The organism is Sulfuricaulis sp. (genome assembly GCF_024653915.1).
Taxonomy (GTDB): domain Bacteria; phylum Pseudomonadota; class Gammaproteobacteria; order Acidiferrobacterales; family Sulfurifustaceae; genus Sulfuricaulis.
Window position 1 is genome coordinate 1 of record NZ_JANLGY010000026.1, and the last position, 82,192, is coordinate 82,192.

An 82,192-nucleotide genomic window follows, 5' to 3' on the forward strand; every position below is an offset into this window, starting at 1 on the left:
AGATTACGATGTAGGGTGAAGCGTATTTTTCGTGAACACACGTTAAGTGTGTTCACTAAAACTCCGCTTCACCCTACATCGTATTCTCGTTTTGTTAGGCGTTAGTTGTGCGTCTTGTCTCAGACCTCACCTACCGATCACGTTGAAACCTTCGCGCTGGGCGGCAAGGGCCAACCGCGTATCAAGACAAACAAAGTCCAACGTGGAGGGGCGATGCTCGCTCGCCATAATCGCCGCCGCCAATTGAAGCGAGTCGGCGGCACGCAAGGGATGCACGCGTAACAGACGCATGGCGATATCGCGCAATGTCTCCAACGGCTGAACTTCCTGCCAGAGCCGCTGCATCTGCTTGAGCCGCCGCGCCGCCTTCGTAATCGAAACCGTGTCGAGTCTTTCTTCGCGCTCAAGCCTGGCCAGAGCCGACATGCACTCCACTGGTGTGCCCCACCAAACGATCATGGTAGAGTCCTCTCCATATATCGCCTGCATACGATCGGTGGTGGCGTCCTCCGTCAGCAACGGTACCACGGCAGAACTATCCCAGTACTTCATCTCCCCTGTTCGCGCTCCGCCAGTAATGCCTGGAGAATGCTCGCGCCTTTCTTCGATTTTGGGGGCGGCTCCAGCAAAAGCCGGCTCCGCGCCGGCGAGATGGCCCGGCGCAGGATACCCGCGCGCTCCAAGCGGGCAAGACGTCCTGCTTCATTTCCTTCTCCTTCCTGCAACGCGGGTTCCAAACGCGCCACCGGACGCCCGCGATCCATGATCAGGACGGTTTCCCCGTGGCGGACGCGATCCAGCAGGGCGCTTAACTGATTTTTGGTTTGGGTAATTGAGGCTTTTTTCATAAGGCTATAATAGCCACTTCATGCCACCCCGTCAAAAGTCTGAATGTGGCACCGCGCAATCTAGGCGCGGTGATCCTCCTTACGGGTCCGCAAGTTTCCCGCCTCCAGCCGACGCACCATGGCGATGAGCAAGGCGTACACCATCGTCCAAAAACCGATGGTCCACCACTGAACGGTTTCAGTCTGTCGCACCACCCAGATCGCACTTCCCGCGCAGGCTGCCATCAATACGTATTCCCACAGCACCGTCTTGCGATGGCCCCACCCCGCCTGCACCAGGCGTTGGTAAAAATGGGTCTTGTGTGCCTGCCAGATTTTATCCCCTCGCAGAAGACGCCGAAAAAGCGTGACCGTGGCATCAACGATGAAAGGCGAGAACACGAGAAGCGCGATCCAGAAAGGGAAGATGCCGTCTCTGGCGCCCCACAGGGAAAGCGTCGCCGCCAGAAGGCCGAGCGTGGATGAGCCGACATCGCCCATGAATATCCGCGCCGGCGGGAAATTGAAAAAAAGGAATCCCGCGGAAGCAGCCGCAATGATCAGACTGACGGCCAGAAATGCGTCATGCCCGGCGGTCCAGCCCATGATGGCAAAAATCCCAAATCCAAACACCGCCATGCCGCCGGCAAACCCGTCCATCCCGTCCATGAAGTTGTAAAGATTAATCATCCAAACGATAAACAGGACTGAAAGCGACACACCGACAGGATATGACAAGTCCATGATTGTACCGGGTGCTTCAAATCTGTGTGGAATGAAACCGCTGTAGAGAATAGCCGCTGCTGCCAGCATATGCGCGGTTAGACGATAGATGGGCGGCACAGAATAACGATCATCAAGAAATGAAACTGCGGCTACTATCAAAATACCAGACATAATTCCGGCATATCCTTGGACAGGACGGAAGAAATCAGAGGCTAAACCAATAATAATGATGGCAATAAGGATTGCCAGACCACCGTTGCGCGGCACGGGCCGGTCATGAAGCGATCTATCATTAGGATAATCCAGCACAAACACGACAGAGCCAGGGCTGAGACATAAACGCGTAAGCAAGGCTGAAAGCACAAAAGCCATGGCTGTCAGCACGGTGACCACAAGAAGATTCATGTCGATTTCCTGAGCCCAGCAAACATCTCGGGCGGCATAATCAGTGGATGTGATGTATAGACGTGATGGAATTTAATCTGCCAAGTAATATTTCCCGACTGTAGTCGGTATAACATGTCCAGGCGTTTCATGCGAATTTGCCTCTCAGCAAGAGAACCTTCGCAGGTTATCATCGAAATGAAGACTCCAGAAAATGGCGAGCGGTGGCGCGCAATGCGTCATCAACGCTCACTGGAGGCGACCAGCTCAGACGTGACCGGGTTTTGGTGATATCTACCTGGAGCGAGCCACACAAGCGCCTCAACACTGTACGCTTGCACAACAAGGCTGCACCTGCCTCCAGCATCCAAGGCGACACTGGCAGCAAACGCGCGGGCCTGCCCAGCATTTGGCCCATGCGCCTAAGAAGTTCGGTGGTGGAAAGATCCTCGCCATCGCTCACCAGAAAAGTCTCATTGGCCGCAGCCGGGTGTTCGATGCAGGTGACAATTAAATCCACCAAGTTGCCTAGTGCCACCAGACTTCGCCGGTTGTGAATCGCTCCCAGCGGCAGCGGCATACCCTTGCTAAGCCAACGCATCATGCTCAAAAAGTTGGCCTTTACCCCCGGCCCGTACACCAACGGCGGGCGTATGATAACCACCTCCATACCGGTTTCTGCAGCCAGTTGTCGCAAGCCATCTTCTGCCTCGCGCTTGGATATGCCATACGGATCGATGGGTGCGGGCGCGTCATCGGCGGAATAGGGTCGCCCCAAAGGGGTACCCTCACCATTGACCTTAATCGAGCTGATGAAGATGAAGCGGCCTGCCCCAGCCGCCGCTGCCTGCCTTGCCAGGTTAAGCACAGCCACGACATTAACCCGGCGATACTCCGCCAATGGATCACCTGCCGTATCGTTCATCACATGCGCGCGGGCGGCGGTATGAACAATCGTATTTACACCTGACACCGCTGGCTGCCAGTCGGTCTCCGGGCACAAGCCGCCTACCTGTACTGGCGTAACACCCCCCGGTATATTTGATATATCGCGTCGCAGCGCGGCCTTGACCTGATGTTGCGGATCCAGCGATAGACGCAACAGCAGCGCGCTGCCAACAAAGCCAGTAGCACCGGTAACCAGTATTTTCAAAACAGAAACACCCTCACATAAGAGAAAGCAGGTCGTCTGCCATGGTCCGCATCAGCCTGGTTCGGGAGTACTTTTCCATAAATTCTGTTCGCGGCATATCAACTAACAAAAGCTGTGAAAATACTTTTTGAGCCTCAACAGCATCGCAGGGAGCAAACACCACGGCGTTACTGATTTCAGACTTTACAAAGTCCGCGGCATAGCCAGATACACCAGCCCAGACAGGCTTCCCCATTGCTGCATATTCGAACAATTTGGATGGCAGCACATTTTTAAAAGCGTCATAGTCGCTCAGGTGCAGAAAGAGAACATCCGCCTCTTGATAAGCCTGTATCAACTGATCGCGCTTCACTGGAGGTAAAATCTCCACGTTATCAACGTCGGCCTCTTGCAGGGCGGTTTGCAAGACTGCCTTACGGCCACCGTCACCAATTAACCTGAAAACAACGCGTCCCCGCATACTCTTGGCCAGAGCAGGCACTATGTTATGCAATCCCTGACCTTCCCCCATGTTGCCGGCATAAAGCACAGTTAACGGCATATGCGCAGAATTTGCCCCCTTCACGCAAGTACCTGCTTCAATGAATTCTTCATCAACGCCGTTGGTGAAGAAAGAACATTGAAGATATGGATAGTGGGCCTCAAAGTAAGGCCTGAACCCCCTTGATACTAAATTGACCTTGTCAGCTTGGTTGATGGTCCAGCGCTCCACCAGAGAAAGAAGGGGGGTAGTCGGCAGGCTCAACCAACGGGGCAACACATCATTAATGGTGTCGACAAAAATATCACGAATATCCAGATACAATTTTGCCTTCTGCTGCCTTGCAATCCAGGCTCCTAGCGTGGCGGTCATAAGCCGTGATGATGTCGCATAGACCAAGTCGTACTGACGAGACTGAACATGCCGCATCACTCCTTTGGCGAAATGAATAAATGCCCTGGATTGATCGGCCATACCGCTTTTGTGGTTCGGCAACCTGATTCTACGAATAGCCAGACCGGGATGCGTTTCGATCTCAGGAGCCTCGCAACTGAAAGTACTATAGCGATTAGGCAGCGTGCTCACTACATCCACATGCGCCCCTTCTGGCAGCTTCTCGGTCAAGGCTTTTATTAACGCCGTTGTGCGAAAGGAACCCGCCGACAAATCGGGATGGTAGTAAAAACTCAGCACCAAAACTCTCAAATATCGCTCCCCCATTCGATCCGGGTAGTCAGATTGTGCCCGCTTAACTTTGCAACGATGCAAATATTGGGCACTGAGGTACCAAACTTTGGATGCCATGTAGACTCCACGAGCTCAATACCATCAGCCCCCTGCACGCCAAATCTGATAGTTTTCTCTGAATCCGATATAAGCAAGAGTTGACAATCGGACAAATGCCGTCTATCGATGCCGATATCTGGATGCAGATAAAAACGCACTACGGCGCTCTGGAAGTTCCCTGTAATCGAATCATGCATCACCAGTGAGCGCCGGGTAAAAGTCCAGCTGCGTCGGTGGATAGCCTTGCCTTGTAGGCGCTTGTAGCCATCATGACTTGCCACGACAACAGCGGATTCGTCGTCTTCAGTAATGTATGGCTTGCTGGGGAATGCCCGGCGCGCCACGCGAAACCCGCCCCACACCTCGCTGGAGGGCTCGCCGTCAACCACCACCGTGTTATGCGCTGCGGTGCTTCGCTGGCGCTGCCTTTCAACACCCTCGCCATACTGCGACGTGCCAGAGTTGACGAACACGCGCCGGCCAAATAGGCTCAGCTCAAAACTGAGTGTATCTGCATGCCCATGTGCAGGGAGATAATCAGGTCCAATACGCGCCATGTCCAACAGGGCCACATCACCATCAGACATTTCTACCCGGCAATAGCCACTGTTTCCCAGCCATTGAAATGAAACCTTTCGATCACCGCGAAGGCTCCTCAGCGACACCGGCTCCGCTTTACAGCCCAAGCTCGCGGCATAGGCTTTGATAGCTTCGGGGTCTGGAGCGATGTCAAATGCGGAATCATTAAAGAAAGCAATGCGTCCATCCGGATGGGACATCGCTGCTAACCAGGTCAGACCCCGGTTAATCACCTCACGCCAACCAGACACCCGCTTTCTCAACACGCTTAACCCTGAGCGCTCGGCGAGGCTTAAAAGATCACACATATCGCCGAGCAGAATCGCGTGGTACATAGGAGAAAGCTCAAAGTGCCCGCCATCTGGAAGAAACTGTTCTGGGATCTCACGATCTAGAATTTGGAGACCCTTCTGCAGCCATTTCTGCGCTTCATCCCCGTCCAGAAAAGCACCAGCGAATACCAGCGCTTTGGCGTTTGCAAACAGATGATTTCCCAGAATATGAAACTCAAGCTGTTGATAGAGAGCTTGTGTTTGCAGCCCTAAACTTTTCTGCCAAGTGGGCTCAATAACATTCTGGCGTGAAAACCACTTCACCAGATTCACTATCCGTAACGAAAGCGGGTAAGGTTCCCAGCCGTGACCCATCACTGGCGGATTCTCCGCGATCCAGCGATTAATCAGATCCTTGTGCTCTTCGCGCCTTAACCCGGCGCCGACAGCATTCAGGTCATCCAGGTAGTGAAGGTTATAGAGCCAAAGCTTGCTCTTATGGGGGTCGTTCCATGCATCCTTATCCTTGAGATAGCCTTGCTCTCCAAGAAATTCGAAGCTACCGCGTGCAAGCATCCTCGAAGGCAACAGTCCTGGACTCGACCATGTACGCAGCCATGGTCTCTGCCCATACTCCCGCCTTTCGGTGAGATAAACCTTTGCAAACCTGTAATACAGACGGTAAATTAACTGCTCTATCTTCAGATGGCGTACTGTGTGAAACAGTCGGAGCATCTTGCGCAACGACATGCGATGCCCTAAATATCTCGCTGACTACGAAGCAGTCTCGCCGCCTCGATAGAAACTCTCGAAACCTCAAATACCTCATCAATGGGAATGGGTGTTTTGCCCCCCTCCGCTACCGCTGCCAGGAAACGACGGACACATTCGGTCTGTCCTTTGTCCTGCTTCCACAGGTTCATTTTCTTGAAGCCGGGCCAGCCATAGCCTTGCAATCTACGAAAGTTATCCAGTTGCAGCACCCGACCCGCTGTAAAGGCTTCGATGCGCTCCTTCGGAAAACTCGCCGCACCGTTGGCAAGGTAGTGAATGGTACCGAAAGAGCCATCCGCGAACCCCAATGTGATTGCCGCTTTGTCCTCAGTAATGGCGACACCAGGCGCATCGCCCATACGACGCGGTTGAATTGATACGATCTCGCTCCCGGCCAGAAAACGCATCAGGTCAATGAAGTGGCAAGCTTCACCGATAATGCGGCCACCCCCCACTTCGATGTCTTGGGTCCAGTGATCGGCTGGAATCATGCCCGCATTCATGGTCATGATGAACAACTTGGGCTCGCTGACCGGCGTCAGAAGCGCCTTCATCTTCTGTACTTGCGGCGAGAAACGACGATTGAACCCCACCATCAAGTGCGGCCTGGCGCCCGCCGCATGCGACGCCTTGTAGGCTTTTTCTACTTCGGCAAGTTCATCATGATTGATGGCCAGCGGTTTCTCGACAAAGACGCTCTTGCCCGCCTGTAGCGCCTGCATCACGAAACGCGCATGGCTGTTGTGGCGCGTGACGATGGCGACGGTATTGATCTTATCGTTGGCTAACAGCGATTCAACATCGGTAGAAGCTTCGGCAAAACCAGCCTTTTTGCCATGAATCACGCCATTGATACCACCGGCGGTCACGATCGTATGAAGCTGCGCACCTGCCGCCTTGAAGGCCGGAATCAGGATGCGGGAGGCATAGTTACCCGCGCCGATAAATCCGACCACAGGCTTGCGGGCATCGAAGGTCGCATCCAGCTTCAGCGCTACGCGCTTCATGGCGCGTTGACTGACATCCGAGGTGTATTGCAGCAGAATCCCCAGCGCGGATTTATCCTGGGTCAGCGCCTGATACGCATTCGGGACACTCTCAAACGCAAAACGCTGCGTGATCAGTGGCTTCACGTCCAGTTGGCCACTGGCCATCATGTCCAGCACAGCTTCAAAATTGCGCTGCTCGGTCCAACGCACAAACCCATAAGGGTAATCCTGCCCCTCCTCTTCATAATTCGCGTCATAGCGCCCCGGCCCGTAAGAGCAAGATACCTGAAAGGACAACTCCTTTTCATAAAAGTCCGCCCGGCTTAACTCCAACCCAGTAACACCAACCAGGATAATGCGGCCGCGTTGGCGACACATTTGGGCCGCCTGAGAGACAGGATCGCTGGACTTTGTAGAGGTGGCGATAATCACACCATCCACGCCTTCCCCATGACTGAATGCCATGCCGGCGGCTACCGGATCTTCCCCCTTGGAGGGGTTACAAATAGCAGCACCGAATTTTCGCGCCAAAGCCAACTTGTGGTCATCGAGATCAATCGCCAGTACCCGGCAACCCTGAGCACGGAGTAGTTGCACAGTCAGCAGTCCGATAAGTCCCACCCCGGTCACGACAAATGCCTCACCTAAAGTTGGTTGAGCCAGACGAATTCCCTGCAGGCCAATGCTTGCCATCACGGTAAAGACAGCAGACTCATCATCGACATTGTCAGGAATTTTTGCGCAAAGGTTCTTGGGGATTCTCACCACGTCTGCATGAGGGCCATTGGAAACAACCCGATCACCGGGCTTAAAACCCTCGACACCACGCCCGACTTCCGCCACTACCCCTACATTGCAGTACCCCAATGGTAACGGCTGCGCCAGCTTGGAACGCACCGCATCCATCGTGGTCATCAAACCGTCGGTTTTCACTTTCTCCAGCACCATCCGGACCTTCTCAGGCTGCTGTCGAGCCTTGTCGACAAATGAGGCTTTGCCAAATTCCACCAGCATGCGTTCTGTGCCGGCGGAAATCAGGCTGGTAGTGGTAAATATAAGTATATTGCCGGTGCTTACTTGGGGCGCCGGAGCCTCAACCACCCTTGTGTTGCCATTTGTAAGGTCTTGCAAGATTTGTTTCATCGATTCTGCTTTTCCATTCGTTGATTTACACCAGCAATCGTTCCAGCTCGGCCACGATACGTTCGGCGGCATGGCCGTCCCACTTATCCGGGATGCTGCCCTGCTTCCAGCGGCCATGCAGTAAACGCGCCATCGCGGGTGCGAGATTATCAGGATTGGTGCCAATCAGTTCATTAGTGCCGATTGTCACGGTCTCCGGACGCTCGGTATTATCGCGCAAGGTCAGACAGGGGACACCGAGCACGGTGGTTTCTTCGGTGATACCGCCAGAGTCGGTGATCACTCCACGGGCGTGCTGCACCAGATAATTGAATTCGCGATAGCCCTGCGGATCTACGCAATGCAGACAAGGTATCTCCACATCGAGCTCACGCAAGTTCTTCGCCGTGCGTGGGTGCACAGGAAACACTACCGGCAGACCCCCCGCTCCCTTGGCAATGGCATGCAGCAGTCGCAGCAACTGCTGCTCACCATCTACGTTAGCGGGTCGGTGCAGGGTAACGACAAAATACTGTCCCGGCTGCAAGCCCAGTTCACTCCAGAACACTGGTGGCCGCAGGTCGGGTATCTGCTTGAGTAACGTATCGATCATGGTATTACCAACAAAGAAGATACGGTCGTCCATCACCCCAGACTGGCGCAGGTTTTCATTGGCCGTCTCACTGGTGGTGAAAAACCAGTTGGTAATGGAATCGGTCACAACCCGATTTATCTCCTCGGGCATGGTCCAGTCGCCAGAGCGAATGCCACCCTCCACATGCGCCACCGGCACACCAAGTTTGCGCGCTACAATGGCGCAGGCCATGGTCGAGGTCACATCTCCCACCACCAGGCAGAGAGCGCTCTTCTGCTGCAGCAGAACTTTCTCATAGCGCATCATGATGTTGGCCGTCTGCTCAGCCTGCGTGCCGGAACCCACTTCCAGATTAATGTTTGGCACTGGAATGCCGAGTTGCTCGAAGAAGCCGCGGGACATAGCGCGGTCGTAATGCTGGCCAGTGTGTATCAGTCGATAGCGGAGCGAACTGCCATGCGTCATGGCGGCTTTCAGCGCATCGATGATCGGTGCGATCTTCATGAAGTTGGGGCGCGCGCCAGCGATGAGGTCCACTAATCGCATTTGGTTCACGACAAGACAACCTTCTCACCACTATCGGTTGCCTGCCGGATGGCCAGAAAAAAACGGGCAGTAGCGTCAATGTACGAAGCGGCTTCTCCTCCCTCTTCTTCCTCGCTAGCCACCATGGAATGAACGATATTTGCCTCGTGGCCATGGTCCCGATAACGCAGCATTTTCTTGGTTTTCCTTTCTATCACCTCGCACGTCAGGTTCTGGAAGTCAGCAAGATTTGCAAGAACATTCCCTTTGTGGACATTGAGAACCTCCCTAACCCCTTCAAAGGTAGGCCCCTTGGCGGAGAAGGTGATTGAGGCGCACGATTGATCCGCAAAAATGATCGAGACCATGAAATCGGATTTGGCACCAACCGGAGTGGCCGGAATGATTGTGCATGGAAAGGCCTTCTCAAGCGTTACAAGATGAAGCGTAAGATCAGTCCAGTGACTCAAATTACCAAGGACGCGCCCTCCCTCCTTTTCATCGAAGTACCAATGGTCATCCGAAATCTCGTGACCAGCGATAAACCAGTTGATCATAAGAGGCCCGGGTTCGCGCGCCAGCACCTCCTGAAGCTCCCTGAACAGCCTGCTTCGGGGTCGATTAAATCCCAGAAACACCTTCGATTGCGGGTATCGCCGAATCGCCGCAAGAAGCCGATCGAGCTGTTCTTGATTTACGACATGGGGCTTTTCTATATGAACGTGCTTTCCCGCCTCGATACAGGCCACTGCATATTCAGCATGTGAAGCATGATTTGATGCAATGAATACGGTCTTGACTTGCGGATCCTCGGCAATCTCCTTCCAGTCTGTTGCAGCATAGCTGCCACCATAGGCCCTGCAGAGCGACAGGGCTCTGCTCGCCTGGGTGTCGCAAGTAGCACGTAAGAAGCCTGGGTCGCGTTTCGCAAGATAATAGGCAATGTTAGAAAACGAATAATTTCCACATCCTATGATCGCGACCTTCCGACTTGCCGCATCGGGATCTTTGCACCCTGGATTCACCCACCTAGTCCCATTGAAACCAGCAGTAGCTTTAATGTGATACTGCCCCTTGATCTTCACCAAGGTTCTCGACAGACCGTAAAGCCCTATATATCGAACGGCTTTCCTGACCTTAAACAAAAAATCCGCTTGTGTGTAATCTCCACTCACTACCACTTCTCCTTAATCGATAAAATAATCATGGGCCTTGCCACACTGGGAATCATTGCCCCATACCTTACGTGCACCATCACCGTTCTAACATGCGATGTGACGCGAGCATCTAGGAGCCGTCATGCTTCTTCGCTTCGTTTAGCTTGTCGTCATGGTCACACATCAGCTGTTGAGAAAAGCTCCCTGCTTGCCGCCACCAAATGGGGATCCTGCGAAAATTTATTCGCACAGTCTTGCGCTGATTTGGACCATTGCTCGAAGACACAATCATCCATGGAAAGAAGATAAGTCAGAGACGCGTAAAACTGGTCAGGCGCTGACAACGATATATCCCATCCTGCCATTTTCTCTATCAAATTGCGCCACGGGGTCTGGTCACTGGTCATTATAAGACATCCTCCCTTAAGCGCTTCCAGGATGACGTGTCCAAAATTCTCCCCACGCGTTGGAAACAGAAACAGGTGATAGTGAGAGAAGATATTTACAACCTGTTCAGGATCAGCTTCTCCCATATATCTTACTTGAATGTTTGTGGGTAACTCGTGAATCAACGCATCACACTCTTGCCAGTACGGTTTGTCCTCAATTGGACCATATATGTCGAACTGCACCTCACCGTTAACTTTTTTCAGAAGTCCAAGAGCAACATCAAGGTTCTTTTTACGGGCGATACGAGACAGGAAGATAATCCGCGCCGACCCTGCTTGCTTGGGTCTGTTTCTGGCCACAGTTATGTCCCCTCCCTTGGGCGGCAAATTCGGTGCTACCCGAATTGGTATTGGAGGTTTCCCACTGATGGAATCCTTACTGAAAATGGAGAGAATTTCTTCCTTTTCATATTCGCTCGATGCCTGCCAGGTTACATCGGCATATAAGCCAAAACGCTTTATCAGAAAGATATACAACCGTTTTTTAACGTATTTTAATGCCAAGGCCCCTCGTGAGAGTTCGCCGCGAGTTGCCAATACACTTGGTCTATCAGGAATCAGCCCTAATTTTCTCAGAAGCAGTATCTTGACCGTTAAGGGCGAGAAAAAACATTCAGGTATATCAAATCGTAGCTCAATCCTTTGAACAACTGACGCAGTGCGAGTATTGCCGTCTCTCTCGGAGCAAGATAAAGCACCTGTGCCCTACCGACAGGTTGCCAGACACCATGCTTTACACTTGTGTAGGGCCGACAATCCCCCAAGTCCCGGTCGTAAGTCAAAATGTATTGAGCTCTTACTGGAAACCGGCGTGACTGGCATGGCCATGAAGATATTCGAGACCACTTGGAGTATCCTACACAACATGGTGTACCTAATCACACTGAAGTCTGCGCCGTATTGAGAGACCAGATGGACAATCGTCGTTGCAAAACAACCCAATCACTAGCGACAGATTTCTGAGTATGTCTCAAAGGTTACAGAACTACAGTTATAATTTTAACCCCATCCGGCGAGCCTAGCAGCAATACGTCCGCTGGCCGCATGGCAAACAATCCGTTGGTAACTACGCCAACAATCTGGTTGATACTGGTTTCCATCTCCACCGGGTTGGGGATACTCAGGTTATGCACATCCAGGATAAGGTTACCATTGTCTGTGGTAAAACCAGCTCTCAGCACGGGTTGCCCGCCCAGTTTAACCAGCTCACGTGCCACATAACTGCGCGCAGAGGGAATTACTTCGACCGGCAGAGGGAACCTGCCTAATACGTCCACCAACTTGCTGGAATCAGCGATGCAGACAAATTTCTTGCTGCAAGCTGCAACAATTTTTTCACGAGTTAATGCCCCTCCTCCACCCTTGAGCATATACAGGTGATCGGTAATTTCGTCAGCGCCATCTACATAGACATCTAATTCACCCACGTTGTTCAAATCCAGCACCTGAATGCCGTAGTTTCGCAAACGTTGCGCGGTTGCTTCGGAGCTAGCAACAGCGCCATCGATCTTGTGCTTGATTGCGGCCAATTCATCAATAAAACAGTTCGCTGTAGAACCGGTGCCCACTCCAATAATTCCGGAAGACACATATTCTATGGCCGCCCGTGCTACAGCCTGCTTCAAGTCGTCTTGCCCCATGTTCGTCGTGCCTGCCTAAGATTTTTAGCGTAAAACAATTCTTGCCGGATTCGAGTATTAGAGTTTGAATCCCGCCGCAGCGGCGTCGTTGTAAAACATCTTCACCGTATCCAGAGAAAACTCATCATGATTGAGTCCGACCAATGAAAGCTTCTTGAGGATATCATTGGTCACGGTAATGACGTGACAGCCAATCTCGTCAGCTTGAAAAATATTCAGTAATTCACGTGGGCTTGCCCAGATCAGCTCCGCCGCAGGCGCAACTTTCAGTAGTTCGACAGCAGTCGTCATCATTGGAATTGGATCGTGTCCCGTATCCGCGATACGTCCGGCGAATACGGAAACATAGCTCGGAACATTGGGGTCAAGGGCCGCTACCACACCACGCACCTGGTCAAGCGTCATCAACGCCGTAACATTTAGCTTGACCTTTTGCGCCGCAAGCTTGCGGACCAATGCGTAGCAAGTTTCTCTCCTAGTATTGGTGACAGGAATTTTGACATAAACATTTTCACCCCATCCCGTAATCTCCAGTGCCTGCCGTTCCATATCGGTAAAGTCGTCCGAGAATACCTCAAACGAGATTGGGCGGTCAGGTATAGCAGCAAGAATATCCTTGGCGAATGCCTTGTAATCTGTAATTCCCGCCTTGCGCATCAATGTCGGGTTCGTGGTCAAGCCTTTGATGTAAGGCTTGGCATACATCTCCTGCATCCCCGCCTTGTCTGCGCCATCCGCAAAAATCTTTACTTTCAGTTCTTCAATTTTCTTCATGTTTGATCCTCCATCAAAATGGTCATAACAGCTTCCTGCGTAGATAAAACTCGGTAGTCACACGTCTGTGAATGTTTCTCGTCATAACCATAATCTATAAAAATCGTCTTGCAGCCAGCGGCGATACCCGCCTCCACATCTCGCCAGCGGTCGCCCACCATGAAACTCGAAGCCAGATCGACCCCGAATTCCCTTGCCCCAGCGAGCAACATGCCGTGGCGGGGTTTACGGCAGTCGCAACCATCGCTACTGTCGTGGTAACACATAAGGAAACGATCAACCGGGAGATGCTCCGCCAGAAAAGTATTAATCGCCTCAACTGTTTCCTGTCGGGTCGTACCTCTCGCTACATCGGGCTGATTGGATACGACGATCAAGACAAAACCTGCCTCTTTCAAACGATGCAGGGCTTCAACTACGCCGGGCAGAATTTCGACTTCAGCAACGCTAGCAGGCGGATAAGGTTTACCCTCCCGTACCACAGCCCGATTGAGCACCCCATCCCGGTCCAGGAATACTGCCCGGCGTTTCATCGTGCCCACCGTCCTTACTTGACGGCCGATTCCCACTTGGTTTGGTTGGCCTTCAGTTTTGGATGTGAGACCAACAAATGCCACACAACCGCCTGAAATGCCTCGGAATGCGGTGTGATGGTTTCTGGATTAACTGTCGGCACGATTACACACACATCCGCCACCTGTGCTGTGTAGCCGCCATCCCGCCCGACCACGCCCGTTACCTTGGCACCAACCGTCTTGGCATACTGCAACGCCATCACCAGATTCGGACTGATGTTTTTTTCAAGGTTGCCACCACCAACGGACAAAACAAATACCGCATCCCTGGCGGAGAGCTTGCTCGTCTTCAGCCACTCAACAAAGATCGTCGCCCAACCTTCATCGTTGGTGCGCGCCGTCAGCTCCGAAACATTGTCTGTCGGTGCATAGGACTCGATTCCGACGATCTTGCGGAAATCATTCACCGCATGAGAGCAGTTGCCCGCGCTGCCCCCCACGCCGAGGAAGAAAATCCGCCCCCCTTCCTGCTTGATGTTGGCGAGCAAGTCTGCCATTTGCTCGATAGCGTTGACATCCATCCTCTGGAGAATATCAATCGCTTCACTGATATGGTGCTGTGCGTAACTCATGCCTTTTCTTCCTTGCTGAAATACTCAATGGTTTCGTCCAGCCCCTTATGGGAGCCGATTTCATAAAATCGTTCGAACACCTCGTGACCTGCCAACACACCGCGAATCGAAAGCTCGTGGTAGATATCCGCCAGATCAAAAGGCTCATTGGCGAGTGCATTCTCCAGAACCGAAGCAGACATCACCCCAAGCCCGTAGTCGATGTGCGTCATTTCAGGTCGCGGTGCCCGCTTATTGTATTCGGCGATGCGGCCATCGCGAAACAGCACATTGCTCTTGTCCCACTGGTTACCATTCTTCAGGACCGTCATCAGTGCCGGCTTGCCACTGGCGAGGAAGTCGCGCTCCACTGCCCGAAAATCAATAGGCAGATAAGAATCACCGTAAAAAATAAAAAACTGCTCTCCCAATAGCGGCAAGGCCTGCCTCAAGGCGCCGCCCGTACCCAGCAAGCGCGGGCCGTCCCATGAATAGCGCACATCCAAACCAAAAGCCGAACCATCACCCACAACCGCCTCCACTTGCGCACCCAAATAACCCAAGCACAGCACCACACGGGAAATCCCTTGTTGCCGCAAGTAATCCAGCTGGCGAACCACAAAAGGCTGACCCGCAACATCCACCAATGCCTTTGGTATTTTTTCGGTGATCGGGCGCAAGCGGGTTGCCAAGCCACCCGCTAGAACGGCAACCGGCAAGCTCACGAAAGAACCACCTTGGTTCCCTCAAAATCGAACCCAAAACGCACTTCCTCCAGCCCCGCTTTGCTCATGGCATGACGCAATTTGTTACGGTCGGCCGCGTAGAACATCAGGAAACCGCCGCCACCTGCCCCCACCAGCTTGCCACCGACTGCGCCATTCTTCATGCCAAGCTGGTACCACTCGTCAATCCTGGGGTTGCTCATGCCTCCCGAACGCCGCTTTTTATGCTCCCAGTGCTCGTGCATTAACTCACCAAACTTTACGGCATCGTTCGCTTCCAGTGCCTCTTTACTGCGATAGCCAAGCTCCTTGACGAAATGAAGATTCTTGAGCATTTCGTTGTCGCTATTTTGTGTGCGATCTTTCTGATCCTTGAGAATACTACTGGCACTGCGGGAGTAGCCTGTGAAAAACAGAAGGATATTGTCTTCCAGATCAAAAATGGTATCCATTGAAACCTTGAGGGGTACGGCGGTAACGGTATCGTCCTTGTGAAAGGTGAAACACGTCAAGCCACCATAAGCCGCAATATATTGATCCTGTTTGCCGATTGGCTCACCCAAGCGGTCAATTTCAATATGGCAAGCCAGCTCAGCCAATTCTTGTGGATGAATCAACTGGCGGCGATGTGCATACAAAGCCTCAAGCAATGCAGTAGTAAAACTTCCAGACGAACCCAGTCCCGTTCCGGCAGGAATGTCGGCCAACGTAGTGATTTCAATTTGTGGTGTACGTAGATTCTGCATTCTTAGTGCTTCACGAATAATCCGGTGCCGTACTTCATCCACCGAGACCACATGCTCCAATTCAGAATACTTGAGAAAAACACCTTCGGTAAACGGGCGCATCACCGTCACATAGACATACTTATTAATTGCTGCAGCAACCAGGAAACCTTCGTGGTCACGGTAATATGAGGGGAGATCAGTCCCGCCACCGCCCAATGTGATGCGCAATGGACTACGGGCAATGATCATAACCAGACTCCTTGTAAATCTTTTCAACCACCTTCAACGCCTCAAAGGCATCATTCAAGCCCGCGGCTGGCTGCCGGTTCAGACGAATATCGTCGTAGAACTCTGCCATTTCGACTGACCATGAGTCATCTCCCATGGGGTATTCCCAAGCTGTCGTCTCAGGTGGCCCCATTTCAGGCAACATTTTGTAATACGTAAGCCGCTCGACCCCATAACTTCCTCCGAGGCCACTGATTTCCAGCTTGGCATTTCGTCCGTAAATTTCCATGGAGAACATGTTTTTCCACTCCGTACAACTAGCATGGAGAAATGCCACCTGCTGCTTCGCAGTTTTCAACAGCAAAAAGCCATTGTCATCTACGGGCATATCCCAATAATAGGTGTGGGCAAAACCCTGAACCTCAGTAAACTCACCCAGAAACCAGCGTGATAGATCAATCAGGTGTGGCCCTTGGTCAATCAGCTCCCCACCCCCGGAAAGATCAGGTTTACTCCGCCACTCCTTATCGTAGCCAATCCGTCCACCGTGCCCATAGCGAGCACGGATGAACATCAATTCGCCCAATGCTCCAGCCTCGAACAACTCTCGAGCCTTGCGAAAGGCGCGGTGGTAGCGGTGATTAAAGCCCACATGCACCTTCACATCATGCCGTGCAGCCACCGCAGCCATCACTGGCTCCAGTTCGGTGGGGTTGCGCGCCGCGGGCTTTTCCACCAGCACATGCTTCCCCGCTTCAATTGCCGCCAGCGTAATTTCTGCTAGCGAATCATGCAGGGTAGCGATAACAACGATATCGACTACCGGAAGCGTTAAAAGCCCGCGCCAATCACCGAACACCTTAGCCCCGCTGTTTCCCGCCAGTGCTTTTGCCCTGGCCTCATCGATATCCGCGCAGGCGACCAACCGCCCTTCACCCAAGGCCTTGGCCCGTTTTTGTCCGATCAGGCCACAACCAATAATTCCGACTCCGAAACTCACTTATCCCCCCACGAAAAACCTCGATCCCGACCGGCCATACGCCTCAGCGTATAGGCATCACTCGAATTCAGCTCATCAAGATGTTCCGGCCAATGTTCCCAGTTATCCCACACAGCACTAATCAGTTTTCCGGTAATGCCGTCGCTGGCAGCGGATGCCAGGAATAAGGCAAGATCAGCCCCCCGATCCAAGCCCGCACCGCCCGATTCCCTCTGCTTGATCGACCTGTCGAAAAACGCTTGGCCAACTTTTCCAGGCCCGGCGGCGAGCACCTCGTCAAGCATGCGCGTATTCAATGCGCCAGGAGCAATCGCATTTACATCGATGTTTAACTCGCGCACTTCTTCTGCAAGCGTTTCTGCAAAACGCACGATGGCGGCCTTGGAAACGGCATATGCGCTGATGTTTGGCATCGGGTTGGTAGCCCCGCCACCAGAAAGCTGAATGATCTTGCCTCTTTGCTGTTTCTTCATAATGGGCAACACTGCTCTGCACATCAAGATCGAGCCAAACAAATTGATCTCGATTGTCTTAACCCACTGCGCCCAATCGATCGCTTCGATTGGCCCCATCGGGCCGTAGATACCCGCGTTGTTGACCAAAATGTCGATTCGACTAAACCGCTGTAAAGTCGTCTCCACCAATTGCTCAACGCTCCTTGGGTCCGAGACATCCGCTGGTAGCGCCTCAATGACCTGCCCTGCCGCTAATTCGTGTGCGAGATCTTCCCGTACTTTTAGCAACAGATCACCATTCCGTGCACACATAACAACCGATGCACCGGCATTGACGAATTTACGGGAAATCTCCAGACCAAGGCCTTGGTTGGCACCAGTAATAATTGCAACCTTTCCATTCAGTGTGAATAACATCACGCTAACCTTTCAATTGAAGGGGCTCCAACAGCGACATAACGAAGCGCCGCCACTGTTCCCAAAGATGACAGGAAACGATTCGGGTCGAGCACCACCAGTCCGGGGGACACTCTGACGACATAATCCTTGGGGATTTCCCTATATTCAGGCCACTCGGCTCCCACCAATAGAACTTGAGCCCCCTCCAACGCCCCTAACGCCTCGTCGAAACGCTGCACACAGCCATTCCAGTTTGTCGGGAGCTCTTTCACTACAGGATCATGCACCCTCACTCGGGCGCCTTGCTCAAGTAGCCAGTTACACAATTCAACTGCCAATGATCGGCGCAGGGTATCGGTGCCAGGCTTGTACGTCAGCCCCCAGACAACAACGACTACGCCATCCAGACTTGGCATGAGTGCTTTCAGCTTACGACGCACCCAAGACTTGTGACCATCGTTGCTCGTCTTCACTGATTCGAGCAAGGGAATGGAAATCTGATGCCTTTGGCTAACTACTTTTAAAAATTCAATATCGCGAGCCAATGTTCCCCCAGCGAAAGCTCCCCCAGGCGAAAGATAAGCCTTAGGGCCAATCCGATTCTCGGATTTAAGTCCGCGCTCCACCTCTTTGGCGTCTGCACCGACCATTTCACAGATTGAAGCAATTTCGTTGGCGAAGACGACCGAGGTTGCCAAAAAAGCATTGATCGCGTGCTTGGTCATTTCCGCCGATTCCACCGACATCCATTCGATTCGACCGGTAATCGGTTGTAGCAATCGTCCAATTCGCTCCTTATCTCGTTCAGAACGCACTCCGACGACGACACGGTCAGGCTTTAAAAACACATCCAGCGCTTTGCCCAGTCGCAGGTTTTCTGGTGAGTAAGCAAAGCTCAATGCCTTTCCAGGACAGAGTTTGTCTGCAATTGCCTCCATCCGTCGAATCGAGCCTACCGGCATCTGCGAAGACACCAGCACAACCGAATTGGTCGGCAGGTATGGCAGCACGGCCGCTACCTGGGCAACAACAAAATTGACATCAGCCACATCATCTTCATCGACGGGCGTGTCATAGGCGACCCAGAGTAGTTCGATGTCGCTTGGCAGTTCTTCAAGGCTTGCAGTAAATCGCAGATGCCCTGAATCCAGGCTTGTCCGAATCATGTCCTCCAAGCCTGGCTCGAAAATGGGAGGCTTGCCTGCCCGAAGCCCTCGAATTACATCTTCATCGAGATCAAAACCAACGACCGTATGTCCAACTGAAGCAAGGCATCCCGCAGTGACTGACCCAAGGTGCCAAAGCCCCTGAACACAAACGTTCATCAACGAGCCCCCATGACCCACTCATTAGCTTTCAGGAACTCCACAGTTTTAACAACACCTTCACGAATGGAGTGCTTCGGCTCCCAACCCAATGACCTGATTCCCCTGGTGTCCAAGAATATGAACGGGTTGTCTCCAATCCAGCCACGATCTCCACCTGTGTATTTCATCTGAGGCTTGGCGCCAAGCGCTTGACTAATCCAGCCGATGGAATCGTTAACCTCGCAATAGCCATCCACCCCCAAGTTGAAGATATTGACTTTGCCATTCGCCTTCTCAACGGCAACTTGCATCGCATCGAGGCAATCCTGGATGTAGAGATACGATTTACGCTGCTTGCCGTTGCCCAGAACCCGCAACTGTGTAGGGTCTGCTTTCAATTGTTTGTAGAAATCGTATACATGCCCATGCGTATAGCGTTCTCCGAGAATGGAAACAAAACGGAAAATCCATGACTGGAAACCGAAACCTTCACAATACGCCGCAATCAGCCCCTCACCCGCAAGCTTTGAAGCGCCATAAAGAGAGGTTTGAACCGGGAACGGCGCATCCTCCGGCGTGGGGATCATCGCTGCCTCGCCATAGACAGACCCGGTGGAAGAAAACCCAATCCGCTTGATGCCATTGGACCGCATCGCCTCCAGCACATTGAAAGTGGCGATCGTGTTCTGCTCCAAGTCCTTGCGCGGATGCTCCGTACCGAAACGGACATCCGCATTAGCGGCAAAGTGGAACACCGTATCGCCTCCGGCGAACGCTTTGGTCAAGGACGGAAGATCAAGTAGGTCACCTTCAATCAGGCAGAAAGACGTGCTCTTCAAAGCCCCTTCGAGAAATCGGCGTTGGCCCGTAGAGAAGTTGTCAATCCCGGTGACACGATGCCCTTGGGCGAGAAGCCGGTCGACGAGGCTGCTGCCGATGAAGCCGGCGCAGCCGGTAATAATGAAATGCCTAACCATGAACATAACCTTTTTTTAAAATCCAATGCTTTGAAAGCAAGTAACCAACCACCATATAGACGGGGACAATGAGGGAGATATCAACCATGTCGAACTCTCTTACAGATTTTCAATGTATGAAAACAAAATCCGCATGCAAGAACGCCGGTGGGCCGCACTAACCAGTAGGCGAACCTGTTCCGGGTCTCTCGGCAGTGTTTTTCCGCTCACCACGTCCTTCATCGAATAGCCCATGTTCCAGAGCTTGCTGAGCATCTTGTCAACCACTTGGGGATTCTTTGCATACACGTAGGGCGCGCCAGTTCCAGCAGGATTCTGGGCTTGTGCCTGCCGATCGTTTCCGTGCGCCGCACAACACCTCGAATTCGTGGCCATCCACATCCAGTTTCACTTGAACCCACAACGCAAGCTGCCCCCCAGTTACTGGCGATGCGCTCATGAAATTCTGCAACCCAAGGGGATCGCCACAACCAAAGAGACTGTAGCGCATCAACTAACAAGTTCGGATTCGAAAGAGAAAAAATTTCTGCTTCAGTGGCTAAAGTCATTGAAGGGGAGCGCCGTGAGTCATCTGCCTACGGAAAAGCCTCCGGTTAGATTCCATCACATCCACATCCGATCCGACACGTTTCGCATACGCTGTAGCCCGTACCAAAGTTACGCGCGTGGACTCTGAATTCCAGTCGGCCACGTCCTCGATCACACGCACGAAGGCCGACGGATCACCGAGCGGCAGGGCCCAGCCGACTCCATGCTGCTCCAGGTCGCGCCACGGGGTTTGGTCACTCAACAGCACTGGCGTCCCGGCGCACAGCGCCTCGTAGATCACATGCCCGAAATTCTCGCCCCGGGTGGGGAAAAAGAATAGGTCGTGCTGAGTAAAAATCGCCACAACGTGCTGGTGTTCAACGCTTCCGCAATAAGTGGCTTCAACATGTGCCGGCAGGGCCGCTATCAAACGCTGACATTCGGCCCAGTACGCGGGCTCTTCCTGCGGGCCATAGATACTAAACCTTATGGGCACGCGCACCTGTGCGAGAACCCGCAGTGCGTAGTCCAGGTTTTTCTTTGGCGAGATGCGCGACAGGAAGCAAAGCCTCAATGGCTCGCCCGCAGATCGGAATTCGCGATTGTTCCGATGCACTGCGCCTTGCAATCCTTCTGAGGGGTTGAAGGCAATCTGAACAGGCACTTCCAAATCTCCAGACTCTCCTGTTGCCGCCTCCCCAACGATATCGGCTGCCACTACCATTTCCCCCCTCTGGTTGAGCGGGTTCATCACAAGCATGATGTCGGCTACCTCAAGCTCGCTCGATGCCTGCCATATCGCTTCACGGCACAAACCCAGCTTGCGCATCACCGCGATGTACGCCGCCTTCTTCCAACGCTTAATCTCCAGCGCTCCCACGGAAAATTCGCCCCGCGGAGCGATCACCAGCGCGCTGGCGGGCGCCCAGCCAAGGTAACGTGCCAACAGTGGTTTGAAGGTGAACACCGGGTCAAAAAAGCTGTTTAGGTATTGCACGTCGTGCGGAGTTTGTTGCATGATCTGTGAGATTCGTCGCAACGAACGTGAGCCCGGGCTCGCGTAGTACACTTGCGCATTCCCGACCCGGTTCCAGCGATCGACCTGTACCCCTCCATACGCCTGGGCGTCGTCGATGTCACGATCCGTAGTGACGATACGAAAATCAAACTCGTCGCCCAGTCGTTCCACCATGTTGGCGATAGTGCGCATAGCTCCACCTGCACGGTATCCCGGTAGGTAATACCTCGAGAAGGTCAGGATCGTCGGCCTCACAGTATCGCGCCCTGACCTTCATGCGATGAAAGAGACCGAACTGCCTTCCTCTGTGCCTTAGGCAACATCCGCTCCCATATGTCAAGGAGGGTATTGGCTGCAATCACCTCGGCGTACCGCTGCTCGATCGTGACACGTCCTCGTTGGCCCATTGCGCGATTCATCTCCTCATCCATACAGAGTCGCGCCAGCCGATCCGCAAGCGACCCAGAATCATTCAACGGGACCAAGAATCCGTCTTCCCCATCTGCGATGATACCGTCCGGCCCGCCACTTCGCGTGGATACTACTGGCACACCACAGGCCATGGCTTCGAGGATAACCAGGCCAAACCCCTCCTCATCCGAAGGTAAAGCGAATGCTGTCGCTCGCTGATACAGGGCAACCAGTTCTTCCGTTGAGGGGCGTGCCACATGGCGGACTCGGTCGCCCAACCCCAACATCCGAACGCGATCCCAATACGACAGGGGCGGCTCGCCTGAGCCCGCCGTCACAAGATTAACCCGACCCAACGCCAGCGGGAGACGGTCAAACGCCTCTAACAGCAAGCCAATGTTCTTACGTGGATCATCTAGCCGGCCTACGCAGAGGATGTACGGATCCTGGGCCGGCATCCGCTCGCACAGCGGATGGAACATGGCAGCGTCCACACCGGGTGGTGCGTAGCGGATATCGACGTCGCTGCGTCCTGCGTTAATCGTGCGCGCGTAATCAAGCATCCACGGATTCATGACTTGTATCGCATCCACCTTACGAAGCGCACTGTCATCAAGCCGGTTGGTGACCGCCGTCATGGCCTTACGCCACCAACCAGCCGGTCCTTGCGGACGGTAATCTCGGCGCCGGCGCTCAACCACGGCCCGAGTGGCACACAGAACCGCAACGGGCTTTCCCAGCCCACAAACCGAAAGGGCCCAAGCTGGAGATCCACAGACAACCTGCACAAGGTCACAGTCAGCAATGGCATTGGCAATCACCTTGCGTTGCCGGTAACGCTGAAATTCGAGCTCGGCCAGCCAGGCACCCACATGCGTGAAGGACCTCCCGCGCCATAAGCCATCACGGGCTTTCGGACTGGAAATCCACGTGGAAGGCGACAGCAATCTTGCTGACTCTGGGTCGGCCGCCGATGTAGCCAAGGATACGAGGTGCGCCTTCAGAAAACCTGTGCGCTCGATCGTGCGCACAATGAAGTCCGCAACTTGGGATATGCCGCCACTATGATCTAGTAAAGGCACTACAACTGCTATCTGCGCAATCTTCCCAGTACTGTTGGCACGAGAGATAGTCATGAAAGTAATCGACTCCCAACCAGGGGGTAAGTGATGGTGAGCGCTCCCATCGCGTTCACTTCAGACAAGCATCTTCAACGGATTTTACCAGCCCCACCATTAACTCCTGCCAAGAGTAACCACTGGCAATGCAACGCTCATGTCCAGCTGCCGCAATTTTTTCCCGCTCGGTATCATGCTTCAAGTAATAACGGGCCTTGTCCGCAAGTTCCTCCGCCGAACCAAAAAACTCAGCCTCCCTGCCTTCATTATAAAAACCCTGATGTTCAATGGTACGCTGTGCCAGCAGGAACCCTCCCGCCGCGGGGATTTCGAATGTCCGCCCCGACGACAGGTTTCGACTCTGGGCAGAATTGATCCCTAAGTTAATTTTTGTTGAAATGATGGCTGTAGCGTATTCTTCTTTTGGAACGGCAGAAGGCTCAATTACAGACCTTAACACTCGCTTATTCCTCGCCTTACGCCAGGATGACCCACGAACCCGAAGTGGCAAACCCAGACTAACGAGCAACAGGAAGATTTCTTCTGTCGCCGGCTCCCAGTGTCCGATAAAACCCACCGCCGCACCAAGTCGTTGAGCCTCTGCCACCGTTACCACATGGGGTTTAAAAAGTTCTCGATTGTAACCCAATTGCGAGAGTATAACCTGCCTAGCTCCAAGTGCCTTGAGTTCTTCGACGTTGAATCGGTTGGTAGTAAAATAAACGTCATATTCTTTAATGCCTGGCAAATGAAGCCGCCAACCGTTTCGAGAGTAGCAAATATCGTCCGTATTGTAGCAAACGAGAAACGCACCGGTTTCCTTTTTGATCGCCTGAAGTGTATCCCGCGACACATAGTGACCCTTATCAATCCACAGAACGTCAGGCCGATGCTGACGTGCCATGTCCAATAAGCACCGGTTGTATTGCCAGATCCCGGGACCAATTCCCGATAGTGTCTGCAACGATTTAAACTTTTGCCCAAGAGATCCGAGAAACGCAGGGTATCTGAAAAACGGCTCAAAACTCAGGGTTACCACCTCCCTGCCCATGTCTACCAGCCCACAACGGCGAGCTTCGCATGTGCCGGAACCAACTAGCGATCCGGTATAAAGGTATTTCACTGTAATTTTCGAAAAAAGGAGAATGATTACTTAAATTAGCTAGTATGAGGACTTGTTGCCAATTCCTCAGGCACGGCAAGCGCATCAAAATCCTGCCCCATCACTAGATCGTCTTGCCGGACCTCTGGAAGCCCACGCCACTCGTCACGCTTGGCATGATGAACAGGTTTGACGCATCGAGGGTCGATGTGAAATAAACGGTATCGTGAAAGGGAAAGCTGCTGGATCAAATCTTCTCCGGTTGTTCCGGCTGCAGCCAAGCGCAGAGGGTTGATCTCAATAAGAAGGTAGGGGCGCGATTGTTCCAGGATAGACATGGCCCCTGTCAAGACCTCCTTCTCAAGCCCTTCCACATCGATCTTGATGACTGTCGGAGATAATCCATGTTCACGGCAATATGCATCGAGCGTTGTCACCCTAACCATCGTTTTCCCCGCCTTCGGCAAGAAGGAGAATCCACCCGCAGGCTCATGGGCCATCGTCGACCATCCGGATCTGGCACTAATTGTCAGCTCGCCTTCACCTTCTACCGCCCCTACAGCACATGGATTGGCTACCATCTCAAACAAACTGCTATTCAGACTTTGGTTTTCCGACAGCCATGTAAACACACCCGGATCGGGCTCAAAGCAGTGCGCAACAATTTTGCCTTCTTTTGAACGTACCTTGCTGCAGGCCAGCAATGTGACAAAACCAACGTTCGCGCCCACATCAAGGAATGTCACGGGCGGCTGCAATATCATATTTAATACCCGATCCATGTGACGATAGACAAAACCGCACGCTGCCATCACGGATGGATAAGAATCGCTATCGCAATACATTCTGAAGCGATCCTGATACGACACCGTTCTTATGCCGCTTCCAACAACTAAATGACGCAGAATCCAAGCCATGCGTGGAAGCCCGCGTGGTACAGCGTAGCGTGATATTTCCTGCGCCAATCGCATCAGCGGCCGTGACACAAACGGGGACAATGGGTAGACAGGGCGTGAAATCGGGGAAGGTGTGTTCTCGTGCAAGGTAATCGATCTCCTGTTAAATACTAAGCCATATGCTTCAGCGAACAGCCCCGGCCTTGATGGCTGCTTCAAATGCATTCCGATACTGCAAGCCGACCACGCGATGATAGAACACCTCACGAAACCGCCTGATGGCAGAGAGCGCGTAGTTCATGCGAATGTTCCTGTCCTGAGCCAACAGCGTCAGCCCTTCGGCGATTTCCTCCGGCGACGCTGGGTCAACCGCTATACCGGCCCTGCCATAACCCAGCATCCAATCCTGGGGGTCGGTGTTGCTGGAGATTATCGCGCAACCACCGGCCATGGCTTCCACGATCACCCGGCCGTAAGTGTCAAACTGCGTAGGAAATACGAAGATATGTGCTTTCCGCATAAGTTCAGTCATATATGAGGCTCCAACATTGGATAAGACTTCAGCTACTTTCTCTATTCCCGGCACCAGCCCGTCCTGAAAATTGGAGACAACCTTTAATTTGAGTCTGTCCTTCACTGGCTTTTCTAGCATGCGGAATGCTTCAAGGACCTGTGGCAATCCTTTGCGACGAGCTGCCCCACCAACGAATAGAACTTGGAGCTTTTCATCCTCTTGAGCCTTTTGCACAATATAATCATCCGTGACCGGCTCGAGATAGGGCATGTAGATGGGAACCTGTAAAATGCGGCCTCTTGCCTCCGGCACATATTGATCAAATCGGGCCTTTGACGCGGGGGTTGTGGTCAATATCACTTGGGCACGCTCCGTTGCCCATCGTTTGGCGTGAATCTCGCGTGGAAGACAGTGGAGCACACCCGCCATTTTCATGTACCGTTCCGAGGCAAAGTACTCTACCGCCACAAGCGGCGTAGAACTTCCATGCCCGGTCAGGGGAATATGACTATGGGCGAAAATCACGTCCGGATGGATATCACGCAAGTAATTACCCGGCAGATATGATACGCACTGCAAATTAAATAAAGGCTGAAGTATTCTCAGGTTCCTTTTCAGCAGTCGAAGTTTGTGAGCGGCATGCAAGATCAGGGCCCGCACATTGGCAGCTGCTATCGCGGCGGGAGACCGTACCTGCACAAACTGCATATCAGGAAACTGATTCCCCATTGCGGATACTTCCGTGTTGGCATAGTAGTCTCCCACGTGGCTCAACAAAAAGTATGGCCACATATTCATCAACACTTTCATTCCACAACCGCCCCTACCATCAATTATGATGCTGTAATTCTCGACATTGCCAGCTTGACTAAGCCGCCGCTAGGAAGGACCTGCTCTCACTCTGGCCCATCGAGTGCTCATCGGCAGGCAAATTGCGGATATCAGCGCAGTATAAGCCAGCACCACCACAGCCTTGCGAGGCAGGGATGTGACCCATGTAAGAATGTCGTCGGTATACGAGATTGTGAGAATGTACAGTAGGGCGCTACTCAAGACGATCATTTGCACGCTGAAGCGTCTGCTCATAAGTGTTGAGATGGTGGTTAGAAACGCCGCCAGGAAAAAATGAACCGCGATGACGCCAGGCCAGCCAAACCGGCGCCATGAATCCGCTAACAAAGTAACAGGCATGGAATGCCCACGCTCAGGGTCCACCGCCCACCCATAATGGCGTAAGAAAAGAACGCCAGAATTCTCATCTTTAGGAAGATCCGGAATCAAGAATGCAGGCAACCAACCCCAACCTAACTTAAGCCAGTCCGCCTCGCTCCAGCTCCAGTAGGGAAATTTCTCAGGTGTCCTGGCTACGATATCCAGAGCCGACAGCTCGGTGATACGAGCGCCAAATCGGAATATGGTGCGGCCCAATGTTTCAGGGTTATACAAAACAGCTCCAGAATCGTCTACACCTATCTGCTTTGGCCCTACAAGCGTGACTACGCGTTGGTACATATCCCCTACGCCAGCTGGTACCCGGCTGTGATACAACAACCGTACATCCTCGCTTTTCACAGCCAGCCAGGGAATTAGCAACGCAACAATCGCCGCAACTACAAATCGACGAGGATGCATTAACCACTTCGGTGACGCCATCAGTAACCCCGCATAGAACATGAACTCGGCGAAAAGAACCGGCGCCCGCCCTCCAGTTGCCAGTTGAAGAATTCCATATACCAGGAAATACGTCACAAATATCCACCGTTCGCGGTGACCGTGTGGCCACCAGAGACCCAAGATAAAGAACGTCACGGGAGCAACTTTGGCCCCTATCTGAATCAGATATCGTGAAATATCAGTGGTTGGTGTTCCACTATACGTAAAATACCATTGCGAACTGACAATAAGCATATGAAACACGAGTGACACATAACAAACCATCCGCAGCGATTGCACTTGGCTTGCCGGCATGGCGCTCAAGTGGTCGTGCAGATGACCTGATGAACATCCAGGCAACGACGCGCCGATAGTTCGTCGGCCAACGATTATGGCCCACATGCCCGCAAGAGCGGCATACAACGCGATGAGGTTGATGAGCTGCAAGCGAGCCAATCCATCAGCATAAGGGAAATATCCATAGAGCGTTAAATAGGTGTAATTCTGGTCAAAGATGGCTATGAGGGAACCACCAACACCAAAAGCAATGTGCTGAATTGAGAAATATACCAAAGTAAACCTAGCCAGTGGCACACCTCCAGACCGCTCCCATATATACATCTGCCAAAGTGGAATCAGACCGAGAAAAAACGATATCAGCGCAACCACGATATTAATCATCGTACGTTTACTTCTTTTCCCACAAGAATAAAGGCGCTGGATTGTCCGTTAATTTCCAGACCAGGCGATAGTTCTCGCGCAACCAGGGCACAACCACCTCTGGGCGCATGAAACTCCATTTTCGGTCCTCCCACTCATCGAAGGTGGAGCTGACTATATATTCGGGGGGGTTCGCCCGAACGCCGTCCCCAAACTTCTTCTCGGCCAAAGGAGGTACATTATTTGCCGATAAACCATGGATACCGTAGCTGTACACCTTTCCGCCAAAGGCGATGCCGGGGCCGGGCACCAACCACAAAGTATTTTTCCCCTCAAGACGTGGAGAGACATTTCTTAGCACCTCTTCTATCGTCTTGCTTGAGCTCCACACGGGGTACGAGCCTGGAACGCTCGCACCGCCCTCCGGCCAATAGAGGCCGGAGAATTTGCTGTCCCCTGGTAACCGCGTTAACTGAGAAAATGTGCTCTTCCAGTTTGGTGCCAGGTGCCAAGCGGCTGTCCACAGAACCAGCAAGGCTATTGTCATCCTGTAAAAAGCACGTTCCCGGCCGCGGCCATACTGCAACACCAGCATTGGCATAAATAGCATCGCGGCGAAGACGCTGTTGTGGCGCCCAGAGGCGACAATGCCCAAAGTCCATATTAGGCATATAAATGAAACCCAGAAAGGCTGCGTGATGTCGCCTGAATATTCTTTCCGAATTATCCCGGCGGCAAGAGACACCACCAAGGCAACCACGACCATGAGATAAAGCAGTTGCCACAGAAAGAATGGCAAGCTAACCAGCTGGAAGTCGTAAAAAAGCGATGCAAATCTGTGCGGAAACTCCTGAGGCCATAAAGACCAAACACTTAGCGCAATAATAATACCGCACAGCAGCCAAAGCAGTTTTTCTGCGAACTCCTGGATTGGTGTATTCGCATCCACCGCACCCATCTGATCTTTGCTTCTGGCATGAAGAAGGCGCCCAAAAAAAATCGTAAATAGCCCAAGCAGCGGCAAGCTGATACCCAGCTCGACGATATAACGAAAGGGCGGCTCGAAAGTTGTGGAAATGCGCGGAAACACTCTTAGAGCCAGCGCCAAAATTCCCCCCTTAATCTGGCTTCCCCCGACAAGAATTTCCGTTACCAGTTCGCTATAACCACCGTACCAGCCCGGTATCGCCACTGCCACCAGAGCCCCCGCCACCGCCCCAATCAGAACTAGAAGCCCGGCCATTAAGTATTTCGGGCGCGCTTCATGCTGAACCAGAGCAATGGCACCAGACACGGCGATTAACGCCATGACAATAGCAACGCCGACATTCGGCTTGACAAGGATAGCCACTCCGCCGGCTCCACCTGCCAAAATGGCTAAAAAGCTTTTTCCAGTTTTGGAATACCGCAACATACATACCACGGCAAAACCCGATAGAGCTGACGCAATAAGTTCGACGGATTTTCCACCATTATTGGGAGGCACGGTCAGTAAGGCGACGGTCATCATCACAAATGCGACTTGAACTGCTGATGCGCCATAAGTACGCATCAGCCAAGCAACTACCCCCACATTTATCAACCACCAAAACCACAGGTGGATGTTGACAACAAGATAGCTGTGCCCAAGCATCTTCATAAAGAGAAGAAGCGAATAGCCAGAGATTGGGGGATAGACACTAAAGAAGTCACGACTCTGCCATTGATCTGCCATTAGCCGTGAAGCCAACTCGTAGTCCATACCAAAGTCACCGGACCCGATAACAAAGATCCAGCGCGCAAAGAGCACGGCCAACGAAACAAGCACTGGAATGAAAATGCCCCAGCGAAACGCTCTTATATGCATTTTCTGGTTTATCGTTTCATTACCCACAATGATGTCCCTGGCCGATTTTTACACCAGCGATAGGCAGGCAGTAACTCTGATACTAACTCAGGCCTATTCCAGGCAACGAAAGAACACCCAGTTAGAACATTAAATTGCGACTGATGATTATGGAAAAAATCAAGCACTACAAGCTCTTCCTCATATGCCTGTCGATAGGGATATGCAATATCATGTATGTGAATCAAAACACCACTTTTCAATAAAGGTAGAATGTGTTGGGTGTAGTAGGTCGCAATTTCTCGCGTGTGCCAAGCATCAATAAACAAGATGTCACCAGCCTCCAATGAGGCATAAACGTCCTTGCTAACATCCTCCATCTTCATTTTTAAAGATTCCACCCTTTTGGGCAGCGAACGTCTCGGCACAGGATCAATACTCAAAATGAGCCCCACGCCATTACGCGACATAGCTTGAGAAACAAACGAGGTAGAGTGCCCCGAACCAATTTCTATAACAAGTTTTGGGCGAAAATGGCGTACAAATGAATACAGAAGCTCCACATCTTGTGACATGAAGACAGCATTATAAACTCTGCCAACCTGCCAGGTGAATTCACGCGTGAACGGGCGGATGATACTTGCAAACTGTTCAGATGCATGCAGAAAGAGCGGATCGTACTTGCGCTGCGCTTCTGACAGAAGTTCCCAGGTGAATTCTCCCCCTTGGAATTCTTGATGCAGAAATCTTCCTTTTGACAGGATAATTCTAGCCGACCGATATAAATATCTTACTTCAGCATACAAACGAGTGGAACTGAGTAATTTTCGAATGCCCGTCATAATCATTTTCTCCCCCTTGTCCATACAGTAAGTAAATCATGTGTGCTCAATAAAGTGTCGCCAAGTAAACAATGGGGAAATACGACAATATGGCAGACAGAGGCATCGGATTTTTCTTGGTTTTTATTTTCATTTAAGATGATTAGATTAATTTCGGTTCATCGGTAGCACTCTTAATAATAGAAAAGACTGAACAGCCGCTGGCAAAGAAAATTGATTCATGCAACAAAAAGCAACTTTGCTGCTGCCTTGGCAGACATCTTGAGCAATAACCACCCATGGGAAAATCGGCTAATGTTGGTCTCGCCATAGGTGCGCTGCCGGTAACGGACAGGAACCTCAACAATCTTAAGATTAAGCTTTGAGGCGCCGAAAAGGAGATCAAAATCACCAAAGGGATCGAAATCGCCAAAGTAACCACGGCCATTGGCTATTTTCTCATAGTCAACCCGTCTTAGAACTTTCGTGCCGCAGAGAGTATCCTTGATGGGCTGGCCCAGAATCCAGCTTAACAAAAGTGCAAAAGATTTATTGCCCAAGAGATTCAGGAAGCGCATTGCCCGTGGATCCATCGCATAGACCAATCTTGATCCATTAATAAACTCGCCTTTACCGCCTATGAGCGCGTCATAATATTGAGGCAGATCCTCCGGGGGCACGCTAAGATCGGCATCCAGGATCATTAGTATGTCTCCAGTCGCCATCGAGAATCCCAATCGAACAGCATCGGCTTTACCCTTGCCTTCCTGAACAAATACCTTGATGCCTTTGTCAGGCATCGCCGCCGCTACCCCTCGACACTGCTGAAGGGTATCGTCTTTTGAATGTCCCTCAACAAAAATCAATTCTGTATGTGAGCCCATCGCTGGCAGGCGGCGAACCAGGTTTTCGATATTGCCCGACTCGTTACGACAGGGGCAAATAACCGAAACCCGTGGTGGAGAATCAGGTAATCCCAGGTCTGATTGAACCTCTAGCGGCCTCGCAACAATCCAGTTGGTAAGACATAGCGAACGGAAGCCCGGGAGATGCACCAGATAACGGTTAGCGATTGTGCTTAGAAGAGGTATCCGTTTAGGTAACAGAATGTGCCCGCGATGCTGAACCACTTCGAAACCCGCAAGGTAAAAAAGATTGGAAATATCCTGCGCTGTTGTCCAATTAAGCAGAGGTTGAGGAAACTTGAACCCAAGCTTCTCAGCCAGCGTAAGAATTGGCTGCCAAAGCCTGCTGTACCAGTTCAGAACTATTCGCGTACGTGAGTGGCAAACCGTGCGGAGGCGCTCAAATACCAGGCGAATGTCATATAGATAGCCAACCAAGTCTGATAAAACTATATAATCGAATTTTCTGCTGGGTAATGTCAGACGCTCAGCGCACATCTGTTGAAATTCAAGATTAGGATATTTCGCGGCTGCGAGGCGGACCATCTCTCCTGAGATGTCAATGCCAAGGCCATAGGCAGGATTCAGGGAAGCCAGCAGGTCGCCGTTACCGCTGCCAATCTCCAGCACGCTTGCATCGGGGGGTATATAGAACCCGTATAGCGAGGCAATAGCCCCATGATAGCCCGCATTGCGCTGATGCCAGTGATCTACATGGGCAGAGTAGCCATCAAAGAACGTCTCCCACTCGTGCAAGTATTCATCCATATTCAAGGGCGGCCGTTCCGTTCGTACTGCCCGAACCCACTCATGGTGCCCCATCATTTGTTTGGTGCTCGATGTGGTGATTTGCTTCTTCGAATCCATATTCTGTCTCTATCGCTTATTGACTATCCCGCCAACCTGCGTCTGAAACTTAGCAGTTGGTCCCAAAGTAAAAACAGATCCTCACGGCGAGGAATCACCATCTTCCAAGGACTCACCTGCGTCCTGCGTGAAATGAGAAATACCAAAGTGGCCAGCGTTACCAAATAACTCGCTAATGAGGCCACGGCTGCTCCCATTAATTCATAGCGACGTAGCAGCAACACTAGCATTACAACTGTCGTCCCGAGCCCGATAAATTCAGCGACCATTGGCAGCTTCGGCGCCCCGATGCCTCGCAAACCATCGCTGGCCACCTGATTAAAACTTGCTATGCTGGCGGCAACAACCAATACCAGCGCTGCCGGAACCGCCGACATGAAAGCCGCCCCGAAGAGCAACGGCAAGACTAAGGGCGTTAGCGCTAGTAACATCACCGCCAGCATGGCGGCACTTAACACACACAGGCGCAAGGTTCGATGCAAAGTTTCTGCCTGCACTTGCTGGTCGTGAGTGGCGGCCAATCGAGGAAAAACAACCTGCGACACCGAAGTCAAAAGTGGAGAGAACGCGCCGCTCCAAGCCACTGCCACTACATAAAGGCCCAAGGTATCCGCTGACAGAAATGTTGCCATCAGCAGTTGATCGAGGCGTAGGTTCAATTGTTGAGGCACAGCAGTAAGGGAGGCTGGTAACCCATAACGCAGCAGTGTCGGCAAATGAGAAACTTCGGGCTGGTGAGGCGGTGGAACTTTACGTAATGCCAGAACGACAAATACACAGGCGACACAAATCATCACCGCCAGGTAAAACAGCGAGATAGCCCCTGCGGTTACCATCCCCAACATCCAAGTCAGTCCAATCACAGCCAGCCATGCCACTGGGGCCTGAAAACGCAGAATATTCCAGAGCTTAAATTTTCCAAGACCTTGCAACACCCAGAGAGGAGCGCCAGCAGCAAATTGGATAGGTATCATCAGCAGGTAGATTTGCGCGTAGTGTATGACGCTGGCCGATTGAGCATCCAGCAAAAAAGGCATCATTAAGTATGCGATGGCAACGAGCGGAATTGACCACAATAACAAAGCCACCAGAGCAGTAGTCATCAAACGCCCGGCAAGGCTGGGATCTCTTCCCGAGAAGTACGCCGCCGCGGTAGTTATCCCAAGCGCGCCAACTCCAAACAGAATAGTAGCCGGGTTCTGGATTGCGGCCAGAGCACCACGCCCCTCTGGACCCAGAATCCGCGCAAGCATGACGCCAGTCAGCAGGCCAAGCAAGGTCGCGGCAATATTTACCGCCGTAGTCCAAGCGAGGTCGTGGGTGAAATTCCTCTTGCTCACTATTCAACAATCACAATATTTATTGAAACGTCGCTAATACACTATCAATCACTTTACCCTGAGACTCTTCATCTAGTCCTGCATACATCGGCAAGCGTAACAATGTAGCACTGACCCGATTCGTTACTGCCAACTCCCCCTCTGCCCGTCCAAACCGCAGCCCCGCAGGTGAGCTATGCAATGGAATGTAATGAAAAACCGAGATGACGCCCTGTTCGCGCAACTTTTCAATCATCCCATTACGGGCGGATTCACTCGGCAATAGCACGTAATACATGTGCGCATTATGATCAGAATAGTCCGGCACGACTGGCCGGCGCAGCCAGCCCCGCGCCTCCGCGCTGGCAAAAGCCTGGTGATAAGTCTCCCAGCACGTTAGTCGATTCTCCGTAATCACTGTCGCTTCCTCCATTTGCGCCAGCAGAAAGGCAGCAATGATTTCACCAGGCAGGTACGAAGATCCCACGTCTACCCACGTGTATTTATCCACCAAACCGTGCATGAATTGCTTACGATTCGTACCTTTTTCACGCAAAATTTCGGCACGAGCCACTAACCGATCATCGTTGATTAAAAGCGCCCCACCTTCTCCCGACGTAATGTTCTTGGTTTCGTGAAAAGAAAGGGTCGCCAAGTGGCCAATGCTCCCAAGAGGGCGGCCCTTGTAGCGGGAAAGCACGGCCTGTGCCGCATCTGCGATCACAAGCAAGCCATGCTTTTCCGCAATTGCCATGATCGTGTCCATCTCACACCCTACTCCTGCGTAATGTACCGGAACAATGGCACGCGTACGTGAAGTAATCGCAGCTTCAATCAATCGCTCATCCAGATTCAATGTGTCGGGCCGAATATCCACAAACACCGGCACAGCCCCGCGCAACACAAAAGCATTGGCCGTGGAAACGAAGGTGTAAGAGGGCATGATGACTTCATCACCCGGCTTCAGATCGGCCAGGAGCGCTGCCATCTCCAGAGCCCCCGTGCAGGAATGGGTTAGTAACGCCCGTATGCTTCCCACCGTCTGCTCTAGCCAGGTTTCACAGCGCCGGGTAAATGGCCCATCGCCGGACAATATGCTGTTATGGTGAGCCTGAGCGATATACCAGAGCTCTCTGCCAGTCATATGAGGGCGATTAAAAGGAATTTTTGACACAACAAAGCCTCCTTATTAGTTGGTGGGGGTAGCTAGCAGGGCATATCACCATCACAATAATAAGGACGACCTACCTGTGGGCACCTCTATACATATAAAAAAACTGCGTCCTTCCCGCAAAGGCAGGAATCCAGTTCCTTTGATTTTAAAGGGAAAGGTCACTGGATCCCAGCCTTCGCGGGGATGGAAAATAAATTTTTAGAGGTGCCCATATCGTATCGTTTTATGTAAAGCGGGTACGGAATTGTTGCAGTGGAAGCATGGACTGGCCATTCGAATCATCGAGTAATGTCAGTACTTTTAATAACCCTTGTCCACATACTACGATGGGATGCGGCCCATCCATCCAAACTACTTTGCCGGACGTGCGATTTTCAATCGCGATATCTGGCAACGGCTTAGTCTCGATTATACGTGCACGGACACCATTCACTAAGGTCATTGCTCCTTTATAGGGAAAGCCTACGGCGTCTACAAATCGAGCAATCCAGTCTGCTGACCGGTCCCATGGCACATGGTAATCGGCATCATCACGCCACAGGCTAATGCTCGCGTTTGCCTCCTCTTGGGGTGTTCCGGAAATGGCCTTCTCTTGATTTATTAAAGAAAAAATATGACGCGCAAGAGTCAAGTAATTTTTCGTTACCAGATCAATTGCTGTCTCGATCTTGATTGGATAGCGTATCGGTGTAGATGACTGGGCGATAATATCGCCCCGATCGTAGTTTGCTGCACCAAAAAGCGCACTGACTCCAACTAATGGCTCACCATTAATCAGGCACGACACTAAAGGGTTGAATCCCCGGTATCTGGGCAATAGCGAATCATGGAGAATTATCAGACGGTTCGCAGGTAAATCATTGATCAACCAGCGCCATGAAATCGCCAACGCGTATTGAGTTCTCACAGATTGATAAAGGCTACGGTCGATGCACTTAAGGCCGACTTTTTCGCACAATGCAGATATCTCATCGTAGTAATCATTAGCCACATTGAGATCCCGAGCGACGACAACTTCTTCAAACAAGTGGCCCAACTCTTCAAGAGAGTCATTCAGCACACTGTAACCCTTGCGGGTCATGAGAAATAAAGTAATCGGTTTCATGACAATCGCTGCGCGCCAGGAGGAATGAAGCGATAGCGCGTAGCCCTCGGTAGCCTCGCTTCGCGAGGCGTAGAGTCACTACGGCGGTTCTCAGCCGCAGGACGGCCGGGACCTGCGCAGCAGAATAACGCGCCGTGCCCGAGTGATCGCAAGGGACTGAGAAGTCCTGTCGCGTTTAGCGAGGGCCGGTGCACAACGTAAGGCTTCACCATCTTAGAATTGACGAGCACTACATGTTGTCCACGCTGGTATTTGACACCGCATTTTCGTCGCGTCGGGTAGCATCCATAACTGTGTCGGCAACAATATATGCTGGTCGCTCCATGGTACGGAAGTGCATTCGAGCTAGATATTCACCAATAATGCCAATAGTAAATAACTGTGCACCGGAGAAAATGGCAATGATGGACGCCAAAAATGCGAAGCCCGGCACGCTTACTCCTTCAATAAGGTACCGCCCTAAGACATAGGCCAGTATGCCTAGCCCGAGCAAGGTGAAGCCAAACCCGATCATGCTAGCCAATTGCAAGGGTATCGTACTGAAGCCGGTCACCATGTTCATGGCATGGTTGAATAATTTTCTCACATTGTAGTTAGAGACTCCTACCACACGCGGTTCGTGGCGAACCGCGATATGTGAGAAACGGGTAGTTCCCCAGGTAAGCAGCACATCAATGGAGACAAATGGGCCACGGAAATTGCAGAAAGAGTCCCGTAGTCTGGTTCGGAAAATGCGGAAAGCACTTGCATGGCGAGCTGTTTCAGCACCCATAGCGCCTTGCAAAACTATTTTAGTAATGCGCGATGCTTGGTCTCTCCAAAAATTATGCTGCTCTCGTTCAGGCGTGCCGTATACCACGTCACAATGCTCATCAAGCTTTTCTAATAACTTGTAAATCTCTTCTGGGGGGTGCTGTAAATCATCGTCCATCGTAACGATGCTGGAATAGCATGCCGCTCGTATGCCGCAAAGCAGGGCGTTGTGTTGGCCGTAATTACGGCTCAAGCGGATGCCCACGACCCGATCGTCATCGCGAGCCAGAGATTGAATAGCAGTCCAGGAGGTGTCGGTAGCGCCGTCTTCGACAAAAATTATTTCGAAGTGAATCGCCATCTCCTCCAGTGCAGATACCAAACGCCGGTGGAGAAGCGCCAAGGTTGCGGCGGAACGGAACACTGGCACAACCACTGAGATTCCAGGTTTCACGTTCATAAGGATGCCATGGGTTGAATCATGTGAGCCTTAATTATGATTATTATACCGGTATTCGACCCTTCATTAGCTTGTTGGGCGTTGATATTTCATGCGGCGCGATAAGAAGAAAGTGGCGATTAAACCCGCGATAAATAAAGCCAGGAACCACAGGGTCAGCCTCACCCCAACTTCATGGCCTATACCTGCATAGGTCAACTCCAGGTTTCCCGCGGAATCGGGCATCACGCACATGGTCTCGCCAAAATCAACCAGCTTGCGATGTGAAAACTGACTTACTCCATTTACCATCCAGGGCTTGCCTACGTGCACATTTGTGCTGATGCAGTGGGTAATATCCCTGGTAGCGAAGACAATCCGGTTGGGTGACCAGTACACAGGCGTAATCGGAACCCCATTCTGTAAAAATTCTCCCTGGTAACTTGGGTCACCAATACCCAATGCCTTGCGCGTTGCCGGCGTCAGATGGGAATCTCCCGAATGGAGAACGCCGATATTAAATTTCAATGCCGCCTTGACCTCCGAAATCTGCCCCTCTTTCAATTCGATCGGCAGTCTGGAGTAATTAACAAACGGGCGCTCGCGCTGAAATGTCACTGGGGATGATCCGGATATTGTTGTGACACGCTCATGGGAAGAAACAAAAACGGTAAACGAAGCCAGAAAAATATCGACCAATATCAGAACCAGAAGATAGGATGGTTTAATTTCAAACGCCCGAAATTTAAATGGCCGAATATCACCCACCCTAACGGCATAAATCAGAACGGCACCCACGACAAGCGGGCTCAGCAATCGCAATCTGGTTGTGCAGAGATGTGAGTCAAAGGTCGGAATTAGCTTGAGCAGGTACTGGAATTGAAAAGGATAGGTGTCGCCCGAGTAAGCAGCCAGCAGAAAAACAAAGGGAACAAGATAGATCGACTTTCGCGTCCGCCAAACCAGCAGTAAGACAAGCAAGATTGCCACAATGCCTAAATAATTGGCCTGTTCGTGGACTCCTGTGCAGGTAAGAGAGTTGCAGGTAAGAGAGTCCAATAGAACTTCCCGATACGACAAATAGGGCCAGGACGCAAATTTAAATATCTCAAAAAACTCGACGTGAAAACCCCCGACTGCTTTTCTCGGGAAGTCGAGCATCACTGGCAACAGGGTAACGAAACGATATGTCGCGAGCAATCCAAAGCCAATGAAAGCCTGAACTATCCAGAGTGACATCCTGCGAATATCAATTACCTTTGTCCAGACCTGCCATATAAAAACCACCCCCAGCACCAGCAGCATATATTGGAAGGTATAAAGCGGGCCGTCGCAAAACGCGAGCGCAAGCAGTAAACCGAATGTAAATCCGGCATACCAACGGCTTGCGAAATTCAGCAGCAGATATAGCAAGGCGGGTAACACCAAGATATTCAGAAATATGATATGTCCGGCATAAAGATGCCAAGCAAGCGCATTGCCAAAAAGGACATAGAGTGTAAAAAATAGTTGCTGAAATGGGCTCAGCTTGAAATGCCCAGCCAATTTCCAGCAGCCTGCGTAGCCAACCAGATAGTAAGCAACGAGAGCAAGCCGTAGTCCGACATAGGGTCCAAAAAGGATTGAGAGGCCACCGAATAAACCGTAGGGCGCAAATTGGGAATTTATCAGCGGCATGCCACCGGCTATCCATGGGTTGTTTCCTGGCCATTGGCCGAAATACACAAGCGTCTGCTGGATAGCTCCGAAGCGTTGCTCAACTTGATCCCAATCCCATTTTCCATCCAGTTCAAAAATGATGGGTAAAAATGAGATGGGGGACAGATAAATTAGCAGTATGAAAATACCAAGAAAAACGAATGCACGCTGCCCCAGCTTCACGGATAGTCGGCTTGTAAGGGCGATTTGCATAATATATTGATTTTGTTACAGGGGTGCATCAGCATTTAATTGCGCATTCACCATCAACCGCACTACGTCGTGCATTTTATACCGCGCCTGCCATCCCAGCTTTTCACAAGCCTTCGCCGGATTTCCGTGGCCAACCATAAGATCGGTGGGTCGTAGCAGAGTCTTGTCTATTACAACGTGATCGCGCCAATTGAGCCCCACACAAGAGAAGGCCACGTCTACAAACTTTTCGAGACTGTAGCTCTCCCCCGTTGCAATCACAAAGTCATCTGGGATGTCCTGCTGCATCATCAGCCACATGGCCTCGATATATTCCGGCGCCCAACCCCAATCACGCCGGATCGAAATATTCCCCAAATACAGTTTCTCATCGCTTCCTGAAGCGATTCTACAGGCGGCAGCAACAATCTTTTTGGTCACAAAACGTTCCGGCCGTAGTGGTGACTCATGGTTAAAGAGAATGCCGGAGCACGCAAACATTCCATAGGCCTCGCGATAATTCGCCACTTCCCAGAACGCGGCTGATTTCGCTACGGCATAGGGACTCCTCGGCCGAAATGGAGCGGACTCATCTGCCGGAGTGCCACCTGTATCACCAAAACACTCACTCGAACCCGCGTTGTAGAATTTGATTGGTTTGGAATAAAAACGTATCGCCTCGAGAAAATTTAACGTGCCAACACTGATACTATCCAAAGTTTCTACCGGTTGCTGAAATGACAGCCCCACGGAACTTTGACCCGCCAGGTTATAGACCTCGTCGGGCTGTATCTTCATGAGGGCCTGTAAAACACTGCGGAAATCATTAATGGCAACCGATTCCAGGTTTATGCGATTGCAGATCCCTAATCGTGTCAGGTTGTGAAACGATGACATTTGTGCGTCACGAGAAGTGCCGCAAACTACATACCCCTTACCAAGCAGAAACTTTGCAAGATAGGCCCCGTCCTGTCCTGACACTCCACATATAAGAGCTTTTTTCATAAAAGTTATTTTATAAGTCGAGGGTTCAACACATTGCTTATATCTGTGTTCATGATCTGGAAACAGTTATTACAGCAGGACATTTCGACATGTATTTATCCAACGCACATATTTCATAATGCCAAATAGCATAGGAACGTATGCAGGCACACCCGTTATCGTGCTTATGCAACATAACATCTGCTTTTATTTTTTATGGCAGCCAACATCACAAAAGCTCCTGGCAGGGAAGATACCCACAACACCAATAGAAATAACAGCGACAGAGCAATTGCCAACTGCCCATCGGCCCCTCCAGTCACAAGGAGACCGACCAGAACGCCTTCGCGCACACCAAGGCCACCTATGGAAATCGGGAGGCTGGCGGCTACGGCAACAACAGGTATGACAACAAGATAGGTAACGAATGGCAATTCAAGACCAATGCTGCGCCCCAAATAATAGTAGATAAAGATAACTAACCCTTGCATGGCTACAGTGAGCCCGATAGCCGCAAGGATGATTTTTTTTGCAGATCTGTAGGAATGACACAGACTGATGATTTCCAGCAGGCCTTTGCGTACACGGGTATGCTGATATTTACGCGCCAGTCTTTCGATCAGGCCTATGAAACGAGAAGTAAGGAACAGCCAAGAGCCAGTAATAACTACCAGCACTGCTATCAAGAGAAATATTTTTCTGGAACCGACCAGGTTAACATCCAGGGACAGAAGAAGACCAGTTGCTCCAATGGCCAGTACAACGACTAGACCAATAATTCTATCGACTATCGCTGACGCGATAAGTATCTTGGCACTTAAACCACGCAGAGTTAGATGCAAAGTTCGTATAGCATCCCCACCCATACCCGTTGGTAAAACGTTGTTAAAAAATATCCCCAGATAGTAGCTGGGCAGTACCTTGAGAAACGGCGGCGAGGTGCCTCTATACCTGAAAAGCAGCCACCATCGAAGTCCCCCAAGCAAGAACACAGAGATATGAAGACCAATTGCACCGATGATTTGTATCGGCTTAATCAATGTCAGAATCTTTGCGATGTTATCGCCATCAACACTGGAAAACAGCCAGTAGATTAATCCGCATGTTATGAGTATTTTTACAAATACCAAGGCTGTTATTTTTTTCTTATCCAGGTCGTGTACTCCAAATCTATTACGGGATCTATTAATTTCCTAGGTGCTAATATTTCATGGCAATAGAACAGATCAGAGCGCGAGCCTTTTCCAGCCTAGCAATAAGATTTTGCTAAAAATAGAGCAGGAACGCTGTTCCTGCTTCACTCAGATCAATGATCACAAGCCGTCGATGGGCCAAGCCGGTTCGGCTGTTCGTAGAGAGCCAGAGTCCTTCACCATCCGGCCCCCGCATGCGCATGGCATCACGCATCCGCACCAGTTCTTCCTGGTCAGCCGGCGCTGCCTGCTGCCCGTAGGCGAACACGCCAGCGATACCGCACATCTACTTAACTGCCACAGCCAGAAGGTTCTGCGTGAGGATATGGTCCTTTCCGCCAGCACCCGTCTCGGCCGCCAGATACAAGCGCAGAATCCCACGAATGCACTTCCAAACTATCCAGCGTGCCGCGCTTCGGATCCCGCGTGGAACAGGCGTATCCTCGTAAGACTTGATGGAGGAAAAACCATAAGCCAGGAACAACTGACTGATAGCTTCACGCGTAAACGCCTGCTCATGGGTCAGATCGCCATATCGAATCATGCCAAAAAACGGTGAACCTCCGTTTGGCGTATGCACAATACAACGCCCGCCACAGCGGAGAACGCGATGAGTTGCAGCAGCAAACTCCATGAGTTCGTCCTTCGTCAGGTGCTCAATGACATCGAAGGCCACAACAACATCCACGCTCTCGTTCGCCTGAGCACGTAGAGCGCTGAAAAGATCACCCTCTCTCACGCCATCGATACCTAGGCGCCGTGCCGCGGCGACCTGTTCTGGAGAACGGTCAAATCCAGTGACATTCTGGTACCCTAACCGACGCGCAAAATGAATCAACGCTCCATGGCCACAGCCGACCTCTACAATAACGGCGTTCCTGTCATATGGAAAATGAAGACGGATGAGGCGCTCAAGATAACTCGAGCGAGGGGCAAGATTTTCGATGGACGCAGGGGCTGGCGACGTGAGTCGGCTCTGGACATATCTTTGATAAAGAACTTCCCGATAGTCCATTTATTCCCTCGCCATATCGCTTCGTGTGCCAGGCTGACATCTGGCCCGATTCACGTAACCCAAGAAAATACCGGATCTGCCCTGGTGTCGGTTATGCACTAAGAGACTTATACCGCGTGGGTGATGTTCTTCAAAAAATCCGAGTAGGCTTTGGATATTCCTTCCCTGAGGTTGGTCTTGGCTTGCCAGCCAAGTGCGAGCAACCGAGAAACATCCAACAGCTTGCGAGGTGTGCCATCCGGTTTCGAGCCGTCGAATACCAGCGTTCCATGAAACTCAACGACTTGCGCCACAAGTTCTGCCAGTTCATGTATGGTAACCTCCCGGCCTGAACCGATGTTTATAAACTCACCGATCTCCTTGGCGTTGCGGCCCTCCATCAGAAAAACACATGCATCAGCGAGGTCATCGCTGTACAGAAATTCTCGCCGCGGTGTTCCCGTGCCCCAGACCACAACTTCCTTCCCCCCATTCGTTTTGGCCTCATGCATTTTTCTGATCAGCGCAGGCAACACATGGGAATTCTGCAAATCGTAATTGTCACCCGGGCCATAGAGATTAGTTGGCATGGCACTGATGTAATTTGTACCGTACTGGCGGTTGTAGGCATCGCACATCTTGATGCCGGCGATCTTGGCGATGGCATAAGGCTCGTTGGTGGGTTCGAGCAAGCCCGTCAGCAGGTGCTCCTCTTTCATCGGTTGCGGGGCGTACTTGGGGTAAATACAACTCGATCCGAGGAACATGAGTTTTTTCACGCCGTGCCGATACGAAGCGTGAATGACGTTCGACTCGATCATCAGGTTCTGGTAGATGAAATCGGCCCGGTAAGTGTTGTTGGCGTGGATGCCGCCAACCCTGGCGGCGGCAAGAAAAACATATTCCGGCCGCTCGCGCGCAAAGAACTCATCCACCGCCCGCTGGTCAAGCAAATCCAGCTCCGCGTGGGTGCGCAACGACAAATTGGAATATCCGCCCGATCGAAGCCTGCGGGTAATCGCCGAACCCACCAGTCCGCGATGGCCGGCGATATAAATCTTGCTGTCGGGTTTCATGGTCTATTCGTGATAATCGTAGGCAGAGTAGCCATGCCGCTTCACCAGTTCGTCACGCTCGGCCGCTTTCAGGTCCTCGCGTACCATCTCGGCGACCAAGTCCTTGAACTTGATCTTGGGTTTCCAGCCTAGCTTCTTTTTAGCCTTGGACGCATCGCCCAGCAGAGTCTCCACTTCCGTCGGACGGAAATAGCGCGAATCGACGCGCACGACGACCTGGTCCTTGCGCGGATCGGCCTTGCCCTTGCCATCGACTGCGCTGATCACTCCTGTTTCTTTCAACCCTTTGCCACGCCATTCAATCCTCATTCCAATCTCTTTGGCGGCAGCGTTCACAAAATCGCGGACGCTGTACTGCTCGCCGGTGGCGATGACAAAATCCTCCGGATTCTTCTGCTGCAACACCAGCCACTGCGCCTCAACGAAGTCGCGCGCGTGGCCCCAATCACGTTTGGCATCCAGGTTGCCGAGGTAGAGACAGTTCTGCAGACCCAGCTTGATGCGTACCAGTGCCCGGGTGATCTTGCGCGTAACAAATGTCTCACCGCGCGTCGGCGATTCATGATTGAAAAGGATGCCGTTGCAGGCATATAGGCCATAGGCCTCGCGGTAATTCACCGTTATCCAGTAGGCATAGAGCTTGGCCACGGCATAGGGTGAACGTGGATAAAACGGTGTTGTCTCACGCTGGGGTATCTCCTGGACCTTGCCATACAGTTCCGAGGTCGAGGCCTGGTAAAAACGGGTTTTCTTTTCCAAGCCCAGGATTCGTATGGCTTCCAGCAAGCGCAACGCGCCCAGAGCATCGGAATCCGCCGTGTATTCCGGTTCCTCGAACGACACGGCCACGTGACTCTGGGCGGCGAGATTATAGATCTCATCTGGCTGAACCTGCTGCACAATGCGAATCAAACTGCTGGAATCGGTCATATCGCCATAGTGCAGGACAAATTTACGTGCCTTCACATGTGGGTCTTGGTACAGGTGATCAATTCGATCTGTGTTGAACAGTGACGTCCGACGCTTAATGCCGTGCACCTCATAGCCTTTCTTTAACAAGAATTCAGCCAAGTAGGCTCCGTCCTGGCCGGTGATACCCGTGATAAGCGCTTTTTTAGCCATCTTTATTTTGTCCGGTTGTATTTGTCTTCGAACCGCACGATGTCGTCTTCGCCGAGATAGCTTCCGGATTGCACCTCGATAATTTCGAGCGGGATGTTGCCGAGATTCTCCAGCCGGTGCTTCGTGCCCAGCGGAATATAGGTCGATTGGTTTTCCGTCAGCATGAACACCTCTTCACCTTTCGTTACTCGGGCCGTTCCCTTGACCACGATCCAGTGTTCGGCACGATGATGATGCATCTGCAACGACAATGCCGCGCCGGGATTGACCATCAGGCGTTTAACCTGAAAGCGTGGCCCGGCGTCGATCCCTTCATAAGAACCCCATGGGCGATACACTCGCCGGTGCGTTTGATATTCGCTGCGTTTCTCGCTCTTTAATCGACTGACCACTTCTTTCACATCTTGCGCATGATTTTTATGAGCCACCAGGACAGCATCCGGGGTTTCAACAACGATAATATCATCGAGCCCTACAGCAGCCAGGAAACGATGTTGCGAAATCAGCAGGGTATTCTGCGTCGCATGCATAAATACATCTCCCTGCACCACGTTCCCCTCTGCGTCACGCGTGGAGGCCTCCCACAGGGACGACCAGGCGCCGATATCCGACCATCCTGCATCCAGCGCTACTACCGCCGCCCGACTGGTTGCTTCCATGACGGCGTAATCGATGGAATTTGACTGGCAACTGCCGAATGCCTGCGCATTGATGCGATAGAAGTCAGCATCGCGGTGGCCCTGCTCGTGAGCGGTTTTGCACGCTTCCAGCATGGCGGGGTGAAATCGTTTCAGTTCGTCGAGCCAGACAGAAGCCAGCATCATGAACATGCCGCTGTTCCACAAATATTCACCTGAGGTAAAATACTTCTCGGCAGTTTTGGCATCCGGTTTTTCCACAAAAGCTTCAACCGCATTGCCATTTCCACGTTTGATATATCCGTAGCCAGTTTCCGGCATCGTCGGCACGATGCCAAAGGTAACCAGATGGCCTTTCTGTGCCAGAGAAGCGCCTTCTCCAACAGCGGCATGAAACTTTTGAGTATTCTTGATGACATGATCTGCCGGCATGACCAGCATCAACGCGTCATTGGATGAATGCTTCATAAGCGCCAGCGCGGCCAGCGTCAACGCCGGGGCCGTGTTGCGCCCCGCCGGTTCCAGAATAATATCCGCCGGAACTTTTCCTATCTGCCGTAATTGCTCGGCAATCAGGAATCGGTGTTCCTCATTACACACCAACAAAGGCGCCGCCACTTCTTTCATGCCATCAAGGCGTGAAACCGTTTGCTGGAGCAATGTTTGCTCGCCCAGCAGACACAACAGCTGCTTGGGATAATGTTCGCGTGAAAGCGGCCATAACCGCGTCCCGGAACCGCCAGACAGAATGACAGGATTGATTTTCATGAACGCAGAATTTTCACCATCAGGAAAGGGAATTCATCAGGCGATGCCGTGATATGACTTGTACCACTCCACAAAGCGGGCAATGCCATGCTCAACGGAAGTACCTGGTCGGAAACCGACATCATTTTCAAGACTGTCGACATTGGCTGTGGTTGCCGGTACATCCCCATTCTGCATTGGCAGCATTTCCAGCTTGGCCTTCTTTCCGAGGCATTTTTCCAGTACTTCGATGTAGCGCATCAATTCGACCGGCTGATTATTGCCAATATTATAGATACGATAAGGAGCGTAGCTGGTGGCCGGGTCAGGCGCCTTACCAGACCAGGTCGAGTCGGGCTGAGCCGGACGGTCAATCACGCGGATAACTCCCTCAACAATGTCATCGACGTAAGTGAAATCACGGATCATCTTTCCGTGATTAAACACAGGTATCGCTGCTCCTTCCAGTATGCCCTTGGTAAACAAGAAGAGTGCCATGTCCGGCCTTCCCCAAGGACCATAAACCGTAAAGAACCGCAAACCGGTGCACGGCAACCGGTACAAATGCGCATAACTGTGCGCCATGAGTTCATTGGCCTTTTTGGAAGCGGCATACAGAGAGACAGGATGATCCACGTTGTCATGCTCGGAAAAAGGCAGCTTCGTGTTGGCACCATAGACTGAACTTGAAGAGGCAAATACCAGGTGCTTGACGCCATTATGCCGACAGCCTTCAAGGATATTACAGAAACCGACCAGATTGGCATCGACATAAGCCTCTGGATTGGTAATGGAATACCTTACGCCGGCCTGTGCCGCCAGATGCATCACCGCATCAAATTTCTCTTTGCGGAATAATTCAGCCATCCCCGTCCGGTTGACGATATCCAGCTTTTCAAACCGGAACTGGTGATGATCAATCGTGCGTTTAAGGCGGGCCTCCTTGAGATGAACATCGTAATAATCGTTCATATTATCGATTCCATACACCGTATCGCCCCGCTCCAGCAGTCTGAGCGCAAGTGCCGAACCAATAAACCCGGCAACTCCAGTGATCAGAATCTTCATGCTCATTACCTTAATGATGCGTTACGCTATACGAATTCTGGCACGCTACCGCCATGCAGAACACCCGGTTCCACACAGATCAACAAATCTATCACAACCATGGACTTTACCCGTCCAAACGGATATCGCCTGATTGTCGTAAAATCTATTCCAGACGCAAAATATCTGGAATCAGTATGCGTTCCTTGTCGACTTCCTTGAGCAATTGCTCGTAACTGAGCAACGGCGAATTCAATTCGGTCAATACACAACCATCATACGCATCGGCCTGTTGCAGCGAGCGCCAGACGGAAACACCGGCAAAACGACGGCGCTCGGTATGAGGGTCCAGAATTCCGACAATATGGACATCCTGCTCCTGCGCACGCAGTGTGGCGATCTCGGCAAGATCTGACATTCCACACAACAGGATCCTCTGCCAACCACGTTCCTCGCATTTATTGAAAACATTCACGCAGGAATCACCGGCACGTCGATAGAACGCAAAAGACGTGGACAGGTATAACGCGGTGAGCCGGCTTTTTTCCGTGAAGCCTTTCGGCGTCAGATAGTAGAGGTAGCGATTGGCAGGGGCCTCGCTGATTTTGATGAAGCCTTTGCGGATACAGCGCTTGAGGTAGGAATTGGCCAGTCCCAGGGCGATGCCCATGTTGCTGGCCAGACGGCGCTGACTGACATTGCTTTGCTTGCCGACGGCTTCCAGCAGTTCCAACATCCGTTGTTCTTCCCGGTCAGCCTTGGTGTTCATAATATGAACACTATAACCCCCATCTGCCCCGGTCAAGTACACATGCGTGTCCTAGGCTGGCTCAATAGAGGCAGAATTAACTCTGGTAAGGGCTTTTCGGCCCAACACATCCAGCAGCACTGTCACGCGATCACGGCTGCCGGAGGCCTGAAAAATCCCTTCATACCCGGCAAAACCACCTTGGGTTATTCGTACGCGACTTCCAGGTTTGTACTCCTCCACGGGGAGAATTTGTAGTCCCTGCATATCCTCGCGAGACCGAAGCAGAGTGACGAGATCGTCTGGAACACGCGCGGCCGAGCGACCAAATCTTACGATGGAAACCACTCCCAAGGTGGAGCGGATCGGGGCCCAATTGTCAGTTTGGCGGTTGAGATGAATAAACAGATACCGAGGGAACATCGGAGCTATCAATACGACACGCCTCCCCTGACGTCGGCGCGCATCGCGCATGATGGGAAGGTAGGATTCGAATCCTTGACGGGTCAGATTTTCACGGGCGACGGATTCTTGACGCGGCTTGCAATAAACCAGATACCAGTCCCTCGCCGCGGGGTCATTCGTCGCCGTTTTCAAGTTCAGTATCAAAGCCTCCAGACATGCATGCCGGCATCGGTGAATACTTTGGCATCGAAGCGTGCCTTGACATCAATAAAACAACCGCCACGCTCAAGCTTCTTGAGATACACATCCGTTCCCATGCCGAGAAACGACTTATGCGCCACGGCAGCCACAATCGCCTTGGCCTTGGGCAAGGATTCCCATGAGATCAACTCAATCCCGTACTCGTGCCGCGCTTCCTCGGCGTTGGCAACCGGATCGTGCACGGAGACTTTCACGCCATATGACAGCAGTTCATTGACGACATCGATCACGCGTGTGTTCCGGGAGTCCGGGCAATCCTCCTTGAAGGTGATTCCCATGACAATGACATGACTACCGTTGACAGAATGTCCCGCCTGGATGATCTGCTTGATAGTTTGCTCGGCAATATATTTTCCCATGCTGTCATTGATTCGGCGCCCGGCCAGAATCACTTCCGGATGGTAACCCATGCGTTCAGCTTTTTGCGTCAGGTAATAGGGGTCAACGCCGATACAATGGCCACCGACCAGTCCGGGCCGAAAGGGCAGAAAGTTCCATTTCGTGCCTGCGGCTTCCAGCACCTCGAGAGTGTCTATCCCCAGTTTATGAAAAATAATGGCGAGTTCGTTCATCAGGGCAATATTCAGGTCACGCTGGGTGTTTTCAATTACCTTGGCCGCCTCGGCTGCCTTGATGCTGGAAGTACGGCATACACCCGCCGTAATGATGAGCTCATACAGTTGTGCGACCGTTTCCAGCGTGGAAGCATTATCGCCTGAAACGACTTTTTTAATGGTCGTCAGCGTATGCACCTTGTCTCCCGGGTTGATGCGCTCGGGCGAATAACCGACATGGAAATCCTGCATCCAGCGCATGCCGGAACCCTTCTCAAGCACCGGAATGCATTCCTCTTCCGTAGCTCCCGGATATACAGTAGATTCGAAAATAACAATGGCGCCTCTCTTCATATGCGGCGCAATCAATTCACAAGCGGAGTGCAAGGGGCTGAAGTCGGGCTGGTGCGCGTCATCCACGGGGGTGGGCACAGCCACGATAATAAAATCCGCCGGCGCCATGTCAGCTGGATTGCTCGAATATCCTAGCTTGCCGGCGGCACGCAGGTCTTCCTCTCCCACGCCGCCGGTCGGATCCTGGCAACGGCGATAACTGGCAAGTTTTGCCTCGTTAAGATCATATCCGATCGTTGTCATTCGCTTTCCAAACTCAACCGCAAGCGGCAAACCCACGTAACCCAGTCCCACGACAGCAACCGTTTTATTTTCCAGCTCAGTTTTTTTCATGCTTTAATGCTCAAATGCTAAAAATAGATACTGATCACTTGAAACGGCTGATACCTTAATCCCCCGACAAACGGGAAATGTATCGGCCAACCCCCTCTTCTACCGTCAAAAAAGTCTTCTTGTAACCGGCGCGGCGGAGTGCCGTGATGTCCGCCTGCGTGAAGCTCTGATACTTGCCCTTGAGTGATTCCGGGAACGGTATGTATTCAACCTGGCGATCATCTTGAAGCGTTTTAATGCTCGCCGGCGGCTTGCCGGCGCGTTTCCGGAAGCTGTTAATCACAGCAGCTGCCACGTCGTTGAATGGCTGGGCCCGACCGGTACCCACGTTGAAAATGCCGCTCTTTTGCGGGTGGTCCAGGAAAAAAAGGTTCACGGCCATGACATCCTCGACGGAAATAAAATCCCGCCGCTGTTCTCCGTCACCAAACCCGTCGCAACCCTCGAACAGCTTGACCTTGCCGGAATCGCGTAACTGGTTGAAATGATGGAATGCCACCGACGCCATACGCCCCTTGTGCTGCTCGCGGTCGCCGTAAACATTGAAATAACGGAAGCCAACAATCTGCGCGGTCTTTTTAGGCAGGAGGCGACGCACATACTGATCGAACTGCCACTTGGAGTATCCGTAGACGTTGAGTGGCGACTCATGCTCACGTAATTCACGAAAGACTTTGCCGGTACCGTAAACGGCCGCCGAAGAAGCATAGAGATAAGGAATGCGCTTATCCTGACAGTAATGCAACAGGACTTTGGAATATTCGTAGTTGTTACCCATCATATAAACACCATTATGTTCCATGGTGTCGGAACAGGCGCCCTCGTGCAGGATGGCCTTGAATTTCTTTTTGAAATAGCCGCTGTTAACTTGCTCGAGAAAATCGCGCTTGTCGAGATAATCCGCAATTTCACAATCCACCAGATTCCTGAATTTGTCGCCGTGCTCCAGATCGTCCACAACGATAATATCTTTTTCGCCACGTTCATTGAGGGCCTTGACCAGATTGGCCCCGATAAAACCGGCTCCACCCGTAACGACGTACATCATCCCTCCTGCAAAGACAGTTCGTGCAAAATTTCCGCGGGGCTCGCCGTCGCCGCACCGAGCTTACCGACGACGATGCCCGCGGCGATGTTGGCCAGCTGCAGGGCGTCTTCCAGCCCGCTGCCAACGGCCCAAGCGCAGCCGATCGCCGCGATCACCGTATCGCCGGCGCCTGTCACGTCAAACACTTCCTGGGCGCGCGCCGGGATATGCAGGGCCCGTCCACCCTTTTGCACCAGACTCATGCCTTTCTCGCCGCGTGTCACCAGAATACCACCCAGGTCCAGATCCTGGATCAGCTTTACGGCCCGCCGCTCAAGATCAGCGTCGTCGCGGAAACGGCCGGCCACCTGTTCGAATTCCTTGCGGTTCGGGGTGATCAGGTTCGCACCGCGGTAACCACTGTAATCGTCGCCCTTGGGATCGATCACCACCGGACGGGAGACAGCACGCGCCGCCTGGATCATTTCCTGGATGTTGCTCAATCCGCCCTTGCCATAATCCGAAACGATGACGGCATCGTATTCAGGAAGATGCTTGAGGTAGTTGTCGAGAAGTTTGACGCGTGCGTCCTTGCTGACCGGGCTGTCAAAATCGATCCGCAACATTTGCTGGTGCAGATGTTTGGAAACGACGCGCAACTTGACGGTCGTATTCACCAACTTGTCCCGCTCCAGGCGACAGTGGATGTCGTCCTTGTCCAGCAGCTGCTCGAGGCTGTCCGCTTCGCGGTCGTCACCGCTGATGGAAAACAGGGTGCACGCGGCACCCAGCTTGCGCACGTTCCGCGCCACGTTGGCGGCGCCGCCTGGAAGCTCTTTTGCTTCCTTCACTGCCACCACGGGCACCGGCGCCTCGGGCGAAATGCGCTCAACGTCGCCGTACCAGTAGCGGTCGAGCATGGCATCGCCCACAACCAATACCTTGGCACGGGCAATTTTTTCAAGAAGCGGCGGCAGCATGTTTGTTAATTTTCTTGGTAATGAATCTATCGCCCGATGCACATCGATCTTGCCGGGCAGGGAATTAAAGGTATTATCGGGGCATTTCTCATGGCTGTCGATTGGTGACGTTCCAATAAAGATTCAACGGATCAGGATTTCACGGTTGATGGCGTCCAGCACCGCCGCGGGATCCGGGGCGCGCGTCACCGGCCGACCAATCACCAGATAATCCGCGCCTTCGGTCACGGCATCCACCGGCGTGCGCGTGCGGCGCTGGTCGTCCATGGCATCTCCGGCCTGTCTGATGCCTGGGGTAACCAGAACAAATTCCTTCCCGAAGCGGCGACGTAACAGCGCCGCTTCGAGAGGCGAGCACACCACACCATTCAAACCGGCGTCCTGAGCAATGCCCGCCAAACGTTCCACCTGACGTTCGGTTCCACGCGCAAGCCCAATCTCGGGCAACTCATCATCGTTGTGGCTGGTCAAAAGTGTCACGCCGACCAGCAATGGACGATGCTTCGAACGTTCAATGGCTTCACGCGCCGCCACCAGCATTCTTTTCCCGCCGAGGACATGCACATTCAGCATCCACACGCCCAGCTCAGCCGCCTGCGAGCAGGCATGCGCAACAGTAGTAGGTATATCGTGGTATTTCAGGTCAAGAAAAACGTCAAAATTCCGGGCCGCCAGATGCTCCACCAGGCCGGGACCGGCCGCGGTAAAAAGCTCCATCCCGACCTTGAGCCGGCATCGTGAGGGCGTTACGCGTTTGACGAATGCCTTCGCCGTATCGGCGTCGGTGAAATCCAGGGCGACAATAACACGCGGATCCGCCATCACTCCTCCTGCACCGGCTTGATGGTGTTCCAGTGATTGCACCCGGGGCACATCCAGTGGAGTGCTTTCCCTTTGAAGCCGCACTCCCCACAGGCATAACCGAGATGCTGCGTGCGCAGCTCCTCGATAATGCCCTTCAGCATCAGCAGATCGTTGCGGGCAGAGTCTTTGGCCTTGATCAGATTGAGCTCCAGTAACTTGTGCAATCCATGAACATTCGGCGTGCGGCGCAGCCATTCGATAATGAATTTCTCCGCTGCCTCGACACCTTCACGGCTGCTGATGACATCGGCAAAAGTCAAAGCAAGCGACACCCCGCCATGGCGTCGCAGAGCGACATTAAAATAATCATAAAGTCCCTGCTCATCGCCCAGCTGCCGGAACGCTTCAGCGATTCGCTCGGCTACCTCGCCCAGGTAATGGATATCCTGTTTCTCAATCTGCTGCCACTGCTCTATCGCACGAGGGTGATTGCCTTCCAGGACATCGACATCGCCGAGCAAAATACTGGCACGAACACATTTGTCATCCGCCGCCAATGCTTGCTTCAGGCGATCGCGCGCGGAAGAGCGATTGTTTCGCGCAACATCCATTTCCGCCAGTTCACAGAAAAAATGAGCAACCATGTTGTCCAGGTTACGGCCCGACGCGCGCGCCAGCTTGCGCACCACGGAAATCGACTTTTCCCATTCCTTTTCCTGCTGATAGATGTGCAATAACATCCGCAGCGCCAATTCGCTGTGGGCGCGAATCTCGGCGAGCTCCAGAAACAGGTTTTCGGCTCTGTCGAAGAGACCGGCCTTGAAATAATCCTGGCCCAGTTCCAGTAACGCCTGACTGCGTTGCTCCTTGTCGAGCGTGGGCCGGGCTATCAGGTTCTGGTGAATGCGAATGGCGCGCTCAACTTCACCGCGGCGACGAAAAAGATTTCCCAGCGCGAGATGGGTCTCCACGGTATCCGAATTGACTTCCAGTACTCGAATAAACACCTCAATGGCCTTGTCGGGCTGCTCGTTCAGCAGGAAATTGAGGCCCTTGAAATAGGCGGAAGGGAGATCGAGAGTACTCTGGACGCGCCGTCTCTGTTCAAGCCGCGCCACATACCAGCCGGATGCCGCCGCCAGCGGTAACAACAGCCACAACAAATCGTTGGCATCAAATGACATCTTTGATGGGGAGTGCGCGCAGATTGATGACTTCCTGCTCTATGTGGCGGATTTCCTTGCGTGCCTGCACCAGCTGACGCTGCATCCGCACCACCATCCGCAGACTGGCGATATAGCCGGCCACCACGCCAATGGCAAAACTGGTCAGCAGCGCCAGTGACAACGGCCCGCTCCAGTTGAGACCGAAGTAATAATTCAGCTCGACCAGCTGTTTGTTTTGAATGGCAAACGCGATGCCGATGAGCAGAATGAGAATCGCCAGAATCGTGTAAATGATCCGCTTCATGATGCCTCCTTGAACCGGCCGCACCACTGTGCCGCCGTCTAGTGGTCAGTGTGTCTTATTTTTGGTCACAAAAAAACGGCATGGGTGACACACATGCCGTTTTGCGATCCGCACCCGGGAAAGTCGCGTCACTCTGTGCCGTTATTGACGCGCTCCCGTAATTCCTTGCCAGGCTTGAAATGGGGAACAAACTTGTCCGGCACCTGTACCGCCGCCCCGGTCTTGGGGTTGCGGCCCGTCCGCGGCGGCCGGTAGTGCAGGGAAAAGCTGCCAAAACCCCGCACCTCGATACGGTCTCCCGAGGACAGCGCGGCTGACATCTGTTCCAGCAATTCCTTGACCGCCAGCTCCACGTCCCGGTAATCCAGTTGTGGTTGCTTGGCCGCGAGCAAACTGATTAGTTCTGATTTTGTCATACTCACTCTACCTATAGAAAATAAGTAGAAAGATATCAAGGACTTTTGGCAGAGAAAGCACAGATTTCCCCCGCCCTGGTCCTAGCCACAAACCGCACGATAACCCTAATTTATCCATTCTGGCGCGTGAAATTCGGCATTTCCGTGCCAGCCGCTCAAGGTACGCGCCTTATGCGTCCGAACTGTCTTGTCCGTCCAGTTTCTCCTTGAGCTTATCGCCCAGGGAAGAGGTAGCCGAGCCACCCTTGCGCGCATACTCCTGTACCGCATCGTTCTCCTCCTCCATGTCCTTGGCCCGGACAGAAAGTGAGATCTTGCGGTTCTTGCGGTCGATGGTGGTGATCTTGGCCTCCACGCTGTCGCCGTCCTTGAGTACGGAACGGGCGTCTTCCACGCGCTCGCGCGCGATATCGGCGGCACGCAAATAGCCTTCGACCTCATCCGCGAGCTTGATAACGGCACCCTTGGTTTCCACGCTTGTCACGGTGCCCTTGACGACGGTGCCTTTGCCGTGGACCGTCACATAGTTCGTAAACGGGTCGCCATCCAGCTGCTTCACACCGAGCGAGATGCGCTCACGCTCGGGGTCCACGGCCAGAATAACGGCCTCGATTTCATCGCCCTTCTTGTAGTTGTGCACGGCCTCTTCACCCGGCAACGCCCAAGACAGGTCGGACAGATGAATCAGGCCGTCGATACCACCTTCGAGACCGACAAAAATACCGAAGTCGGTGATGGATTTGATCTTGCCGCTGACCTTGTCATTCTTGTTGTGGTTGGTGGCAAACTCTTCCCAAGGATTCGGCTGGCACTGCTTCATGCCGAGCGAGATACGGCGGCGCTCGGTGTCGATGTCGAGGATCATTACCTCAACCTCATCGCCCAGCTGCACCACTTTGGTCGGATGGACGTTCTTGTTGGTCCAGTCCATTTCAGATACGTGCACCAGACCTTCCACGCCCGGCTCGATTTCCACGAACGCGCCATAGTCGGTGATGTTGGTGACCTTGCCGAACAGGCGCGTGCCTTCCGGATAGCGGCGCTGAATATCGACCCACGGATCGTCGCCGAGCTGTTTCAGGCCCAGCGAAACGCGGTTGCGCTCGCGGTCGTAGCGCAGCACCTTGGCTTCGATTTCGTCGCCGATCTTCAGTACTTCACTCGGATGCTTCACGCGCTTCCACGCGAGATCGGTGATGTGCAGCAGTCCGTCGATGCCGCCCAAATCGATGAACGCGCCGTAATCGGTGAGGTTCTTGACCACGCCCTTGACGGTTTGACCTTCTTCCAGGCCCGAGAGCAGTGCTTCGCGCTCGGCGGAAATTTCTTTCTCGACCACGGCACGACGCGAAACCACGACATTGTTGCGCTTGCGGTCGATCTTGATAACTTTGAATTCGAGTTCCTTGCCTTCGAGATAGCTGGGGTCGCGCACGGGGCGGACATCGACAAGGGAACTGGGGAGGAATGCGCGGATGGTATTCATGGCGACGGTGAAACCGCCTTTCACCTTGCCGGTCATGACGCCGGTGACGATGGATTGCACCTCGAATGCCTTCTCAAGATCCTCCCACGCCTTGGCGCGGCAGGCCTTCTCGCGCGACAAGCGGGTCTCGCCGGACCCGTCTTCGAGCATTTCAATCACGACTTCCACGGTGTCGCCGACCTTGACGGTCACTTCACCGCGGGCATCCTGGAACTCAGCCACGGGGATCACGGCTTCGGACTTGAGGCCGGCGTAGACGACAACGATGTTTTCATCCACGTGCACGACTTCGCCGGTGATCAGCGAGCCGGATTGCAGGCGAACTTTACTCAGGCTCTCTTCAAATAGTTGCGCAAAACTTTCAGTCATATAAGGTTAGTTTGGTTCCGGTCGGCGGCCGCGCATTAGAGCAGCTTCACCAACTTCGTCACTCGGGTAGATTGATAAATGGAGATCCCAGCACCCTTCCGTTCCCTGGAAAGGCAGATTTACCCCGGCCGCCGCTGTAGCAGCAGGCCGTAAACACGCTCAACCACCCCGGAAATGTCGAGCTGAGAGGTATCCAGAATGCACGCATCTTGCGCCGGCTTGAGCGGTGAAACCGCCCGCCCGGCGTCGCGCGCATCGCGCTCACGGATCTCGTCCAAAAGCCGCGGGAGGTTAACATCGAATCCCTTGTCTATCAACTGTTTATACCTCCTCTCGGCACGCACTTCAGGGCTGGCAGAAAGATATACCTTAAGTATCGCGTCCGGGAACACAGTCGACCCCATGTCCCGGCCGTCCGCGACCAGGCCGGGCAAGCGGCGAAACGAGTGCTGTTTCTGCAACAGGGCGCTGCGTACTTCGGGGATGGCCGCCACGATCGACGCCAGCTTGCCGCTCTCTTCCGTCCGCAGCTGGTCACCGATATCCCCGCCATGCAGCAACACGGCCGCGGCACCGCCGTCGGTCCGGGGCACAAACCGGATATCCATGGATGTCGCCAGACGTGCCAGTGCCGGTCGGTCTTCGAGACTGACACGCTCCCGCGTAGCCACTACCCCCACGACCCGGTAGAGGGCTCCGCTGTCGAGAAAGTGCCAGCCGAGCCGCTGCGCCAGGATTTGTCCTACCGTACCCTTGCCGGAACCTCCAGGACCATCAATGGCCAGCACTGGTGCCTTGGCCGCCACGATCATCGCCCACCCTGCACTTCTATCGACAGTCCCGCGCGCTTCGCCAGCGGCGCAAAACCCGGAAACGAGGTATCCACGTTCTTGCAGTCACGCACCGTGACCGGACCAGCGGACACGAGACCCGCCATGGCAAAAGACATGGCAATACGGTGATCACCGTGGCTGTCGATCTCACTGCCCTGCAGCCGCCCACCTTTAATGAGGATGCCATCCGGGGTTTCGCGGGCGTCGATGCCGAGGTGTTTCAGGCCCTGTGCCATCACCGCAATGCGATCCGATTCTTTTACCCGTAATTCATGCGCACCCGTCAGAACGGTTTCTCCCTCGGCACAGGCAGCAGCAATAAAGATCGCCGGGAATTCGTCGATGGCCAGCGGCACCTGATCTCCCGGAATTCTAATGCCGTGCAACTTGGCAGCGCGCACGCGGATGTCCGCGACCGGCTCGCCGCCCACTTCGCGTGGGTTCAACAATTCGATATTGGCACCCATGAGCTTCAGAATATTGATCACGCCGATGCGCGTGGGATTAATGCCGACATGCTCCAGCACCAGGTCGGAACCGGGCGCAATGCTGGCGCCGACAAGAAAGAAAGTGGCAGAAGAAATATCCGCCGGGACATCGATGTGGCAGGCCTTGAGTTTACCATCGCCACGCAGACTGATGCGCGCGCCTTTTGTCTGCACGTCATATCCGAAACCGCGCAGCATGCGCTCGGTGTGATCGCGCGTGGGCGCGGGCTCGGTAATCACCGTTTCACCTTGTGCGTACAACCCTGCAAGCAACAGCGAGGATTTCACCTGCGCGCTGGCCACCGGCATGTGGTACTCAATCCCGCGCAGCTTCTGACCACCTTTGATTCTCAGCGGTGGCCGGTCGCCTTCCGCCGCCTGGATGACAGCACCCATGCGGCAGAGCGGATCGGCCACACGCTTCATCGGTCGTTTGCTCAGAGATTCATCGCCGATAAGTTCCGAGTCAAAATTCTGGCCTGCCAGAATGCCAGCCATCAATCGCATGGCCGTACCGGAATTGCCCATGTCGAGCGCACTTTGGGGAGTCTTTAAACCATGCAAGCCCGCGCCGTGTATAACCAGACTTCCCTGTTCAGGGCCTTCGGCACGCACGCCCATGACGCGGAAGGCGGCCAACGTGGACAACACGTCCTCGCCATCCAACAGGCCGGTGACGCGTGTTTCGCCCTCTGCCAGTGAACCCAGCATGACCGCGCGATGCGAAATGGATTTGTCGCCCGGCACGCGGACGCGGCCGATCAACTTGCCACCAGGCTGGGTCACATAATCAATCATAATTGGAAGAAATTTGTATGAACATTTGACGCAAAGACGCGAAGGCGTAAAGAAAAACAAACCAAAATTCTAAATATTTTTTCTGATTTACTTTGCGTCTTTGTGCCTTTGCGTCAAAACTTCTTATTTAACCCATCGCGCGCATGCTTGGCGCGCGTGAACGTATTAACCAGCCACTTGCCATCACCCTTCTCGATGGCTTTCACCAGTGCGCCGAGATCGGTGTGATACTGGCGCAATGCGTGCAACAAGGCGTCCCGATTGGCAAGACAGATGTCACGCCACATCACCGGGTCGCTCGCCGCGACACGCGTGGCGTCGCTGAAGCTGCCGGCGGAGTTTTCCATGATGGCGCGGTAATCGTCGTGCCGCACCACCATGTCGACCAGGCAGTAGGCCAGCATGTGCGGCAAATGACTGCTCACCGCCAGGATGCGGTCATGGTCCGTCGCCGTAAGCGAAACCACCTCGGCACCGGCCGCCTCCCACATGGCGCGCACATGCATAAGTGCATCGGTATCCGTATCGGCTTCAGGCGTCAGAATCACGCGCCGACGCTGGAACAAGTCCGGTAGCGATGCCGCGACACCCGATTGTTCCGTGCCCGCCAGCGGATGTCCCGGAACGAAATGGGTGAAACGTGAACCCAGCGCCGCGCGTGCCGCCGTAATGACGCTGCCTTTGACGCTGCCAACATCGGTCACCACGGAATCGTCCGGCAACACCGGGCCGAGCGTGTTCAAAATATCCGCCATGTTCCCCACCGGAACAGCCAGCACAATCATGTCGGCGCCGCGCACCGCATCCGGCAATGAGACTTCCGCGCGGTCTATCACGCCGAGTTCCACTGCCTGCTGCAGATTGCCGATGCTGCGACCGTAGCCGATGATCTCGCGCGCCTGGCCGGCGTCGCGCAACGCGCGCGCCAGCGAGCCGCCGATGAGACCGATGCCTATTATGCATAGCTTGTTAATCATTTCTGGGTGCTGATTGCTTTTTTCAGGGCATTGATAAATCTTTCATTTTCTTCGGGCAGACCGACGGTGATGCGCAAATGATTGGGCATGCCGTATTCGGCTACCGACCGGACGATCACGCCCTGACGCATCAGGGCCTCGTTCACCGCTTTCGCAGGATTCTTTAAATCCACGCAGATAAAATTTCCGGCGGAAGGAATATGCGCCAGTCCCATCTCCGTGAAGGCCGTGATCAGCAGGCGCATCCCATCGCGGTTGTTCTGCACGGCGCGTTCAACGTGCGTCCCATCCTCCAGCGCCGCCACGGCAGCGGCCAACGCCACGCTGTTCACGTTGAACGGCGGACGCACACGATTCAGAACTTCGGCCACCGCCGGGCTGGATATGCCATAGCCCACGCGCAATCCGGCCAGTCCGTGAGCCTTGGAAAAGGTGCGCGTGGTGACAAGATTCGGGTATTTCGCGGCCCAGGTGATGGTGTCGGGATATTCCCGTTCCCCGGCGTACTCGAAATAGGCCGCATCCACCGCCACCAGCACATGCGCCGGAAGCGCTCTGATGAAATCCTCCAGCTCGTCGGACTTGAGCCAGGTGCCTGTAGGGTTGTTCGGGTTGGCGATGAAAATCAGGCGCGTGCGCGAATTAACTGCCTGGCGCATGGCCGCGAGGTCATGGCCCCAGTTTTTTGCCGGGGTAATCACGGCTTTGGCGCCGACCGCGCGCGTCACGATGGGGTAAAGCGCGAAGGCGTGCTCGGAAAAGACGACTTCGTTTTCCGGCAGCACAAAGGCGTGCGCCAGAAATTCCAGAATGTCACTCGAGCCGTTGCCAAGCGTAATGCCGTCCGGCCTGACGCCATGTTTTTTCGCCAAGGCTTTTTTCAACGCAAAACCGCTGCCATCCGGGTAGCGGTGGATACCCGTCAGGGCATCGCGTGCCGCCGCCAGCGCGCGCGGATTCGGTCCGAGAGGATTTTCGTTGCTCGCGAGCTTGATCGCGCCGGTGACGCCGTACTCGCGCTCCAGTTCCTCGATCGGCTTGCCCGGCTTGTACGGTTCAAGCTCCCTCACGCCGGGCGTGGCGAGATCAAGGATTCGATTATTCATAAAGAAAATTCACCGCAAAGGCGCAAAGAACGCAAAGAAGAATTGAATATTAAAAACAAATATTCATTCTCGCTTTTACTTAACATTTATTTTGTTTTCCTTTGCGATCTTTGCGTCTTTGCGGTAAAAGTTCTTACAGCACGGCCTTGGGATAGGAACCGAGCCGTTTCAGGAACGCTGCTTCTTTTTCCAGATCGGCAAGCGCCTTGGCGACCTTGCGATCCTTCATGTGGCCGTCAACATCGACGAAGAAGACGTACTCCCACATGCTCTGGCGCGAGGGGCGCGACTCAATGCGCGTCATGTTGATCTTGTTCTTTGCCAGCGGCGCCAGCAAGCGTTGCAACGCGCCGGGGCGGTTGCGACTCGACAGCAGCAGGCTGGTCTTGTCGTTGCCACTCGGAGCCGTGTCGAGCGTGCCTATGACGAGGAAGCGCGTAGTGTTGTCCGGGCGATCTTCTATATTGCTGGCGAACATGTGCAATCCATAAAGCTGCGCCGCGGTATCGCCGGCAATCGCGAGCGTGCCGACATCCGCCGCCGCGAGCCGCGCCGCCTCGGCATTGCTCGCCACCGACACACGCTTCACACCCGGCAGGTTGGCATCCAGCCACTCGCGGCACTGCGCCAGCGATTGTTGATGCGATGCCACACAATTCGCGCCGCTGAGGTCGTTGCCTTTACCGAGCAGGTGATGATGGATGCGCAGCGCCACTTCGCCGCAGATTTTGAGCGGCGAAGCCATGAACATGTCGAGCGTATGATTAATGACACCTTCGGTGGAGTTCTCGACTGGCACCACGCCGAAATGGGCGCTGCCCGACTCAACCTCGCGGAAGACTTCGTCGATGGCCGCGAGCGGCACGGTTTCCACGGCGTGGCCGAACTGTTTGAGCGCGGCCTCCTGGGTGAAGGTCCCTTCCGGCCCGAGAAACGCAATGCGCAGGCGCGATTCCAGCGCCAGGCAGGCAGACATGATTTCGCGAAACAACCGCGCCATGGCCTCCTCCGAAAGCGGCCCTTGATTGCGCTCCAGCACCTTGCGCAACACCTCGGCTTCGCGCTCCGGGCGGTAATAATTATTACTCCCTTCCTTCTGCTTGATTGCGGCGACCGCCAGCGCCAGCCGTGCGCGTTCGCTGATCTGCGCCTGAATTTTTACATCCAGCGCGTCGATCTGTTCACGCAATTTGTTTATTTGCGCGTCGGCCCCGCCGGTTTTGCTCTTTTTGGTCATGTCCTCAGATGATGCGCGCCATCAGTACGCCGTTGATGCCCGCGATCTTCTGGCGTACGTCTTCCGTCACGGGACTGTCGAGATCCACCACGGTGTAGGCGTAGTCGCCGCGCGAGCGGTTGACCATGTCGTGAATGTTCAGCTTGGAATTACCCAGCGTCTCGGAAATCAGGCCGAGCATGTTGGGCACGTTGGCATTGGCCACCACCAGGCGATGTTTCGTCTCGCGCGCCATCACCACGTCCGGGTAATTCACCGCGTTGCGGATATTGCCGTTCTCAAGAAAATCCTTCACCTGCTCCGCCACCATGATGGCACAGTTGTCCTCGGCCTCGGCGGTCGAGGCTCCCAGATGCGGCAGCGTAATCACGCGCTCGTGATTTTTCAGGAGGTTGCTCGGGAAGTCGCACACGTAGCCATAGACCTTGCCGGCCTTGATGGCGGCGCTGACCGCGGCATCGTCCACGATGCCCTCGCGCGCAAAGTTGAGGATGATGACGCCATCCTTCATGGCCTTGAGGCGTTCGGCGTTGATCAGATTCTTGGTGGCATCGATCAACGGCACGTGGAAGGTTACAAAATCCGCCGCGCGCAACGCCTCTTCCACGCTGTTGGCCTTCTTCACGTCGGCCGACAACTGCCACGCACCTTCCACGGTCAGGCCCGGGTCGAAGCCGACCACCTTCATGCCAAGCGCGATGCCCATGTTGGCGACGTTGCGCCCGATGGCGCCGAGGCCGATCACCGCGAGCGTGCGCCCGGGCAATTCGAAACCGGCGAAATTCTTTTTTCCCGCCTCGACTGCCTTGCCGATCTCGGGATCCGAGCCGGACAGACCACGCGCAAATTCCCATGACGCGGGGATATGGCGGCAGGCCAGCAGCATGCCAGCCAGCACCAGTTCCTTCACGGCATTGGCGTTGGCGCCGGGCGCGTTGAACACCGGTATGCCCATCTTGGTCAGCTTGTCGACCGGGATGTTGTTCACGCCTGCGCCGGCGCGGCCGACGGCCTTGAGCGACTTCGGCATTTCCATGTCGTGCATCTTGAACGAGCGCAGCAGGATGCCGTCCGGCTCCTTCGCGTCGGTCGAAACCTGGAACTGCTCTTTGGGCAGACGCGCCAGTCCGAGCGGCGAGATATTATTGAGTGTCAGTATCTTGTACATGTTTCAACCCTGCTTCTTCATGAAATCCTGCATGTAAACGATCAACGCATCAATGCCGGCTTCGGGCATGGCGTTGTAGATGGAAGCGCGCATGCCGCCAACCGAGCGATGGCCCTTGAGCTGCACCAGCCCCGCGGCCTTGGTACCCTTGAGGAAAGGCTCGTCCATTGCCGCGTCCTTCAGCGTGAAAGGCACATTCATCCACGAACGGCTGTGTTTTTCCACCGGGTTTTTGTAGAACCCGCCGCTGGCATCGATGAAGGCATACAGTTTTTCGGCCTTGCGCTTGTTGATTTCAGCCATGCCCTTGAGACCGCCCTTTTTCTTGAGCCAGTCGAACACCAGCCCGGCGATATACCAGCCATAGGTCGGCGGGGTGTTGTACATGGAACCGTTTTCGGCGTGGATCTTGTAATCGAACATCGAGGGGGTGCTGGCCGCGGCACCACCGATCAAGTCCTCGCGCACGATCACGATGGTCAGTCCGGCCGGGCCGATGTTCTTCTGCGAGCCGGCGTAAATAATCCCGAACTTCGTCACGTCTACCGGGCGCGACAGGATGGTCGAGGACATATCCGCCACCAGCGGAACATTGCCGGTCTGCGGCACGAAGCTGAACTCGACGCCACCGATGGTTTCGTTCGGCGTGTAGTGCAAATAGGCCGCGTCCGGATCGGTCTTCCAATCCTGTTGCGGTGGCACGGTGCTGAAGTTGGTCGCTTCCGATGTCGCGGCGACGTTCACGCCGCCGAATTTTTTGGCTTCCTTGATCGCTTTCTTCGACCACTCGCCGGTGTTGATGTAGTCGGTGGATTTCTTGCCGCGCAGCAGGTTCAGCGGCACCATGGCAAACTGCGCCGAGGCGCCACCTTGCAGGAACAGCACCTTGTAGTCCGCCGGGATGTTCATCAGCTCGCGCAGATCGGCCTCGGCCTTCTCGGCGATGGCGATGAATTCCTTGCCGCGATGACTCATCTCCATCACCGACATGCCGCTGCCGTGCCAATCGTTCAACTCGGCTTGCGCCTGCTTCAACACTTCTTCCGGTAACACCGCCGGGCCCGCACTGAAATTAAATACTCTTGCCATTTCGTATTACACCTTTTGTATATGATTTATCACCGCAGAGATCGCAGAGGACGCAGAGAAAAGAGTTTAGAATTACCCATCAATTCTCTGCGCACTCTGCGGTAAGATTTATTACTCATCTTCTTCCGACTCAGCCACGCGTTCGAGACCGGCGAGATGTTCGCCTTCTTCGGTGCCGATCAAGCGCACGCCCTGGGTATTGCGTCCGACAATGGAGACTTCCTTCACGCGCGTGCGGATCATGGTGCCGCCGCTCGTAATCAACATCGCCTGATCTTCGTCGCCGACCACGCAGGCGCTGACCACGGCGCCGTTGCGCTCGTTCACCTGAATCGAGATTACGCCCTGACCGCCGCGGCGATGCTTCGGGTAATCATCGAGCGGCGTGCGCTTGCCGAAACCGTTCTTCGTCGCCGTCAGCACCGAGGTGGCATTGCCGACCTTATCGGGGCAAGCGATGATCAGCGCGATCACCGACTGGTCCTTTTTCAGCATCAGGCCGCGCACACCCTTGGCCGTGCGTCCCATGGGCCGCACGTCGTCCTCGGCGAAACGCACCACCTTGCCGGCATCGCTGAACAGCAGAATATCGCACTTGCTGTCGGTCAGGCCGACGCCAATCAATCGGTTGCCGGTTTTCAGCTCGATGGCGCGGATGCCAGTGGAGCGCGGGCGCGTGAATTCAACCAGCTCGGTTTTCTTGACCGTGCCGTCGGAGGTGGCCATGAACACGTAGCCGCCCTTGTCGAAATCCTTCACCGTCAGGATGGCGCTGACGTGCTCGCCCTCTTCCAGCGACAGCAGGTTGACGATGGGCTTCCCGCGCGCGCCGCGCCCGGCCGTCGGAATCTCGTATACCTTCTTCCAAAACACCTTGCCCAGGCTGGTAAAACACAGAATCGTGGCGTGGGTGTTGGTGATCAGCAATTTGTCGACAAAATCCTCTTCCTTCATGCTGGTCGCGGTCTTGCCGCGGCCGCCGCGTTTCTGGGCACGGTAGGCCGTGAGCGGCTGGGACTTGATGTAACCCGCGTGTGACAACGTCACCACCACGTCCTCATCGGCGATCAGGTCTTCCATGCTCATGCTCACGCGGCTCTGCACAATTTCCGTGCGGCGCTTGTCACCATACTGTTCGAGGATCGCGAGCAACTCCTCGCGGATCACCTTCATGAGACGTTCGGGGTTTCCCAGAATGTCGAGCAGGTCGGCGATGGTCTTGAGAATGTCGCCGTATTCGCTGCGCAGCTTTTCCTGCTCCAGCCCGGTCAGGCGATGCAGCCGCAGATCGAGAATCGCCTGCGCCTGCGTTTCCGTCAGGCGATAGCCTTTAGCCGTCAGACCGAAGACCTTGTCCAATCCTTCCGGCCGCGTCAGGTCGGCGTCACCGGCTGACAGCATCTTGGTCACGAGCTTGGCCGGCCAGCTACGCGCCAGCATTTTCACGCGCGCCTCGTCCGGGTCCTTGGCCGCCTTGATGAGCGCGATCATCTCGTCAATACTCTCCAGCGCCACCGCCAGGCCTTCCAGAATATGGGCGCGATCGCGCGACTTGCGCAGATCGTAGATGGAACGGCGTGTGACCACTTCGCGCCGGTGGCGCAGGAAGCACTCGAGCAGTTCCTTGAGGTTGAGCAGGCGCGGCTGACCGTTGACCAGCGCCACCGCGTTGATGCCGAACACGCTCTGCATTGACGTGTGTTCGTACAGGTTGTTCAGGATCACGTCGGCGACCGCGCCGCGCTTGAGGTCGATCACCATGCGCATGCCGGACTTGTCCGACTCGTCGCGCAGTTCCGAGATGTCCTCGATCTTGCCTTCGTGCACCAGCTCGGCGATGCGCTCCAGCAGCATCGCCTTGTTCACCTGATACGGCAGCTCGGTGACGATGATGGATTGGCGCCCGCGTTTGTCGTCGGTCTCGATCTCCACCCGCGCACGCACGTACACGCGCCCGCGCCCGGTGCGATAGGCCTCGTGGATGCCGTCGACGCCGGTGATAATCCCCGCCGTCGGAAAATCCGGGCCGGGAATAATCTTTATCAATTCATCGATGGTCGTCTCCGGCTTATCGATGAGCGCGACACAGGCATTGATGACTTCGTTCAGATTGTGCGGCGGGATGTTGGTCGCCATGCCGACGGCGATGCCCGAAGATCCGTTGATCAGCAGGTTCGGCAACCGCGCCGGCATCACCAGCGGCTCGTGCTCGCTGCCGTCGTAGTTCGGCCCGAAGTTGACCGTTTCCTTGTCGAGGTCGGCCAGCATCTCGTGCGCGATGCGCGCCATGCGGATTTCGGTGTAACGCATGGCCGCCGGGGCATCGCCGTCGACCGAGCCGAAGTTGCCCTGGCCTTCGATCAGCATGTAGCGCAGCGAGAAATGCTGCGCCATGCGCACGATGGTGTCGTACACCGCGGTGTCGCCGTGGGGATGGTATTTACCGATGACGTCACCGACCACGCGGGCGGATTTCTTGTAGGGCTTGTTCCAGTCGTTGTTGAGCACGTGCATGGCGAACAACACGCGCCGGTGCACCGGCTTCAAGCCGTCGCGCACATCCGGCAGCGCCCGCCCCACGATCACGCTCATGGCGTAATCGAGGTAGGAGCGTCGCATCTCGTCTTCGAGATTGACCGGGATGGTTTCTTTGGCGAATTGTTCCATAAGAAATCAGTTACCCTATCCTGGGTAACTTATTGATAAGTAACTGATAAGTAATTGTTTTTCTGCCTGTCTCGGGACCGGAATAAGAGCGGAATTCTAGCATGCCTACCCCCCTAACTGCACTTAAAAACCGGGGGCGGAAACAGCGCGAGAGGCGCTAAAAACAGGCTTGTTTAAGGCTACTTTTTCATCAGCGCGAGCATCTTGTCGCGGGTGGGGTTCGTGACCACGCCTTTTTCGGTCACGATGGCGTCGATCAAGTCGGCGGGAGTGATATCGAAGGCCGGATTCCAGGCCTGCGCGCCCTCGGGGGCGGTGCGGATGCCGCCAAAGTGGAGCACTTCGGCTTCGGCCCGGGTCTCGATGGGGATCTTACTACCGTCGAGCGTGTTCATGTCCACGGTGCTGGTGGGCGCCACCACCATGAACTTCACCTTATGGTAGCGCGCCGCCACGGCCGTCATATAAGTACCAATCTTATTGGCAACATCACCATTGGCGGCGATACGGTCTGCACCCACGATCACCCACGCCACCTTGCCCTGCTTCATTAACCAGGTCGCGGCGCTGTCGGCGATGAGCGTGGCCGGAATGCCCTCCTGCACCAGCTCCCACGCCGTCAGGCGCGCGCCCTGAAGCCAGGGGCGGGTCTCGTCGGCGAAGACATGCTTAATACGTTTGGCCGCATAACCGGCGCGCACCACGCCTAGCGCCGTGCCATAACCACCCGTTGCCAGCGCTCCGGTGTTGCAGTGCGTCAACACCCCGCTGTCTTTTTCGATCAGCGCCGCGCCCAGTTCGCCCATGCGCCGGTTGGCGGCGATGTCCTCGGCGTGAATGCGCTGCGCTTCCGAAAGCAGCCGCATCACCGGATTGCCCGGAATACCGGCATTGATAAGCCCGCGCATATGCTCCACCGCCCAGCGCAGGTTCACCGCCGTCGGCCGCGCCTTGGCAAGTAATTCCAGGTCCGGCTGTATCGCCTTCTGCCATCTGGTGGGGTTTTCCTTGTACCAGTCCCGCGCAGCCAGCACCACGGCATAGGCCGCCGTGACGCCGATCGCCGGCGCCCCACGCACCACCATGTCCGTGATCGCCTTGGCACTTTCCGGGAGATGATCGAGATAAAGATGTTCGAATTTGTCGGGGAGAATGCGTTGGTCGATAAGCTTCAACCGGCCGTTTTCCCATTCGACCGCGCGGATTTTGTCGTAGGCGATTTCGTTGGGGGCGGGTGTGCTCATGGGGGCGAAGTATAAACGGGGTCAATTCACAATTCTTGCTAAAATTAGCGAAAACTTTAATCAGACCCGAGTTTTCTTATTTAGCACCGAGATATGTTGCCCATTGTGGGCTCGTACCAAATGCTTTAGACCCAAATCTCGTTGCGTCTGCGCTTTGAATATCACCATCTTGCGGTAGATGCTCCAGCAATTCGAATTTGAGTATAAGTGGATGAAACTTCTCATATCCAAACTCACTCAGTGAGTTGAAAAATAGCAGGAAAAGTTCCGCACTCGATAACTGAGCACGAATGATGTTTGTGTAGAACTTCTTATTCTGTACAGTACTGTCATTAATATACTTAACAATCTGATAGAGATTTCTAAAGTAGTGGCCAAGAACTTCGTGTGCGTGCGTGAGGTAATATGTTTTATACCGCTCTTCTATTGGCCCTCCTTTCGTGGGATTTTTTAAATACGCCACTAGAAAATCATTCTTAATCCCTGAGAAGCACTCCTTACCTTGAAAAACACGCACTCCTAAAACACTGCTGTAGGAAAAGGAGCCAACTATCTCATTATGTAAGGTAAGCATCTGAAAGAAAGCGTTCTCAAAAGCTTGCCGTTCAAGTTGAAGCTTTTGTCCTTCAAGTTCCTTGCGTGTTTCTGTTAGTTCCCGCCTCTGTAATTCAAGCTCTGTACGTTGAAGAAAGATTGTGTAAATAATTCCCGCGAATGCTAGACCAGCAAAAAGCGCGTTCACTGCGCCAAACATGTCACCGAAAGTTCCTCGATCTGCTCGGCCATAGAGCAGAATTCCGCCGAGAGTCCAGACTACTAAAACAATGAGCATAAGAAACCCCAAAGTTTTAATACCTGTCTTGGGCGTATTCTGATCGCTAGCCATAAGTATGTGACATTTATGAAATTCAGTTTCTGAGAAAAATGATACGCGCTTTCTGAGAACAGGTTACTTGAACGTGAAAGGTTAAGTTTATTTTTTTCTACTCCGACCCTTTGATTATTTTATCTAAAACTGTGCTCTGGCCTCAATTTATAAACTTCGTTATAGAAGTCGAGGAGTTAAGTGCCGTGAATCCTTGGCAAGAAATTCACGAACAATATAGTCAGACCATGCTTCATGTAACTTTTTACCTTCGACATCTATTGCAAGTTCATCCAGTGTTGCAAAACTACCACTAAGTGATGTTCCTCTTCTTTCGAAGAACTCCGAATTACTTAAAGCTACGGCGACATCATCAGTCATTGCGCGCCACTCATGAACTATCGCCACATGTTTTGATGACCTTTCGCCAACATCTACGTAAATAGCTCCAAGAGGCTTTAATGCAGATGCCTGCACTCGAAGACGCAGCTCTTCCTCAAGTTCACGCACCATACATTGAGAAATAGATGAGCCACCAACAGCATCTTCTTTTCTTACGTGGCCACCAGCCCAGATAACAACCTTATCATGGAGGAGATCATCTGTTTGTTTCTCACGTCTCCGTAATCTCAACACATCACCGCTTGCGTTCCGAACCACTACAACAGGCAAAGCTTGCACACGAGTATTATCTTTCTCAACATCTGAACGTGGTAGATACTCACCTTTTGATTCATACAGATGAATTAATTCTTTAGTGCTGTCCACATGAATGCAGTCACCGGTCTTGAAAAAAGCTGATACGTGACTTTTTGGAAGCGTAAGAACATCTTCGCTGATCTGTTCCTCAATAACGCCTAGAATAATATCTACGACTTTTTCTGCGGTGCGTTTTGGATCAACCTGAATAGCGCCTTGTGATGTATTTATCTCATATATACGAAATTTATCCTTCATACGCTCAGCGGTACGCTTAGTAACTTCAAGCATTTCGCCTAATACTTTTTCATTCATAATAGAACCCACGGTGCCAACAATTGGAAGAAGGCCCTGCTCACGCTTCATTGCATCTTTAGGTGAAACAGTCATGAGAAATACCGCAGTGATACGTTTTCGCCAATCATTTTGTGTGATGAATTGTTCAATAGCCTCTCGCTCGTCTGCACGAAGCCTCTGTAATTTTTCCAACAATTCAAGCCAGCAAATTGTGTCAAATATACCGCGGTCCAGAATTAGAATTTGAGGGTCATCTGGACGTGGAGGATTCTGGGTCTTTTCTAAAATCTGAGATAAGGTTGTACATGCTGTCCATATATTAAAGTTGGCATGCTTTTTATCTCTGATAGGACAAACTGAAGCTCGTTCTACGACTACCTCTGCACGAAATCCGCATCTCCTTAAAAAAGCATGTACTTGTGACAATGTTGTAGTTTTACCAGCTTTCGGTACGCCTGCGAATTCGAGCACAATGGGGATACGTGCAGCATCTCTAAACCTTTGTGCTGCTCTTTCCGCTCGTGCTTGTAAAGCAGACTTCACCATAGCCTACACTCCTTGTGGGGTCTCGTCTTTCAAAACACCGCCAAAGTTAACCAGTACACAACTTTTACGTATCGCAATTAAATAGCGCGCGTGTTAGAAGTAAATGATTAGTATCCGCTATAAAAGCTCTCCTTGGATAAGTTTTGCGCCCGGTATTATTTCTAAGACTCTGGCTACTTCATAGTGCGTGTTGACAATCTCACTGTCATAGCCATATGAGATTTCTTCACGAAGCACAACTCGCAATGAGTCTCCAGGTTGTACGCTGACTTGCCGAGTTTGAAATTTCGTAAGCCAAGAGTCGTCAAATATTTTTGCTTCGATTTGATGTCCTGCATACTTAAATCCCCACATAGTATCACTCAAGTAGTCAGGCTTTTTTACTTTAAGAATTCGCTCACCTTCACTCCGTATAATATTCTGAGTGATCAGTTCACGAACAATCTGAGGTGAAATTGAAAGGCTGCGGTTATACTGAGATGCACCCTCAGAGCTTATGAATGTTGCGCTATCTTCTTGCTGTAAGTTAGATAATGCATCACGGACTGCATTGATATCTGAAAGAAGACTAGCTGTTTCTACTGGGGCATAGGCTGGAAGTAACTTAATATCGGATTGCTCTGCAAGATTGTGAATATCGGTCTCAAGTTGCTTCACTTCCTCACGATTCTTAATTTCTTTCCGGTCTGAACACCAATTAATGATTTTGTGTTTTGCTTTAAGAAGAAAGTGTCCAATAATCTTTTTCGTTTCGCCATGTTTAAGCGCTTCATCCAGCAATTCTTCGATAACCGTTTTGAGTTTTGATTTTAACGAACCTGTCTCAACATCTTGCAGGACGAGAGTAGTACGTACTTTCGTGCTAAGGACAGCGGCAAGGTGGGTGTCGAGAAGTTGTGTAGATTCGATGAGACCAGCCATTGCTCGAAATATGCGCGATGGGTCACCCTCACCTCGCACAAAATCAACCTTGATTTCAATAAAATCGTTATCCGCAACCATGTTTTTATTAGCTTCTTTCTTAAAGATAATTGAATCTCTAGAACATCATATTTGAACCTCATGTGCCATGAGTCAAGCAAGGTAAAAATGCTGTTGCTCCAAGCCCCGTATGGCGCGCCCGAGCATCGCCAGCCTCGGGCCGAGCAAAAGAAATGGGCCTGCCCGCGGTGCGGAAACCGCCCTTAGCTGTTCATCATCGCCGAAGGCGATACAAAACCGTCCCCTCTCCCTCACCCTCTCCCCCAAGGGGAGAGGGAACAAAACTTACGTTATACTCCCCCCCGCCTAAATTAAAAACCGCCCCATGCAAACCATCGACACCTTAATAAACGCCCGCTGGGTGATTCCCGTCGAACCCGACGGCACGACACTAGATCACCACAGCATCGCCGTCCACGGCGGCAAGATCGTCGAAGTCCTGCCCACCAAAGACGCCGCCAAGAAATATCGCGCTACGGAAACGGTCGAGCTCAAGCAGCATGCCGTGATCCCCGGCCTGGTAAACGCGCACACCCATGCCGCCATGAGCCTGTTCCGCGGGCTGGCGGACGATCTGCCGCTCATGGACTGGCTGAACCATCACATCTGGCCGGCGGAAGCGAAGTGGGTCAGCCCCGATTTCGTGCGCGACGGCACCGAGCTCGCCATCGCCGAGATGCTGAAGAGCGGCACCACTTGCTTCAGCGATATGTACTTCTTCCCCGACGTCACCGCACGCGTGTGTCACGACGCCGGCATGCGTGCCTGCATCGGGCTGATCATGATCGACTTCCCCAGCGCCTGGGCACAGAACGCCGATGAATACCTGCATAAGGGGCTCAAGCTGCACGATGAGCTGCGCAACAGCGAACTCATCACCACCGCCTTCGCTCCGCACGCGCCTTATACAGTCTCGGATGCACCATTCGAAAAAATCCGCATGTACGCCGACGAGTTGGATATTCCGATCCACATGCACGTGCACGAAACCGCGCATGAGGTGAGTGAAGGACAGAAACAGCATGGCATGCGTCCGCTGGCCCGCCTGGCGAAACTCGGCCTGCTCGGCCCGCGCCTAATCGCGGTGCACATGACCCAGCTGCTGCCGGAGGAGATCAAGACGCTGGCGCAGGACAATGTCAGCGCGGTGCACTGCCCGGAATCCAATCTCAAGCTCGCCAGCGGCTTCTGCCCGGTGCAGGCGCTGGTCAAGGCCGGCGTGAACGTGGCGCTCGGCACCGACGGTGCGGCCAGCAACAACAGCCTCGACATGCTGGAGGAAATGCATATCGCCGCCTTGCTCGCCAAGGGCGTGAGCGGCGATGCCACCGCGATCCCGGCGCATATGGCACTGCGCATGGCGACGCTGAACGGCGCGAAGGCGCTCGGGCTGGAGGCGCGCATCGGCTCACTCACCGCCGGCAAGGCGGCAGATATTACGGCCATTGATCTTTCCGCCATCAGCAGCCAGCCGGTGTACGAGCCCTTGTCGCAGATCGTCTATGCCACCACGCGCAACCAGGTCTCGGACGTGTGGGTCAACGGCAAGCACCTGCTCGCGAATTACCACTTGGCCGGAATCGACGAAGCTGCCCTACGGGACAAGGCCGTCGAATGGAGTAATAAGATAAGAGCCTGAACCGCGGAGAACACAGGGTTCGCAGAGAAAATGAAGAATTGAGAGTACAATATTTTTATTTCTCTGCGTGCTCTGCGCCCTCTGCGGTGAATATTTATATGACCCATACCGCCCAAAACGTCGATCCCGAAGAAATCGCCAAGTTTGAATCCCTGGCGGCGCGCTGGTGGGACCCACACAGCGAATTCAAGCCGCTGCACGACATCAACCCGCTGCGCCTCAACTATATAAATGATCGCGCCGGGCTCAAGGGCAAGACTGTGCTCGACATCGGCTGCGGCGGCGGCATTCTCTCGGAGAGCATGGCGGAGAAAGGCGCCAACGTCACTGGCATAGACCTCGGCGACGCCCCGCTCGCGGTGGCCAAGCTGCACTTGAAAGAATCCGGACAGAAGGTCGATTACCGCAAGATCAGCGCCGAGGATATGGCGCGCGAGAAGCCGGAATCCTTCGACATCGTGACCTGCATGGAAATGCTGGAGCATGTCCCCGAACCGTCCTCCTCGGTCGCGGCCTGCGCCAAACTGGTCAAACCCGGCGGCAAGGTGTTCTTCTCCACCATCAACCGTAATCCGAAGTCATGGCTGCTCGCCATTGTCGGCGCCGAGTACGTGCTGAACATGCTGCCCAAGGGCACGCACGAATACATGAAATTCATCAAGCCCTCGGAGCTGGAACAGTGGGCGCGGCGCGCGGGGCTGTCGGTGCAAGAGTTCATCGGCATGCACTACAACCCGCTGACGCGTCAGTACCGCCTCGGGCGCGGCGTGGACGTCAACTACATCGCCTATTCCACGCGCGGTGAGTAAGGCCTTCAAAAACTATTTCTACCGCCAAGACGCCAAGAGAGCAGAATAATTTGTTTGAAAAACTTAGCGTACCTGACATCTTGGTGCTAAATATCCATAGTCTTTGCAGGGCGGTCAAAAGCGAAGCAAAGCGCACCGTTGGTACATTCGGTACGCTTCACTGATGCTCAGTAAATCCAACGTCATACTGTTTCTTGGCGTCTTGGCGCCTTGGCGGTAATTACTAATAGTTTATTTACAATGGCTTCCAAAATCCGCACGGTGTTGTTCGATCTCGACGGCACGCTGGCTGACACCGCGCCGGACTTGGCGCATGCGCTGAACGTGCTGCTGATCGAGGAAGGCAAGCGGGCGCTGCCTTACGACATCATCCGCCCCGAGGTGTCGCACGGGGCCTCGGCGATGGTGACGCTCGGTTTCGGTCAGAAACCGGGTGATTCCGATTTCGATCGCCTGCGTCAGCGTTTCCTTGTGCTGTATACCGAAAATCTTTGCCGCCACACGCGCCTGTTCGACGGCATTCCACCTCTGCTGCAAGCGCTCAAGAAACAAGGCATGAACTGGGGCGTGGTCACGAACAAGCCGACGTTTCTCACCGATCCGTTGATGGCGCAGCTCAATCCCCAGCCCGCGCCCATCTGCGTGGTCAGCGGCGACACCGTGCCCAATCGCAAGCCGCATCCGGAGCCGATGCTGCACGCCTGCACCGCGGCCGGCAGCCGTCCGGAGCAATGCCTGTACGTCGGCGACGCCGAGCGCGACATCCTGGCCGGACGACATGCCGGCATGAAGACGCTCGTGGCGCTGTTCGGGTACATTAACGGCCATGAAACCCCCGATCGCTGGGGCGCGGACGGCATGATCCGTGCGCCGGGCGATATTCTGGACTGGCTGAAACAGCATGAGTAACGCCGTCACACTTATTATTGTAAGCATCGTCATCCTGCTGGCGGGCGCGCTGGGCTGGTTCGTCTCGCGCCTGCGCAACCAGAAGCAGCTCACGGAACTCGCCATCACGCTCGAACTGGAACGCAAGGCGGCACAGGAAAAGCTTGCCGGCCTCGAACAAACCTTTATTGCGCTGTCCAATCGCGCGCTCAAGGAAAACAACCAGACTTTCTTGCAACTGGCGCAGGAATCGCTCAAGCAATTCCACGTGCAGGCCAAGGGCGATCTTGAGCTGAAGGAAAAAGCAGTCGAGAACCTGATCAAGCCGGTGCGCGAGGCCTTGGAAAAAACCGAGCAGCAAATCCGCATGATGGAGAACGATCGCAAGGAAGCCTACGGCTCACTCACCAAGCATCTCGAAACCATGGTGCAGACACAGCAACTGCTGCAAGGCGAAACACGCAATCTGGTGCAGGCGCTGCGCCGCCCCGAAGTGCGCGGCCAATGGGGCGAGATGACGTTGAAGCGCCTCGCCGAGCTGGCCGGTATGGTCGAGCACTGCGATTTCTACGAACAGGAACACACGGACACGGATGAAGGCCGCCTGCGTCCCGACATGATCGTGCGCATGCCGGACGGACGCGAAATCGTGGTGGACGTAAAAACCCCGCTCGATGCCTATCTCAGCGCGGTCGAGGCCACTGACGACGATACGCGCCGCAAGCATCTGGAGCATCACGCGCGCAAGGTGCGCGAGCGCGTGCGCGAACTATCGAGCAAGGCTTACTGGACACAATTCAAGAACGCGCCGGACTTCGTGATCCTGTTCATCCCCGGCGACCAGTTTCTGGGCGCCGCGCTCGACATTGATCGCAGCTTGCTGGAAGACGCCCTGAAACAGAAGGTCATTCTCACCACCCCGACCAGCTTCGTGGCCCTGCTACGCGCCGTGGCCTACGGCTGGCGTCAGGAAAGCCTCACGGCCAACGCCGCTCACATCCGTGATGTCGGCGAAGAACTGTACAGCCGGCTCGCCACCTTCAGCGAACACCTCTTGAAGCTCGGCCGCAGCCTCAACAGCACGGTGGCGGATTACAACAAGACCGTGGGATCCTTCGAGGCCAAACTGCTCCCGGGGGCGCGCAAGTTCTCGGAAATGGGTGTGGGCGGGGACAAGGCACTGGAAGAGCCCGAGCGAATTGAGAAGGCGGTCCGGGACGTACAAGAGGTTTAACCGGCCCAATGGCCGGGCGGCAGCGTGCTATATTTTTAGCTGACATGGCTCATTCCGGGCGATGCTGACACGATAGCCGTGAAGCCAGAAAAATCCCAGACGACTGACCAGCTCCCACTCCTGCTGCTGGTGGAAGACTCCCCGACAACCACGGCGTTGCTGTCGAAATACCTTGGCAACAATTATCGTTTGCTGCACGCGAAAGATGGCGTGATGGCCTGGGAGACGCTTGAAGCCAACCCGGAGATTGTCCTCGTCATCACCGACATTCACATGCCGAACATGACCGGGCATCAATTGCTGGTGAAGATTCGCAAAAGCGAGGACGCCCGCCACAAGAACCTGCCGGTCATCGTCATGACCACCGCCGAGGACAACGTCGATCGCAACCTGGCCTTCCTCAATGGCGCCAACGATTTCATTACCAAGCCCATCGATGAAATGGAAATGGTGGCGCGCGTCAACGTGCATTGCCGGCTGGCGCGCACCATCCGCGAGCTGGAAGCGAGCAGGCATGCGTTGGCGGAACAAGCCACCACGGATTCACTCACCAGGCTCAGGAATCGCCGCGCTTTCTTTGAGAACGGCGCCAAGGCGCTGGTCATGGCGCGCCGCTATGTGTCGGACCTGTCGGTGATCCTGCTGGACATCGACCACTTCAAGAAAATCAACGATACCTACGGGCACTCGATCGGTGACGACGCGCTGGTCCTGGTCGCGCAAATCCTGCTGGACATGTCGCGCACCGAGGATACGGTGGCGCGCATCGGCGGCGAAGAATTCGCCATGCTGCTGCCGGACGCCAATCGCCTCGGGACGGCGGTGCTGGCGGAACGCACCCGTTCCGCCATCGAACGCGAACAATTTATCTTCGGCGACAAGATTATTCCGATCACCGTCAGTATTGGTATCGCCTCGCTGAGCGTGGATCCGGCGGAGAGCATCGATCAACTGCTGGGGGTGGCGGACAATCGCCTGTATCTCGCCAAGAACTCGGGGCGCAACCGGATCTGTGTCAATGACGAGGGCAAAACCACTTTCGGCTAATACCCTCGCCCGTAGCCTATTTAGAGAATTTTTCCTTCACCGGCTTGGTGGCGTCGTGGATCGCTTCTTTGGTGTCTTTCAACAACTCGCCCGTGCGCTCCTTGACCTGCGCGGCGATGTCCGGCTTGGCGGCAAACGGGTTGCTGAGTAGCGGCACGTCCTTGCCGAAATTGATGCCGAGCGGAAAGGCAACAATCAGGCCGACGGCTAATCCAATAATAAATTTCTTCATAGCGCCCTCTTTGTCGTGAAACACGCCTGATCATAAACAACACCGTCGCCCTTGGCCACTGTGCTGGCAGACGGCATGCGATACAATCGGCACACTTTTCTGCATCCGACAATGCATTACACCGATGCCGGCTTATACACCTGCCCCCAACCTGCTCGCCTCTCGACGCATCCTGATCACCGGCGCCGGTGACGGTATCGGCCGCGCGGCGGCGCTCACCTGCGCGCAACACGGTGCCAGCGTCATCTTGCTCGGGCGCACCGCAAAGAAACTGGAAAAAGTGTACGACGAGATTGAACGCCAAGGCTGGCCACAGCCGGCGATCCTGCCGCTCGATCTGGCCACGGCCACGCCCTCGCACTATGAACAGTTGGCGCAGACCGTCGAAAAGGAGTTCGGACAGCTTGACGGCCTGCTGCACAATGCCGCCGATACCGGCACCCTGACGCCACTGGAACACTACACGCCCGAAATGTGGTTCCGCGTAATGCAGGTGAATCTGAATGCCGCCTGGCTGCTGACGCGTGCCTGCCTGCCGCTGCTGAACAATTCCACGGATGCCTCGATTGTATTCACCACGGCCGACGTCGGCCGGAAGGGCCGCGCCTATTGGGGCGCTTACGGCGTCTCCTGCTTCGGGTTGGAAGGCCTGATGCAGATACTTGCGGATGAGCTTGCCTCTGCCGGGCGCGTCCGCGTCAACAGCCTCGACCCCGGCGCGGTCCGCACCGGCCTGCGCTCGCGCCTCTATCCCGGCGAGGATCGCGACACCCTGCCGACACCGGAAAGTCTCGCGCCGGCCTACCTGTATCTGCTTGGCCCGGACAGCCGCGGTGTCAGCGGCCGGGCGCTGAGTTCCCGGGATCTGCCCGCCTAAGCCTGCCTTAAAGCGCATAACGATCAGCGCCCTGCCTGCCTTCCCTCCGGCACCGACAAACTGCCGTTCCCCGGTTTTGTGTGGCCGTAATGGCCTTTTTTTGGTAGCGTTATTCGGTCCAGAATCATAAGAAAACAGGAAATGTCGCCCTCGCCCAGCGATTGCCCTGTTGCGAATGAACCCGGTGACGCCATGACTCGACATACCAGCAAGTCAGGGTGCTGCCGTATCGGAGGAGGCTATCTAATGAACAAGAAAATTCCACGGGCGCGTTTGCTTGCCTGTGCCTGCTGCATGGCCATCTCGGTATCCGCGCTGCCGGCTTACGCCGACTGGAAACCCGAACTCGTCGTCCCGTCAAAAGGCGCCTTTGGAGCCTCCGAGACCATCCGCATCAGCCTCCCCAAGCTGCCGACGGGAACCCTGCCACGACTGATGCTGGAACTGGATGATTTCGACGTAACCGGCATGGTGTCGCGCGAAGGCAATCACGCTCTCTTCACACCGCCTCAAGCGATGAGTTACGGCCAGCATCAATTGCGCCTGGTCGAGCACGCGGCCGATGGCAGCATCATCGAGCGCGGCGTCTGGACGCTGGACGTGCGCAAGAATTCCGCCTTTCGCGAGGCCGACCTGAACGCCAACGTGACGCTGAACTTTGTGCGACGCGTGTCGGACGACAATCTCGTTGACGCGCCCAAGCGCAATCAGGCCAATGGCGCGGCCCAGCTTCAGGGCGCGGTCGCCGACGGCAACTGGCGCCTCGGCGGCAATGCCGACATTCTTGCCAACAGTCAGGAAACCCAGTTGCCGCGCTCCAAGCACAAAGTGGATGTGGGAAATTTCCTGCTCACCGGCACGGCCGGCGATTTCAGCGTCAACGCCGGCCACCACGCCATCGCGCCGGAGAGTCTGGTGATGCAGGGCTTCAACCGCCGCGGCGTGTCGGCCGGCTACGCCTCGCCGGAAACGGGCGCCGCCGTCAGCGGCTTCGGTCTGCGCACGCAGGACATCTACGGCGCGCAGGAAGGTTTCGGAATCGGCGATTCAGAAAATCGCATTGACGGCATCACCGCCTCGCTGCGGCCGCTCGCCTCCGACCGCGACGCGCTGCTGATCGCGGCCACCTATCTCTCGGGCGAGGGTCCGGACCAGATCGGCACGAGTATCGGCGGCGACACAACAGTCTCCGGCGGGCGCTCCAGCAGTTTCATCGCCGATGGCAACCTGCTCGACAGGCGCCTGCGTCTGCGCGGCGAGGTCGCCCGCACGCACTTCGACTCCGACGGTAAAGGCCGCGACACCGACCTCGACGGCGTCATTGACTCCAACCTGTCCGCCGAGAAGAGCCGCGCCCACACGGCGCTGGTCATGTTCTCGCCGTGGCAGCAGAAGATCGTCATGGACCAGCCCATGGCCGCCAGCATCGGCATCGAGAAGCGGCGCATCGGAACATTTTTCCGCAGTCCGGCCAACCCCTCGGGCGTCGCCGACCGTCAGGCCATCCGCAGTTTCGTCAACTTTGACTGGTTCGGGTTGAACGCCCAGGCCTCACTCGGGCACGAGACCGACAACGTGGACGATCTGATCCTGCTGCCGCGCACCGAAACCACGCAGGGTGTGGTTTCGCTGACCTACACGCCGCTGCAAACGCCAACCGCCGACGGCCAGTTGCCGCCGCCGGCCTGGTACGGCCAGCCGACCTATAATGTCACCCATGTGGACGTGGACCAGGGCGTGGAAAAGGCGACAGCCGGCCTGGCGAGCGGCGCGCTGCATGCCACGCGCAACACCACCTTGAGCGCGATGTTCAACTACAGTACCTGGAGCTGGTCCGCCGTACATACTTTCGGCAAGGACATTGACTACATCAATGCCGGCCCGGACACGGAGAACAAGACCACCCAACTGGCCGCCAACCTGCGTATCGGCGAGAAACTCTCGCTCAACCCCAACCTGCAATTCAACGAAGTCATCAACAACGACAGCCGCACGCTGGATTCGGAAACCGTATCCGCGGGACTGAGCCTGGGCTATGCCTTCAGCCAGCGGGTCAACGCCAATCTGGGTTACAGCGCCAACCGCCAGCAGGTGCAGGACGGTTCCGTCAACATCCGGACGCACGACATCACCGGCAGCCTTGGCTGGATGGTGCAGCCGGCGCAGGGCCTCAAACCCGGCGTCGCGCTTTCCCTCGAAGGCCAGTATCACGACGCGGAAGATCGCGTCACTACCAGCAACGATGTGGAAAACTATCAGGTATTCCTGAAGGCATCGGTATCCTGGCAGCCGGGATACTGAAAAACAGAATGAACCGGCATTAGGCCGCCAACGACACAGATTCCGAGGTGACAACCATGATGCATGCACTATCTCTCTTTCGAGCCATAATCCTTGGCCTGGCCCTGTTCAGCAGCGCGTTCGGCCCACCGGCGCATGCGTCTATCAGCAGCATCACGTCCACACCCGGCAGCGCCAGGGTTCCCCTCGGTGGTTCCGCCACGATAACCATCACATGGAATGTCACGGTGAATGACGGCCCGGTGGCGCGTTCGCCCAGCGGCGTCTTCCGTAGCAGTGTTGACGCAACACTGCTGGGAACTGTTTCCACTTCCCTGAGCAAGCCCGCTGCCGCCGGCACCACCGCAGTGATCACGGAATCGCTTCTGGTTCCGGCCGATGTGATCTACCGGGCACACAAAATGGGCCTGACCAGTTTTACATATTTTCGTGACTTCGAAGATGATGGAACGTTGTCAGGACAGCCGGGGTTTGTCACGATCAATATTGCCTCCTCTGCCGCCGCCGGCTTCAGTGTCTCGCGCCTGGCGCTCGCCTTCGACAACGGCGCGCCGGTGCGCGTGCTCGGCATGAAAGAACCGATACATGCGCTGGCCGAAATCAGTTTCTCGGGCAGCGGCCTGGTGCAGGGAGTGTGGGAAGTCGCCGGTCCGTCGAGCACTTCCGGTCAACCGGTCTATCGCACCCTGAATCCGGTGCGCCAGTACCTCACCGGCGGCAGCCCGCAAACCCTGCGCAGTCCCAACCTGCCGACCGACAGCTCGGGCTTTTATCTGGTGCGGTTCCGCATCACCGATCCGGTGCCCGGTTTCGAACAACCGGTGCTGCGCTACTTCGTCAGCAGCGGCAAACCGGGAGAGGTGCTACCAATCGTACCCATCGGGATCGTGCTGCCGGCACACCAGAGCCTGCTGGCGCCGGATGACGTGTTCGCCTGGGAACCGATACGCGGCGCACGCGCCTACCAGCTCGAGGTGTACGCGGCCGCCCCGCAGGCCGGCGATTCGCTCCCGGATCTCGGTGGCGAAGCCACGACCAGGGCGCCCACCTTGCCCGCCACACCGCCCGTGACCGGCATGCTGGTGCCGGGGACACAGACAAAAACCACGCTGTCCGCCAGCGCGCGCACTCACCTGCCGCCGGGCGGCCGCTATCTGTGGCGTGTGCTCGCCATCGGCGGCGACGGCAGCATCGTCGGTGAGAGTCCAGTGCGGGAAATCCGCTTACCGTAAGCGGAATGTCGGGGGACAACATGAAGGAACGGCGGCCAACTGAGATTGATGATGCCGCGGGCCTTCTGACACGAATTGCCTCTGGCAACGAGCCGGCACTGCGCGAATTTTACCAGTCGTATCACAGACAGGTTTACGCCTTTGCCCTCAAGCGTCTGAGAGAGCCGGCGGATGCTGCCGACGTCTTGAACGAAGTCATGCTCGAGGTGTGGCGTTCCGCCGGCCGATTCGAGGGCCGCTCCAGGGCGCTAACCTGGGTTCTTGGTATCGCGCACCACAAGACCGTTGATCATTTCCGCCGCCGCAAAAACCATCCGCAGGACGAACTTGACGCCGAAATGGAAGACGAGAACAGCCCGACCGCATTCGACGTGTACGCCGGCGCGGAAAATGCATCGCTGCTGCGCCGCTGCCTTGACGGATTGTCTGAGATGCATCGCCAAATAATGCACCTTGCCTACTTCGAAGATTTGTCCTGCGAGGAAATTTCTGAAATTTCGGAATGTCCGGTCGGAACGGTCAAAACCCGAATGTTTCACGCGCGGCGTCTGCTCAAGCGCTGTCTCGGTGCGCTGGCCGAGGCAACAGGATGAACTGCGCCGTCCAGCGCCTGCCTCGAGCCCTGCAGTGCGTTCCGGTGTCGCGCGCCACCGGAACTCCAGTCCCAGCGCTTTGAACCATGCGTGCAGAGACGACGACATAACGGATGAACCGCGCCGTCCATCGCTTACCGCTTAATTATGAAGCCGTGAAG

Annotated in this window: 75 protein-coding genes; 9 read left to right on the forward strand and 66 right to left on the reverse strand. The window is 54.2% G+C overall.

The window, feature by feature from the left end; genetic code table 11:
- Window positions 1-126 precede the first annotated feature (126 nt).
- The 65 genes from NUV55_RS12465 to NUV55_RS12785 form a co-directional block, all read right to left on the reverse strand.
- Window positions 127-552: a type II toxin-antitoxin system VapC family toxin gene (locus NUV55_RS12465; RefSeq protein ID WP_296673460.1), complete on the reverse strand. Its 426-nt coding sequence runs from the start codon at window positions 550-552 to the stop codon at window positions 127-129.
- Window positions 549-848, reverse strand: coding sequence for a type II toxin-antitoxin system Phd/YefM family antitoxin (locus NUV55_RS12470; RefSeq protein ID WP_296673462.1), 300 nt, complete (start codon window positions 846-848; stop codon window positions 549-551). Before NUV55_RS12470 ends, NUV55_RS12465 begins: the two co-directional genes overlap by 4 nt.
- A gap of 60 nt (window positions 849-908) precedes the next feature.
- Window positions 909-1,958, reverse strand: coding sequence for a glycosyltransferase family 4 protein (locus NUV55_RS12475; RefSeq protein WP_296673463.1), 1,050 nt, complete (start codon window positions 1,956-1,958; stop codon window positions 909-911).
- Window positions 1,959-2,127: 169 nt separating this feature from the next.
- Complete coding sequence (locus NUV55_RS12480) at window positions 2,128-3,090, reverse strand: SDR family oxidoreductase (RefSeq protein WP_296673465.1); 963 nt, start codon at window positions 3,088-3,090, stop codon at window positions 2,128-2,130.
- Between the two features lie 13 nt (window positions 3,091-3,103).
- Entirely contained in the window at window positions 3,104-4,276 is a 1,173-nt protein-coding gene (locus NUV55_RS12485) for a glycosyltransferase family 4 protein (RefSeq protein WP_296673466.1), read from the reverse strand.
- Entirely contained in the window at window positions 4,273-5,958 is a 1,686-nt protein-coding gene (locus NUV55_RS12490) for an alginate lyase family protein (protein WP_296673468.1), read from the reverse strand. Before NUV55_RS12490 ends, NUV55_RS12485 begins: the two co-directional genes overlap by 4 nt.
- Before the next feature lie 8 nt (window positions 5,959-5,966).
- Window positions 5,967-8,114, reverse strand: a complete 2,148-nt coding sequence (locus NUV55_RS12495; RefSeq protein ID WP_296673470.1) for a bi-domain-containing oxidoreductase — start codon at window positions 8,112-8,114, stop codon at window positions 5,967-5,969.
- A 25-nt stretch (window positions 8,115-8,139) separates the two neighbouring features.
- Window positions 8,140-9,234, reverse strand: coding sequence for a non-hydrolyzing UDP-N-acetylglucosamine 2-epimerase (gene wecB, locus NUV55_RS12500; RefSeq protein ID WP_296673594.1), 1,095 nt, complete (start codon window positions 9,232-9,234; stop codon window positions 8,140-8,142).
- 5 nt (window positions 9,235-9,239) lie between these two features.
- Window positions 9,240-10,388: a Gfo/Idh/MocA family oxidoreductase gene (locus tag NUV55_RS12505; protein ID WP_296673472.1), complete on the reverse strand. Its 1,149-nt coding sequence runs from the start codon at window positions 10,386-10,388 to the stop codon at window positions 9,240-9,242.
- 158 nt (window positions 10,389-10,546) lie between these two features.
- Window positions 10,547-11,323, reverse strand: a complete 777-nt coding sequence (locus NUV55_RS12510; protein WP_296673474.1) for a glycosyltransferase family 4 protein — start codon at window positions 11,321-11,323, stop codon at window positions 10,547-10,549.
- A gap of 473 nt (window positions 11,324-11,796) precedes the next feature.
- A complete protein-coding gene (rpiA, locus tag NUV55_RS12515) occupies window positions 11,797-12,459 on the reverse strand; it encodes a ribose-5-phosphate isomerase RpiA (RefSeq protein WP_296673476.1) in 663 nt (220 codons plus the stop codon).
- 57 nt (window positions 12,460-12,516) lie between these two features.
- Complete coding sequence (locus tag NUV55_RS12520) at window positions 12,517-13,233, reverse strand: transaldolase (RefSeq protein ID WP_296673478.1); 717 nt, start codon at window positions 13,231-13,233, stop codon at window positions 12,517-12,519.
- Window positions 13,230-13,766: an HAD family hydrolase gene (locus NUV55_RS12525; RefSeq protein ID WP_296673480.1), complete on the reverse strand. Its 537-nt coding sequence runs from the start codon at window positions 13,764-13,766 to the stop codon at window positions 13,230-13,232. Before NUV55_RS12525 ends, NUV55_RS12520 begins: the two co-directional genes overlap by 4 nt.
- A 14-nt stretch (window positions 13,767-13,780) precedes the next feature.
- Window positions 13,781-14,380 (reverse strand): SIS domain-containing protein, encoded by a 600-nt coding sequence (locus NUV55_RS12530; RefSeq protein WP_296673482.1) that lies wholly within the window; start codon window positions 14,378-14,380, stop codon window positions 13,781-13,783.
- Complete coding sequence (locus NUV55_RS12535) at window positions 14,377-15,084, reverse strand: nucleotidyltransferase family protein (protein WP_296673484.1); 708 nt, start codon at window positions 15,082-15,084, stop codon at window positions 14,377-14,379. The genes NUV55_RS12530 and NUV55_RS12535 overlap by 4 nt, the downstream gene beginning before the upstream one ends.
- Entirely contained in the window at window positions 15,081-16,061 is a 981-nt protein-coding gene (locus tag NUV55_RS12540) for a hypothetical protein (protein WP_296673485.1), read from the reverse strand. The genes NUV55_RS12535 and NUV55_RS12540 overlap by 4 nt, the downstream gene beginning before the upstream one ends.
- Entirely contained in the window at window positions 16,045-17,040 is a 996-nt protein-coding gene (locus NUV55_RS12545; RefSeq protein ID WP_296673487.1) for a Gfo/Idh/MocA family oxidoreductase, read from the reverse strand. The genes NUV55_RS12540 and NUV55_RS12545 overlap by 17 nt, the downstream gene beginning before the upstream one ends.
- Window positions 17,037-17,912, reverse strand: a complete 876-nt coding sequence (locus tag NUV55_RS12550) for an SDR family NAD(P)-dependent oxidoreductase (RefSeq protein ID WP_296673489.1) — start codon at window positions 17,910-17,912, stop codon at window positions 17,037-17,039. The genes NUV55_RS12545 and NUV55_RS12550 overlap by 4 nt, the downstream gene beginning before the upstream one ends.
- Entirely contained in the window at window positions 17,912-19,219 is a 1,308-nt protein-coding gene (locus tag NUV55_RS12555) for a nucleotide sugar dehydrogenase (protein ID WP_296673490.1), read from the reverse strand. Before NUV55_RS12555 ends, NUV55_RS12550 begins: the two co-directional genes overlap by 1 nt.
- Window positions 19,219-20,178, reverse strand: a complete 960-nt coding sequence (locus tag NUV55_RS12560) for an NAD-dependent epimerase/dehydratase family protein (RefSeq protein ID WP_296673492.1) — start codon at window positions 20,176-20,178, stop codon at window positions 19,219-19,221. The genes NUV55_RS12555 and NUV55_RS12560 overlap by 1 nt, the downstream gene beginning before the upstream one ends.
- A gap of 544 nt (window positions 20,179-20,722) precedes the next feature.
- Entirely contained in the window at window positions 20,723-21,916 is a 1,194-nt protein-coding gene (locus NUV55_RS12565) for a glycosyltransferase family 4 protein (protein ID WP_296673494.1), read from the reverse strand.
- A gap of 59 nt (window positions 21,917-21,975) precedes the next feature.
- Window positions 21,976-22,773, reverse strand: coding sequence for a glycosyltransferase family 4 protein (locus NUV55_RS12570; protein ID WP_296673496.1), 798 nt, complete (start codon window positions 22,771-22,773; stop codon window positions 21,976-21,978).
- The gene (locus NUV55_RS12575; protein ID WP_296673497.1) at window positions 22,770-22,946 is read right to left on the reverse strand and encodes a hypothetical protein; all 177 of its coding nucleotides are present in this window, start codon (window positions 22,944-22,946) and stop codon (window positions 22,770-22,772) included. Before NUV55_RS12575 ends, NUV55_RS12570 begins: the two co-directional genes overlap by 4 nt.
- Before the next feature lie 380 nt (window positions 22,947-23,326).
- Window positions 23,327-24,157, reverse strand: a complete 831-nt coding sequence (locus tag NUV55_RS12580) for a glycosyltransferase (RefSeq protein ID WP_296673499.1) — start codon at window positions 24,155-24,157, stop codon at window positions 23,327-23,329.
- A 254-nt stretch (window positions 24,158-24,411) separates the two neighbouring features.
- Window positions 24,412-25,272, reverse strand: a complete 861-nt coding sequence (locus NUV55_RS12585; protein WP_296673501.1) for an FkbM family methyltransferase — start codon at window positions 25,270-25,272, stop codon at window positions 24,412-24,414.
- 163 nt (window positions 25,273-25,435) lie between these two features.
- The gene (locus NUV55_RS12590) at window positions 25,436-26,575 is read right to left on the reverse strand and encodes a glycosyltransferase family 4 protein (RefSeq protein ID WP_296673503.1); all 1,140 of its coding nucleotides are present in this window, start codon (window positions 26,573-26,575) and stop codon (window positions 25,436-25,438) included.
- 69 nt (window positions 26,576-26,644) lie between these two features.
- Window positions 26,645-28,099: a hypothetical protein gene (locus NUV55_RS12595; protein WP_296673504.1), complete on the reverse strand. Its 1,455-nt coding sequence runs from the start codon at window positions 28,097-28,099 to the stop codon at window positions 26,645-26,647.
- 7 nt (window positions 28,100-28,106) lie between these two features.
- Window positions 28,107-29,951: a hypothetical protein gene (locus tag NUV55_RS12600; protein WP_296673506.1), complete on the reverse strand. Its 1,845-nt coding sequence runs from the start codon at window positions 29,949-29,951 to the stop codon at window positions 28,107-28,109.
- The gene (locus NUV55_RS12605; RefSeq protein ID WP_296673508.1) at window positions 29,933-30,745 is read right to left on the reverse strand and encodes a class I SAM-dependent methyltransferase; all 813 of its coding nucleotides are present in this window, start codon (window positions 30,743-30,745) and stop codon (window positions 29,933-29,935) included. The genes NUV55_RS12600 and NUV55_RS12605 overlap by 19 nt, the downstream gene beginning before the upstream one ends.
- A gap of 218 nt (window positions 30,746-30,963) precedes the next feature.
- Entirely contained in the window at window positions 30,964-32,496 is a 1,533-nt protein-coding gene (locus tag NUV55_RS12610) for a glycosyltransferase (RefSeq protein ID WP_296673510.1), read from the reverse strand.
- 23 nt (window positions 32,497-32,519) lie between these two features.
- Window positions 32,520-33,836 carry an oligosaccharide flippase family protein gene (locus NUV55_RS12615; RefSeq protein ID WP_296673512.1) on the reverse strand — a complete coding sequence of 439 codons (1,317 nt, stop codon included), beginning with the start codon at window positions 33,834-33,836 and terminating at the stop codon, window positions 32,520-32,522.
- A gap of 19 nt (window positions 33,837-33,855) precedes the next feature.
- Window positions 33,856-34,989, reverse strand: coding sequence for a dTDP-4-amino-4,6-dideoxygalactose transaminase (gene rffA / locus NUV55_RS12620; protein ID WP_296673513.1), 1,134 nt, complete (start codon window positions 34,987-34,989; stop codon window positions 33,856-33,858).
- Window positions 34,990-35,212: 223 nt separating this feature from the next.
- Complete coding sequence (locus tag NUV55_RS12625; RefSeq protein ID WP_296673515.1) at window positions 35,213-36,094, reverse strand: formyltransferase family protein; 882 nt, start codon at window positions 36,092-36,094, stop codon at window positions 35,213-35,215.
- A 229-nt stretch (window positions 36,095-36,323) separates the two neighbouring features.
- Complete coding sequence (locus tag NUV55_RS12630; protein ID WP_296673517.1) at window positions 36,324-37,307, reverse strand: glycosyltransferase family 2 protein; 984 nt, start codon at window positions 37,305-37,307, stop codon at window positions 36,324-36,326.
- 66 nt (window positions 37,308-37,373) lie between these two features.
- Window positions 37,374-39,197 (reverse strand): hypothetical protein, encoded by a 1,824-nt coding sequence (locus tag NUV55_RS12635; RefSeq protein ID WP_296673518.1) that lies wholly within the window; start codon window positions 39,195-39,197, stop codon window positions 37,374-37,376.
- Window positions 39,198-39,212: 15 nt separating this feature from the next.
- Window positions 39,213-40,181, reverse strand: coding sequence for a GDP-mannose 4,6-dehydratase (locus tag NUV55_RS12640; protein ID WP_296673520.1), 969 nt, complete (start codon window positions 40,179-40,181; stop codon window positions 39,213-39,215).
- Between the two features lie 164 nt (window positions 40,182-40,345).
- Complete coding sequence (locus tag NUV55_RS12645; protein ID WP_296673522.1) at window positions 40,346-41,290, reverse strand: lysylphosphatidylglycerol synthase transmembrane domain-containing protein; 945 nt, start codon at window positions 41,288-41,290, stop codon at window positions 40,346-40,348.
- Window positions 41,291-41,426: 136 nt separating this feature from the next.
- Window positions 41,427-41,639, reverse strand: a complete 213-nt coding sequence (locus NUV55_RS12650; RefSeq protein ID WP_296673524.1) for a hypothetical protein — start codon at window positions 41,637-41,639, stop codon at window positions 41,427-41,429.
- Window positions 41,640-42,368, reverse strand: coding sequence for a bifunctional 2-polyprenyl-6-hydroxyphenol methylase/3-demethylubiquinol 3-O-methyltransferase UbiG (locus NUV55_RS12655; protein ID WP_296673525.1), 729 nt, complete (start codon window positions 42,366-42,368; stop codon window positions 41,640-41,642). It abuts the gene before it with no gap.
- A 107-nt stretch (window positions 42,369-42,475) separates the two neighbouring features.
- On the reverse strand, window positions 42,476-43,423 hold the full coding sequence (locus NUV55_RS12660; protein WP_296673527.1) for a GDP-L-fucose synthase: 948 nt from the start codon (window positions 43,421-43,423) through the stop codon (window positions 42,476-42,478).
- A gap of 3 nt (window positions 43,424-43,426) precedes the next feature.
- Window positions 43,427-44,545 carry a GDP-mannose 4,6-dehydratase gene (gmd, locus tag NUV55_RS12665; protein ID WP_296673529.1) on the reverse strand — a complete coding sequence of 373 codons (1,119 nt, stop codon included), beginning with the start codon at window positions 44,543-44,545 and terminating at the stop codon, window positions 43,427-43,429.
- A 2-nt stretch (window positions 44,546-44,547) separates the two neighbouring features.
- Complete coding sequence (locus tag NUV55_RS12670) at window positions 44,548-45,951, reverse strand: mannose-1-phosphate guanylyltransferase/mannose-6-phosphate isomerase (protein ID WP_296673530.1); 1,404 nt, start codon at window positions 45,949-45,951, stop codon at window positions 44,548-44,550.
- 36 nt (window positions 45,952-45,987) lie between these two features.
- Window positions 45,988-46,998, reverse strand: coding sequence for an NAD-dependent epimerase (locus NUV55_RS12675; protein WP_296673532.1), 1,011 nt, complete (start codon window positions 46,996-46,998; stop codon window positions 45,988-45,990).
- A 145-nt stretch (window positions 46,999-47,143) separates the two neighbouring features.
- Window positions 47,144-47,746, reverse strand: a complete 603-nt coding sequence (locus NUV55_RS12680) for a winged helix-turn-helix transcriptional regulator (RefSeq protein ID WP_296673534.1) — start codon at window positions 47,744-47,746, stop codon at window positions 47,144-47,146.
- Window positions 47,747-47,797: 51 nt separating this feature from the next.
- Window positions 47,798-48,322 (reverse strand): transcription/translation regulatory transformer protein RfaH, encoded by a 525-nt coding sequence (gene rfaH, locus NUV55_RS12685; RefSeq protein WP_296673536.1) that lies wholly within the window; start codon window positions 48,320-48,322, stop codon window positions 47,798-47,800.
- Between the two features lie 8 nt (window positions 48,323-48,330).
- Entirely contained in the window at window positions 48,331-49,632 is a 1,302-nt protein-coding gene (locus NUV55_RS12690) for a nucleotide sugar dehydrogenase (protein WP_296673537.1), read from the reverse strand.
- Window positions 49,633-49,687: 55 nt separating this feature from the next.
- Window positions 49,688-50,680, reverse strand: coding sequence for an ADP-glyceromanno-heptose 6-epimerase (gene rfaD, locus NUV55_RS12695; RefSeq protein WP_367280424.1), 993 nt, complete (start codon window positions 50,678-50,680; stop codon window positions 49,688-49,690).
- Window positions 50,677-51,639 (reverse strand): D-glycero-beta-D-manno-heptose-7-phosphate kinase, encoded by a 963-nt coding sequence (rfaE1, locus tag NUV55_RS12700; protein ID WP_296673541.1) that lies wholly within the window; start codon window positions 51,637-51,639, stop codon window positions 50,677-50,679. Before rfaE1 ends, rfaD begins: the two co-directional genes overlap by 4 nt.
- A 123-nt stretch (window positions 51,640-51,762) precedes the next feature.
- Window positions 51,763-52,461 carry an orotidine-5'-phosphate decarboxylase gene (gene pyrF / locus NUV55_RS12705; protein ID WP_296673544.1) on the reverse strand — a complete coding sequence of 233 codons (699 nt, stop codon included), beginning with the start codon at window positions 52,459-52,461 and terminating at the stop codon, window positions 51,763-51,765.
- Window positions 52,461-53,627 carry a lipopolysaccharide assembly protein LapB gene (lapB, locus tag NUV55_RS12710; protein WP_296673546.1) on the reverse strand — a complete coding sequence of 389 codons (1,167 nt, stop codon included), beginning with the start codon at window positions 53,625-53,627 and terminating at the stop codon, window positions 52,461-52,463. Before lapB ends, pyrF begins: the two co-directional genes overlap by 1 nt.
- Window positions 53,617-53,913 (reverse strand): lipopolysaccharide assembly LapA domain-containing protein, encoded by a 297-nt coding sequence (locus tag NUV55_RS12715; RefSeq protein WP_296673548.1) that lies wholly within the window; start codon window positions 53,911-53,913, stop codon window positions 53,617-53,619. Before NUV55_RS12715 ends, lapB begins: the two co-directional genes overlap by 11 nt.
- Before the next feature lie 128 nt (window positions 53,914-54,041).
- Window positions 54,042-54,329, reverse strand: coding sequence for an integration host factor subunit beta (locus NUV55_RS12720; RefSeq protein ID WP_096360346.1), 288 nt, complete (start codon window positions 54,327-54,329; stop codon window positions 54,042-54,044).
- Window positions 54,330-54,498: 169 nt separating this feature from the next.
- Window positions 54,499-56,184 (reverse strand): 30S ribosomal protein S1, encoded by a 1,686-nt coding sequence (gene rpsA / locus NUV55_RS12725; RefSeq protein WP_296673553.1) that lies wholly within the window; start codon window positions 56,182-56,184, stop codon window positions 54,499-54,501.
- Window positions 56,185-56,303: 119 nt separating this feature from the next.
- Entirely contained in the window at window positions 56,304-56,996 is a 693-nt protein-coding gene (gene cmk / locus NUV55_RS12730) for a (d)CMP kinase (RefSeq protein ID WP_296673554.1), read from the reverse strand.
- The gene (gene aroA, locus NUV55_RS12735) at window positions 56,993-58,303 is read right to left on the reverse strand and encodes a 3-phosphoshikimate 1-carboxyvinyltransferase (protein WP_367280425.1); all 1,311 of its coding nucleotides are present in this window, start codon (window positions 58,301-58,303) and stop codon (window positions 56,993-56,995) included. The genes cmk and aroA overlap by 4 nt, the downstream gene beginning before the upstream one ends.
- Before the next feature lie 113 nt (window positions 58,304-58,416).
- Window positions 58,417-59,280, reverse strand: coding sequence for a prephenate dehydrogenase/arogenate dehydrogenase family protein (locus NUV55_RS12740; protein WP_296673558.1), 864 nt, complete (start codon window positions 59,278-59,280; stop codon window positions 58,417-58,419).
- Window positions 59,277-60,386 (reverse strand): histidinol-phosphate transaminase, encoded by a 1,110-nt coding sequence (gene hisC / locus NUV55_RS12745; RefSeq protein ID WP_296673560.1) that lies wholly within the window; start codon window positions 60,384-60,386, stop codon window positions 59,277-59,279. The genes NUV55_RS12740 and hisC overlap by 4 nt, the downstream gene beginning before the upstream one ends.
- Window positions 60,387-60,519: 133 nt before the next feature.
- The gene (pheA, locus tag NUV55_RS12750; RefSeq protein WP_296673562.1) at window positions 60,520-61,623 is read right to left on the reverse strand and encodes a prephenate dehydratase; all 1,104 of its coding nucleotides are present in this window, start codon (window positions 61,621-61,623) and stop codon (window positions 60,520-60,522) included.
- A gap of 4 nt (window positions 61,624-61,627) precedes the next feature.
- The gene (locus NUV55_RS12755) at window positions 61,628-62,791 is read right to left on the reverse strand and encodes a 3-phosphoglycerate dehydrogenase family protein (protein WP_296673564.1); all 1,164 of its coding nucleotides are present in this window, start codon (window positions 62,789-62,791) and stop codon (window positions 61,628-61,630) included.
- A 3-nt stretch (window positions 62,792-62,794) separates the two neighbouring features.
- Window positions 62,795-63,880 (reverse strand): 3-phosphoserine/phosphohydroxythreonine transaminase, encoded by a 1,086-nt coding sequence (gene serC / locus NUV55_RS12760; RefSeq protein ID WP_296673566.1) that lies wholly within the window; start codon window positions 63,878-63,880, stop codon window positions 62,795-62,797.
- Window positions 63,881-63,991: 111 nt separating this feature from the next.
- Window positions 63,992-66,547 (reverse strand): DNA gyrase subunit A, encoded by a 2,556-nt coding sequence (gene gyrA, locus NUV55_RS12765; protein ID WP_296673567.1) that lies wholly within the window; start codon window positions 66,545-66,547, stop codon window positions 63,992-63,994.
- A 179-nt stretch (window positions 66,548-66,726) separates the two neighbouring features.
- On the reverse strand, window positions 66,727-67,791 hold the full coding sequence (gene mtnA, locus NUV55_RS12770; protein WP_296673568.1) for an S-methyl-5-thioribose-1-phosphate isomerase: 1,065 nt from the start codon (window positions 67,789-67,791) through the stop codon (window positions 66,727-66,729).
- 76 nt (window positions 67,792-67,867) lie between these two features.
- Entirely contained in the window at window positions 67,868-68,677 is an 810-nt protein-coding gene (locus NUV55_RS12775) for a putative phage abortive infection protein (RefSeq protein WP_296673572.1), read from the reverse strand.
- A gap of 159 nt (window positions 68,678-68,836) precedes the next feature.
- A complete protein-coding gene (locus NUV55_RS12780) occupies window positions 68,837-70,198 on the reverse strand; it encodes an NUDIX domain-containing protein (RefSeq protein ID WP_296673574.1) in 1,362 nt (453 codons plus the stop codon).
- A 117-nt stretch (window positions 70,199-70,315) separates the two neighbouring features.
- Window positions 70,316-71,200, reverse strand: coding sequence for a hypothetical protein (locus NUV55_RS12785; protein ID WP_296673575.1), 885 nt, complete (start codon window positions 71,198-71,200; stop codon window positions 70,316-70,318).
- Window positions 71,201-71,504: 304 nt separating this feature from the next.
- Between NUV55_RS12785 and NUV55_RS12790 the strand changes: the two genes are divergently transcribed.
- From NUV55_RS12790 to NUV55_RS12810, 5 genes are all read left to right on the forward strand, one after another.
- A complete protein-coding gene (locus NUV55_RS12790; RefSeq protein WP_296673577.1) occupies window positions 71,505-72,818 on the forward strand; it encodes a TRZ/ATZ family hydrolase in 1,314 nt (437 codons plus the stop codon).
- A 98-nt stretch (window positions 72,819-72,916) separates the two neighbouring features.
- The gene (gene ubiG / locus NUV55_RS12795) at window positions 72,917-73,627 is read left to right on the forward strand and encodes a bifunctional 2-polyprenyl-6-hydroxyphenol methylase/3-demethylubiquinol 3-O-methyltransferase UbiG (RefSeq protein ID WP_296673579.1); all 711 of its coding nucleotides are present in this window, start codon (window positions 72,917-72,919) and stop codon (window positions 73,625-73,627) included.
- Window positions 73,628-73,867: 240 nt separating this feature from the next.
- A complete protein-coding gene (locus NUV55_RS12800; protein ID WP_296673580.1) occupies window positions 73,868-74,536 on the forward strand; it encodes an HAD family hydrolase in 669 nt (222 codons plus the stop codon).
- Window positions 74,529-75,749 carry a DNA recombination protein RmuC gene (locus tag NUV55_RS12805; protein WP_296673582.1) on the forward strand — a complete coding sequence of 407 codons (1,221 nt, stop codon included), beginning with the start codon at window positions 74,529-74,531 and terminating at the stop codon, window positions 75,747-75,749. The genes NUV55_RS12800 and NUV55_RS12805 overlap by 8 nt, the downstream gene beginning before the upstream one ends.
- Window positions 75,750-75,827: 78 nt before the next feature.
- On the forward strand, window positions 75,828-76,796 hold the full coding sequence (locus tag NUV55_RS12810) for a diguanylate cyclase (RefSeq protein WP_296673584.1): 969 nt from the start codon (window positions 75,828-75,830) through the stop codon (window positions 76,794-76,796).
- Window positions 76,797-76,812: 16 nt separating this feature from the next.
- On the opposite strand, the gene NUV55_RS12815 is transcribed toward NUV55_RS12810, so the two are convergent.
- Complete coding sequence (locus NUV55_RS12815) at window positions 76,813-77,028, reverse strand: hypothetical protein (protein ID WP_296673585.1); 216 nt, start codon at window positions 77,026-77,028, stop codon at window positions 76,813-76,815.
- A gap of 124 nt (window positions 77,029-77,152) precedes the next feature.
- Between NUV55_RS12815 and NUV55_RS12820 the strand changes: the two genes are divergently transcribed.
- The 4 genes from NUV55_RS12820 to NUV55_RS12835 all read left to right on the forward strand — a co-directional run bounded on the left by NUV55_RS12820 (window position 77,153) and on the right by NUV55_RS12835 (window position 82,031).
- Window positions 77,153-77,905, forward strand: coding sequence for a YciK family oxidoreductase (locus NUV55_RS12820; protein ID WP_296673588.1), 753 nt, complete (start codon window positions 77,153-77,155; stop codon window positions 77,903-77,905).
- Window positions 77,906-78,151: 246 nt separating this feature from the next.
- A complete protein-coding gene (locus NUV55_RS12825; RefSeq protein WP_296673589.1) occupies window positions 78,152-80,206 on the forward strand; it encodes a hypothetical protein in 2,055 nt (684 codons plus the stop codon).
- A 56-nt stretch (window positions 80,207-80,262) separates the two neighbouring features.
- Window positions 80,263-81,438 (forward strand): hypothetical protein, encoded by a 1,176-nt coding sequence (locus NUV55_RS12830; protein WP_296673591.1) that lies wholly within the window; start codon window positions 80,263-80,265, stop codon window positions 81,436-81,438.
- 20 nt (window positions 81,439-81,458) lie between these two features.
- Window positions 81,459-82,031 (forward strand): sigma-70 family RNA polymerase sigma factor, encoded by a 573-nt coding sequence (locus NUV55_RS12835; RefSeq protein WP_296673593.1) that lies wholly within the window; start codon window positions 81,459-81,461, stop codon window positions 82,029-82,031.
- The last annotated feature ends 161 nt before the right edge of the window (window positions 82,032-82,192 follow it).

Excerpts from the sequence above, each read along its gene's own strand:
- NUV55_RS12575 (WP_296673497.1), bottom strand. The coding sequence starts at position 22,946 with ATGCCATTGCTGACTGTGACCTTGTGCAGGTTGTCTGTGGATCTCCAG.
- NUV55_RS12790 (WP_296673577.1), top strand. The coding sequence starts at position 71,505 with ATGCAAACCATCGACACCTTAATAAACGCCCGCTGGGTGATTCCCGTC.
- aroA (WP_367280425.1), bottom strand. The coding sequence starts at position 58,303 with ATGATTGATTATGTGACCCAGCCTGGTGGCAAGTTGATCGGCCGCGTC.
- pheA (WP_296673562.1), bottom strand. The coding sequence starts at position 61,623 with ATGACCAAAAAGAGCAAAACCGGCGGGGCCGACGCGCAAATAAACAAA.
- NUV55_RS12595 (WP_296673504.1), bottom strand. The coding sequence starts at position 28,099 with ATGATTAATATCGTGGTTGCGCTGATATCGTTTTTTCTCGGTCTGATT.
- NUV55_RS12570 (WP_296673496.1), bottom strand. The coding sequence starts at position 22,773 with ATGACGGCGGTCACCAACCGGCTTGATGACAGTGCGCTTCGTAAGGTG.
- NUV55_RS12555 (WP_296673490.1), bottom strand. The coding sequence starts at position 19,219 with ATGAACGTTTGTGTTCAGGGGCTTTGGCACCTTGGGTCAGTCACTGCG.
- mtnA (WP_296673568.1), bottom strand. The coding sequence starts at position 67,791 with ATGAGCACACCCGCCCCCAACGAAATCGCCTACGACAAAATCCGCGCG.
- pyrF (WP_296673544.1), bottom strand. The coding sequence starts at position 52,461 with ATGGCGGATCCGCGTGTTATTGTCGCCCTGGATTTCACCGACGCCGAT.
- NUV55_RS12640 (WP_296673520.1), bottom strand. The coding sequence starts at position 40,181 with ATGAAAAAAGCTCTTATATGTGGAGTGTCAGGACAGGACGGGGCCTAT.
- NUV55_RS12830 (WP_296673591.1), top strand. The coding sequence starts at position 80,263 with ATGATGCATGCACTATCTCTCTTTCGAGCCATAATCCTTGGCCTGGCC.
- NUV55_RS12650 (WP_296673524.1), bottom strand. The coding sequence starts at position 41,639 with ATGTGCGGTATCGCTGGCGTGTTCGCCTACGGGCAGCAGGCAGCGCCG.
- NUV55_RS12805 (WP_296673582.1), top strand. The coding sequence starts at position 74,529 with ATGAGTAACGCCGTCACACTTATTATTGTAAGCATCGTCATCCTGCTG.
- gmd (WP_296673529.1), bottom strand. The coding sequence starts at position 44,545 with ATGGCTAAAAAAGCGCTTATCACGGGTATCACCGGCCAGGACGGAGCC.
- NUV55_RS12530 (WP_296673482.1), bottom strand. The coding sequence starts at position 14,380 with ATGAGTTACGCACAGCACCATATCAGTGAAGCGATTGATATTCTCCAG.
- NUV55_RS12680 (WP_296673534.1), bottom strand. The coding sequence starts at position 47,746 with ATGAACACCAAGGCTGACCGGGAAGAACAACGGATGTTGGAACTGCTG.
- NUV55_RS12670 (WP_296673530.1), bottom strand. The coding sequence starts at position 45,951 with ATGAAAATCAATCCTGTCATTCTGTCTGGCGGTTCCGGGACGCGGTTA.
- NUV55_RS12590 (WP_296673503.1), bottom strand. The coding sequence starts at position 26,575 with ATGAAAGTGTTGATGAATATGTGGCCATACTTTTTGTTGAGCCACGTG.
- NUV55_RS12585 (WP_296673501.1), bottom strand. The coding sequence starts at position 25,272 with ATGGCTTGGATTCTGCGTCATTTAGTTGTTGGAAGCGGCATAAGAACG.
- cmk (WP_296673554.1), bottom strand. The coding sequence starts at position 56,996 with ATGATCGTGGCGGCCAAGGCACCAGTGCTGGCCATTGATGGTCCTGGA.
- NUV55_RS12825 (WP_296673589.1), top strand. The coding sequence starts at position 78,152 with ATGAACAAGAAAATTCCACGGGCGCGTTTGCTTGCCTGTGCCTGCTGC.
- wecB (WP_296673594.1), bottom strand. The coding sequence starts at position 9,234 with ATGCGATTAGTGGACCTCATCGCTGGCGCGCGCCCCAACTTCATGAAG.
- NUV55_RS12780 (WP_296673574.1), bottom strand. The coding sequence starts at position 70,198 with ATGGTGAAGTCTGCTTTACAAGCACGAGCGGAAAGAGCAGCACAAAGG.
- NUV55_RS12720 (WP_096360346.1), bottom strand. The coding sequence starts at position 54,329 with ATGACAAAATCAGAACTAATCAGTTTGCTCGCGGCCAAGCAACCACAA.
- NUV55_RS12470 (WP_296673462.1), bottom strand. The coding sequence starts at position 848 with ATGAAAAAAGCCTCAATTACCCAAACCAAAAATCAGTTAAGCGCCCTG.
- NUV55_RS12715 (WP_296673548.1), bottom strand. The coding sequence starts at position 53,913 with ATGAAGCGGATCATTTACACGATTCTGGCGATTCTCATTCTGCTCATC.
- NUV55_RS12690 (WP_296673537.1), bottom strand. The coding sequence starts at position 49,632 with ATGAAAAAAACTGAGCTGGAAAATAAAACGGTTGCTGTCGTGGGACTG.
- NUV55_RS12785 (WP_296673575.1), bottom strand. The coding sequence starts at position 71,200 with ATGGTTGCGGATAACGATTTTATTGAAATCAAGGTTGATTTTGTGCGA.
- NUV55_RS12775 (WP_296673572.1), bottom strand. The coding sequence starts at position 68,677 with ATGGCTAGCGATCAGAATACGCCCAAGACAGGTATTAAAACTTTGGGG.
- NUV55_RS12495 (WP_296673470.1), bottom strand. The coding sequence starts at position 8,114 with ATGAAACAAATCTTGCAAGACCTTACAAATGGCAACACAAGGGTGGTT.
- NUV55_RS12630 (WP_296673517.1), bottom strand. The coding sequence starts at position 37,307 with ATGAACGTGAAACCTGGAATCTCAGTGGTTGTGCCAGTGTTCCGTTCC.
- NUV55_RS12605 (WP_296673508.1), bottom strand. The coding sequence starts at position 30,745 with ATGACGGGCATTCGAAAATTACTCAGTTCCACTCGTTTGTATGCTGAA.
- NUV55_RS12635 (WP_296673518.1), bottom strand. The coding sequence starts at position 39,197 with ATGCAAATCGCCCTTACAAGCCGACTATCCGTGAAGCTGGGGCAGCGT.
- NUV55_RS12625 (WP_296673515.1), bottom strand. The coding sequence starts at position 36,094 with ATGAAACCGATTACTTTATTTCTCATGACCCGCAAGGGTTACAGTGTG.
- NUV55_RS12610 (WP_296673510.1), bottom strand. The coding sequence starts at position 32,496 with ATGGATTCGAAGAAGCAAATCACCACATCGAGCACCAAACAAATGATG.
- lapB (WP_296673546.1), bottom strand. The coding sequence starts at position 53,627 with ATGTCATTTGATGCCAACGATTTGTTGTGGCTGTTGTTACCGCTGGCG.
- rfaD (WP_367280424.1), bottom strand. The coding sequence starts at position 50,680 with ATGATGTACGTCGTTACGGGTGGAGCCGGTTTTATCGGGGCCAATCTG.
- NUV55_RS12800 (WP_296673580.1), top strand. The coding sequence starts at position 73,868 with ATGGCTTCCAAAATCCGCACGGTGTTGTTCGATCTCGACGGCACGCTG.
- NUV55_RS12740 (WP_296673558.1), bottom strand. The coding sequence starts at position 59,280 with ATGATTAACAAGCTATGCATAATAGGCATCGGTCTCATCGGCGGCTCG.
- NUV55_RS12815 (WP_296673585.1), bottom strand. The coding sequence starts at position 77,028 with ATGAAGAAATTTATTATTGGATTAGCCGTCGGCCTGATTGTTGCCTTT.
- gyrA (WP_296673567.1), bottom strand. The coding sequence starts at position 66,547 with ATGGAACAATTCGCCAAAGAAACCATCCCGGTCAATCTCGAAGACGAG.
- hisC (WP_296673560.1), bottom strand. The coding sequence starts at position 60,386 with ATGAATAATCGAATCCTTGATCTCGCCACGCCCGGCGTGAGGGAGCTT.
- NUV55_RS12675 (WP_296673532.1), bottom strand. The coding sequence starts at position 46,998 with ATGAAGATTCTGATCACTGGAGTTGCCGGGTTTATTGGTTCGGCACTT.
- NUV55_RS12655 (WP_296673525.1), bottom strand. The coding sequence starts at position 42,368 with ATGGACTATCGGGAAGTTCTTTATCAAAGATATGTCCAGAGCCGACTC.
- NUV55_RS12560 (WP_296673492.1), bottom strand. The coding sequence starts at position 20,178 with ATGGTTAGGCATTTCATTATTACCGGCTGCGCCGGCTTCATCGGCAGC.
- rpsA (WP_296673553.1), bottom strand. The coding sequence starts at position 56,184 with ATGACTGAAAGTTTTGCGCAACTATTTGAAGAGAGCCTGAGTAAAGTT.
- rpiA (WP_296673476.1), bottom strand. The coding sequence starts at position 12,459 with ATGGGGCAAGACGACTTGAAGCAGGCTGTAGCACGGGCGGCCATAGAA.
- rfaE1 (WP_296673541.1), bottom strand. The coding sequence starts at position 51,639 with ATGCTGCCGCCGCTTCTTGAAAAAATTGCCCGTGCCAAGGTATTGGTT.
- NUV55_RS12490 (WP_296673468.1), bottom strand. The coding sequence starts at position 5,958 with ATGTCGTTGCGCAAGATGCTCCGACTGTTTCACACAGTACGCCATCTG.
- NUV55_RS12835 (WP_296673593.1), top strand. The coding sequence starts at position 81,459 with ATGAAGGAACGGCGGCCAACTGAGATTGATGATGCCGCGGGCCTTCTG.
- NUV55_RS12465 (WP_296673460.1), bottom strand. The coding sequence starts at position 552 with ATGAAGTACTGGGATAGTTCTGCCGTGGTACCGTTGCTGACGGAGGAC.
- NUV55_RS12755 (WP_296673564.1), bottom strand. The coding sequence starts at position 62,791 with ATGTACAAGATACTGACACTCAATAATATCTCGCCGCTCGGACTGGCG.
- NUV55_RS12525 (WP_296673480.1), bottom strand. The coding sequence starts at position 13,766 with ATGAAACGCCGGGCAGTATTCCTGGACCGGGATGGGGTGCTCAATCGG.
- NUV55_RS12540 (WP_296673485.1), bottom strand. The coding sequence starts at position 16,061 with ATGATCATTGCCCGTAGTCCATTGCGCATCACATTGGGCGGTGGCGGG.
- ubiG (WP_296673579.1), top strand. The coding sequence starts at position 72,917 with ATGACCCATACCGCCCAAAACGTCGATCCCGAAGAAATCGCCAAGTTT.
- NUV55_RS12520 (WP_296673478.1), bottom strand. The coding sequence starts at position 13,233 with ATGAAGAAAATTGAAGAACTGAAAGTAAAGATTTTTGCGGATGGCGCA.
- NUV55_RS12475 (WP_296673463.1), bottom strand. The coding sequence starts at position 1,958 with ATGAATCTTCTTGTGGTCACCGTGCTGACAGCCATGGCTTTTGTGCTT.
- NUV55_RS12820 (WP_296673588.1), top strand. The coding sequence starts at position 77,153 with ATGCCGGCTTATACACCTGCCCCCAACCTGCTCGCCTCTCGACGCATC.
- NUV55_RS12660 (WP_296673527.1), bottom strand. The coding sequence starts at position 43,423 with ATGAAACCCGACAGCAAGATTTATATCGCCGGCCATCGCGGACTGGTG.
- NUV55_RS12550 (WP_296673489.1), bottom strand. The coding sequence starts at position 17,912 with ATGTTATTCACACTGAATGGAAAGGTTGCAATTATTACTGGTGCCAAC.
- NUV55_RS12565 (WP_296673494.1), bottom strand. The coding sequence starts at position 21,916 with ATGCGCACTATCGCCAACATGGTGGAACGACTGGGCGACGAGTTTGAT.
- NUV55_RS12580 (WP_296673499.1), bottom strand. The coding sequence starts at position 24,157 with ATGGCACGTCAGCATCGGCCTGACGTTCTGTGGATTGATAAGGGTCAC.
- serC (WP_296673566.1), bottom strand. The coding sequence starts at position 63,880 with ATGGCAAGAGTATTTAATTTCAGTGCGGGCCCGGCGGTGTTACCGGAA.